At 68.6% G+C, this 92,384-nt stretch carries 76 protein-coding genes, 1 tRNA gene and 6 pseudogenes (1 of these 83 running past the window's edge); 22 read left to right on the forward strand and 61 right to left on the reverse strand.

Annotated features, from left to right (window positions below; genetic code table 11):
- From ACFYO0_RS39290 to ACFYO0_RS39300, 3 genes are all read left to right on the forward strand, one after another.
- Positions 1-40, forward strand: partial view of a cellulose-binding protein gene (locus ACFYO0_RS39290; RefSeq protein ID WP_165340636.1) — the 3' end only. Its footprint begins 896 nt before the window's first position; the window shows 40 of its 936 coding nt (coding positions 897-936); the start codon falls outside the window, past its left edge; its stop codon occupies positions 38-40.
- A 190-nt stretch (positions 41-230) separates the two neighbouring features.
- Positions 231-1,418 (forward strand): ABC transporter ATP-binding protein, encoded by a 1,188-nt coding sequence (locus tag ACFYO0_RS39295; RefSeq protein ID WP_388686108.1) that lies wholly within the window; start codon positions 231-233, stop codon positions 1,416-1,418.
- Entirely contained in the window at positions 1,415-2,278 is an 864-nt protein-coding gene (locus tag ACFYO0_RS39300) for an ABC transporter permease subunit (RefSeq protein WP_388686110.1), read from the forward strand. Before ACFYO0_RS39295 ends, ACFYO0_RS39300 begins: the two co-directional genes overlap by 4 nt.
- Positions 2,279-2,313: 35 nt before the next feature.
- On the opposite strand, the gene ACFYO0_RS39305 is transcribed toward ACFYO0_RS39300, so the two are convergent.
- Positions 2,314-2,643, reverse strand: coding sequence for an ATP/GTP-binding protein (locus ACFYO0_RS39305; protein WP_388686113.1), 330 nt, complete (start codon positions 2,641-2,643; stop codon positions 2,314-2,316).
- 238 nt (positions 2,644-2,881) lie between these two features.
- Between ACFYO0_RS39305 and ACFYO0_RS39310 the strand changes: the two genes are divergently transcribed.
- Positions 2,882-3,910, forward strand: coding sequence for an LLM class flavin-dependent oxidoreductase (locus tag ACFYO0_RS39310; protein WP_388686115.1), 1,029 nt, complete (start codon positions 2,882-2,884; stop codon positions 3,908-3,910).
- Between the two features lie 132 nt (positions 3,911-4,042).
- On the opposite strand, the gene ACFYO0_RS39315 is transcribed toward ACFYO0_RS39310, so the two are convergent.
- A complete protein-coding gene (locus ACFYO0_RS39315) occupies positions 4,043-4,435 on the reverse strand; it encodes an SCO5389 family protein (protein ID WP_165340641.1) in 393 nt (130 codons plus the stop codon).
- A 280-nt stretch (positions 4,436-4,715) separates the two neighbouring features.
- On the opposite strand from ACFYO0_RS39315, the gene nucS reads away from it, so the two are divergent.
- On the forward strand, positions 4,716-5,387 hold the full coding sequence (gene nucS / locus ACFYO0_RS39320) for an endonuclease NucS (RefSeq protein WP_388686118.1): 672 nt from the start codon (positions 4,716-4,718) through the stop codon (positions 5,385-5,387).
- A 104-nt stretch (positions 5,388-5,491) separates the two neighbouring features.
- Here the strand turns inward: nucS and ACFYO0_RS39325 are convergent, their stop codons facing one another.
- The 4 genes from ACFYO0_RS39325 to ACFYO0_RS39340 form a co-directional block, all read right to left on the reverse strand.
- Entirely contained in the window at positions 5,492-8,104 is a 2,613-nt protein-coding gene (locus ACFYO0_RS39325) for an ATP-binding protein (protein WP_388686120.1), read from the reverse strand.
- A gap of 290 nt (positions 8,105-8,394) precedes the next feature.
- On the reverse strand, positions 8,395-8,718 hold the full coding sequence (locus ACFYO0_RS39330; protein ID WP_165340644.1) for an STAS domain-containing protein: 324 nt from the start codon (positions 8,716-8,718) through the stop codon (positions 8,395-8,397).
- Positions 8,719-8,883: 165 nt separating this feature from the next.
- Positions 8,884-9,732 (reverse strand): 3-hydroxyacyl-CoA dehydrogenase family protein, encoded by an 849-nt coding sequence (locus tag ACFYO0_RS39335; RefSeq protein WP_388686124.1) that lies wholly within the window; start codon positions 9,730-9,732, stop codon positions 8,884-8,886.
- 138 nt (positions 9,733-9,870) lie between these two features.
- Complete coding sequence (locus ACFYO0_RS39340; protein WP_388686126.1) at positions 9,871-10,509, reverse strand: TetR/AcrR family transcriptional regulator; 639 nt, start codon at positions 10,507-10,509, stop codon at positions 9,871-9,873.
- Between the two features lie 96 nt (positions 10,510-10,605).
- Here ACFYO0_RS39340 and ACFYO0_RS39345 point away from each other — a divergent pair, with 96 nt between their 5' ends.
- Genes ACFYO0_RS39345 through ACFYO0_RS39355 form a run of 3 tightly spaced genes read left to right on the forward strand, consistent with a single transcriptional unit; the run spans position 10,606 to position 12,745 of the window.
- Positions 10,606-11,388, forward strand: coding sequence for an ABC transporter ATP-binding protein (locus ACFYO0_RS39345; protein WP_388686129.1), 783 nt, complete (start codon positions 10,606-10,608; stop codon positions 11,386-11,388).
- Between the two features lie 21 nt (positions 11,389-11,409).
- Positions 11,410-12,159 (forward strand): ABC transporter permease, encoded by a 750-nt coding sequence (locus tag ACFYO0_RS39350; protein WP_388686131.1) that lies wholly within the window; start codon positions 11,410-11,412, stop codon positions 12,157-12,159.
- Between the two features lie 13 nt (positions 12,160-12,172).
- Positions 12,173-12,745, forward strand: a complete 573-nt coding sequence (locus ACFYO0_RS39355) for a cob(I)yrinic acid a,c-diamide adenosyltransferase (protein ID WP_388686134.1) — start codon at positions 12,173-12,175, stop codon at positions 12,743-12,745.
- A gap of 41 nt (positions 12,746-12,786) precedes the next feature.
- On the opposite strand, the gene ACFYO0_RS39360 is transcribed toward ACFYO0_RS39355, so the two are convergent.
- Entirely contained in the window at positions 12,787-13,437 is a 651-nt protein-coding gene (locus tag ACFYO0_RS39360) for a hypothetical protein (protein WP_388686136.1), read from the reverse strand.
- Between the two features lie 152 nt (positions 13,438-13,589).
- Between ACFYO0_RS39360 and ACFYO0_RS39365 the strand changes: the two genes are divergently transcribed.
- From ACFYO0_RS39365 to ACFYO0_RS39375, 3 genes and pseudogenes are all read left to right on the forward strand, one after another.
- Positions 13,590-14,789, forward strand: coding sequence for a sensor histidine kinase (locus ACFYO0_RS39365; RefSeq protein ID WP_388686139.1), 1,200 nt, complete (start codon positions 13,590-13,592; stop codon positions 14,787-14,789).
- Positions 14,786-15,427, forward strand: a complete 642-nt coding sequence (locus tag ACFYO0_RS39370; protein ID WP_388686142.1) for a response regulator — start codon at positions 14,786-14,788, stop codon at positions 15,425-15,427. Before ACFYO0_RS39365 ends, ACFYO0_RS39370 begins: the two co-directional genes overlap by 4 nt.
- 264 nt (positions 15,428-15,691) lie before the next feature.
- A pseudogene (locus ACFYO0_RS39375) lies at positions 15,692-16,810 on the forward strand (glycoside hydrolase family 18 protein); the annotation flags it as partial.
- A 128-nt stretch (positions 16,811-16,938) separates the two neighbouring features.
- On the opposite strand, the gene ACFYO0_RS39380 reads toward ACFYO0_RS39375, so the two are convergent.
- The 27 genes from ACFYO0_RS39380 to ACFYO0_RS39510 form a co-directional block, all read right to left on the reverse strand.
- Positions 16,939-18,150, reverse strand: coding sequence for an IPT/TIG domain-containing protein (locus ACFYO0_RS39380; RefSeq protein ID WP_388686143.1), 1,212 nt, complete (start codon positions 18,148-18,150; stop codon positions 16,939-16,941).
- A gap of 236 nt (positions 18,151-18,386) precedes the next feature.
- A complete protein-coding gene (locus ACFYO0_RS39385) occupies positions 18,387-19,133 on the reverse strand; it encodes an IPT/TIG domain-containing protein (protein ID WP_388686144.1) in 747 nt (248 codons plus the stop codon).
- 890 nt (positions 19,134-20,023) lie between these two features.
- Positions 20,024-20,470 carry a DUF2550 domain-containing protein gene (locus ACFYO0_RS39390; protein WP_388686145.1) on the reverse strand — a complete coding sequence of 149 codons (447 nt, stop codon included), beginning with the start codon at positions 20,468-20,470 and terminating at the stop codon, positions 20,024-20,026.
- A gap of 129 nt (positions 20,471-20,599) precedes the next feature.
- On the reverse strand, positions 20,600-20,974 hold the full coding sequence (locus ACFYO0_RS39395) for a F0F1 ATP synthase subunit epsilon (RefSeq protein WP_388686146.1): 375 nt from the start codon (positions 20,972-20,974) through the stop codon (positions 20,600-20,602).
- Between the two features lie 236 nt (positions 20,975-21,210).
- A complete protein-coding gene (gene atpD / locus ACFYO0_RS39400; protein ID WP_388686148.1) occupies positions 21,211-22,647 on the reverse strand; it encodes a F0F1 ATP synthase subunit beta in 1,437 nt (478 codons plus the stop codon).
- Complete coding sequence (locus ACFYO0_RS39405) at positions 22,647-23,564, reverse strand: F0F1 ATP synthase subunit gamma (RefSeq protein WP_388686149.1); 918 nt, start codon at positions 23,562-23,564, stop codon at positions 22,647-22,649. Before ACFYO0_RS39405 ends, atpD begins: the two co-directional genes overlap by 1 nt.
- A 21-nt stretch (positions 23,565-23,585) precedes the next feature.
- On the reverse strand, positions 23,586-25,175 hold the full coding sequence (gene atpA, locus ACFYO0_RS39410; protein ID WP_388686151.1) for a F0F1 ATP synthase subunit alpha: 1,590 nt from the start codon (positions 25,173-25,175) through the stop codon (positions 23,586-23,588).
- Positions 25,176-25,306: 131 nt separating this feature from the next.
- Positions 25,307-26,122 carry a F0F1 ATP synthase subunit delta gene (locus tag ACFYO0_RS39415; RefSeq protein WP_388686153.1) on the reverse strand — a complete coding sequence of 272 codons (816 nt, stop codon included), beginning with the start codon at positions 26,120-26,122 and terminating at the stop codon, positions 25,307-25,309.
- Complete coding sequence (locus ACFYO0_RS39420; protein ID WP_388686154.1) at positions 26,119-26,667, reverse strand: F0F1 ATP synthase subunit B; 549 nt, start codon at positions 26,665-26,667, stop codon at positions 26,119-26,121. Before ACFYO0_RS39420 ends, ACFYO0_RS39415 begins: the two co-directional genes overlap by 4 nt.
- Positions 26,668-26,708: 41 nt before the next feature.
- On the reverse strand, positions 26,709-26,942 hold the full coding sequence (gene atpE, locus ACFYO0_RS39425; RefSeq protein WP_031485821.1) for an ATP synthase F0 subunit C: 234 nt from the start codon (positions 26,940-26,942) through the stop codon (positions 26,709-26,711).
- Between the two features lie 74 nt (positions 26,943-27,016).
- On the reverse strand, positions 27,017-27,787 hold the full coding sequence (gene atpB / locus ACFYO0_RS39430; RefSeq protein WP_388686221.1) for a F0F1 ATP synthase subunit A: 771 nt from the start codon (positions 27,785-27,787) through the stop codon (positions 27,017-27,019).
- A gap of 273 nt (positions 27,788-28,060) precedes the next feature.
- Positions 28,061-28,498: a hypothetical protein gene (locus tag ACFYO0_RS39435; RefSeq protein ID WP_386354019.1), complete on the reverse strand. Its 438-nt coding sequence runs from the start codon at positions 28,496-28,498 to the stop codon at positions 28,061-28,063.
- Between the two features lie 259 nt (positions 28,499-28,757).
- On the reverse strand, positions 28,758-30,155 hold the full coding sequence (locus ACFYO0_RS39440; RefSeq protein WP_388686157.1) for an MraY family glycosyltransferase: 1,398 nt from the start codon (positions 30,153-30,155) through the stop codon (positions 28,758-28,760).
- A gap of 129 nt (positions 30,156-30,284) precedes the next feature.
- On the reverse strand, positions 30,285-31,535 hold the full coding sequence (gene glyA, locus ACFYO0_RS39445) for a serine hydroxymethyltransferase (protein WP_388686158.1): 1,251 nt from the start codon (positions 31,533-31,535) through the stop codon (positions 30,285-30,287).
- A gap of 123 nt (positions 31,536-31,658) precedes the next feature.
- Positions 31,659-32,330 (reverse strand): protein-tyrosine-phosphatase, encoded by a 672-nt coding sequence (locus ACFYO0_RS39450; protein WP_386354013.1) that lies wholly within the window; start codon positions 32,328-32,330, stop codon positions 31,659-31,661.
- On the reverse strand, positions 32,327-32,974 hold the full coding sequence (locus ACFYO0_RS39455) for an L-threonylcarbamoyladenylate synthase (RefSeq protein WP_386354011.1): 648 nt from the start codon (positions 32,972-32,974) through the stop codon (positions 32,327-32,329). The genes ACFYO0_RS39450 and ACFYO0_RS39455 overlap by 4 nt, the downstream gene beginning before the upstream one ends.
- 80 nt (positions 32,975-33,054) lie before the next feature.
- Positions 33,055-33,894: a peptide chain release factor N(5)-glutamine methyltransferase gene (prmC, locus tag ACFYO0_RS39460; RefSeq protein ID WP_388686159.1), complete on the reverse strand. Its 840-nt coding sequence runs from the start codon at positions 33,892-33,894 to the stop codon at positions 33,055-33,057.
- A 101-nt stretch (positions 33,895-33,995) separates the two neighbouring features.
- On the reverse strand, positions 33,996-35,072 hold the full coding sequence (gene prfA, locus ACFYO0_RS39465) for a peptide chain release factor 1 (RefSeq protein WP_386354098.1): 1,077 nt from the start codon (positions 35,070-35,072) through the stop codon (positions 33,996-33,998).
- A 102-nt stretch (positions 35,073-35,174) separates the two neighbouring features.
- Complete coding sequence (gene rpmE / locus ACFYO0_RS39470) at positions 35,175-35,396, reverse strand: 50S ribosomal protein L31 (RefSeq protein ID WP_151478101.1); 222 nt, start codon at positions 35,394-35,396, stop codon at positions 35,175-35,177.
- A gap of 184 nt (positions 35,397-35,580) precedes the next feature.
- Complete coding sequence (locus tag ACFYO0_RS39475) at positions 35,581-36,717, reverse strand: LCP family protein (protein WP_388686160.1); 1,137 nt, start codon at positions 36,715-36,717, stop codon at positions 35,581-35,583.
- Positions 36,718-37,086: 369 nt separating this feature from the next.
- On the reverse strand, positions 37,087-39,144 hold the full coding sequence (gene rho, locus ACFYO0_RS39480; RefSeq protein ID WP_388686161.1) for a transcription termination factor Rho: 2,058 nt from the start codon (positions 39,142-39,144) through the stop codon (positions 37,087-37,089).
- A 387-nt stretch (positions 39,145-39,531) separates the two neighbouring features.
- A complete protein-coding gene (gene thrB / locus ACFYO0_RS39485; RefSeq protein ID WP_388686163.1) occupies positions 39,532-40,449 on the reverse strand; it encodes a homoserine kinase in 918 nt (305 codons plus the stop codon).
- A 265-nt stretch (positions 40,450-40,714) separates the two neighbouring features.
- Complete coding sequence (gene thrC, locus ACFYO0_RS39490) at positions 40,715-41,773, reverse strand: threonine synthase (protein ID WP_344388733.1); 1,059 nt, start codon at positions 41,771-41,773, stop codon at positions 40,715-40,717.
- Between the two features lie 6 nt (positions 41,774-41,779).
- The gene (locus tag ACFYO0_RS39495) at positions 41,780-43,072 is read right to left on the reverse strand and encodes a homoserine dehydrogenase (RefSeq protein ID WP_388686165.1); all 1,293 of its coding nucleotides are present in this window, start codon (positions 43,070-43,072) and stop codon (positions 41,780-41,782) included.
- 177 nt (positions 43,073-43,249) lie between these two features.
- Complete coding sequence (gene lysA, locus ACFYO0_RS39500) at positions 43,250-44,641, reverse strand: diaminopimelate decarboxylase (RefSeq protein ID WP_388686166.1); 1,392 nt, start codon at positions 44,639-44,641, stop codon at positions 43,250-43,252.
- A gap of 21 nt (positions 44,642-44,662) precedes the next feature.
- On the reverse strand, positions 44,663-45,730 hold the full coding sequence (nrtL, locus tag ACFYO0_RS39505; protein ID WP_388686167.1) for an ArgS-related anticodon-binding protein NrtL: 1,068 nt from the start codon (positions 45,728-45,730) through the stop codon (positions 44,663-44,665).
- A 168-nt stretch (positions 45,731-45,898) separates the two neighbouring features.
- Positions 45,899-46,420 (reverse strand): response regulator, encoded by a 522-nt coding sequence (locus ACFYO0_RS39510; RefSeq protein WP_388686223.1) that lies wholly within the window; start codon positions 46,418-46,420, stop codon positions 45,899-45,901.
- 111 nt (positions 46,421-46,531) lie between these two features.
- Here ACFYO0_RS39510 and ACFYO0_RS39515 point away from each other — a divergent pair.
- Positions 46,532-46,603 (forward strand) — tRNA-Arg (locus tag ACFYO0_RS39515).
- 229 nt (positions 46,604-46,832) lie between these two features.
- Here the strand turns inward: ACFYO0_RS39515 and ACFYO0_RS39520 are convergent.
- From ACFYO0_RS39520 to ACFYO0_RS39580, 13 genes and pseudogenes are all read right to left on the reverse strand, one after another.
- A pseudogene (locus ACFYO0_RS39520) lies at positions 46,833-47,852 on the reverse strand (hypothetical protein).
- The gene (locus ACFYO0_RS39525; protein WP_388686225.1) at positions 47,849-48,022 is read right to left on the reverse strand and encodes a helix-turn-helix transcriptional regulator; all 174 of its coding nucleotides are present in this window, start codon (positions 48,020-48,022) and stop codon (positions 47,849-47,851) included. Before ACFYO0_RS39525 ends, ACFYO0_RS39520 begins: the two are co-directional and overlap by 4 nt.
- Before the next feature lie 11 nt (positions 48,023-48,033).
- Positions 48,034-49,328, reverse strand: a pseudogene (locus ACFYO0_RS39530) (replication initiator).
- Positions 49,321-49,506, reverse strand: a complete 186-nt coding sequence (locus ACFYO0_RS39535; protein WP_388686169.1) for a hypothetical protein — start codon at positions 49,504-49,506, stop codon at positions 49,321-49,323. Before ACFYO0_RS39535 ends, ACFYO0_RS39530 begins: the two are co-directional and overlap by 8 nt.
- A 91-nt stretch (positions 49,507-49,597) precedes the next feature.
- Positions 49,598-49,909 carry a SpdD-like protein gene (locus ACFYO0_RS39540; RefSeq protein ID WP_388686171.1) on the reverse strand — a complete coding sequence of 104 codons (312 nt, stop codon included), beginning with the start codon at positions 49,907-49,909 and terminating at the stop codon, positions 49,598-49,600.
- Positions 49,910-49,933: 24 nt separating this feature from the next.
- Positions 49,934-50,089 (reverse strand): hypothetical protein, encoded by a 156-nt coding sequence (locus tag ACFYO0_RS39545; RefSeq protein WP_388686173.1) that lies wholly within the window; start codon positions 50,087-50,089, stop codon positions 49,934-49,936.
- A gap of 13 nt (positions 50,090-50,102) precedes the next feature.
- Positions 50,103-50,294, reverse strand: a complete 192-nt coding sequence (locus ACFYO0_RS39550; RefSeq protein WP_358999603.1) for a mobile element transfer protein — start codon at positions 50,292-50,294, stop codon at positions 50,103-50,105.
- A 21-nt stretch (positions 50,295-50,315) separates the two neighbouring features.
- Positions 50,316-50,762, reverse strand: a pseudogene (locus tag ACFYO0_RS39555) (SpdA protein); the annotation flags it as partial.
- 3 nt (positions 50,763-50,765) lie between these two features.
- Complete coding sequence (locus ACFYO0_RS39560; RefSeq protein ID WP_388686174.1) at positions 50,766-51,248, reverse strand: hypothetical protein; 483 nt, start codon at positions 51,246-51,248, stop codon at positions 50,766-50,768.
- Positions 51,249-51,331: 83 nt separating this feature from the next.
- Positions 51,332-51,484 (reverse strand): hypothetical protein, encoded by a 153-nt coding sequence (locus tag ACFYO0_RS39565; protein WP_388686176.1) that lies wholly within the window; start codon positions 51,482-51,484, stop codon positions 51,332-51,334.
- A gap of 39 nt (positions 51,485-51,523) precedes the next feature.
- On the reverse strand, positions 51,524-52,375 hold the full coding sequence (locus tag ACFYO0_RS39570) for a nuclease-related domain-containing protein (RefSeq protein ID WP_388686177.1): 852 nt from the start codon (positions 52,373-52,375) through the stop codon (positions 51,524-51,526).
- A 177-nt stretch (positions 52,376-52,552) separates the two neighbouring features.
- Complete coding sequence (locus ACFYO0_RS39575) at positions 52,553-53,323, reverse strand: transposase (RefSeq protein WP_388686178.1); 771 nt, start codon at positions 53,321-53,323, stop codon at positions 52,553-52,555.
- A gap of 32 nt (positions 53,324-53,355) precedes the next feature.
- Complete coding sequence (locus ACFYO0_RS39580) at positions 53,356-54,087, reverse strand: DUF6082 family protein (protein WP_327592691.1); 732 nt, start codon at positions 54,085-54,087, stop codon at positions 53,356-53,358.
- A 1,113-nt stretch (positions 54,088-55,200) separates the two neighbouring features.
- On the opposite strand from ACFYO0_RS39580, the gene ACFYO0_RS39585 reads away from it, so the two are divergent.
- The 4 genes from ACFYO0_RS39585 (at position 55,201) to ACFYO0_RS39600 (ending at position 57,791) form a co-directional block, all read left to right on the forward strand.
- Positions 55,201-55,353, forward strand: coding sequence for a hypothetical protein (locus ACFYO0_RS39585; RefSeq protein ID WP_388686179.1), 153 nt, complete (start codon positions 55,201-55,203; stop codon positions 55,351-55,353).
- 90 nt (positions 55,354-55,443) lie between these two features.
- Positions 55,444-56,043, forward strand: a complete 600-nt coding sequence (locus ACFYO0_RS39590; RefSeq protein WP_388686180.1) for a hypothetical protein — start codon at positions 55,444-55,446, stop codon at positions 56,041-56,043.
- 315 nt (positions 56,044-56,358) lie between these two features.
- Entirely contained in the window at positions 56,359-56,637 is a 279-nt protein-coding gene (locus tag ACFYO0_RS39595) for a transposase (RefSeq protein WP_388686182.1), read from the forward strand.
- A gap of 2 nt (positions 56,638-56,639) precedes the next feature.
- Entirely contained in the window at positions 56,640-57,791 is a 1,152-nt protein-coding gene (locus ACFYO0_RS39600; protein WP_388686184.1) for an IS3 family transposase, read from the forward strand.
- Positions 57,792-58,182: 391 nt separating this feature from the next.
- Here ACFYO0_RS39600 and ACFYO0_RS39605 read toward each other — a convergent pair whose 3' ends face one another.
- The 7 genes and pseudogenes from ACFYO0_RS39605 to ACFYO0_RS39635 all read right to left on the reverse strand — a co-directional run bounded on the left by ACFYO0_RS39605 (position 58,183) and on the right by ACFYO0_RS39635 (position 73,106).
- Positions 58,183-58,668, reverse strand: coding sequence for a cupin domain-containing protein (locus ACFYO0_RS39605; protein WP_388686185.1), 486 nt, complete (start codon positions 58,666-58,668; stop codon positions 58,183-58,185).
- A 1-nt stretch (position 58,669) separates the two neighbouring features.
- The gene (locus ACFYO0_RS39610) at positions 58,670-63,130 is read right to left on the reverse strand and encodes an amino acid adenylation domain-containing protein (RefSeq protein WP_388686227.1); all 4,461 of its coding nucleotides are present in this window, start codon (positions 63,128-63,130) and stop codon (positions 58,670-58,672) included.
- Positions 63,131-63,253: 123 nt separating this feature from the next.
- A pseudogene (locus tag ACFYO0_RS39615) lies at positions 63,254-64,546 on the reverse strand (non-ribosomal peptide synthetase); the annotation flags it as partial.
- 25 nt (positions 64,547-64,571) lie between these two features.
- A pseudogene (locus ACFYO0_RS39620) lies at positions 64,572-65,057 on the reverse strand (AMP-binding protein); the annotation flags it as partial.
- Positions 65,044-65,919: a 3-hydroxyacyl-CoA dehydrogenase family protein gene (locus ACFYO0_RS39625; RefSeq protein ID WP_388686187.1), complete on the reverse strand. Its 876-nt coding sequence runs from the start codon at positions 65,917-65,919 to the stop codon at positions 65,044-65,046. The pseudogene ACFYO0_RS39620 and the gene ACFYO0_RS39625, both read right to left, overlap by 14 nt.
- A complete protein-coding gene (locus ACFYO0_RS39630; protein WP_388686189.1) occupies positions 65,916-67,577 on the reverse strand; it encodes a condensation domain-containing protein in 1,662 nt (553 codons plus the stop codon). Before ACFYO0_RS39630 ends, ACFYO0_RS39625 begins: the two co-directional genes overlap by 4 nt.
- Positions 67,578-73,106: an amino acid adenylation domain-containing protein gene (locus ACFYO0_RS39635; RefSeq protein WP_388686190.1), complete on the reverse strand. Its 5,529-nt coding sequence runs from the start codon at positions 73,104-73,106 to the stop codon at positions 67,578-67,580.
- A 291-nt stretch (positions 73,107-73,397) separates the two neighbouring features.
- Here ACFYO0_RS39635 and ACFYO0_RS39640 point away from each other — a divergent pair, with 291 nt between their 5' ends.
- Positions 73,398-74,672, forward strand: a complete 1,275-nt coding sequence (locus tag ACFYO0_RS39640; protein ID WP_388686191.1) for a helix-turn-helix domain-containing protein — start codon at positions 73,398-73,400, stop codon at positions 74,670-74,672.
- A gap of 58 nt (positions 74,673-74,730) precedes the next feature.
- Here ACFYO0_RS39640 and ACFYO0_RS39645 read toward each other — a convergent pair whose 3' ends face one another.
- Both ACFYO0_RS39645 and ACFYO0_RS39650 read right to left on the reverse strand, forming a co-directional pair.
- The gene (locus tag ACFYO0_RS39645; RefSeq protein ID WP_388686193.1) at positions 74,731-75,420 is read right to left on the reverse strand and encodes a 4'-phosphopantetheinyl transferase family protein; all 690 of its coding nucleotides are present in this window, start codon (positions 75,418-75,420) and stop codon (positions 74,731-74,733) included.
- A 140-nt stretch (positions 75,421-75,560) separates the two neighbouring features.
- Complete coding sequence (locus ACFYO0_RS39650) at positions 75,561-77,786, reverse strand: MMPL family transporter (protein WP_388686195.1); 2,226 nt, start codon at positions 77,784-77,786, stop codon at positions 75,561-75,563.
- Between the two features lie 184 nt (positions 77,787-77,970).
- On the opposite strand from ACFYO0_RS39650, the gene ACFYO0_RS39655 reads away from it, so the two are divergent.
- The 3 genes from ACFYO0_RS39655 to ACFYO0_RS39665 all read left to right on the forward strand — a co-directional run bounded on the left by ACFYO0_RS39655 (position 77,971) and on the right by ACFYO0_RS39665 (position 80,849).
- A complete protein-coding gene (locus ACFYO0_RS39655; protein ID WP_388686197.1) occupies positions 77,971-79,245 on the forward strand; it encodes a sensor domain-containing protein in 1,275 nt (424 codons plus the stop codon).
- 5 nt (positions 79,246-79,250) lie between these two features.
- Complete coding sequence (locus tag ACFYO0_RS39660) at positions 79,251-79,919, forward strand: response regulator (RefSeq protein WP_388686199.1); 669 nt, start codon at positions 79,251-79,253, stop codon at positions 79,917-79,919.
- Positions 79,920-80,099: 180 nt separating this feature from the next.
- The gene (locus tag ACFYO0_RS39665) at positions 80,100-80,849 is read left to right on the forward strand and encodes a DUF4097 family beta strand repeat-containing protein (protein ID WP_388686201.1); all 750 of its coding nucleotides are present in this window, start codon (positions 80,100-80,102) and stop codon (positions 80,847-80,849) included.
- A 97-nt stretch (positions 80,850-80,946) separates the two neighbouring features.
- On the opposite strand, the gene ACFYO0_RS39670 is transcribed toward ACFYO0_RS39665, so the two are convergent.
- The 5 genes from ACFYO0_RS39670 to ACFYO0_RS39690 are packed head-to-tail and all read right to left on the reverse strand — an operon-like array spanning position 80,947 to position 88,000.
- On the reverse strand, positions 80,947-82,476 hold the full coding sequence (locus tag ACFYO0_RS39670; RefSeq protein WP_388686203.1) for an aldehyde dehydrogenase family protein: 1,530 nt from the start codon (positions 82,474-82,476) through the stop codon (positions 80,947-80,949).
- A gap of 38 nt (positions 82,477-82,514) precedes the next feature.
- Positions 82,515-82,802, reverse strand: a complete 288-nt coding sequence (locus tag ACFYO0_RS39675; RefSeq protein ID WP_388686205.1) for an acyl carrier protein — start codon at positions 82,800-82,802, stop codon at positions 82,515-82,517.
- Between the two features lie 58 nt (positions 82,803-82,860).
- On the reverse strand, positions 82,861-84,558 hold the full coding sequence (locus tag ACFYO0_RS39680) for an acyl-CoA dehydrogenase (protein WP_388686207.1): 1,698 nt from the start codon (positions 84,556-84,558) through the stop codon (positions 82,861-82,863).
- Positions 84,555-86,240 (reverse strand): acyl-CoA dehydrogenase family protein, encoded by a 1,686-nt coding sequence (locus ACFYO0_RS39685; RefSeq protein ID WP_388686209.1) that lies wholly within the window; start codon positions 86,238-86,240, stop codon positions 84,555-84,557. The genes ACFYO0_RS39680 and ACFYO0_RS39685 overlap by 4 nt, the downstream gene beginning before the upstream one ends.
- Positions 86,237-88,000, reverse strand: a complete 1,764-nt coding sequence (locus tag ACFYO0_RS39690) for a fatty acyl-AMP ligase (RefSeq protein WP_388686211.1) — start codon at positions 87,998-88,000, stop codon at positions 86,237-86,239. The genes ACFYO0_RS39685 and ACFYO0_RS39690 overlap by 4 nt, the downstream gene beginning before the upstream one ends.
- Positions 88,001-88,553: 553 nt before the next feature.
- Here ACFYO0_RS39690 and ACFYO0_RS39695 point away from each other — a divergent pair.
- A complete protein-coding gene (locus ACFYO0_RS39695) occupies positions 88,554-89,096 on the forward strand; it encodes a DUF1707 domain-containing protein (RefSeq protein ID WP_388686213.1) in 543 nt (180 codons plus the stop codon).
- 1,555 nt (positions 89,097-90,651) lie between these two features.
- On the forward strand, positions 90,652-92,169 hold the full coding sequence (locus ACFYO0_RS39700; protein ID WP_388686215.1) for an ATP-binding protein: 1,518 nt from the start codon (positions 90,652-90,654) through the stop codon (positions 92,167-92,169).
- The last annotated feature ends 215 nt before the right edge of the window (positions 92,170-92,384 follow it).

Below are 92,384 nucleotides of genomic sequence, written 5' to 3' on the forward strand. Positions count from 1 at the left end.
GCCGATCTCTCGTGGGGTTCCGGCTCAGCAGTCTCGGTAAGTTCGGTTTGTGGCTGGTCTGACACAGCCCCGCACCCCTCATAGGGGCGCTTCACAAGCCCCCTGCTCTCAAGCGGCAGGGGGCTTGTGTTTTACCCAAACTTGGTGGGAACCGTCAGCTGCCCGTTATCCTCCTAACCCTTACGGGGGCATGCGTCCCGACGTCACTGACCTGTCGATGGGTGCGGAGAATGATCGAGGCAGTCGGCCTGACTAAGCGCTATGGCGCGAAGACGGCCGTGTACAACCTTTCCTTCCAGGTGAGGCCAGGTGCCGTCACCGGCTTTCTCGGGCCCAACGGCTCGGGCAAGTCGACCACGATGCGGATGATCCTCGGCCTGGACAACCCCACCGCGGGGCAGGTGACGATCGGCGGCTATCCCTACCGGAGACTGCCCAACGCCCCCCGCCAAGTCGGCGCGCTGCTCGACGCCAAAGCCGTGCACGGCGGCAGGCACGCGCGCAACCACCTGCTGTGCCTGGCGCAGCTGTCGGGCATCCCGGCCCGCCGTGTGGACGAGGTGCTCGGTGTCGTCGGTCTCCAGGATGTGGCGAAGAAGCGCTCCAAGGGCTTCTCGCTCGGTATGGGCCAGCGCCTCGGCATCGCCGCCGCGCTGCTCGGCGACCCTCAGGTGCTGCTCTTCGACGAGCCCATCAACGGCCTCGACCCCGAGGGCATCCTGTGGGTGCGCAACCTCATGAAGTCTCTTGCGGCGGAAGGCCGTACGGTCTTCGTGTCGTCCCACCTCATGAGCGAGATGGCGGTGACCGCCGACCACCTCATCGTGATCGGGCGCGGGCAGCTGCTCGCCGACATGAGCATCAGGGACTTCATCTCCGCCAACTCCGCGGACTTCGCACGCGTACGGACGCCCGACACTGAGCCGCAGCAGCGCGAGAAGCTGACGTCCGCGCTGACCGAGGCGGGTGGCCAGGTGCTGCCCGAGCAGGACGGCGCGCTGCGCGTCATGGGCCTGCCGCTGCCCCGCATCAGCGACCTCGCGCACGACGCCGACGTACGCCTGTGGGAGCTGTCGCCGCACCAGGCCTCGCTGGAGGAGGCGTACATGCGGATGACGCAGGGCGCCGTCGACTACCGCTCGACCAGCGACCAGCGTGCGGGCCTCCAGCAGGAGCTGCCGCCGGGTGCCATGCCGCCGGTGCAGATGCCGGTGCCCGGGCAGGGCCAGCCTGGCTGGTACGCCCCGCCGCCGCCCCAGCAGGGCGGTCAGCCGTTCGCGATGCCGCAGGGACAGCCCGCGGGCCCGTACGCGGCACCGGCCGCGCCCGGCGGCCCCGACGAGCCCAACCCGTACGCCCAGGCCGCACCCGCGCAGCACGCCGCTCCTGACATGACCAAGCCCGAGGACGCCCGATGAGTACGCCCCAGCCCTCCATGCAGCAGCAGGCCGCGCCCAACTGGCAGGCGGCGCCCGGCTCTTCGTACACCTCACCCATCCCGATCGTGCGCACCCACCTCGGGCATGCGCTGGCCTCCGAGTGGACGAAGATCAAGTCGGTCCGCTCGACGATGTGGACGCTGGGCGTCTTCGTGTTTCTCATGATCGGGTTCGGCCTGCTCTTCGCCCTGATCGCCTCGTCCACAGACATGAACATGGAAGGCGAATCGCCCCTGGTCCTGGGCCTGTTCGGGCCGCTGCTCGGCAGCGTGTGCCTCATCACGCTCGGCGTGCTGACCACCGCCTCCGAGTACGGCACGGGGATGATCCGGACCACGATGACCGCGTGCCCGAGCCGCGGCCGGGTGCTGGTGGCGAAGGCGATCGTGTTCTTCGCGCTCGTGTTCATCGTCACCCTGGTGGCCACGACGCTCGTCGGCTTCGCTCAGGTGGCGATCCTGGAGGGCAACGGCGCCGGGGACCCGACCGGTGAGGAGTGGCTCCGCGTCACGGTCGGCGTCAGCCTCTACGTCGCGCTGGTCGGCCTGCTCTCGCTGCTCATAGGCTCGCTCATCCGGCACTCGGCGGGCGCGATCACCATCATGATCGGCCTCTTCCTCGCCCCGCTGGTCATCGCGATGTTCATGTTCGCGGAGTCCCTGCGGGACGTGCAGCAGTTCCTGCTCGAGTACTCGATCCCGAGCCAGCTCAGCGTGTTCTACGGCTCGGAGCTCAGCTCCTCCGGCCCATCCGGCTGGGACCCGCTGTGGATCATGCTGGGCCTGACGGCCGCCACGTTCGCCGGCGCCTACCTCCTGCAGGAGAAGCGCGACGTGTGAGCCGTATCAGCGAAAGGTCCGAGAGGCCAAGGGCCTCAGAAACGTGGCGCGTTACGGGACCGCTGCACCCGAGTGGTGCGGCGGTCCTTCGCGTTCCAGCAGGCCTTGTGCCAGTGGCGGCGGTCGTCCACGCCCGAATGTTCCGGCCAGGCCACCACGTGCGGGACCGCCGAGGGGATCAACTGCTCGCAGCCCGGGCAGCGGTAGGTCTTGCCCTCGGCGCTCGCGCCCGCCACGTGGCGTACGCTCCACGCCTCACCCTGCCAGCTCTCCAGGGTCTGCCAGCCGCCATAGCGGTTGGACCGGTCGCTCTGGTCCGCTGACGCGCTGGGGGCGCCCTTGGGACGATTGCGGCGCGGGGACACAGGACACCTCACGGGCTATACAGGGAGCACGGGCCGCATCCAGCCTACGCGGCGCAGCCATGGGTAGACGTACCACAAGGCCCCCACAGACTCCGGCGTGACCGGCTCATTCCTCCGGCGTGACCGGCCCATTCTGCAGACAATCCGCCAATCTCCCCGCCAAGCCGTGTCTTTGGCACGTGTCAGACGGTTATGCGAGTGGGGGAGCCGCCTCGGCGGCAAGGAGGACAGGAGTGCGATGCGCATAGGAAGTTTTGTACTGGCGGCCCAGTTCCCGGGACAGGGTCAGGGGGAGGCACTGCACCGCGCGGTGCGGTCGGCGGAGGTCGCCGAAGAGGCGGGGCTGGACGCTGTCTGGCTGGCCGAGCACCACTTCGTGCCGTACGGGACGTGCCCGTCGGCGGTCACGCTCGCCGCGCTGCTGCTCGGCCGGACCCGCCGTATCCGCGTCGGCACGGCGGTCAGCGTGCTGCCCAACACCCACCCCGTGGCGCTCGGCGAGCAGGCCGCGCTGCTGCATGTGACGTCCGGCGGACGCTTCATGCTCGGCGTGGGGCGAGGCGGCCCATGGGTCGATCTTGAGGTCTTCGGATCGGGTCTCGAGGCGTACGAGAAGGGGTTCCCGGAATCACTCGATCTGTTGGTGCGCTGGTTGTGCGAACCCTCCGTCTCGAGTGCGGGCGAGCGCTTCAGCTTCCGTGAAGTCCCGGTCGTACCAAGGCCGTCGGAGGACCTGACGGGCGCCGAGGGTCCGGAGGTCGTCGTCGCGTGCACATCCCCGGCGAGCGTCCGGCTGGCCGCCGAGCGCGGTCTGTCGATGCTGCTCGGAATGCATGTCGGCGACGAGGAGAAAGCAGAGATGGTCGCGCTGTGGCGTACGCACGCCACAGCCGCAGGCCGCTCCCCCGAGGAGATCGCGGGCGCGGCCCATGTCTCGGCCGGCATCGCGCAGATCGCGGACCGCCGTACCGACGCGGTCGAGACGCTCGTCAAGGCGATGCCGGGCTGGCTGAAGCAGGGTCTTGAGGCCCATGTGACGGTGGACGGCCGCGCCCGCGCGATGCGGGACCCGCTGGCGTACACCGAACTGCTCTGCGGTCTGCACCCGGTGGGCACGCCCCAGCTGTGCGCCGACCGGCTGGCGGCGACCTCGGAGCGTACGGGCATTACCCGCTTCGCCCTCCTGGTGGAGGGCTCGGGTGACCTGGCGGCGACGGAGGAAAACGTACGGCGGCTGGGAGCAGAGGTGCTGCCACGGTTGCGGTGAGCGGGGGCTGTTGGTGTGCCCGGGTCGGCGGCGCCGGCGGCTGCGCTCAGCGCGCCCGCCGCGCGGGAGCTTGCCGCCCCGTGCAAATGCACCTCCCGCGTACGGGGCGGCAAAGCCTGCGGCATCGCTGCCTCAGCAGTCCCGGAACTCCGGTGACTGGTTCAGCAGTTGACTGCGCACCGAGGTGAAGCGGGCCAGCGTGTCATCAACCGACGCGTCCAGCGGGAACACCGCCACCCGATGGCAGTTCTGGAAGGCCAGCCGCACTCCGAAGTGCCGCTGGAGAGCGCCGCGTATCGCGTCACTCGCGAGCGCTCGCAGCAACTGGCCCCGTGCCTGCTCGTCCGGCGGCGGCGTCTGGTTGTCGGCGAAGTTTCCGCCGTCCACCTTCAGTTGGGCCACCAGAGAGCTGATCATCTCCCATGCGTAAGGCAGGGAAGTCCGGACGCAGTCGACGAATTCCGCTTCGTCGACCTCGCCTCGCTCGGCCTGTTCGAGTAGGGCCGGTGAGACGTCCAGCGACATGGGTTCTCCTCTCGCACCCCCTCCCGACAGAGGGGGTTGACGGACAGGGAGGGAGACCGTGGGAACGGACACGCCGACAACGGACACGCTGCGTACCCGCACCGCGACCTCCCGTTCATACGGTAAGCAACTGTTCTTGATCGCACCAGGAAATGCGGAACACAGCACGGCACCAATGCACACACAACCGGCCACTTTCGAACAGCATGTGCCACAGGCAAGAGGCGTTGACGATGGGCGAATCGCGTCCGGCACCGCGCGTCGAGTAGCGTTGCGGACCATGCGTCTCGTCATTGCCCGCTGCTCCGTCGACTACGCCGGCCGGCTCACCGCTCATCTCCCGTCGGCACCCCGCCTGATCCTGGTGAAGGCGGACGGCAGTGTCTCGATCCATGCGGACGACCGGGCCTACAAGCCCCTCAACTGGATGTCTCCGCCCTGCACGTTGAAAGAGGGGGCCGGGGACGAGAAGGGCGTCTGGACCGTCACCAACAAGGCGGGCGAGAAGCTCATCATCACGATGGAGGAGGTCCTCCACGACTCCTCGCACGAACTGGGCGTGGACCCGGGCCTGATCAAGGATGGCGTGGAAGCACACCTCCAGGAACTGCTCGCCGACCGCATCGAGACCCTCGGCGAGGGCTATTCGCTGATCCGCCGCGAGTACATGACGGCCATCGGCCCGGTCGACATCCTGTGCCGGGATGCCGAGGGACAGACCGTCGCCGTGGAGATCAAGCGACGCGGCGAGATCGACGGCGTGGAGCAACTCACGCGCTATCTGGAGCTGTTGAATCGCGACCCGCACCTCGCACCGGTACGCGGCATCTTCGCGGCCCAGGAGATCAAGCCGCAGGCCCGCGTCCTCGCGACCGACCGAGGCATCGGCTGCACGGTCCTCGACTACGACGCGCTGCGGGGCATCGAGGACGACAAGCTGCGGCTGTTCTGACAGCAGGGTTACGACGGCAGAGGGCCGGGTCCGCATCAAGCGGACCCGGCCCTCTGCCGTGACGTACAACTGCCGTGGCGTACGCGGCTGTCAGATCACCGCCGTCAGATCAGCGTCGGCTCGTCGCCGTCCGCCGGAGTGGTCGCGGTGGTCTCGGCCGGTGTGCTGGGCAGTTCCGGCGCCGGGCCGCTGGCCGAGCTGGTGTTGTCCGGCGGCGTGGGGTCGTCCGGCGGGTCGACGGTGGGCGGATCGGTCGGGTCGTCGGTCGGCGGATCCGTCGGATCGTCCGTGGGCGGATCGGTCGGGTCGTCGGTCGGCGGATCCGTCGGATCGTCCGTGGGCGGACGGGTCGGATCGTCGGTCGGCGGCTTGCTCGTGGGCGGCTTCGTCGGGGACTTGGTCGGGTCGGTCGGGTCCTTCGTCCCGGTCGGGTCGTCGTCCGACGGCTTCTTGCTCGGCGTCGGCGTCGGATCGTCCGCGGTCCCCACGATCCCGTCCTCACCCGGGTCCGGCTCCGTCGGACGGCTCGTGGAGTCGGAGACGTCCGAGTCGTCCTTCACCGGCTGGTCCGCGCCGAGCCCGCCGCCGTTCTCGCCCGGAATGGCCGACGGGTTGACGCCGACCCTCTCCGAGGGGGCATTGTCGTCGGGGTTCGAGGTCGCGCCGAGCGTCACCACCGTGCCCAGCACGGCGACGAGGAGCGCGCCCGAGCCCGCGGCCACCAGATTGCGCCGGGTGCCGTTCACCAGCCGCTTGACGCCGCTGGGCTTGTGCGACGCCGCTGGTCCGGGCCGACGCGTGATCACCGTCGCGAGCTGGGGCGGCGTGGGCGGCGCGACCGACGGAACCGCCGAAAAAGCTGCAGGTACGCCACCAGGGGGCGACGCCGACTCCTCGTACTGCGCGTCGGACACCTCTTCGCCGGCGGTCGCCCCGAACCCGCCCGCCGGCGTGACACCGGTGCGGTCGTCGACGAGCGCGAGGGCGCGGCGGCCGGCGACCGTACCGCGCTTGTCCGCGACGGCGCCGCGCAGCCCGACGGAGGCCTCCAGCTCGGCGCGGGCCTGGTCGTACTGTCCGCCACAGAGCGCGAGTATCCCCAACTCATGGTGGAAGTAAGCCTGTTCGGAGACATCACCGGCGACCCTGGCCACCTCGTCGCCGGCCTGCAGCGTGCGCTCCCAGGAACCCCAGTCCAGGCCCGCGGCGAACGCGGGCGCGACGGCGCGGGCCAGCTGTACGGCGACGCTCTCCTCCTCGCCCTCCACCGGCGGCTCGGCGATCGACACGAGTGCGGTGAGCGCCGCGAGCACGGCGTCCGCCTCGGCGGCGACCCGCTCCGGGGTGACCGAAGGATGCCCGGCCCACCAGGCGTAGTGCTGGGCGGCGGTATTCGCCCGGTCCTCCGCGTCGGAGGCGTACCCGACGGTCACCAGCTGGGTGTGGACGCCCGCCGCGAGCCGGTAGTGCGAGCCGACTGGCGTGACGAGCGCGCAGCCGACCAACTCCGCGAGCGCGGCGTCCGCGTGCGTGTCCCCGACCATCGCGGGCAGATGCGCCTGGTGCGGCACCTCGCCGCCCAGCGCGACGGCGATCCGCAGCGTGGCCCGCGCCGAGTCGCTGAGCCGGGAGGCGAGCAGCGCGGCCGGCGCGGCGCCGTCGGCGAGCGAGGGCAGCGGTACGTCCTGGAGGTCCTCGGCGTCGAAGGGCGCGTCCACGGGCGCGTCCTCGTAGTAGCCGAACTCGTCGAAGGCGTTCGGATCGGCACGCAGTTGGTCGCGCTGCCGCAGCAGGGCTCCGGCCTGCACGAAGCGCAGCGGCAGTCCCTCGGACTCGAACCAGAGGTCGCCCGCCCAGTTCGCCTCGTCCTCGGTCAGTACGCGGCCCACGGCACGCTCGAGCAGTTCGAGACCTCCGGCTCGGCCGAGGCCACCGAGGAACACCTCTTCGAGGAGTGAGTCGGCGGACGGTGCGGCGACCTCGGGCGTCGCGGAGATCAGGAAGGCGCACTCGGGCGTCGCGTCGAGCAGTTCGTCGAGCGAACCGCCGCCGAACTCGATGTCGTCGAGGACGACGACCGCGCCGATCTCCCGGACGAGCGCGAGCAGTTCGTCCGGTTCCGGCCGGTACAGCGGTGCGCTGTAGACGGCCGCGAAGAGGTCGTGCAGCAGATCGGCCACCGTGCGGCGGTAACCGCTGAGGAGTACCACGCCATCGGGCGCGAGGTCCGCGCAGTCGTCGGCGACGGCGTCCAGGAGCGCCGTGCGGCCCGCTCCCGAAGGCCCGGTGAGCCGTACGGAGCGTCCGCGCGCAAGTAGGCGTACGAGCCGCTCACGCTCTTCCTCGCGTTCCAGGAGCGGCATCCTGGGCAGCGTCGGCCCCGGTGGTACGGGCGGCCGCGCGGCCCGCGCCAGCTCGGCGCGCTCGGCGGGTGTGAACTTCACCGGTCTGCCCGGCCGCTCGCCCGGCGGGCAGAGCTCTATCTCGCTGCCGTCGACGGGATTCACGGTGAGCAGGAAGTCGCCGGACACGAGCTGTACGGTGCGCGCCAGTGCCGGTGGCTGGCCGTTGCCCGGGCCTAGGGCCTGGGTGAGCGGATCGCGCGGCGGACGCTGTCGAGGCGTCCGGCCTCCCCCACTCTCGAATTCGCTCGAGCGGGAGGTGCCCCCATCGTCACGGCCGTACTCGTCGGGTCCTCGGTTGTTCGTCGGGTCCATAGGTCCAAGCCCCCCAAAAGCGTTGTGTGCCGAGCCCCCCGGCCTGCTGCACACTGCGCTGTCGCTTCTGGTCCGGTGCCCGCTCACGGGTTTTGTGAGGGTAGCGGGCAGCCGAACCCTAAACCTTTGCACAGTATCTACGAACAGACGGGGTACAGCGCCGTCCTCGACGTCACAGCTTCATGAGGATTGTGCGCGCTGTGCGTTTCATGCAGGAGACGGCGGTCCGTTTCCTTGAGAAAGCAGGTTCTCGAGTGAGCGACGGTACTCGGGAGGCGACGGTCCGGCTCTCACACCCGGGGCAGCGACTCGACTCCGATGCCGCCCTCGATCGCCAGGATCCGGTGCAGCCGGGTCGCCACCAACAGGCGTTGCATCTGCGGCGGAACGCCGCGCAGCACAAGCCTCCGGCCGCACCTCCCCGCCCGCCGGTGGGCCCCCATGATGACACCGAGTCCGGTGGCGTCCCAGGAGTCCAGCTCTGACAGGTCGAGCACCAGGTCGCCGGCTCCGTCGTCGACGGCCGAGTGCAGGACCGTACGGGCGTCCGCCGCGCTGACGACGTCGAGGCGGCCCCCGACGGCCAGCTCAGCGTGGTCGCCCCTGATGTGCATATGCGCTCCCCGAGAGTGCGTTTCGTCTTCAGCGTCTTTCGTGCTCTTCCGTGTCCTGTGTTTGTGTCAGGACTGACTGCCGTACCGGGGCAGAAGTTGCCGTCTGTAAGCGAACCGATACCGAAACCACCCCGAAGGGTGATCACTGTAGGGGACGACAGAAGGTCAGTAGGCGTAAAAGCCCTGCCCGCTCTTGCGCCCGATGTCACCGGCGTCGACCATCCGGCGCATCAGTTCCGGAGGCGCGAACTTCTCGTCCTGCGTCTCCGTGTAGATGTTGCTCGTCGCGTGCAGCAGGATGTCCACGCCCGTCAGGTCGGCGGTGGCCAGCGGCCCCATCGCATGACCGAAGCCCAGCTTGCAGGCGACGTCGATGTCCTCGGCGCTCGCCACGCCCGACTCGTACAGTTTCGCCGCCTCGACGACGAGCGCCGAGATGAGCCGCGTAGTGACAAAGCCGGCCACGTCGCGGTTGACGACGATGCAGGTCTTGCCGACCGACTCCGCGAACTCCCGTGCGGCGGCGAGCGTTTCGTCACTCGTCTTGTAGCCGCGCACCAACTCGCACAACTGCATCATCGGGACCGGCGAGAAGAAGTGGACGCCGACCACCCGCTCCGGGCGCTCGGTGGCCGCCGCGATCTTGGTGATCGGAATGGCGGAGGTGTTGGACGCGAGTACGGCCTCTTCCCTCACCAGCTTGTCGAGCGAACGGAAGATCTCGTGCTTGACGTCCAGCTTCTCGAACACGGCCTCGACGACGATGTCGGCGTCCGCAACCGCGTCGAGGTCGGTGGTAGCGGTGATACGCCCCAACGCCTCTTCGGCCGCACCGGCGTCCAGCTTCCCCTTGCTCACGAACCTCTCGTACGAGGCCTTGATGCCGTCAGTGCCACGGGTCAGCGCCTCATCGGTGACGTCCCGTAGGACGACGTCCCAGCCGGCCTGTGCGGACACCTGGGCAATACCGGAACCCATGAGTCCGGCTCCGATGACGGCAAGCTTCCGTGCCACAGTCCGACTCCCCTAACCCGCTTAACACGCTGCTTATATCTGCTTCTCCGGCGGACCTTAGCGCTCGTGAAGGGCCGTGTGACTAGTTAGTAATGCGCGTCACGTCTCAGATGACGGACATCACACCGGCAGGGGTCATTACGGTGCTCGTACGGCGTAGTTGAGGACCTTCTCGCCCAAAAGGTCCTCCATGTCGTCGAGGAGGGCGAGGGCTTCGCGGGACACTTCGGCGGGCGCCCGGCCCGCGACCATCTCACGGCCGATCATGGCCATGAGCGTGGACTGGACCCAGCTGATCTGCCCCGCCACCAGAGTGGGCAGCAGGTCGCCGGGGGCCGCGTCCGTCTCCTCCCTGAGGGTCTGTTCGAGGTGCTCCAACGCCTCCTGCTGAACGAGCCACAGCCGGGCCTTGAGCGCGTCCGCCTCATGGATGACGCGAAGAAAGTCGCCATAGCCCTCCATGAGGCCCACCTTGGGCGAGACGGCCTCGACCTCCTCGCGCAGTTCGCGCAGTACGGCGGCGGCGGCCGACTCGCCCTCGTCCCGGGCCCGTACATACCGCGAGAGCCGGCCGACGACGCCCTTGCTGCGGTCGAGGAAGAGGTCCTCCTTGGCCGGGAAGTAGTTGTACACGGTATTGACGGAGACGTCGGCGGCGTCGGCGACTTCGGCGATGGTCACCGTCACGAAGCCGCGCTCGACGAACAGCCTGGTGGCGATGTCCGAGATGTGCTGCCGGGTCTGCCGCTTCTTCCGCTCCCTGAGCCCCTCCGTCATGCCCCCATCGTAACTTCGCTGCGGTTGGCCCAATCTTGGGGTCGAACAATTTTTGATGTCATTGCAAAATTTCAGCGACTCTGTTTTTCTTGGCGCATGGCAATCATCAGTACGGCCGGGCTGGCCCGGACCTTCCACACGAAGCAGGGCCCGGTGGAGGCGGTGCGGGGCGTTGACCTCACCGTCCAGCCGGGCGAGATCGTCGGCTTTCTCGGACCCAACGGCGCGGGCAAGACCACCACGCTCCGGATGCTCACCACGCTGCTCGCGCCCACCGGGGGCGCCGCCACAGTCGCGGGTTGCGACCTGGTACGCGAACCCGGCCGCGTACGCGAGAAGACCGGCTATGTCGCCCAGTCCGGAGGCGTCGACCCGACCATCTCGGTACACGAGGAACTGGTCACCCAGGGACGCCTGTACCGCCTGACAAAAGCTCAGGCGACCGCTCGTGCCGAGGAGTTGGCCCGGGAGCTGGACCTGACCGAGTTCCTGGCCCGCAAGTGCGCGGCTCTCTCCGGCGGCCAGCGGCGTCGGCTGGACATCGCTATGGGCCTGATGCACCGACCCGAGGTGCTCTTCCTCGACGAGCCGACGACCGGCCTCGATCCCGGCAGCCGCGCCGATCTGTGGGACCTGGTGCGGCGGCTGCGCGACGAGTACGGCACGACGGTCTTCCTGACCACGCACTACCTCGACGAGGCGGACGCGCTCGCCGACCGCCTGGTGATCGTCGACAAGGGAACGGTGGTGGCCGAGGGCACGCCGAGCGCGCTGAAGCTCAAGTACGGCGGCTCGATCGACGCGACGCTCCAGGACACGTTCCTCGCCATCACCGGCCGCAGCGCCTCGCCCCAGGACACCACCCCCGTCGCCGTCTAGTCGCCGTACAGGAGCCATCCCTTGCTCGCCCACGACACCGCGCTGGTCTTCGGCCGCTATGCCCGCCAGACCCTGCGATCCAGGTTCCAGATGCTTTTCGGCATCCTCATGCCGTTGCTCTACCTGCTCTTCTTCGGACCGCTGCTCACCGGCCTGCCCCTGGGCTCGCAAGGCTCGTCATGGCAGGTGCTGGTCCCCGGGCTGTTGCTTCAACTCGGCCTGTTCGGCGCTTCCTTCAGCGGATTCTCGATCATCATCGAGAAGCAGACCGGAGTGATCGAGCGGATGCGGGTGACCCCGGTCAGCCGACTGGCCCTGCTGCTCGGACGGGTGCTGCGCGACGCCCTGCTCTTCGTCTTCCAGTCCGTGCTGCTGGTGGTCACGGCGCTGGCGATGGGCCTGCGCGCACCGCTTGTCGGCGTCCTCATCGGCTTCGGCTTCGTGGCGCTGCTCTCCGTGTCGCTCGCCGCGCTCTCGTGCGCGTTCGCGATGACGGTGCGGACCCCGCAGGAGTTCGGTCCTGCCGTCAACGCGATCGCGATGCCGTCCATGCTGCTGTCCGGTCTGATGCTGCCGATGGCTCTGGCGCCCGGCTGGCTGGACGTGCTTTCGCGCTTCATGCCGGTGCGCTATCTGGTCGACGCTGTGCGAGACGGGTACATCGGCTCGTACGCGACTTCGTCCATGCTGTACGGCGTGATCGTGGCCGTCGGCCTGGCGACGCTCGCCGTGACAGTGGGCACACGAGTGTTCCGGAAAGCCGGAGCGTAACTAGGCTGGTCACATGGTCAATCTGACGCGCATCTACACCAGGACCGGCGACCAGGGCACCACCGCCCTCGGCGACATGAGCCGGGTCGCCAAGACCGATCTGCGGATCGCGGCGTACGCCGACGCCAACGAGGCGAACGCGGTGATCGGTACGGCGATCGCTCTCGGAGGGCTGGACGAGGAGGTCGTCAAGGTCCTCACGCGCGTACAGAACGATCTCTTCGACGTCGGGGCCGATCTCTCCACGCCGGTCGTCGAGAACCCGGAGTTCCCGCCGCTGCGCGTCGAGCAGTTCTACATCGACAAGCTGGAGGCGGACTGCGACCTGTTCCTCGCCGAGCTGGAGAAGCTCCGCTCCTTCATCCTGCCTGGCGGCACGCCCGGTGCGGCACTGCTGCACCAGGCATGCACGGTGGTACGGCGGGCGGAGCGGTCGACGTGGGCTGCTCTGGAGGTCCACGGTGAGGTGATGAATCCGCTCACGGCGACCTATCTGAACCGGCTCTCCGACCTGCTGTTCATCCTCGCTCGCACGGCGAACAAGGACGTGGGCGATGTGTTGTGGGTCCCTGGGGGCGAACGCTGACGAAAGCGCCGCCCCGGCTGGGGGTCCGGGGACCCGCGGCGTCAGCCGCTGATGTCACGGCCCCCGGAAGAATCAGCATCCTTGCGCGGACGGCCAACAAGATGGTCGGGGATGTGCTCCGGGTCCCTGGTGGGGAGCGCTGACTTCTCCCCGTAGCCGTACGGCGCCTTCTTCGGCCACACGGTGTAGCCGAGGGCGATGATCAGGTTGATGCCGATCACGAACAGCATCCTCGACTGCCAGGTGCGCAGCGACTCGGTCTCGCCGCCGGAGCCGACGTACCAGATCGCGGCCTGAAGCAGCACCAGCGCGACCGCCGCCGCGGTGATCCAGCGGGCCGCGACCCGCCACTCGTGGCGTGCGCGGGCCATCCCGTACTTCGGCGGCTTCACCGGCGTCGGACCGCCCGCGAAGCGGTGGGCGACATGGGCGTCGGCCCACTTGATCGTGGAATGGCCCAGGCCCACGGTGAAGCCGATGTAGACGGCGGCGAGACCGTGCTTCCAGTCGGGCTCCGCGCCGTTCTTGAGGTCGATCGCGGTGACGGTGAACAGCACGACTTCGAGGAGCGGCTCGCACAGCAGCAGGGCCAGGCCGGTCCGCGGCATCTTGAGCAGATAGCGCGCTGCCAGGCCCGCGGCAAGCAGCACCCAGAAGGCGACCTCACAGACGACGATGAGTGTGACGATCACGGCTCGCTCCTCTCGGTCACCTTTCCAGGCTCCCGGCGGCAGCGGCCCGGATCGTCGTCGCCAGTGACGAAACGGCACTGCATCCTTCGATGTAGCCACGGACCGTTCCCCAGGATCAGGTGCCGGGCGCGTACGCCGTGTTGGATGGATTCATGGCCGTACGACTCCCCCGCCCGCACCGCGATGACGTGCGCATCGCGCTCGCGGGGCTACTCGGCGGGCTCGTCCTGTGGGCCCTCAACCTTGGCATGCGGAAGAGCAGCGAGCCGATCGTGCTCTGGGACGGGCGCTGGCCGGTCCTGCTGCCGCTCCTCGTGATGGCCGGCTGCGAGGTGCTGCGCCGGCAACGCCCGCGTACGGTCCTGCTGGTGGGCACGGCTGCGCTCACCCTGGACACGACGACACAGGGAAACATTGCCACCTTCGTCATGTTCACCGACCTCGCGTACGCGGCCGTGCTGTACGGCCCCCTGGCCTCCGCCCGTCGCATTCTCTGGATCACCGGGCTGCTCACGGTGGTCGGCACGGTCGTGCCCGTCGCGGTGTGGCGCACGCCGGAGGCGGTGCTGATCGGTGTGATCGTCGGCGCGGTGGCATTCGGCCCCGCAACCACCGGATGGCTCGTCCGCAACCACCGGGACGCCGCCGAAGCCGCCCGCCTGCGCGCCGAACAGACCGCCCTGCTCGCCGAGATGGACCGCACCCAGGCGGTCACCGCCGAACGCGCCCGGATGGCGAGGGAGTTGCACGACATGGTCGCCAACCACCTGTCCGCGATCGCCATCCACTCCACGGCCGCGCTCTCCCTCGACGACGAGGACACGACGAAGCAGGCCCTCGGCATCATCCGGGAGAACAGCGTCGAGGGCCTGGCGGAGATGCGGCGGCTCATCGGGATCCTGCGAAACTCCAGTGGCGACACCGAGCCCTCGGCCGCCCCCACCCTCGACGGGCTCGGCGCACTGGTCGACACCGCCCGCATCAACGGCCTCGACGTCACGCTCGACAGCACGCACGTGAAGCTCCCCGCGCCGGTCGAGCTCGCCGCGTACCGGATCGTCCAGGAGTCCCTGACCAACGCCCTCAAGCACGCCTTCCCCGGCCGGGTCACCGTGACGCTCGCCCAGCAGGACGGCAGCCTGAGCATGCGGGTGACCAGCCCGTACGGGGACCGAGACGGCCCGCGAGCCCCGGGTTCGGGCTCCGGCCTGGTCGGCATGCGGGAGCGGGTCGCGTTGCTGGGCGGCACCTTCGAGGCCGGGCCCGAAAGCGCACCCGACTCCCACGACTCACGCGGCAAGATCTGGGCCGTACACGCCACCCTGCCGACCGCCCTGGGAGGAACCGAATGATCCGCGTGCTCGTCGCCGAGGACCAGTCCGCCGTACGCGCCGGGCTGGTCCTCATTCTGCGCAGCGCGCCCGACATCGAGGTGGTCGGGGAGGCCGCGGACGGCGAACAGGCGGTCGCGCTGGCGCGTGAACTCCGGCCCGATCTGGTGCTGATGGACATTCAGATGCCCCGCCTCGACGGCGTCTCGGCCACCCGCCAGGTGACCGACGAGCACCTCTGCGACGTGCTCGTACTGACCACCTTCGACCTCGACGAGTACGTCTTCGGCGCCTTGCGGGCCGGTGCCTCCGGGTTCCTGCTCAAGAACACGGAAGCGAAGGAACTGCTCTCGGCGGTGCGGACGGTGGCACGTGGCGAGGGCCTGATCGCGCCCGCGGTGACCCGGCGGCTGATCGCCGAGTTCGCGGCGAAGCCGGTACGGGGGCCGGGGCCGGACCCGTCGGTTCTGGACGCCCTCACCCGCCGTGAACGCGAGGTGCTGTCGTGCCTCGGCGACGGGCTGTCCAACGCCGAGATCGCGGACCGGCTGACGATGGCCGAGGCGACCGTGAAGACCCACGTCAGCAGGCTCCTCGGCAAGCTCGGACTGCGCAGCCGGGTCCAGGCCGCCGTGCTGGCGCAGGAGTTGGGTGTCTGACTCTGAGGACGGGCACCCGGGGGCGGCATCCTGAGTAACCACTGGTCCAGACCTATTGACCAAAGGTCCAGACCTTTCTATTCTCGCGGCACTGCGCTCACGCATGCACCAACAACCTCAAGGAGGCGCAGCATGCGCTTCAGACACAGAGCCGTGGCAGGGTTCGCCACCCTGCTGCTGCCGCTCGCCGGCCTGGTCGGCCTCGCGAGCCCCGCCCAGCCCGCGACCGCCAAGTCCGCCACGGACGGTGTGGTCGCCCCGGGTCCCAGCGCCAAGGTCAACCTCGGTTACTTCATCGAGTGGGGCATCTACGGCCGCAACTACAACGTCAAGAACCTGGTGACCTCAGGCTCAGCCGAGAAAATCACCCACATCAACTACGCCTTCGGCAACGTCGTCGACGGCAAGTGCGCGATCGGCGACTCGTGGGCCGACTACGAGAAGCCGTTCACCGCGGACCAGTCGGTCAACGGCCAGGACGACACCGCGGATCAGCCTCTGAAGGGCAACTTCAACCAGCTGCGCCAGCTGAAGGCCAAGTACCCGAACATCAAGATCCTCTGGTCCTTCGGCGGCTGGACCTGGTCCGGCGGCTTCACGGAGGCGGCCAAGAACCCGGCGGCCTTCGCCCAGTCCTGCCACGACCTGGTCGAGGACCCGCGCTGGGCCGATGTCTTCGACGGCATCGACCTGGACTGGGAGTACCCGAACGCCTGCGGCCTGACCTGCGACACCAGCGGCGAAACGGCCATCAAGGACATGATGAAGGCCATGCGCGCCGAGTTCGGCTCGCAGAACCTGGTCACCGCGGCCGTCACCGCCGACGCCTCCGACGGCGGCAAGATCGAAGCGGCCGAGTACGCGGGCGCCGCGAAGTACCTCAACTGGTACAACGTGATGACGTACGACTTCTTCGGCGCCTGGGCCGCGAACGGCCCGACCGCACCGCACTCCCCGCTCACCTCGTACAAGGGCATCCCGGCGCAGGGCTTCAACTCGGCCGCCGCTATCGCCAAGTACAAGGAAGCGGGCGTACCCGCGAACAAGCTGCTGCTCGGCATCGGCTTCTACGGCCGCGGCTGGACCGGCGTCACCCAGGACGCACCGGGCGGCACGGCCACCGGCCCCGCGGCGGGAACCTGGGAGGCGGGCTTCGAGGACTACAAGGTCCTCGAGGCGTCCTGCCCGGTCACCGGCACGATCGCCGGGACGGCATACGCGCACTGCGGCAGCGACTGGTGGTCCTACGACACCCCGGCGACGATCCTCGGGAAGATGGCCTGGGCCAAGAAGCAGGGCCTGGGCGGCGCGTTCTTCTGGGAGTTCAGCGGTGACACCAGCAACGGCGAGCTGGTGAAAGCCATCAACAACGGCCTCAAGTAATTACTGAGCGCGTTGAGGATCCCCCGGGCTTCGTCCGGGGGATCCTCAACCAACGAGTAGACGTGGCCTTTCAGGCCACGTCTACTCGTCCGGGGGGCCTCACCCGCGGTTCGCGAACTCGCGGCGCATCAGATACCGGGCGCGGCGAGTCGCGTGTACGTCAAGCCGTTGCTGGTGCCGGCGGGTGTGGTCACCGTGACGGAGACCGGCCCGGCGGTGCCTGCCGGAACGACGGTGGTGATCTGCGTCGGGGAGACCACGGTGAACGACGCGGTGACGGCGCCGAACTGGACGTCCGTGGCGGCCGCGACATTGTTGCCGGTCAGCGTGACGACCGTACCGCCATCCGCCGGTCCAAGGTCGGGCACCAGGGAGACCAGCACCGGGGCGTCGAGGTAGACGTAGTCGACGGAGTCGCTGGTACCGCCTGGCGTGGTCACCGTGACCGTCGCGGTACCGGCGGCATGAGAGGGAGCCACCGCGGTGATCTGCGTACTGCTGTCGACGGTGAACGAGGCCGCCGCCACCCCGCCGAACTCCACCGCCGTCGCACCAAGGAGGTCGCCGCCGGTGAGCGTGACCGTGGTGCCGCCCGCCGTGGTTCCGGAGGGAGGGACCAGGCCGGTCAGCGAGGGCAACGCGGCGTAGTAGAAGTACGTGTTGGGATCGTTCGGGTTACTGGTGCCGCCGGGGGTGGTCACCGTGACGGCCGCCGCGCCGGCCACGTGGGCGGGGGACACCGCGGTGATCTGCGTACTGCTGTCCACAGTGAACGAGGCCGCCGCCACCCCGCCGAACTCCACCGCCGTCACATCGGAGAAGTTCGCACCCGTCAGCGTCACCGTCGTCTCTCCGGAGACCGGGCCCTGATTCGGCGACACGCCGGTGACCGAGGGAGCGGCGATGGAGCTGAAGGTGAAGGTGAGGGCGTTGCTGGTGCCGGAAGAGGTGGTCACCCTGACCGCCGCAGGCCCGGCTGCGTGGGCAGGAGTCACCGCGGTGATCTGACTGCCGCTGTCCACCGTGAACGAGGCCGCCGGCACCCCGCCGAACTCCACCGCCGTCACTCCGGAGAAGTCCGCACCCGTCAACACGACGGTCGTCCCCCCGGTCACCGGACCCTCAGCCGGCGACAGGCTCGAGAGAGAGGGAGCCGAGAGATAGGTGAAGGGCACGAACTGGGTGCTCGTGCCCCCGCTGGTAGTGACGGTGACGTTCACGGTGCCGGTGCCTGAGGGTGTCCGCGCCGTGATCTTGGTGGTGCTGGTGCTGCTGAATGCCGGGGAGGACCTGGCCCCGAATCGAACACTCGTCACTCCCGTGAAACCGGTTCCGGTCACGGTGACGGTGGTACCACCCGCGGCCGGCCCCTGGTTGGGGTTGACTGAAGAGACGACAGGGGGAGGCATGGCTGTGCTCCTTCACGCAGGACTGGGAGATCGAAGACGCGCGCGGCCACGTCATCGGCGTGACTGCGGGATGGCGTGGCTGCGAGGTCGAGCCCGTCCGGGCGGAGGGGGGACTGCCGCCCGGACGGGGGTTCATGGCCTCCCTGTCGCGGAGGCGAACTGACCGGTCAGATACCGGGGCCGGCGACGTAGGTGAAGCCGCCGAGCACGGTGTCCGACCCGGCGGGGTTGGTCACGACCACGTCGGCCGCTCCCGCGACGCCGGGCGGAGTGACCGCGGACAGCGTGGTCGTGTTGATCACCGAGAACGGCGCCGCGGCACCGCCGAAGGTGACCGAGTCCGTGCTGTCCAGGTTGGTTCCGGTGATGGTCACGGCCGTCCCGCCCGCGGTCGAACCCGAGGTCGGGCTGATGGTCCCGATCGTGGGGGCGTCGACGTAGGTGTAGCTGAGGCCGTTGTTCGTGCCGCCCGCGGTGGTGACGCTCACCGACACCGGCCCGGCCGCCGCACCCGCGGGCACGACGACGCTGAGCGAGCTGTCACTGATCACGGTCGGGGTGGCGGTGACCCCGCCGAAGGAGGCGCTGGTGGCCGTCGACAGGCCGGTGCCGTTGATGGTGATGGTGTTGCCGCCGGCCAGCGGCCCGGAGGTGGTGCCCAGGGACGACTTGAACGGGGCGCCGACGTAGAAGTACGACAGCGGGTTGCTGGTCCCGCCCGGGGTCGTCACCGTGACGCCGACCGTGCCGGTCCCCGAGGGGGAGACGGCGGTGACCTGGGTCGGCGAGACGTTGGTGACGCTCGTGGCAGGCTTGCTGCCAAACGTCACCGCGCTGGTGTTGGACAGGTTCGTGCCCGTGATGGTCACCGGGGTCCCGCCCCCGGTGGAACCCTGATTCGGAGAGATCGGCATGAGGACACTCCTCGCTCGTTGATGGGGACATGCGAGGAACCGGCAGGAATGGCCAGCCATTGACTGCCACGTCGCAGGAGTGGGACGCCGCCAACAGGCACGCACGTCGGCCCTTGTTCGACTCCTTCCGATGCGGCGAGCACCGATCAGCAGTGCAGCCACGCCCGGGTGAACGAACAGACACAGGCGTCCCCGCACACCCAGCCGGGTGTGCAGCAGCCTTCACCATCTCCCCTGGGCAAGGAAAAACCGGCGAGCGCTGCCTGTCCGAACGTTCCCCCGGCTCGGGGATGGGCAGCCCGCCGGTTCACACTCTTAGTGACCCATGCATCCAATCGAGTGACAAGACGCTGCTCACGCAATCACCCGAAAGGAGTAACCCTTGCCCTTGCCACTCCCCTCACTCCTCCGCCAACTCGCCCGCCGCGGCTGCTACTTGATCCTTCGCAACGGCACACAGTCGGACGGTTCGCACTGGGGGGAGCCGGTACGCCTCAGCGACAGGAAGCCCTGAGAGTGCTGGACCATTCGAGTGACATATTCCAGAACCCCCACGACTACCGGGGCGAGCGTGGATTCTGGAAGAGATCTGGCCGGTGGGCCGCCCATTCTCACCGGGGGATGCGGCAGTCGGACTGCCTGCGGCTTTTCTGCAGAAGCACGGGTTACTGCGCCGACATACCGCGATGGGCACCCCCGTCGAGAAATCGGATCCCGATCAGCCGGTGCCGTGCGCGGCACCGGCTGATTCGGCAGCCGGGTCACACCAGCCCGCCCCTCGCCTCACACCCCGGCATGCCGAGCAACTCTCACTGACGCAAACTGCAACCGCGGCGAGGTTCTCTCACCCAGACTCCGTCCGGGGGGAACCCATTCAACGAGACAGCTTTTTAAGCCACGTTGACTCGTTGCCCCGGAGGGGCCGCCTCCAGCCATGCCAGAAATCCGGTCAGCGCGTCCTCGCTCATCGCCAGCTCGAGGCGCGTACCCCTGTGGAGACAGGCGAGCACAATCGCGTCGGAGAGCAGTGCCAGCTCCTCCTCGCCCTCGGGGGCGCGGCGGCCGACCACCTCGATCGCCGAGCGTTCCAGGATGCGACGCGGACGGGGAGCGTACGAGAAGACGCGGAACCATTCGATGCGGTCGCCGCTGTAGCGGGCGATGCCATAGCCCCAGCCTTTGCCGCTGGTGTCGCTTTTCTCGGGGGTGTTCCAGCGGAGGCTGCAGTCGAAGGTGCCGCCGGAGCGCTGGATCAGTCTGCGGCGCACGCCGAAGACGAAGAGGCCGGCCGCAGCCAGCAGGACTACCAAGCCGCACACAGTCAGAGCGAGGACCATCGACACCGACCTCCTCGTCTCCTAGGTAACGGAAAGGGAAAAAGCACCCGCATTGCCGCAGCCGCGGCCCGGTCCGGAGAAGGCTCCGGTCCTGGCCGCGGCTGAGTCAAGTCCTGTGGCGCGCTGGTTTCAGCGTGCCGCCACCGCTCGCAGTCGGACGTCCGCGCGACGCTCGGCGGACGCGTCCGCGTCCGACTTCGCGCGCTCGAGCGCCCGCTCCGCACGCTGGACATCGATCTCGTCCGACAACTCGGCGATCTCGGCCAGCAGCGACAGCTTGTTGTCCGAGTACGAGATGAAACCGCCGTGCACCGCTGCGACGACCGTTCCACCATCACTCGTACGGATGGTCACCGGGCCCGACTCCAGCACACCGAGCAGCGGCTGGTGACCGGGCATGACGCCGATGTCGCCGGACGTGGTACGCGCGACGACCAGGGTGGCCTCGCCGGACCAGACACTGCGGTCCGCGGCGACGAGCTCGACATGCAGCTCAGCAGCCAAGGTGGGCTCCTCGGGTCACCACCCGGCGGTTGTTGCCGGGTGTTGGAAGTAAGTCTAGTAGGGCTCCGCTTGTCAAACGTGCGGGGTCCCCACCCAGCACTCGGCTGGGGGTCCCGGGGGCCGCGCGGCGGTAGCCGCACATTGATGCAGCCTCCGGGCAATGCTGCGTAGGCGTACGAAGAGGGACGGGACGCACCCCGCGAGGGCGGCCCCGCCCCCCTTCACGAACTCGAGGTTCAGGAGACGCCGAGCTCCTTGGCCTTGGCCTTGAGGTCTTCCAGGCCACCGCACATGAAGAACGCCTGCTCCGGGAAGTGGTCGTACTCGCCGTCGCAGATCGCGTTGAACGCGGTGATCGACTCGTCGAGCGGCACGTCCGAACCGTCCAGGCCGGTGAACTGCTTGGCGGCGTGGGTGTTCTGCGACAGGAAGCGCTCCACGCGACGGGCACGGTGGACGACGAGCTTGTCCTCTTCGCCGAGCTCGTCGATACCGAGGATCGCGATGATGTCCTGAAGGTCCTTGTTCTTCTGCAGGATCGTCTTGACGCGCATGGCGCAGTCGTAGTGTTCCTGCGAGATGTAACGCGGGTCCAGGATGCGGGACGTGGAGTCCAGCGGGTCCACGGCCGGGTAGATGCCCTTCTCGGAGATCGGACGGGAGAGCACCGTCGTCGCGTCGAGGTGGGCGAAGGTCGTGGCCGGAGCCGGGTCGGTCAGGTCGTCCGCGGGGACGTAGATCGCCTGCATCGAGGTGATCGAGTGACCACGGGTCGAGGTGATGCGCTCCTGCAGCTGGCCCATCTCGTCTGCGAGGTTGGGCTGGTAGCCCACCGCGGACGGCATGCGGCCGAGCAGGGTCGACACCTCGGAACCGGCCTGGGTGAAGCGGAAGATGTTGTCGATGAAGAACAGCACGTCCTGCTTCTGCACATCGCGGAAGTACTCCGCCATGGTCAGACCGGCCAGGGCCACGCGCAGACGGGTGCCCGGGGGCTCGTCCATCTGGCCGAAGACCAGCGCGGTCTTGTCCAGCACGCCGGACTCGGTCATCTCGTCGATGAGGTCGTTGCCCTCACGGGTGCGCTCACCGACGCCGGCGAACACGGAAACGCCCTCGTGCAGCTTGGCCACACGCATGATCATTTCCTGGATCAGCACGGTCTTGCCGACACCGGCACCACCGAACAGACCGATCTTGCCGCCTCGCACGTACGGGGTGAGAAGGTCGACGACCTTCAGGCCCGTCTCGAACATCTCGGTCTTCGACTCGAGCTGGTCGAAGGCCGGGGCCTTGCGGTGGATCGGCCAGCGCTCGCCGTCGAACTGCTCGTCGACGTTCAGCACCTCGCCGAGGGTGTTGAACACCTTGCCCTTGGTGAAGTCACCGACCGGGACGGTGATGCCCGTGCCGGTGTCGGTGACCGGGGCCTGGCGGACCAGACCGTCGGTGGGCTGCATGGAGATCGTACGGACCAGTCCGTCACCCAGGTGCTGGGCGACCTCCAGGGTGAGGATCTTCTTCTTGCCGGCCTCGGCAGGGTCGGCCACCTCGACGTGAAGGGCGTTGTAGATCTCCGGCATCGCGTCGACGGGGAACTCCACGTCGACGACCGGGCCGATCACCCGGGCGACGCGGCCCGTGGCAACGGCCGTCTCAACTGTCGTCGTCATTACTTGTCACTCCCCGCGGTCGCGTCGGCCAGGGCGCTGGCGCCACCGACGATCTCGCTGATTTCCTGGGTGATGTCGGCCTGGCGGGCCGCGTTGGCAAGCCGGGTGAGGTTCTCGATGAGATCCCCGGCGTTGTCGGTCGCCGACTTCATCGCGCGGCGTGTGGCGGCGTGCTTGGAGGCAGCCGACTGGAGCAGCGCGTTGTAGATACGGCTCTCGACGTAGCGCGGCAGCAGGGCGTCGAGGACGTCCTCCGCCGACGGCTCGAAGTCGTACAGCGGAAGGATCTCGCCCTTGGTGTGCGACTCCTCCGCCACTTCCTTGAGGCTGAGCGGCAGCAGGCGGCTGTCGACCGCCGTCTGCGTCATCATCGAGACGAACTCGGTGTAGACGATGTGGAGTTCGTCCACGCCGCCGTCCGCCGTCTCCTTCTCGATGGCCTCGATGAGTGGGGCCGCGATCTTCTTGGCGTCCCCGTACGAGGGCGCGTCGGTGAAGCCGGTCCACTGCTCCGAGATCTTGCGCTCACGGAAGTTGTAGTGGGCGACACCGCGGCGGCCGACGATGTACACGTCGACCCCCTTGCCCGCGCGCTCGAGACGGTCGGTCAGCTGCTCCGCCGCCTTGATGGCGTTGGAGTTGAAGGCCCCGGCCAGGCCGCGGTCGCTCGTGAGGAGCAGTACTGCGGCGCGGGTCGGGTTCTCCGCCTCCGTGGTCAGCGGGTGCTTGGTGTTCGAGCCGGTGCCGACCGCCGTGACCGCGCGCGTGAGCTCGGTCGCGTACGGCGTGGAGGCCGCCACCTTGCGCTGCGCCTTGACGACGCGCGAGGCGGCGATCATCTCCATCGCCTTGGTGATCTTCTTGGTCGCGGTGACGGATCGGATGCGACGCTTGTAGACCCGGAGCTGGGCTCCCATGAGTCAGGTCCCTTCCTTACGTCACTTGGCGGCGGCCGGAGCGTCCTCGCCGAGAAGCTTCCCGTCCGAGGTCTCGAACTGCTTCTTGAACTCCGCGACGGCGTCACTCATGGCCGTGATCGTGTCGTCCGACATCTTGCCGCCCTCCTTGATGGAGGTGAGCAGGCCCTGCTCCTTGCGGTGCAGGTACTCGAGCAGCTCCTTCTCGAAGCGGCGGATGTCGGCGACCGGCACCTCGTCCATCCTGCCGGTGGTGCCGGCCCAGATGGAGACGACCTGGTCCTCGGTGGCCATCGGCTGGTACTGCGGCTGCTTGAGCAGCTCGACCATGCGCTGACCGCGCTCCAGTTGCGCCTTCGACGCGGAGTCCAGGTCGGAACCGAAGGCGGCGAAGGCCTCCAGCTCGCGGTACTGGGCGAGGTCGACGCGGAGCCGGCCGGAGACCTGGCGGATCGCCTTGTGCTGGGCGGAGCCACCGACTCGGGAGACGGAGATACCCACGTTCAGCGCGGGGCGCTGACCGGCGTTGAACAGGTCCGACTCCAGGAAGCACTGACCGTCGGTGATGGAGATGACGTTGGTCGGGATGAACGCCGAGACGTCGTTGGCCTTGGTCTCGACGATCGGCAGACCGGTCATCGAGCCCTTGCCCATGTCGTCGGAGAGCTTCGCGCAGCGCTCCAGCAGACGGGAGTGCAGGTAGAAGACGTCACCGGGGTAGGCCTCACGCCCCGGCGGACGGCGCAGCAGCAGGGACACGGCGCGGTAGGCGTCGGCCTGCTTCGAGAGGTCGTCGAAGACGATGAGGACGTGCTTGCCCTCGTACATCCAGTGCTGGCCGATGGCCGAACCGGTGTACGGCGCAAGGTACTTGAAGCCGGCCGGGTCGGACGCCGGGGCGGCGACGATGGTCGTGTACTCCAGGGCGCCGGCCTCTTCGAGGGCGCCACGCACGGAGGCGATGGTCGAGCCCTTCTGACCGATGGCGACGTAGATGCAGCGGACCTGCTTGTTCGGGTCGCCCGTGCGCCAGTTGTCGCGCTGGTTGATGATCGTGTCGACGGCCAGGGCGGTCTTGCCGGTCTGCCGGTCGCCGATGATCAGCTGACGCTGGCCGCGGCCGATCGGGGTCATCGTGTCGACGGCCTTGTAGCCGGTCTCCATCGGCTCGTGCACCGACTTACGGACCATGACGCCCGGGGCCTGCAGCTCGAGGGCGCGGCGTCCGGACGTCTCGATCTCGCCGAGGCCGTCGATCGGGGTGCCGAGCGGGTCGACGACGCGGCCGAGGTAGCCCTCGCCCACGGCGACCGACAGGACCTCGCCGGTACGGCTGACCGGCTGGCCTTCCTCGATGCCGTTGAACTCGCCGAGGACGATGGCACCGATCTCTCGCTCTTCCAGGTTGAGCGCGAGGCCGAGGGTGCCGTCCTCGAACTTCAGCAGTTCGTTGGCCATGGCCGAGGGGAGGCCCTCGACCTTCGCGATGCCGTCGCCGGCAAGGGTGACCGTACCGACCTCCTCGCGCGAGGCCGCGTCCGGCTTGTACGCCTGGACAAAGTTCTCCAGCGCGTCCCGGATCTCCTCCGGCCGGATCGTGAGCTCCGCCATCTGGGTTCCCTGCTCTCCTTGTTGGGCCCGAAGTTTCAACTTGGGGGTCTGGGGGCGACCCCCAGGAATCCTCTGCACGGCCCAACCAGGGCCGTAGTACTGCCTGTCTTCGTACGTGTATTGAGTTGCTGTCAGCCCGCCATGCGGCGACTGGCGTCCTCGAGCCGGTCCGCGATGGAGCCGTTGATGACCTCGTCGCCCACCTGCACCCGGATCCCTCCGACGACCTCGGGGTCGACGTCGAGATTGAGGTGCATCGGACGCCCGTAGAGCTTCGCGAGGGCGGCACCCAGGCGCTGCTTCTGCGGGTTACTCAGCGGGACCGCCGAGGTGACGACGGCGACCATGCGGTCTCGGCGCTCGGCAGCGAGCTTGGACAGGGACTCGAGTCCCGCCTCCAGGCTACGTCCCCGCGGCGCGGTCACAAGGCGCGTGACCAACCGCTCGGTTCCGATCTTGGCCCGGCCGCCGAGGAGGCTGCGCAGCAGCTCGGTCTTGGCGGCGGTGCCGGCGGCGCGGTTCGTCAGCGCGGCACGCAGCTCGGTGCTGGAGGAGACGATCCGGCCGAACCGGAACAGCTCGTCCTCCACCTCGTCGAGCGTGCCCGCCTGCTGGGCCGCGGTGAGGTCGGCCGTGTTGGCCAGCTCCTCGATCGCGTCCACCAGGTCGCGGGGCTGCGACCAGCGGGAGCGCACCATGCCGGACACCAGGTCGACGGTGGTCTCGCCGACCTGGCCGCCGAACAGCCGGCCGGCCAGCTCGGCCTTGGCCTCGCCGGGCTGCGCCGGGTCGGTGAGGACCCGACGCAGGCTGACCTCGCGGTCGAGCAGCGCCGTGACGGCGGCCAGTTCGTCGGCGAGCGCGACCGCGTCCACGGACGTGTTGTCCGTCAGCGCGTCGAGACGCTCACGTGCGGCAGCCAGGGCTTCGCGGCTCGCTCCGTTCATCGAGCCGCCTCGGCCTTCTCCTCGAGCTCGTCGAGGAAGCGGTCGATGGTGCGGCTCTGCCGGGCGTGGTCCTCGAGAGACTCACCGACGAGCTTGCCGGCCAGGTCGGTGGCGAGCTTGCCCACGTCCTGACGCAGCGCGGAGGCTGCGGCCTTGCGGTCGGCCTCGATCTGGGTGTGACCGGCGGCGATGATCTCCTCGCGCTGCCGCTGGCCTTCCGCACGCATCTCGGCGATGAGCGCGGCGCCCTGCTCCTGCGCCTCCTGGCGCAGCCGCGCGGCCTCGTGCCGGGCCTCGGCGAGCTGAGCCTTGTACTGCTCCAGCACGCTCTGGGCCTCGGTCTTCATGGCGTCGGCCTCTTCGATGCCGCCTTCGATCGCCGCGCGGCGCTCTTCCAGAACCTTGTTGATGTTCGGGAGGAGCTTCTTCCAGAAGAAGAAGAACACGATGGCGAAGGCGATGGTGCCGACGAGCAGCTCGGGACCCGGCGGGATGAGCGGGTTCTGCTCCTCCTCGGCCGCCAGCTGTACCAGGTTGGCGATCACATCAGTGCCTTCCGTTGAAAAGTTCGCTCGTCAAGGTCCGGTCATCCGTAGACGAACGGCATGACGATGCCGATGAGGGCAAGCGCCTCACAGAAGGCGAAGCCGAGGATCTGGTTGGCGCGGATCAGGCCGGCCGCCTCGGGCTGGCGGGCGAGGGCCTGGGTGCCGTTACCGAAGATGATGCCGACGCCGACGCCGGGGCCGATGGCGGCGAGGCCATAGCCGATGGAACCGATGTTGCCTTCGACAGCGGCGAGGGTCTCAAGGGCAGCCATGCTGATTCTTCCTTCTCTTTCATGGACCGGCGGGGGTTGGCCACCGGACGTTCTGTGGCTTGGGGCGGTGCGGCTCAGTGATGCTCGGCCAGTGCGCCCTGGATGTACGTGCAGGCCAGCAGCACGAAGACGTACGCCTGGACAGCCTGCACGAAGAGCTCGAAGAGGATCATGACCATGGTCATGACGAAGGAGACACCGGCCGCCGGGATCATCCAGCTGTTCAGCAGGTACCAGGAGGCAACGGTGAACATCACCAGCATCAGGTGGCCGGCGAACATGTTGGCGAAGAGTCGGACCGCGTGCGTGAACGGTCGCACCAGCAGGTTCGAGAAGAACTCGATGACCATCACGAGCGGCAGGACCGCGCCCAGCGACTTGTCGTAGCCGGTGACGTTCTTGAAGAAACCGACGAAGCCGTGCCGCTTGAAGGTCAGCGAGACCCAGACGATCCAGACGATGCCGGCCAGCACAAACGGGAACGAGATGATCGACGAGACCGGGAACTGGGCCAGCGGGATCACGGACCAGATGTTCATGATCCAGATGAAGAAGAACAGCGAGACCATGAAGGGGACGTACTTCTCGCCCTCCTTCTTGCCGAGGGTCTCGTACACGATGCCGCGGCGGACGAAGTCGTACCCGGCCTCGCCGACCATCTGCAGCTTGCCCGGAACCACCTTGGCCTTGCCGAAGGCCGCGTAGAAGAAACTGATGACGAGCCCCGTGGTGATGAGGGCGAGCAGCATCACCTTGTTGAACTCGAACCCGCCGACCTCGGCGATCGGCTTGAAGAGGAACGAGTGCAGGCCCGGAGCCGGGAAGCCGCAGCCGTTGTCGGACATGATCCGACAGCTCCAGTCAAAGGCGAGCTGGGTCTGGTCAGCACTCACCACGGGCTCCTTCGGCGTGACGCATAGGTACGGCAACCTCGTTGTGTCGGCGCGGCACGCAGCCGCGGTTCGGCACTGGACAGGTGTTACGGATGTGGGGGCGGCTGTGGGGCATTGAGCCTCGCGCTAGAGCAGGCGTCAGCTCGGATGCCCGCGCCCGCGATGCCGCAGTTGGCACCGGACGATAGCAGGATCTCTTACGTGCACTTATCCCGGCCCTACCCCTCACGACGAGTGGCCCGTCTTTTCGGGCTTGTCGCCCTTCGAGGAGTCGGGTTCGACGTAGAGGATCTTGGCCTTCATCTGGGCAAGGGCCTGGCAGCCGATCCACGCGAGCGTGGCGGCGACCAGCGTGAACGCGAAGGCCTTGGGGTGGAACAGCGTCGTGTCCTTGAACGCGGCGACGAACATGAACAGCAGCAGAATCTGTGCCGTATAGAGCATCAGACCCATCGCCTGGAAAAGGTGCGGAAGCGATTTGGCAGTTCGCTGCAGAACGTAGAGTCCGAGCCCCATGAAGAGGATCACGACCAGCGTCGCGACGACCGCCCCGACCGCTCCCTTGCCCCCTGCGACCACACCACTGACGACGGCGGCAATCGCGCCGACGGCAGCCGTGGGCACGGCGGCCTGAAGGAGAATCCGGGCGTCATTGGACGGCATGGCGGCAGCTCCGCTTACTAAGGGGGGCAGGGTGTCGTCATGGACGAGCGTAGTCCCGGGTGGGGAGGGAACCTCACGCCAATGGGCCGTCGCACTGCGGCCCTTCGGCTCATCCCCGAGTCTCGTGAACCGTATCACAAACTATTTGATGAGGTCTTTACCTGGTTGGTGTGCTCGGCGTCACACATGAGAGTGAACCCGCCCGTCTGTGCGCGCACTCCGCCGAGTTTGTCTGGTAAAGGGGCGGTTTGCGAAATCGTCAGTGAGACGAGCCGGCCTTGCGTCCGTCGAGAACGCGCGGACGACGGCCGACAGCCGTCGCTCCGTTGACCCCCGAGACGCCCGCGGTGACCGGAGCTCGACGTTCCTCGCCAGTCTCACTGGGCTCCGTGGCCTCACTGAGCGCGCCGGGCACACCACCTGCAGCACCCGCGTACGCGACCGCAGGCGCCCCCTCCACGGCCTCCACGGCCTCCCCGGCGACCTGGCCCCGGCGGCGGTAGCGCGGCGGCACAAAGCGCTCGGCCCAGGCCGGCGTACGCGGCGTGAAGCGCGGCAGCAGAAGCAGCACCAGGCCCACCGCGCTGAGGAACACGATGCCGAGCACGATCCACATGGACGCCGAGTTCACCGAGTACGCGAGGGCGCCGAAGGCGATCAGAGCCGACCAGAAGTACATGATGAGCACGGCCCTGCTGTGCGAGTGCCCGATCTCCAGCAGGCGGTGATGCAGATGCCCGCGGTCGGCTGCGAACGGGGACTGGCCGTTCCAGGTGCGGCGCACGATGGCGAGCACCAGGTCGGCCGCCGGTACGGCGATGATCGTCAGCGGCAGCAGCAGCGGGATGTAGACCGGCACCGTCTGGTGCACGGCCTCCTTCTCGGACCCGGCGAACAAGTTCATCGCGTCGGGGTCGACCTGCCCGGTGATGGAGATGGCGCCGGCCGCGAGCACCAGGCCGATGAGCATCGAGCCCGAGTCACCCATGAAGATCCGGGCGGGGTGCATGTTGTGCGGCAGGAAGCCGATGCACATGCCCATGAGGATCGCGGAGAAGAGGGTCGCGGGGGCCGCGGACTCGAGCCCGTACCCGTACCAGATGCGGTAGGCGTACATGAAGAACGCCGCGGAGGCGATGCAGACCATGCCCGCGGCGAGGCCGTCGAGGCCGTCGACGAAGTTCACGGCGTTGATGGTGACGACGACGAGCGCGACGGTCAGCAGCGTGCCCTGCCCCTGGGTCAGCGAGACCGAGCCGACGCCCGGCACCGGCAGCCACAGAATCGTCAGGCCCTGCATCACCATGACACCGGCGGCGATCATCTGGCCGCCGAGCTTGATCAATGCGTCGATCTCGAACTTGTCGTCCAGGACGCCGATCAGCCAGATCAGCGCGGCCCCGGAGAGCAGGGCGCGCGGCTCGTTGGAGGTCTCGAAGACCTCGCTGAGGTTGGTCAGATGGTCGGCGACCAGCAGGCCCGCGCACAGCCCGAAGAACATCGCGATACCCCCGAGCCGGGGCGTGGGTTCCCGGTGCACGTCACGCGCACGGATCCCCGGCATGGCTCCTGCCACGATCGCGAACTTCCGCACCGGCCCGGTCAGCAGGTACGTCACCGCGGCCGTGACGAGGAGCGTCAGGAGGTATTCACGCACAGGCTTCCCCACAGGTCTCGCTGGCCATCTCAGCCCCACACGATAGCTTTCGGCGCATACGGTTGGGGACTTCCGGGTAGAGCTGATGGTTACACGTGTGGCTGTGTACGGCTTCGCGCATACCCGGCTCTAGCCGGGATACGGCGGAAATCTTCCGGTCAGGTCCCGCACTTCTTCACGCACCAGGCGGCCGGCCGGTTCCTCGCGCAGCGCCCGGCCGAGCAGTACGGCGATCCGGGCCATCTCGGCCTCTCCCATGCCTTGGGTGGTGACGGCAGCCGTGCCCAGGCGCAGTCCGCGCACGTCCGGGTGGGGCAGCGCACAGGTGTCGAGGACCAGACCGGCGGCGGCCAGCCGACCGCGGGCGGTGCGGCCGTCCACACCGAGCGGGGCGGGGTCGAGGGTCAGCAGGTGGGTGTCGGTGCCGCCCGTGGTGACGGCGAGGCCCTCGGCGGTCAGCCCCGCCGCGAGCGCCTGGGCGTTGGCGACGACCTGATGCGCGTACGCCGCGAAGGCCGGCGTCGCCGCCTCGCCGAACGCGACGGCCTTCGCGGCGATGGTGTGCATCTGGGCGCCGCCCTGGGTGAACGGGAACACCGCCCGGTCCACCCGCTCGGCCAACTCCGCGCCGCACAGCAGCATGCCGCCGCGGGGGCCGCGCAGCACCTTGTGCGTGGTGGCGCAGACGACGTCGGCGTACGGCACGGGACTGGGCGCCGCTCCCCCGGCGACCAGGCCTATGGGGTGGGCGGCGTCGGCGATCAGATAGGCGCCCACCTCATCCGCTACGGCCCTGAAGGCGGCGTAGTCGATGTGCCGCGGGTAGGAGATGGAGCCGCACACGATGGCTTTGGGGCGGTGGGTACGGGCGAGCGCGTGCACCTGCTCGTAGTCGATGAGCCCGCTCTCCGGGTCGACGCCGTATCCGACGAAGTCGAACCAGCGCCCTGAGAAGTTGGCGGGCGAGCCGTGGGTGAGGTGGCCGCCGTGCGGGAGGCCAAGCGCGAGGACGGTGTCGCCGGGGCGCAGCAGGGCGGCGTATGCGGCGAGTACGGCCGAACTCCCGGAGTGGGACTGCACGTTGGCGTGTTCGGCGCCGAAGAGGGTCTTGGCGCGCTCGACGGCGAGGCGTTCGGCCACGTCGACGAGTTCGCATCCGCCGTGGTGCCGGGCGCCGGGGTATCCCTCGGCGTACTTGTTCGCGAGCGGGGAGCCGAGGGCGGCCAGCACGGCGGGCGAGGTGAAGTTCTCGGCGGCGATCAGCTGAAGTGTCGTCGACTGCCGGTCCAGTTCCCCGATGAGGAGCTCGGCCAGCTCGGGATCCTGCCGACCGAGCACATCGGCAGGCAGCAGGCCGTCAAGCGTATGTGTGACCACCATGTGGGACTCCGGACCGGCAACCCCCTGCGGGGCGGCCTGAGATCGGCGGAAACTAAGTCCAATGTAGAACCAGGTCCGCTACTGCGCCCGCTGTTACGCCCGAGCCGGTGCACCCATCGGCGATCAGGTGCGAGCCGGTACGCCCGTCAGCGCCGTCACCACCGGATCGATGGCCTGCTGGATCTCGTCCCCCACCGAGCGGAAGAACGGCAACGGTGCCCCGTACGGGTCGTACACCTCGTCCGCCTCCACCGTCGGGGCCAGCAGCCACCCGCGTAGAGCTGCCGCGGCGCGGACCAGGGCTCTTGCGCGCGCGACCACTCCGTCCTCCAGGGGAGGCAGGGTCGCGGGGTCTATGGCCTTCACCAGGCGGGTGAACTCCTTGAGGGTGAAGGTGCGCAGGCCCGCCGAGTGGCCCATGGAGATGACCTGGGCCCGGTGATCGCGGGTGGCCGTCAGGACCAGGTCCGCTCTGATGACGTGTTCGTCCAGCAGCTCCCGGCCCACGAAGCCGGAGGCGTCCGCGCCGAAGTCGGCGAGTACCGCTTCCGCGTTGGCCTCCATGGGGGCGCCCTCATGACCCCAGGTGCCGGCGCTCTCCACGATCAGGCCGCCCCACAGCGGATCGCCGAGGCGGTCCGCCAGGGCATGGCGGGTCAGCCGCTCGGTGATCGGCGAGCGGCATACGTTGCCGGTGCTGACGTGGAGGATGCGGAAGGTGTCCCGGGGTAGCCCTGTGAAGGTCCCCGTCTCGTCCCCGTTGCCTATGCCACGCCCCGCGTCAGGGGCCGTCAATTCGCCACCTCGAGGTCGGGTACCACCTTGCGCAGCTCCTCGGCCGACAGTGCGCCCGCGCGCAGCAGGACCGGCACCTTGCCCGTGACGTCGACGATCGAGGAGGGGACGTTGCCGGGGGTGGGCCCGCCGTCCAGGTAGACCGAGACGGAGTCGCCGAGCATCTCCTGTGCGGCGTCACAGTCCTCGGGCGCCGGGTGTCCCGTGAGGTTCGCCGACGACACCGCCATCGGACCGACCTCGGTCAGCAGCTCGATGGCGACCGGGTGCAGCGGCATGCGCACGGCGACGGTGCCCCGGGTGTCCCCCAAGTCCCACTGGAGGGACGGCTGGTGCTTGGCAACCAGGGTCAGCGCGCCCGGCCAGAACGCGTCGACGAGCTCCCACGCCATCTCGGAGAAGTCGGTGACCAGGCCGTGCAGCGTGTTCGGGGAGCCGATGAGGACAGGCGTGGGCATATTGCGCCCACGGCCCTTGGCCTCCAGCAGATCGGACACGGCCTCCGAGCTGAACGCGTCGGCGCCGATGCCGTACACGGTGTCGGTGGGCAGCACCACGAGCTCGCCCCGGCGTACGGCGGACGCTGCCTCGCGCAGACCCGTAGAGCGGTCGGTCGCGTCGTTGGTGTCGTATCGCCGTGCCATTTAGCGAGCCTCCTCGTACACGTACTGCTGGCTTGAAGTCTTCGAACAACGCGTGCCGAACGCAATGCCGCGCGCCGAGTTCACGGCATCGCCCTGCGGGCCGTCGCGAACCGCGGCCGGTTGTTGAGGTCGGGGTGGTCGGCGGCGTCGGCCCAGCCCCGCTCCTCGGTGAAGATCCACGGCACCTGCCCGCCCTGGGTGTCGGCGTGCTCGACGACGACGATGCCGCCGGGCCGCAGCAGCCGGTGTGCGGTGCGTTCAAGGCCGCGGATGAGGTCGAGCCCGTCCTCGCCCGAGAACAGGGCGAGTTGAGGATCGTAGTCCCGGGCCTCGGGCTGTACGTACTCCCATTCGGTGAGCGGGATGTACGGCGGGTTGGAGATGACGAGGTCCACCTGGCCGTCGAGGTCGGGGAAGGCGTACCGGGCGTCTCCCTGGCGCAGCTCGACCCTGGACCCCTCGACGTTCTTATGGGCCCACTGGAGCGCGTCCTCGGACAGCTCCACGGCGTGCACGCGGGAGCGCGGCACCTCCTGCGCCAGGGCGAGCGCGATAGCCCCGGAACCCGTGCACAGGTCGACGATGAGTGGTTCGACGACGTCCATCGCGCGTACGGCGTCTATCGCCCAGCCGACGACGGACTCGGTCTCCGGGCGCGGCACGAACACCCCTGGCCCGACCTGGAGTTCCGTGTAACGGAAGAAGGCCCGTCCGGTGATGTGCTGGAGCGGCTCGCGGGCCTCGCGGCGGGCGATGACCTCCCAGTAGCGGGCGTCGAAGTCGGCGTCCTTGACCGAGTGCAGTTCCCCCCGCTTCACGCCGTGCACGAAGGCGGCGAGCTCCTCCGCGTCATTGCGTGGCGAGGGCACGCCTGCATCGGCAAGCCGCTGGGTGGCCTGGGCCACTTCCGCGAGCAGCACGCTGCGGGGGTTCGGGGGTCGCCCCCCAAAATGTTGCTGCACGCTGGTCCTCCGGGGCTGAGCTGTTGTCTTGTCGCTGTTCTTCGCGGCGCTGCGCGTCTTTACGCGGCGGCGAGCTTCGCGGCCGAGTCCGCGTCCACGCAGGCCTGGATCACGGCGTCGAGGTCACCGTCGAGTACCTGGTCCAAGTTGTACGCCTTGAAGCCGACGCGGTGGTCCGAGATGCGGTTCTCCGGATAGTTGTACGTTCGGATCTTCTCGGAGCGATCGACGGTACGGACCTGGCTGCGCCGGGCGTCGGCCGCCTCCTTCTCCGCTTCCTCCTGCGCCGCCGCGAGAAGCCTGGAGCGCAGGATACGCATCGCCTGCTCCTTGTTCTGCAACTGGCTCTTCTCGTTCTGGCAGGAGGCGACGACTCCGGTGGGAATGTGCGTGATGCGCACCGCGGAGTCGGTGGTGTTGACGGACTGGCCACCGGGGCCGGACGACCGGTAGACGTCGATCCGCAGGTCGTTCGCGTTGATCTCGACGTCGATCTCCTCGGCCTCCGGGGTCACGAGGACACCGGCCGCGGAGGTGTGGATCCGGCCCTGGGACTCGGTGGCGGGCACGCGCTGCACCCGGTGCACCCCGCCCTCGTACTTCAGCCGGGCCCAGACGCCCTGACCGGGCTCGGTGGCACCCTGGCCACCCTTCGTCTTCACCGCGACCTGAACGTCCTTGTAGCCGCCGAGCTCGGACTCGGTGACATCGATGATCTCGGTCTTCCAGCCGATGCGCTCCGCGTACCGCAGGTACATGCGCAGCAGGTCGCCCGCGAACAGCGCGGACTCGTCGCCTCCGGCGCCGGCCTTGATCTCGAGGATGACGTCCTTGTCGTCGGAGGGGTCGCGCGGGACGAGCAGCAGGCGCAGCCTCTCGGTGAGCTCCTCGCGGTGCTTCTCCAGCTCCTTGACCTCGGCCGCGAACTCCGGGTCGTCGGCGCCCAGTTCACGGGCCGTCTCGATGTCGTCGCCGGTCTGCTTCCAGGAGCGGTACGTCGCGATGATCGGGGTCAGCTCGTGGTAGCGCTTGTTCAGCCTGCGCGCGTTCGCCTGGTCCGCGTGCACCGACGGGTCGGCGAGCTTCTTCTCAAGATCGGCGTGCTCGCCGATCAGTTCCTCGACCGCCTCGAACATCTCCGGCTCCAATGACGTACGAAATTTAAGGGGCTGCACCATGCAAAGCGCCGGTCCCGAAGCCCCCTTGCGGGGACAACGAGGACCGGCGCTGTGAGGTCGCTACTTCTTGGCAGCGGCAGCCTTGCCGAAGCGGGCCTCGAAGCGGGCCACACGGCCACCGGTGTCGAGGATCTTCTGCTTGCCCGTGTAGAACGGGTGGCACTCGGAGCAGACCTCAGCGCGGATGGAACCGCTCTGGATCGTGCTACGGGTGGTGAACGACGCGCCGCAGGTGCAGCTGACCTGCGTCTCGACGTACTCGGGGTGGATGTCGCGCTTCAAGGTGTCTCCTAGTTTCGGGAGGGCACCGGGTCGCTGCCGCGGGCTGCGGAGCGTGAACCGGGGCCGACGTACCAGTCTGCCATCGACTGGCGTCATCCCCCAAAACAGGGGGGCGGGGTCGTGTATTCCCCGCGGGCCCGTCGTGGCTGGTCGCTCCCCCACTCACAGATACGCCCCGCGCCCCTTACGGGGCGCCTACGACGCCCTTCGCATTGCCCGTCGCCGTGCCCTCTGTGGCCGTCTTCGGGATGGGGCGGTCGTTCTTCAGGGCTTTCCACACCAGGTCGGACTTGGACTTGACCATGAGGACTCGGTTGCCGTCGGCCGGGTCGTACTGGACCGGCATCGTCACCATCGTCATGTTCGAGGAGCTGATGCCCTTGAGTCCGTTGGCGAACGAGGCCAGGTCCTTGGGCGAGTCGAGGTCGGAGTCGGACGTGACGGCGTTCGTCGCGGTGTCGGCGAGGTCCCACAGCTTCTTCGGGCTGGTCAGTATGCCGATGTTCTTGACCTGCTCGACCAGTGCCTTGATGAACGCCTGCTGGAGCTGGATGCGGCCGAGGTCGGAGCCGTCGCCGACGCCGTGCCGGGTGCGGACCAGGCCGAGGGCCTGCTTGCCGGTGAGCTGATGGGTGCCGGCCTTCAGGTCCAGGTGGCTTTCGCGGTCGGTTATGTCCTTCTTCGTGGTGACCTTGACGCCGCCGAGTTCGTCGATGAGTTTCTGGAAGCCGCTGAAGTCGACCTCTATGTAGTGGTCCATGCGGATGCCGGTCATCGACTCGACGGTCTTCACCGCGCAGGCGGCGCCGCCGGTGGAGTACGCGGAGTTGAACATCGCGCTCGACGAGCCCTCGTGGCTCTTGCCCTCGGTGTCGGTGCACTCGGGCCGCTCTATGAGGGTGTCGCGGGGTATGGAGACCACGCTGGCCTTCTTGTGGCCCTTGTAGACGTGCACGATCATCGCCGTGTCCGCGCGGGCCGAACCGTCGTCGACGCCGCCGCCCAGCTTCTTGTTGCTGCCGGAGCGGGTGTCTGAGCCGAGTACGAGGATGTCCTGCGAGCCGTTGTCGACGTCCAGGGGCCGGTCGGTGCCGAGAGCCTGGTTGATGTCGACGTTGTCGAGGTTGTTGTTGAGCCGGAAGTACACGTAGCCGAGTCCGGTGCCGCCCAGGATCACGACGCCTGCCGCAGCCCACGCCGTGACCAGCAGGGCCTTGCTGCGTGTGCGCGGCTTGCGGCGGCGACCCTTGGCGCGGCGCTGCGGGCCGGTGGGGCCGGAGGCCTCCGGGTTGCCGGAATCGGACATGCTCTCGGCAGTCATGTGCTCCTCAGTCCTCGTCCGGTCGGTTACCCCCTGTGTGCAGGGTCAGGCATGGCGCGTCAGGCATGACTGGTATGTCAGGACCCGTCACGTCAGACGTTGAAACCGAAAAAAGGGTTGCACAACGCGCTGTGATCGCCCTGTGGGCGAATGTGAGCAGCCAGTGACGCACAAGAGCGAAATCCGCCCACTCACCTGCGATTTCAGGCCAAGTCTTGGTTCCGTTCACCGTGGGTGGCGGTCTTCACACGTGTGGCGAAGGTCTCGCGCAATGCGCCTTCAGGGCCGTCCACATGGCCTGCGAAAAGGGGCTGCCCCCGTCACGTTCGTGACGGGGGGAGCCCCTCGATCAATCAGAAAACGCCGACGTCAGTCGCCGCCGTTGCCCGGCATAGGCGTCGTCTTCTGGATCTGGAGCAGGAACTCCGCGTTCGACTTCGTCTGCTTCATCTTGTCCAGGAGCAGCTCGATCGCCTGCTGCTGGTCGAGCGCGTGCAGCACCCGGCGCAGCTTCCAGACGATCCCCAACTCGTCGCTCCCGAGCAGGATTTCTTCCTTACGGGTGCTGGACGCGTCCACGTCCACCGCCGGGAAGATGCGCTTGTCGGAGAGCTTCCGGTCGAGCTTGAGCTCCATGTTGCCGGTGCCCTTGAACTCCTCGAAGATCACCTCGTCCATCCGCGAGCCGGTCTCGACCAGCGCGGTGGCCAGGATCGTAAGAGATCCACCGTCCTCGATGTTGCGCGCGGCACCGAAGAAGCGCTTCGGCGGGTACAGCGCGGTCGAGTCGACACCACCGGACAGGATGCGGCCGGAGGCGGGCGCGGCGAGGTTGTACGCACGGCCCAGACGCGTGATCGAGTCGAGCAGTACGACCACGTCGTGGCCCAGCTCCACCAGGCGCTTGGCCCGCTCGATGGCCAGCTCGGCGACCGTGGTGTGGTCCTCGGCCGGGCGGTCGAAGGTCGAGGAGATGACCTCGCCCTTGACCGACCGCTGCATGTCGGTGACCTCTTCCGGACGCTCGTCGACGAGGACGACCATCAGGTGGCACTCGGGGCTGTTGACGGTGATCGCGTTGGCGATCGCCTGCAGGATCATGGTCTTGCCGGTCTTCGGCGGGGCCACGATCAGGCCACGCTGGCCCTTGCCGATCGGCGCGACCAGGTCGATGATCCGCGTGGTCAGCACGGCCGGGTCGGTCTCGAGACGGATCCGGTCCTGCGGGTACAGCGGCGTCAGCTTGTTGAACTCCGGGCGGCCACGGCCGAGTTCGGGCGCCATGCCGTTGACGGAGTCGAGCCGGACGAGCGCGTTGAACTTCTCGCGGCGCTCCCCCTCCTTCGGCTGCCGGACCGCGCCGGTGACGTGGTCGCCCTTGCGCAGACCGTTCTTGCGGACCTGGGCGAGGGAGACGTACACGTCGTTCGGACCGGGCAGGTAGCCGGACGTGCGGATGAACGCGTAGTTGTCGAGGATGTCCAGGATGCCCGCGACAGGGATCAGGACGTCGTCCTCGGCGACCTGCGGCTCGGCGATCTCGTCGCGGCCACGGCGGCCACGACGGTCCCGGTAGCGACCGCGACGGCCACGGCGGCCGCCCTCGAAGTCGTCATCGTCCTGCTGCTGGCGGTCCTGACGGCCGCCGCCCTGCTGCTGGCCGCGCTGCTGGTTGCCGGCACCCTGGCTCTGCTGGTCGTCACCCTTGCCGCGGCCGCGGTCCCGGTCCCGACCGCCTCGGTCGCCCCGGTCGCGGTCACGGCTGCCCCGGTCGCGGTCGCGGCGGCCCTGCCGGCCCTCGCCACCCTGGTCGCCCTGGCGGCCTTCGCCACCCTGGTCACCGGAGTCGGCCCTGACCTCGCCCTGGGGCTGGGCCTGAGCAGGGGCCTCGGCCTTCGGCTCGCTCTTCGCCTCGGCGGTGACCGTCTCGGGGCTGCCCGCATCGGCGGTGGCCCGACGACGGCGCCGCTCGGCCGGGGCGTCGTCACTGGCCGGCTGGCCGGGAATCTCGATCTGCTGCTGGGCCACGGCCTTTTCGGCCTTCGCGGCCTTGCCGCCGTTGTCCGCTTTCTTCTCGCTCTTCTCGGCGGGAGATACTGCGTCGTCCCCCGTACGAGCCTTCGAGGTGGCCCGGCGCTTCGGCTTGGTCTCGGTGGCTGCCTCGGCGGTCTTCGCCGGGGCACCCCCTCCTGCCTGCGCCTCCTTGATGACCTCGATCAGCTGGCTCTTGCGCATCCGCGCGGTGCCCCTGATTCCGAGGCCGGATGCGACCTGCTGCAGCTCGGCCAGCACCATGCCCTCAAGGCCACTGCCGCGGCGCCGACGGGAGCCTGAAGCACCGGTGGCAGGCGCGGCGGAGGCGTCCGTGGCGGGCGCGGCAGCGGTCTCCTCGACACGTGCGCCCATCAGATCGGTGGTGTCGCTCACGAAGGGTCCTTCCCTGGAGCGGACGTCGGCCTGTCTGGCTCGGCGACCGGTTGTGCTGTCCGGCTTCGGTCCGGTGATGTGGACCGTGCCGGGGCGGTGGTCCGCCAAAAAGGCGGAGGGAATATCTGCTGGATGGCGTTTCCGGGTGCCGTGACACTGATGTGCGGTGTCGGTCGGCTCGGTCACGCCGGTTCCGGAGCGTGCTCAGGACTGCTCAGCGCATAGCGTCCAATGCGTTGCACAAAGCAGTTTGGGAGGCTCCCGGAAAGAGGTCTGTCCCGGACGGGGACACGAAGCACCTCGCCATGGTGGGGTCGGGTGCAGACTTGAGATTAACACTACCGGATCCAACAAACATTCCCCCTCTCCAAATCCGGCAACCGTGTGTCAGGTGGCAAGCGGCAGCACGCTCGCTCCCTGGGCATCGAGGCTCAGCCGGTTGGCCGCCCAGCCCTCGCCGGCCAGGCGGGAGACCTTGTCGGCGGTGGCTTCGTCGGCCAGTGCGAGCACGGTGGGGCCCGCGCCGGAGATCACGGCGGGGATTCCGTCGGCCCGCAGCCGCTCCACCAGGGCGGCGCTCTCCGGCATGGCCGGAGCTCGGTACTCCTGGTGCAGTCGGTCCTCGGTGGCGGGCAGCAGCAGCTCGGGGCGCCTGGTGAGGGCCTCTACGAGCAGTGCGGCGCGGCCCGCGTTGGCGGCGGCGTCGACATGCGGCACGGTGCGCGGCAGCAGTCCGCGGGCGGTCTCGGTGAGGACGGGCTTTCCGGGCACGAAAACCACCGGAACGATGGATTCGGCGGGATCCATCCTGATGGCGCGCGCGGCACCGCCCTCCATCCAGGACAGTGTGAAACCGCCGAGCAGGCAGGCCGCGACATTGTCGGGGTGGCCCTCGATCTCGGTGGCGAGCTCGAGAAGCGCCTCGTCGTCGAGCTTCGCGTCGCCGCCTATGGTCACGGCGCGCGCGGTGACGATGCCCGCGCAGATCGCGGCGGACGAGGAGCCGAGGCCACGGCCGTGCGGGATGCGGTTCGCGCAGACGATTTCGAGTCCGCGCGGCTGTCCGCCCAGCAGATCGAAAGCGGTACGGAGGGAGCGTACGAGAAGGTGACTCTCGTCACGCGGGAGTGTCTCGCTGCCCTCACCTGCGATGTCGATGTGCAGTCCCGAGTCGGCCACCCGGACGACCACGTCGTCGTAGAGCCCCAGCGACAGGCCGAGGGCGTCGAAGCCCGGGCCGAGGTTGGCGCTGGTGGCGGGGACGCGCACCCGTACGGCGGCGGCGCGGAACGCTGGACCGGCCATCGCTCGATGACTCTCCTTGAGCTTGAGCTGCGAGATTGTCGAGATGTGTCGAAATCCTGCGAGACGAACGGAAGATCACGGAAGACCCGGCGGCCGCAGAGACGGCGCGGCACCGCGGCATATGCGGCGGGCGGGTTACGTACAGCCTATCGAAGGAAGGTTCCGTGGCGACATAGGGCGCACAGGAGGCGCACGATGCGTGTCGTATGCCCCCTGTGCACCCCCTTGTCAGGGGTTACAGGTTGGCGAAGCCGAGGCGCCGCGCTTACGCGAGGCCGAGGCGCTCCGCCGCAGTGGCCGCGTCCACCGGGACCGTGACGGGCTGGGGGGCGCCCGCGACGGCCCAGTCCGGGTCCTTGAGGCCGTTTCCGGTCACCGTGCAGACGATGCGCTGGCCCGGGTCGACCTTGCCCTGCTCGGCGGCCTTCAGCAGGCCTGCGACGGACGCGGCCGACGCGGGCTCGACGAAGACGCCCTCCTGGGAGGCCAACAGCCGGTAGGCGCGCAGAATTTCACGGTCCGTCACCTCATCGATGAAACCGCCCGATTCATCCCGGGCAGCCAACGCGAACTTCCACGAGGCCGGGTTGCCGATACGGATCGCGGTGGCGATGGTCGACGGATCCTTGACGACCTCACCGCGCACGATCGGGGCGGAACCGGAGGCTTGGAAACCCCACATTCGAGGGGTTTGCTTCGCGATCCCGTCCGCCGCGTACTCCGTGTAGCCCTTCCAATAGGCCGTGATATTGCCCGCGTTGCCCACCGGCAGGACGTGAATGTCAGGTGCGTCACCCAGCATGTCCACGATTTCGAACGCGGCGGTCTTCTGGCCCTCGATACGCACCGGGTTGACCGAATTCACCAGCGCTACGGGGTAGTTGTCGGACAGATTGCGCGCGAGCGTGAGGCAGTCGTCGAAGTTTCCGTCGACCTGGAGGATCTTCGCGCCGTGCACGAGCGCCTGGCCCATTTTACCGAGCGCGATCTTGCCCTGCGGGACGAGAACGGCCGAGACCATTCCGGCCCGTACGGCATAGGCGGCGGCGGAAGCCGACGTGTTCCCCGTCGAGGCGCAGATGACGGCCTTCGCACCCTCCTCCTTGGCCCGGGTGATGGCCATGGTCATTCCGCGATCCTTGAAGGACCCCGTCGGGTTCGCGCCCTCCACCTTGAGGTGGACCTCGCAGCCCGTGCGCTCGGAGAGCACCTGCGCGGGCACGAGCGGCGTACCGCCCTCACGGAGCGTCACGACCGGCGTGGTGTCGGAAACCGGCAGCCGGTCCCGGTACTCCTCGATGATTCCGCGCCACTGGTGGGTCATTGCTGGTTACTCTCCTTCAACCCGCATGATGCTGGCGACACCCCGCACGGTGTCGAGGTTGCGCAGCGCCTCGACGGTCCCGTTCAGGGAAGCGTCGGACGCGTGGTGGGTGACGACGACGAGAGAGGCCTCGCCGTCCTTGCCCTGCTGGCGAACCGTATCGATCGAAACGCCGTGCTCGGCGAAAACGGTCGCGACCTGGGCGAGAACACCCGGTTTGTCCGCCACATCGAGGCTGATGTGATATCGCGTGACGACCTCGCCCATCGGTGAGACGGGCAGCTGGGTGTAGGCGGAGTCGCCGGGTCCGGTCGCGCCGCTGAGCCGGTTGCGGCAGACGGCCACGAGGTCGCCGAGGACCGCGGAGGCGGTCGGGGAGCCGCCGGCGCCGGGGCCGTAGAACATGAGCTGCCCGGCGGCGTCCGACTCGACGAACACGGCGTTGTACGCGCCGCGCACGGAGGCGAGCGGGTGGGTCAGCGGAATCATCGCGGGGTGCACACGCGCGGTGACGGACTCCCCGTCGGCGGCCCGCTCGCAGATGGCGAGCAGCTTGATGGTGCAGCCCATCCCCTTCGCCGAGGCGAAGTCGGCGGCGGTGACCTCGGTCATGCCCTCGCGGTACACGTCGTCGAGCCGCACGCGCGTGTGGAAGGCGATTCCGGCGAGGATCGCGGCCTTGGCGGCGGCGTCGAAGCCCTCGACGTCGGCGGTGGGATCGGCTTCCGCATACCCGAGCGCGGTGGCCTCGTCGAGGGCCTCCTGGTAGCCGGCGCCCGTGGTGTCCATCTTGTCGAGGATGAAGTTGGTGGTGCCGTTGACGATGCCGAGCACGCGGTTGACCTTGTCACCGGCGAGGGATTCGCGCAGCGGCCGGATCAGCGGGATGGCACCGGCGACGGCCGCCTCGTAATAGAGGTCCTTGTTCTGCTCCTCGGCGATGGCGTGCAGGCCGGCGCCGTCCTGGGCGAGCAGCGCCTTGTTCGCGGAGACGACGGAGGCACCGTGCTCGAAGGCCGTGGTGATGAGGGAGCGAGCGGGCTCGATACCGCCGATGACCTCGACGACCACGTCGATGTCCCCGCGTTTGACGAGGGCGGTGGCGTCGGTGGTGATGAGCTCGGCCGGGATGCCCTCCCGTACCTTGTCGGGCCGTCGGACGGCGACGCCCGCCAGCTCGACGGGAGCCCCGATACGGGCGGCGAGGTCGTCGGCGTGCGTCGTCATGATGCGCGCCACCTCTGAGCCGACAACACCACAGCCCAGCAGCGCCACCTTCAGCGGACGCGTACGCATCATCCGACCTCGTTTCCTCTTACCGTCACGGTGGATCCAGTCTCACTCACCGGACGGGACTTTCTATGCCATGTCCGGATCGTGAGACGTCTATTTCATTTCTCCGGCGGCCGATCACAGGAGATCTTCCGCCGGCTGTATTCGTACGTCAGCGGTCATCCGACCGCGAACGCCAGTGGCTCATCCGACATCGAGGCGCAGCAGGTCCTCCTCCGTCTCCCGGCGGACGATCACCCGGGCCTCGCCGTCATGGACCGCGACTACTGGCGGGCGCAGAGCGTGGTTGTAGTTGCTGGCCATGGAGCGGCAGTACGCCCCGGTGGCCGGCACGGCGATGAGGTCGCCCGGCGCGAGATCGGCGGGCAGGAAGGCGTCGCGTACGACGATGTCGCCGCTCTCGCAGTGCTTGCCGACGACGCGTACGAGCATGGGTTCGGCCTCGCTCACGCGGGAGACGAGGGCGACGCTGTATTCGGCGTCGTACAGCGCGGTGCGGATGTTGTCCGACATGCCGCCGTCGACGGAGACGTACGTACGCAGTCCGTCGAGCGGCTTGATGGTGCCGACCTCGTACAGGGTGAAGGCGGTCGGGCCGACGATGGCTCGCCCCGGCTCGACGGAGATGCGCGGGGTACGGAGCTTCGCGGCCTCGCACTCGCGCGTGACGATCTCGTTCAGCGCCTTGGCGATCTCGTGCGGCTCGCTCGGATCGTCCTCGCTCGTGTAGGCGATGCCGAGGCCGCCGCCGAGGTCGATCTCGGGCAGCTCGACGCCGTGCTCGTCGCGGATCTCGGCGAGCAGCTTCACCACCCGGCGCGCGGCGACCTCGAAACCGGCCATGTCGAAGATCTGCGAGCCGATGTGACTGTGGATCCCGATCAGTTCGAGCCCGTCGAGCGCGAGGGCCCGCCGTACGGCTTCGGCGGCCTGCCCGTCCGCGAGCCCGATGCCGAACTTCTGGTCCTCGTGGGCCGTGGCGATGAACTCGTGCGTGTGCGCCTCGACGCCGACCGTCACCCGGATCTGCACGCGCTGCCGCTTGCCGAGCGACTCGGCGATGTGCGCGACGCGGACGATCTCCTGGAAGGAGTCGAGGACGATGCGTCCTACGCCGCGGCTGATGGCCTCGGTGATTTCCTCGGTGGACTTGTTGTTGCCGTGGAAGGCGATGCGGTCGGCGGGCATGCCGGCGGACAGGGCGGTGGTGAGCTCGCCGCCGGAGCAGACGTCGAGGTTGAGCCCCTCCTCGTGCAGCCAGCGCACGACGGCGCGCGACAGAAACGCCTTGCCTGCGTAGAAGACGTCGGCGTCCTCCCCGAAGGCGGTGCGCCAGGCGCGCGCCCGCGCACGGAAGTCGGCCTCGTCGATGAAGTACGCCGGGGTGCCGAACTCCTCGGCCAGCTTCTTCACATCGATGCCGCCCACGCTGACGACTCCGTCGGTCGTACGGGTGACTGTCTGTGCCCAGACCTTCGAGTCCAGGGCGTTGAGGTCGGTGGGCGGGGCCGTGTAGTGCCCCTCGGGCAGAACATCGGCGTGACGGGGCCCGGCGGGATGTGCGGAACGGCTCATGACTTCTCTTCTTCGGCTCTCTCAGAGGTGTTCGGGTGCGTCGATGCCGAGCAGGGACAGGCCGCCGGCCAGCACCGTCCCGGCAGCTTCGGCAAGCGCCAGCCGGGCCCGGTGGGCGGCCGAGGGTTTCTCGTCACCGAGGGGGAGGACTCGGGTGACCTCCTGGTAGCGGAGGAAGGCGTCGGCGATGACGACGAGGTGGCGGGCCAGGTGGTCGGGGGCACGGCGGGTTGCTGCGGTGGCCAGGGCGGCGGGGTAGTCGGCGAGGGCGGTGATGAGGGGGGCTACGGAGTGGTTGGGGGGTTCTGGGTGTACGTCACCGGGGGCGCCTTCGAAGCCGAGGTCGGCGGCGTTGCGAGTGAGGGATCGGGCGCGGGCGTGCGCGTAACGGACCCGGAAGAGGGGGTTGGTCTCGCGCTGCACCAGGTGGTCGACGGTGGTTCGGGGCCGGTCGTGGGGGGCGGGGTGGAGGAGGGCCCAGCGGGCGGCGTCACGGCCGAGCGGGGTGGGGTCCTCGGCCGCCGGCACGGGGCGGAGGTTCACCTCGAGGGGGACAGGAGTGCCGGGCCGGCCATGGGCCTCGACGGTCACGCCGAGGGGCTCGGCCCACGCCGGGTCCAACTCGGCCTCGCAGGACGTACGGACGAGGGCGCCCTGCGTACGCAGGAGCCCGGCGAGCACCTGCCCACTGACCGCTGCGCGCACCTCGCACGGGTAGTGCAACTGCACGATCCGCCCGCTCGGCTCCTCGGCGTGCCCGTAACGAGAGCCGCGCCGCAGGACGTCCCTGACCAGGGCTTCCGCTCCCCCGTCAAGGGTGATGTTGAGGAAGCCGGGCCCGGTGATCTCGACGCGTGCCACGCCCTCGGCCTCGGTGATGAGCGGGCGCAGGATCTCGGCGACGTGACGCGGCGGACGCCCGGCGGGCCGGGCCAGTTGCAGGGCGACATTCGTGGCGTAGTCACCGCGTCCCCCGGGCCCCGGCGGCGCCACCACGGCCCGCGCGGGCACGGCCACACTGAGCTCACCGGCGTCCACGGCGCGGCGCACGGCGCACAGGACGGTACGGGAGAGCTCGACGGGGGTCACGGGGACAAGCGTATGGGAGGAGGGGGGTGGGCAAGCGAGCTGATTTGGGGAGGGTCCGGGATGTGGACGGGGGATGCGGACGGGACTGGGCTGGGGCTTCAGCCGCCCGGGGCCGTGGCGCGCCGACCCGCCGGGGCCGGACCGTCACCCCTCCCTCTCAGTTCCCCCTCAACCGCCGGCGCTCCCCGCACGCTCCGCGCACTCGGTCTCGCCCGTGCCTCCCGGGGCCCCGAGCGGACTCGTGAGGGACGCTCCACCACCCCGCCGTTCCATCAACTGCCGTACGAGCCGCACGAGTTCGGCCGGCTCAAAGGGCTTGGCCAGAAAGGCGTCCACCCCCACATCGAGCCCGCCCTCGATCTCGTACTGCGTACAGGCGCTCACGACGGCGAGGGGCAGATTCCGAGTCCGCGGATCGGCACGGAGCCGGGAAGCGGTCCGCAGCCCGTCGAGCCGGGGCATCACGACGTCCAGGGTGATGACATCGGGCCGCACGTGATGAACGACATCCAGACACTCGGCACCGTCAGCCGCGGTCACGACCTCGAAACCCTCCAGCTCGAGGTTGACCCTGATCAACTGCCGGATGACCTTGTTGTCGTCCACAACAAGCACCCGACCCGACGCGCCTGGCACAACTCGAGAGTAGGTCCGCACCCCCGCCCGCGTCCGGCTTTTCCCCACTTCCACCCGTCCGTGGACCCGCACATCCACGGGTCTCCCCCCACCAAAACCGGTTCCTGAACCCCCCGAAAGAGCTGGTAGGGTTCTACCCGTCGCCGCACACACCGCGCCCGACACGCCCCCGTAGCTCAGGGGATAGAGCAACGGCCTCCGGAGCCGTGTGCGCAGGTTCGAATCCTGCCGGGGGCACCCCTTCTGAGGTGCCCAAAGACCCCGTGACCAGCGAGTTCGCTGTGTGCGGGGTCTTTGCGTGTGTGCAGCCGTATGCAGCCCTGAGCGGCCCTATGTCGGCGTCCGTGGACTATTCGTGGACACGATCTTGAGGCATCGTCCCTGATCAGCCCCAGGAACGGCAAAGGCCCCCGGACGAATCCAGGGGCCTGAAGCCTAGCTCGGCTCACACGCTACTCACACGCGGTCACTCGTACTCGCGCAGTAGCTCTTCGATCTTGCGGTTGGCGATCTCCTGTCGGCCGTCGATGCACTTCGCGTAGCGGCTCAGCAGGACCTCAACGCTGTTGCCCGCACGCTCGGCAACCTCGGTCGCGTCAACGCCGGAATTGAGCCAGGTCGACAGCGCCGAGTGCCGAAGGTCGTACGGGCGGGCAGCGAGCGGCGAGGCGAAAACGGCCGGCGGAAGCGCCAGCGCCCGAGCCTCCTGCCACACCCGGTAGTACGTCGACGAGCCGACCACTCCCCCACGCTCGTGGTGAACAGCCGCCCGTCCTTCGCAGCGCCGAAGGTGTCGAGGTGGTCCCGGAGGATCGCCACGAGCTGGGGCGGGATCGGTACGGGTCGGACCTCTTCCACGGGCCGGTTCTTGAGTCCGCGGTCATCGTGCGTTTCTCCGGAGTCGGTCCATCGCTTGCCGACGCTGGGGCGAGTGCGGTTCAGCAGGGCGGTCCCCCAGCCCGTTTCCGGCAGCTTCAGGTCCGCCTCTTTGAGGCCGACAGCCTCAGCCGGGTACATGCAGGCAAAGAGCCCGACCAGTCGACGGCCGCGCGCACGGCCATATCCGCCGACGTATGAGATCGCAGTCAACAGAGCACGAGCCTGTTCAGGGTTGGCCACGACTCGGGGATCTACTTCCTTGACCACCTTCGGTTTCTTCCAGCGAACCGCACAGCGCCTCATTCATCCCGTCGCGCGTGTTCGGCGCAGCGTGCGGCCACTTCATGGCGAGGTACTTGAGGGCGAACGTGTACCACGTCATCGAAGGCGCCTTCTCAACCATCGAGTCTGGCAGCCCTGTTGCCGTGTCGAATTCCTCGCCATCACGCGTGGCTCGGAGCAGCTTGGAGCGGTAGCTGTCGGCAAGTCCTTTGGTGCGGAATTGCTCGGAGAACACATTCCCGGAGACTATCCACCGGACGTCATAGGACGCTTTCTTGGTGTTCCGCTTCCGAACGCCCCAGATCTTCACGTCGAGCGACTTCATGCCGACACCTTTTCTCGGCTGTTCAGCCACGCCGTGAAGTCGCTTCGCCACACCCTTAGTTCGCCATTGGGCAACTTGAAGGCCTGTGGAGCTTGCCCCAATTCGCGCCAGCGGTAGAAGGTCCGGCGTGAGACTCCCTTGAGCTCAGCGAGGATTTCCGCAGTGGTCATCAGCTCGTCTTTCACGCCGGTTCTCCTTCCAGGGCGGCGAGTTCTTCGCGGGCGGTTTGGCGGTTGAGTTGGAGATCGCGGGCGATGGTGGCGGCGAGGGCGGATTCGCCGGGGGTGTGGCCGTGTCCGGCGTACTGCCAGTCGGCCAGGACCAGGACGGTGTCCGGTTCCACGTCGTCGAGGCCGAGCACCTGGCGTTCTTGAGCGGCGCGGTAGTCGGCGCGTGCCTGGCGGAGTTCGCCGAGGGTGGTGGAGTAGCGGCGGGACTTGGAGGAGAAGTGGCCGCGGAAGCCGAGCATGTGAGCCCAGGCCCACAGGCGGCGGTCGGGGTACAGGGGGTCGAGTTCCTTGCAGGCCTTGATGAGTTGGCGGGTGTGGTCGGGGACCTGGTGGCGGTCAAGCTCGGAGAGTTCGCCGATGCGGCGGTCGAGCGTGCCGGTGTTCTCGGCGGCCTTGGTGGCGTACTTGGCGACGTAGGAGGCCACGGCCTGTTCAGTGATGTCGGAGCCGTCACCGAAGGCCTTGACCGGGCGGACGTCCAGTTGGGTGCCCCATCGGAAGGTACGGGCGGGCTGGTCGTCGACCGCCGGGACCGAAACCGAGGTGTAGGAGTGCGCGACAGCTGCGCGTATCGCGTCGGTAAGAACGTCGACCGTCGCCCAGGACGGCGGCGGGGTATCGGGTCCCTCGGGGCCGTCGATGCGGATCACGGCGTGGAAGTGCACAGCTCCGCGCTTTTGGAACTCGGCGACCTTGCCGTACGACAGCCGGGCGGAGGCCTTCAGCTCCCGCTGGGTCAGGCCCTCACGGGCGGCGATCTCCCGGCGGAGCCGGTTGGTGAAGCGCTGCCACAGCTGGCCCGCGTGATTGTTGAACAGGACGGCGCCCGCGTAGTCGTACGTGGCCGCATCGAGCGCGGTGCCGAGGGCCGGGTCATCCGGGGCGTGGCGGGTGCCGCAGCGGCAGGTGCCCCGGTCGGGCCGGTTGTGGACCGGGGCGAAGGACGGGCGGTGAGGGTGGCGAAGACACGCGGATGATCGCGGACGGTGGCGGGGACGTCGCGGCGGGAGGCGCGGCGGTTGCCGCAGGCGACGCGGAGCCGTCCGCCCGGCTCGGACTCGGTCGAGTAGTGGTGCAGGGTCTCACCGGTCGTCTTGTCCTTGGTGATCGTCCAGCCGGTGAGGTGGATGGGGTCGGCGCAGCCGCCGGTGCGGCGGATCTGCTCGTGCCAGCGGTCGTAGTCGGAGGCCGAAGCCACCCTCAGCAGGTCGCCGAGGGTGGTCGGGTCGAGCAGCTGCTCAGGCACGGGCGCCCTCCCGAACCGGCGTGTGGCGGGCGGTGCCGGTGCCCTTGCAGGCCGGGCAGTCGGCGGTGACGGTGCGCAGGTGCCGGTGCTGGTCGCGGCCGCTGGAGGTGATGGCGACGGAGGCGAAGCCGTCGCAGTTGGGGCAGATGCGGGACGGCGGGCGGGTGCGGTCGGTCATGCTGGCAGTTCCTTCCGGATCTGTGGTTCGGACAGGGGCACGGCTCCCGGGCGGCGGATGCTTGGCGGTATCGAGGCCGCCCGGGTGCCGGTCAGCGGTGCTTGCCCTCGGAGGCGATCAGGGAGCGGATCACCAGGGCGCAGATGGCGAGCGAGGCGCCGGTGACGGCGACCGCCAGGAGCATGGAGACGAGGACGGCGCCGACCACCAGGACCACGGCGGTGCCGCCACCAACGAGGGCGACCACGGCGCCGGGGGTGAGCTGGATGGTGGGCCGGGCGGGTGCCGGAGCGACCGGCGCGGGCGCCGGAGTGTGCTGGACGACGGCGCTCGGCTCGACGACGGCAGGCGGGGCAACGAGGCCAGTCGGCATCGGGTTGGTCGGGACCTTGGGACGGAACACGGTGGATCTCCCTTCTGGGGCGGGTTACTTGACGGTGGAGTCGATGACCGGGGCGAAGACGCTGTCGGCGAGGAGGTAGCCGCCGAGCAGGAGCACGGCGATGAGCCACCAGGGCGGGCGGATGAGCTTGATGCCGAGGTAGCCGACGGCGATCAGGGCGAGCCAGAGCGGGACGTCCATGACAGGTGGCCTCCTAGCGGACCTTGCAGCGGTGGGTGCGGGCAGCGAGCTGGGCGGCGGTCTGGCTGGTGAAGTCGGACGACCAGCCGCAGCGGTCGGCGGTGCACACGGCGGCGTGTTTGGTCTGGCCGTGGCGGTCGCGGTGGGTGCCGATCTGTACGGGGCCGATCCGCATCACGGAGTGGAAGTGGTCGCGGGCAGGCATGACGGTGGTTCTCCCTTCGGGTTAGGTGAGTTGGGCGGCGATGGCGTCGGCAAGGTGGGACGGGACGCCGAGTCGGGCGCGCAGGGTGTCGGTGTCGATGTGGGTCCCGGTGCGGGCGTGGTGGTCGTCGGCGACCTTGCGGGCGTGGTCGACCAGCGCGGCCGGGACCGGCGGAGCCGGAACCGTGGGCGGAGACGGGGCGGGCTCAGCGGCGGGAAGGACGGGAGCTGCTTCGGTCTCAGGTGCCGGAGAGGCGTCCAACTCCGCCTGTTCGACAGCCGGTTCGGGCTTAGGGGTGGGGGCTGCGGGTGCCGGCGGATCCGGCGCCCGGTCCCCTGCCGAGTGGGCCAGGAGTGTGCCGCCCATGAAGGCGATCGCGGGCCAGGCGGCGACGAGGATGCGCAGCCAGGCAGGGACGTCGCCGAGGTCGAGGAGTCCGGCGGTGGCGACGTTGGCGCCGAGCGAGGCGTGTCACCTCGCCAGGGGGCGGCCGTTGGCTTCGGCGATGGCGGTCAGGACCCGGTCGAGGTTGGCCGCATCCAAGCCGCTGACCGCATCGCCGAGCGGGATGCGGGCGGCGGTGTCGGCCAGCGATGCGGCGATAGCCAGGATGCGCAGTTCTCCGCTGGAGGCGGGCAGGTCGTTTGCGGCCAGCGCCTCGACGACCTTGAGCCAGTCGATGCCGTACGGCTCCCGAGCGGTACCGGAGCCGTCGATCAGCAGCAGGCCGGGCCGTTCGGCCAGCCGCTTGATCCACAGGCCGTGGTCAATGAGGAGTCCGATCGCGGCTCGCATCGCCGGGGAGCCGTCGGCCACCCTCTGGAGGATCTCGGCCAGCTCGGCAGCGTCGATGGTCACGGCGCCGTCATCGGTGTCGTACCAGGGGCAGTCACGTTCGTCGTGGTCGATGCCGGTCTCGTTGCCGTCGACGTCGCCGCAGTGTTCGCAGAACATCGGGCGCTCCTTCCTGTCGTGAGGCATGGAGGGGGTAGGGACGTGGCGCGAAGGCGGTCGCGCCGACCGGGTGGGCGGGAAGGTCAGGCGGTGGCGGGGGCTGTTTTGGTCAGCGGCACGCGGGCCGAGGGCAGCGCGGCAACGGCGGGCCGGAAGGCTTCCAGGGCGGGCAGGTCCGGGGTGCGGTCCGACTCCTGGACGCCTTGGACAGCAACGGCCCACATGTGCGGAGCCACGACGGCCGGAACCTCATCGAGTCACGGTGAGCCGAGGATTCAGGCCGCTAGCCACGCCTGGCGGTGTCGCGCGACGGCGTAGACCCGTTCGACTTGCTCAGCGGTCAGTGCGCCCGTGAGCGGCGCCAGCGCCGAGACCTCACGTTCGCGGTACACCCGGACCGTAAGTTGCGTGGCCACGACCTTCAGGTCAGCCACGCCGACGAAGACCAATACCGGTTCTACGGGCACTGGGAAGCCGCAGTGCCGCTCAAGCACCCGTTTCACGCGCTGAGCCTCCGACCGGCTCTTGCGGGTGTAGGGCTCAGGCTTGCCATGGTTGACCTTCACGGCGTCGTCGCCGACCCAAACGGCCTTCTTGGGATGGTGCTTGGTGTTGATGCTGAACACCCCGCCGGGCCCGATCAGCAGGTGATCGAGGTCCACGTCCCGAGGCAGCGGGACGGAGTGCAGCACACGCCATCCATGCCTGCGTAATCGATCGAGCTCAGCGCCCACACGTCGCTCGCCTGCCAACCCCTTTTGCCAGGAGTCTCCTTGCACCGGACGTCGTAGGAGCCAGGCGACAGCCCGAGCCCAGGGCCCAGGTGCCGCAGCGGCGAGCTCTCGCAACGCGACCCCGGGAGCGTTTGAGGCAAGGTCATCAGCTGGAGTCAGGGGCGGTAGCGCCAGGGGCCGGGCAGGTGCCGCCCTCTTGGGTGGCGATGCCGGAGCGATGCCCCGTAAGTGTTCCCTGAGCACGGCTATCACTGGTTCGCGGTACTCACCCCGTAAGACCGTGATCTCCCGGGTCTCGCAGTCAGCCCAGCCAACGGCCGTTCCGTCCGGAAGATTGGCGTAGAGGCGATCTCGCCCGTACCGCTTCCAGCGCACGACCTTCAGCTCGTCCATGGCTCCCCCCTCGGCTCCGTGAGCGGCACTGCCGCCATGGCAGCAGGAGGAGCGACACGGCCACAAGAGCGCGATCGGGCTAGAGCTTTCCCGACGTTCATCGACCGCAAGCTAAAGGTTGTCCCGTAAACGATCTTCTACGGGTTGAGGCGCAGGGCTGACCAGTGGGACCAGCCGTTATCCCGTGAGAGCGAGATTGTGGAGGCGGGCGATGCCGAGCATGGCGTAGTGGACGCCGTCGCCTTTCAGGCGGCAGTCGCGGAGGATCTTCCAGCCCTTCATCCGAGCGAAGGCATGCTCGACTCGGGCGCGGACCTTGCGGTGCGAGGCGTTGTGATCCTCTTTCCATGACGGCAGTTCGGTCTGACCGCGCGCGCGGCGATGCGGAATGACCAGACCGGTGCCCCGGTAGCCGCCGTCCGCGATCACCGTGGTCCTGCCGACAGCGTCCTTGGCGCCTGATAGCTCCCATGCCTTGCAGTCATTGCGGTTGCCGGACAGCGGTCGGCCGACCACGACGACGAGTCGGCTGTCGGCGTCGATCACGATCTGGTGGTTGGTGGAGTACCGATAGTTCTTGGACTGCTCGGCTACCTCGTGGTCACGGGTGGGAACCAGGGTGCCGTCCACGATCAGGACAGTGTCCTTGGAGAACCGGCGCCGCGGCCGCAGAGACATCAGCGGGCCGAGGTGGTCGATGATCCGGTCTGCCGCAGACTTCGAGATGCCGAACAGCAGGGCCAGCTGGCGCATCGTCAAGTTCGTGCGCCAGTAGGCCGCGACCAGCAGCACTCGGTCCTCCAGAGGCAGGCTCCAGGGCCGTCCCCGGCCAACCGCGTCGGCCCCCTCACGCCGCAGCGCGGTCACCAACTTCCCGAAGCAGCGCGGGCTCAGCCCGGAGAACGGGCCTATCCAAGACGGCTCCGACGCCGTGATCACACCAGTCACACCATGATCATCCAACTCGTGCCCAACGGCCCTCAGCGCCGACTGCGCAACAGCGATCCGAGTGCCAAGCCGGTACCCAGGCCGATCAGGGCGCCGGCCGCCGTCCGCCATACGGGCGCCGCTCCTGCGGCAGGCACGTCGGGCGGACTCGGGGCGACGGCCGAGCGCGTCGGCGGTCCGGTAGCAACAGCGCGAGCGTGCTCCTCGCCCACGATGGCCAGGAAGCGACGACCGATACGGCTTCCTGACGAACTGGCGGTCCATGAGGTGCGGGCCCTGCTCCAGTAGTGCCGCCCAGCCTCTCCGGTGAACATCCCGGACAGCATGTCCCGCAGGAGAGGCTCGCGAATGGTCCCGATCTCGTAACCCATCCACGCGTAGTTCATCATGAGGTCGGCATAGACATGCCGCTTCCGCTCATGGGGATCGGCGATGTCCGTGTCGCCCCAGACAGGCTGGTAAAGCGCCATGTCCTCAAGTTCCAGGCGAACCAGCTCAAGGTAGTAGCTGCGAATCCCCTGGACCTGCTCCGCCCTGGCCTGCCGGTTCTGAACAATCAGCGAACCGGCAACACCGGCCAACGCGAGCGCCGAGACGATCGCCGACGTGAAGCCGTACGCGGCGCCGATCTGACTCAGCCTGTTCCAGTCCACGCCCTTGGAACCGGCGACGTCCTGCAGCACGAAAGGCGACAACAACAGCGCCGCCAGCACGGCCGCCGCAACTGCGACCAGCCCCAGAGCCCTGCCCACCCGGCGAGCCACTGATGCTCCAGCCGCAGACCGATGACGAGCTATCAGGTAAATCACCCCCAGGCGAGCCTGCCCCAGTGGCTAGGCCGAACCATGGGGCAGCCTATGCGCAGCCGTCATGCTCGGCAGCGCCCGCCTGCACCAGCTCACCTTCGCCGACCGGGCGAGCGCCCCTTGCCGAGGAACCGCCGCCGCATCGGCCCGAAGATCGATTACGGGACAGCCCTTAGGGCGGCGCGGTAGGAGTTTCCCTACATTCATCAAGGCCCGCGCACGGCGCGGGCGCGCGCCGCCTCTGCGGCGCGGCCTGCCTCCTGTCTTCGCCCCGGCTGGCCGCGCCCGGCGGCGCGCTACGTGCAGCGGGCGGAAGAGGGAGAAACCCTCTATGGCTGGGGCGGTCGGCTCCACGGCTTTAGGCAGCCACCATGGGGCGAGCCTCGAAGATCATGGCCCCAACGTCGTGCTTTAACGGGCAGGTCCACAGACTGCCCGACTCGCCGGAAGCTTACGGGGCCATGATCACTCGCCCCATGGCAGCTCCCGCCCAATGCCGCTCCGCCGACCTAGTCGGACACCGTGTCCGCCGTGCCTTCCTGAGTGTCAGGAAACATCAGCCGGGCAGCGAAGACGACCACTCCCAGGGACCCCCATGCCAGGCCATGACGTAGCCATCTCAAGCCGCCCTCCCAGTCTTGCGGAGGACCGAAGACCAACCAGACCACAAGAGTGATGCCGACCAACACGCTTGCCATGCCAGCTATGCGACGTAATCCAGGACCCATACGCCCAGGATCTCCCGTGACCTCCACCCCCACAATCGAAAAAGCGGCGAGTGCCATAGAGCTCAGGTCGCGCGCCCGCTCTGTGCCCTCCAGCTCGGGGAACCACGGGGGACATCGGTCGCCAGCGGGCAGCCATCAGCCAGCAGCGAAGTACAGCAACTATGCCGACCGGCATCAACCGTTGTTGATCGTCGCAGCCTTCCTCACCAGCCCACTACCTCCTGGCCAGCCGTACCGATATGGTGACGTACCGGATCGAGTGCGCAATCGCCGAGGCGCCCTACCGGCAGCGGCTGTGGGAGCTGCTGGCAGCGGCACACTGCGTCGAGCCAGCGCCCTGGGCGTGATCAAACGCTGCCAGGCGCTGTTCACCGACGACCTGGGCCTAGACCTGCCGCCCAAGGTCGAGGCGATGCGGGCCGCGGCCCTCGACTGGGACCGCGACCAGGCGTTGCGTCTGATCGCGGCCCATGTCCTGGCCACGGAGGACGGATAGGAGCACCGTCACCCGACGCTGCGTTCCCTGTCCTGACGCGCTCGTCGCCCAGGAACCGCTCAGGTCCACGACTCCAAGGAACTCACGGCCATGTCACAGACTCGCGGACTCGATCGCCCCGACCGGGGTGTGAGTCATCGCTCCCGGGCCTGGATCCGGGGACGGCTGCGCTCGCTCGCCGCTCTGGAACTGCTCAACATCGCGCTCCAGGCCGCGATCTGGTTCGGCAGCATCGGGGGGATCGGCTTCGGCCTGCCGATGACGGCTGCGAACGCGGTGGGCTTCGGCCTGTTCTCTCTGCTGCTCGTTCAGGGGGCCGCGTACTGGCTGGCCAAGCTCCGTCTGATCGCGGCCCCCGGCGGGCGTCTACCGGGGGCCGCCGCCTTCGTCGCGGCCCGTGTGCTCAATGTTCCGCTGCTGGCCGTGGGGGTGCTGATCACCGCGTGGGCGGTGGCCGAGCGGCCCGGGCGGGAGAGCTGGCCGGGGCTCGGGTTCGCCCTGTTCGCGGTGTTGGAGCAGGTGAACTACTTCCACTGGCAGCTCATGTACGACACCCGCCAGGATCTGCGTCACCTCCGCTCGCACGGTCTGCGTCGCGCGCATCTCGCCCGCGATCTGTCCCCCGGCCGACGAGCCCGGCCGGGGACAGATCGTGACGGCGCTAGACCTCAGCAACCGCTCCGCCCGTAGAGCACATCGAGGAGACCACCTCGAAGGCTGCGGACTATTCGTGGACAGAGGCTGACGACAGATCACCTAGTACGGGTCGTGACCTGCTCATACGTCTGGGACCGAAGGCCCCTCCGGAGCCGTGTGCGCAGGTTCGAATCCTGCCGGGGGCACCTATACGACTTGCGTTTCTGCAGGTCGGGATGCCCAGGCCCGTTTCCATTCCCCGGAAACGGGCCTTCGCGATCTATGCCGCGATGCGTCCTTCTCGGTCACCTTCTGGCAGCCGTTCTTCCCAGACCCGCAGGTCGTCCGCCCCATACGGCGCTCGCCGCAATGTCGTGGAGTTTGCGCAGGCGTGAGCCCCGGCAGACCCTGAGGGGCCACGAAGTTTCCGGACAGGGACCCAATAGGGTTGTCTTGAACAGGAAACGAGGAAGAGCGCCACCCAGTAAGTACTCGCCGAAGTTCCGCGAGGAAGCCGTCCAGATCGCGTTGAGGTCGAGCAAGACGATCTCCGAAGTCGCCCGGGAACTTGAGCTGAACCCGGAGACGCTACGCGGCTGTGTCAAGAAACACCAGAAGCAGCAGGAACCGGCCCCGACGCGGAACTGACGGTGAACGATCGGGCACGCCTGAAGGAACTCGAACGACGCAACCGCGAGCTGGAGATGGAAGTTACCTTCCTGAAAAAGCCGCAGTCTACTTCGCGAAGGATCCCCGGTAGCAAGCAAGTACGAGTTCATCGACGAGATGCGGCTCGACACCGAGGAGTACGCATACAGCGTCGAGTTCATGTGCGGCCGACTCGGCGTATCCAGATCCGCTACTACGACTGGCGATCCCGCCCGGAATCCGCGACGGCCCAACGGCGCGACGAACTGAAGTTGCTCATCACGAAAGCCTTCGACATGTCCGATGGCACCTACGGGCACCGGCGCGTCCAAGCCCAGCTGGACCGTTGGGGCGTTGCCGCGGGCCCGGAGCTGGTCCGCCGTCTCATGCGTGAACTGGGCCTGGTGCCGTGCCAGCCCCGGCCGAGGCGGTTCGGCCTTACCCAGGCCACGGCCGGCCAGGTGCCGGACCTCGTGGGCCGCGACGTCACGGCGGACGCGCCCGGCGAAAAGCTCGTCGGCGACATCACCTACATCGCGACCGGGGAAGGCTGGCTGTACCTCGCGACGGTCATCGACTGCTGCACGAAGGAAGTGATCGGTTACGCGATGAACGACCACTACCAAACCTCTCTGATATCCAGGGCCATACGTAACGCGGCACGGAACAGGAGGCTCGCCAAGGAGGCGATATTTCATTCGGACCGCGGAAGTAATTACATGTCCTCCGAGTTCGCGGAGACACTCGACCGGCTCGGGCTTCGCAGATCTGTCGGGCGTACCGGGATCTGCTTCGACAACGCCATGGCTGAATCGTTTTTCGGAGCCCTGAAGAACGAGCGTGTATCACGCGTGACTTACCTGACTCGCGAAGCAGCCCGGCAGGACATCGCCCGGTACATCGAATTCCGGTACAATCGCAAACGCCTTCCTCGGCGGTGGGTTACCGCCCTCCACGCGAAGTCCACGCCGAGTACGAGAAGTTGTGAATCGCCGCGTGAAATAGACGGTCAGACACCTGTCCGGAAAACGCGAGGCCCCTCAGCGCCGAACAGGTGCTTCTCCGCGTACGTTTGCAACCGGTCCCGGAAGCGCTCGCGCTGCTCGTCGGTATCCAGGAAGCCGAAGGTCCCCTCCTGTTTCTGCCAGGTGTGATGCAGGTGGTTGAGTGTCGCCTGGAGGAAGCCGCCCGTACCAGGATGGTCGAGGGATTCAGCTCTCGGTGCGCGATGCGCCGTTGGTGGGCATGGGCGACGCCCATCAGGACATGCCGGATCATCCGCAGTTTTGCGTCGGCGGTTAGCGGATCCTCGGGGTACTCGCTGTGGATGCCGGCGCCGTCATCGGGCGCCGTCTCACTGAGCCGCTCGATGACTTCCCAGCTGCCGAATCGCAGCGGCCCGGACGGCGGTCGGGAGGCCCCCTGGACCGTCCGCACAATCAGCTCGTGATGTGCCAAGGCACGAGCACCAGCAGAGGACCTGGGAGGACTTCGTCCTCCATACGGTTGCGGAGCTCGACCAGCTTGGTGCTGGTGACAGTGACGTCATGGAACGGCAGGTGTGGGAGGACGAGACCTACCAGGAGATCTTCGGTCCGACCTCGAACGCCTGGCCTCCCGCGTCCCGGTCAACAGGTCGAGCGGCGCCCGCAGTTCCCAGGCCCCGGGCAGAACCACGACCGGCCCCAGAGGCGGATCCTCGGCGGGAGCCGACGGCAGCTGGAGCCGGTAGAGGGCGAGCGGCCCCGCACCGGTGGCACGCAACGCGAACGGTACGCCCGGCTTGATCCACACCAGCGTCCCCGGACCGGCCCGGATCCGCCGGCGGCCGGCCACGCCCTCGTACCGGCCGGCCACCACGAAATGGATCAGATGCTCGGAGAGCCCGTGCTCGAACGACACCGCCCAGTTCGCCGGCGTCGTGCCGTATCCGAGCGCCCCGACGTCCGGGTACCGGTCGGGACTCCGCAGCCATGCGCGGTCGTCCCGCGTCCTGTCCGGAACATCCGGCGCAACTGGCGGTGAGGACATGTCAGGCCGGGAGGTGGAACGCGCTGACCGGCCGCCCCGGGTCGGCGGACGCGTCGGCCAGGACCCGGACGAATCCCCGGGCCAGGGACACGATGGTGCTCCGGTCGAAGAGGTCGGTGGCGAAGATGAGGTGCCCGTACAGACCCGCCGGCCGGCCTGCGGAGTCGAACCGCTCGTACAGGTGAATGTTGAGGTCGTAGACGATGAACTCGTGCTCCAGCGGAACCGGCTCGACCTGCACGCCGGGGAGGTCGAGGGCGGCCTCCGGGGTGTTGTGCAGCACCAGCTTGACCTGGAAGAGGGGGTACCGGGCCGCCGTCCGGTCCGGGACCAGTTCCTCCACGAGCCGTTCGAAGGGCAGGTCCTGGTGGTCGTATGCGGCCAGCGTGTGCGTGCGGGTGCGTGCGAGGAGTTCACCGAAGGACGGGTCGCCGGACAGGTCGTGGCGCAGGACGAGGCTGTTGACGAAGAACCCGACCAGGTCCTCCAGCGCCTCGTCGGTGCGCCCGGCCACGGCCGTGCCGATGGGGATGTCCTCGCCTGCCCCCATACGGCACAGGAGCAGGGCGAGCGCCGACTGCAGCACCATGAACACACTCGCTCCCTGCCCGGCGGCGAGCGCGAGGAGGCTCCGGTGCACATCGGCGGGCACCTGTACGGGCACGTCGCCGCCCCGGCGCGAGGCGGCGGCGGGACGCGGCCGGTCCCGAGGCAAGGGCAGCTCCTCGGGCACGCCCGCGAGCCTGGCGCGCCAGTACGCTAGCTGACGGCGCAGCAGACTGTCCGGGTCGGACTCGTCCCCGAGCAGGGTGCGATGCCATCGGGTGTAGTCGGCGTACTGCACCGGCGGCGGTTCCCAGCGCGGTGTCCCGCCCTCGGACCGGGCCGAGTAAGCCGCCGAGAGGTCCCGTCCCAGTACGTACTCGGACCATCCGTCGGCCGCGATGTGGTGGATCACCAGGATCAGTACGTGCTCGTTCTCGCGCACCGCCAACAGTCGCCCACGCAGCGGTACTTCATCGCTCAGCGCGAAAGCGTGCCGGGCCTCCGCGCCGAGTACCCGGCCGACGTCGTCGGGCGCCACGTCGAACACCGGCAGGCCGAGCGGCACATCGTCCGCGTCGATGACCCGCTGGCAGGGCTCACCGTCCACGAACGGGAACACGGTGCGCAGCGACTCGTGCCGGGCCACCACGTCCTGCAGCGCCGCCTCCAGGGCCTTGTGATCGAGGGAGCCGGTCAGACGCAGCGCCAGGGTGATGTTGTGCCGGGTGGGGCCGTCGAGCTCGCCCCGGAACCACTCCTGGGCGAAGGACAGCGGGATCACCGGCGGTCGGCCGCCAGGGACAAGTGCCGGCCGGCGCCCCTCGGGCGGCTCCAGGACCTCGGCCAGCGCCGCGACCGTGGACCGCTCGAAGAGGGTGCCGATGCCGAGCTCCGCGCCCAGCTCGGTACGGATGCGGGAGACCAGGCGGGTCGCCAGCAGCGAGTGGCCGCCCGCGGCGAAGAAGTCGGTGTGCACGCCCAGTTGTGGCCCGTCTCCGCCGAGCAGTTCGGTCCACAGGCCGAGCAGCCGGGCCTCGCGGGCGTCGCGTGGTGGCGTGGTGTCGTGCGACCTGTCGTTCAGCACCGTGCCCACCGCCGACGAGAGGGCCTTGCGGTCCACCTTGCCGCTGTCGGTGAGCGGCATCGAGTCGAGCTGTGTCCAGAGCGTCGGCACCATGTGCGCGGGGAGCCGTCCGGCCGCGTGAGCGGCGATCGCCGCGCCGTCGGGACGGGTGCCCGCGGCTGCGACGACGTAAGCGGCGAGCCGTCCGTCGGTGAGCAGTACGGCGCAGTCGAGGACGTCGTCGTGGTCGCGGAGCGCGGCCTCGATCTCGCCGGGTTCGATCCGGTGGCCGCGCAGCTTGATCTGTGCGTCGACGCGGCCGCGGAACTCCAGTGCGCCGTCGGGCCGATGCCGTACGAGATCGCCGGTGCGGTACATCCTGCGGGTGATTCCCGCACGGTCGGTGTGCTGGACGAACGCGGCTTCGGTGAGATCCGGCCGCCGGTGGTAGCCCCGGGCGAGCCCGGCGCCGGACAGGTACAGCTCACCGGTTACGCCTTGGGGGACGTACTGGCCGTGGCGGTCGAGAACATGTGCCTGGGAGTTCGCGATCGGCCGCCCGATCGGCACGGTGCCGCGGCCGTCCTCGGTGCACATCCAGTGCGTGAGGTCAGCCTCGGTGGGACCGTAGATGTTGTGCAACTCGGCTGGCAGCGTGGCCAGGAACTGCCGCTGCAGATCGTACGGAAGGGCCTCGCCGGCGCAGATGACCCGGGTCAGCCCCGTGCACCGGGCGCCGGCCGGATCCTCCAGGAACGCCTGGAGCGCAGCGGGCACGAAGTTCACGGTCGTGACGGACTCGGTGGCGATCACCTCCGCCAGGTGGGCGGGATCGCGGTGACCGCCGGGCCGGACCAGAATCACGACACCGCCGGTGATCAGCGGCCAGAAGAACTCCCAGACGGACACGTCGAAGGTGACGGGGGTCTTCTGCAGCACCGGTTCGCCGGGCCGCAGGCCGAACCGGCGCTGCATCCACAGCAGCCGGTTGGCGATCGCGCCGTGCGGTACGAGGACGCCCTTCGGACGCCCGGTCGAGCCCGAGGTGAAGATCAAGTAGGCCCCGTCGTCCGGGCCCGCGCCGCCGTCCGGTGGCCCGGGCGGGCAGCTGAACCCCGGTGGCTCGGCCTCGTCGGGACGGATCACGCCGACCCCGGACGCCGCGATCCGCTCGCCGCCCGGTTCCTGGGAGACCACCACGGTGATCCCGGCGTCGACGAGGATCCCGCGCAGCCGCTGCTCCGGGTGCTCGGGGTCCAGCGGAACGTAGGTGCCGCCGGCCTTGAGGACCGCGAGGAGGCAGACGGGCAGCTCCAGCGACCGGTCGAGGAGCACCGCGACGAGGCTCCCGCGCCTCACCCCCGCGGCCCGCAGCCGATGGGCCAGCCGGTCGGCCCGTTCGTCGAGTTCGCGGTAGGTCAGTCCCGCTCCCTCGAACCCCACGGCCGTGGCGTCGGGGGTGCGGTGTGCCTGATCGGCCACCAGGGTGTGCAGCACGTGGGGGCGGTCGTACGTCTCAGCGGTGTCGTTCCACTGCGCGGCTGTGCGGTGCTCGGCCGCGGACAGCAGGTCGGTCGGCCGGTACGGACGGTCGGAGTCGGTGGCCAGGGCGCTCAGGACTGCCGTGTAGTAGCCGTGGATCCGGTCGATCTGCGCCTCGTCGAAGCACGCCGCGTCGAAGCGCAGCCCGAGGCCGAGGGTGTCCTCGGTGCCGTGCCGGACGAACTCGGCACCGAACGGGAAGTGGGTGTCGGCGACGGCGCGCTGCTCGATGACCTCCACGTGAGTCCGCTCCGCCAGCGAGCGCTCGATGTGGAAGTGCGTGTAGTTGAAGTATGTCTCGAAGAGTTGGGGGGACTCCGTCCGCCGTACGATCTCGGCCAACGGGAACCGGCGATGGGGCTGGATGCGCCGATCGAGCTCGGAGGTTCGGGCGACCAGGTCCCGCCAGCTGCCCCCGGTGAGCCGGCCGCGCACGGGCAGCGTGTTGAGAAACAGGCCCAGTGCCCGGTCGCCGTCCTGCTCCTCGACGCGGCCGTTGAAGACGACTCCGGTGACGACATCGTCCGTGCCGCTGAGCAGGCTCATCACCCGCAGGTGTGCCGCAAGGAGCACGATCCGCAGCGGGACACCGAGTTCACGGGCCAGCGCATGGAGTCCCCGGGTGACTTCCTGGGGCATCCGCCGGCCCGCGGTCCGCATCGACGGGCCGTCCTGCGCCGTGCCGTCCGCCAGGTCCCGCGGCAGCGGGGTGAAGGTCGCGCCCGTCAACTCCTCGGTCCAGAAGTGCCGGTCGGCCTCGCTCCGCAACGACTCCTGTTCAAGCCGTACGTAGTCGGCGAACCGAGACCTCGGGGGAGACGCGGACGGAGCGGCCCAGCCGGTGGCCCTGCGGCCGTACTGGCCGAGGAGTTCGACGAACAGCGAGCGCTCGCTCCAACCGTCGAGGACGGCGTGGTGCTCGGTGACGAAGAGCTGGACGGTGTCCGCGGTACGGCGCTGCACATGGAATCTGATCAACGGCGCCGACTGCTTGTCGAACCGGTCGGCCCGCTCCTGGACGAACCTGCGCTCGGCGGCCCTGTCGAGCTCACCGTCGGGGAGCCCGCGCAGGTCCTCGAAGGTGATCGGCGGCGCCACCCGCCGGTGCACCAGTTGCAGGGCCGGACCGTCGCCGGGCGTCCGGAAGGAGGTGCGCAGAATGTCGTGCCGCTCCAGCAGGCCGGACACGGTGTCGCGCCATGCCTCCTCGCTGTAGGGCGCGCGGAGCCGGTACGTCGAGACGTTGTGGTAGGCCGCTCCGGGCTGCGACGGGTCGCTGTGGAACCACATGCCCTCCTGCAGCCTGGTCATCGGATAGGCGTCGTCGAGACCATCCGGGAGCGCGGCGCGGTCGGCGGGCGCCACCAGGGCGAACGGTGCCTGCGCCGGGGCGGCCCGCGGGGCGTCCCCGCCCGTGCCCGTGAACGCGGCGAGCGACCGGACCGTCTGGTTCTCGAGCAGATCCTGGAACTCGGCGTCGATGCCGGCCTTGCGGGCCTCGGCCAGCATCCGGATGGCCAGGATCGAATCGCCGCCGAGGGCGAAGTAGTTGTCGTCGACGCTCACCTCGGCGACACCGAGGACTCGGGACCACACCTCGACGAGGATCCGCTCCCGGCCGGTGCTCGGGGCCGCGAACTCCGGGCCCGACGAAGGCCGTTCGGGGCGTGGTTCGGGAAGCCGGGCGCGGTTCAGCTTGCCGTGGGGCGTGAGCGGGAGCGCGGGCAGCAAGGTGAAGGTGGACGGCACCATGTGCGTGGGGAGGCTGCCCGCCGTATGGGCCCGCAGCACCTCGGGGTCGAGGTCGCCGGGATCACCGGTACGGGCTGTGACGTACGCCGCGAGCTGGTCGTCGCCCGCGGGCCCCGGCCGCAGCAGTACCGCGGCCTCGTGGACGGCGGGGTGCTCGGCGACGACGGCCTCGATCTCTCCCAACTCGACTCGGAAGCCATGGAGTTGGACCTGCGAGTCGACGCGTCCGCGGTACTCGAGGTCGCCGCCGGGCCGTATCCGTACGAGGTCACCGGTGCGGTAGAGCCGCTCGCCGGGGGCAGAGGTGGAGGCAGCGGCGTGCGGGGGCGGGACGAAGCGTTCGGCGGTGAGGCCGGGACGGTTGAGATAGCCGGGGGCGAGGCCCGCTCCGCCCACATACAGCTCGCCGGTTCCGCCCTCGCCGACCGGCTGGCCGTGCGCGTCGAACACGTGCAGCCGCAGGTCCGGCAGCGGCTCCCCGATCACGCCGGCACCGCCCGCCTCGAGGTCGGCACGTGTGATCCGGTGGTAGGTGGCGTGCACCGTGGCCTCGGTGAGGCCGTACATGTTCACCAACCGCGGTGCGGTGTCTCCGTGCCGGTCGCACCAGTCGGCCAGGGCTGCCGGGTCGAGCGCCTCGCCGCCGAAGATCACATACCGCAGTGCGAGTTCACGCGCGTCGGCTGCCGAGGCGGCCTCGGCCCGCATCAGCTGGTAGAAGGCGGACGGTGTCTGGTTCAGCACGGTCACGCGGTGTTCGCGCAGCAGTCGCAGGAACGCCTCGGGTGAGCGGCTGGTCTCGTAGGGCACCACGACGAGGCTGCCTCCGTGGGCCAGCGCACCCCACAGCTCCCACACCGAGAAGTCGAAGGCGTAGGAGTGGAAGAGCGGCCACACGTCCTGCGGTCCGAAGCCGAACCAGTGCTCGGTGGCGGCGAACAGTCGGCTGATGTTGCGGTGCGGGACGGGCACGCCCTTCGGGCGGCCGGGTCGAGCCGGACGTGTGGATCACATACGCCAGGTCGTCGAGCCCCACGTCCGCGGACACCGGGGTGTCCGGAGGCGTCCGCCGTTCCCCCGTCGCCGACAGGTCCACGACACTGCCGGCGAACGAGCCCCACCAGCGCGGTACGGTGCCGCCGACCAGCAGTGTCGTCAGGCCGGAGTCCTCGGTCAGATGGCGCAGCCGCCGCACGGGATACGCGGGGTCGAGCGGTACGTAGCATCCGCCCGCCTTCAGGACGCCTAGGAGCGCCACGATCAGGTCGGCGGACCGCTCCAGGCTCACCCCGACCAGTACCCCCGGCCCGACCCCGTGCTCCCGGAGCCGGTGGGCCACCTGATCGGCACGGGCGCCCAGTTCGGCGTACCGGATACGGACATCGCGGTCGACGACCGCGACGGCGTCCGGTGTTCGCACGGCCCATTCGGCCACGAGCTCGTGCACCGGCCGCAGTTCGCGATCAGATATCTCACTTGTACTCATGGAATCCCCGTCCGGTCTTGCGGCCGTAGTGGCCGGCCGCAACCAGCTCACGCAGAGCGGGAGGCGGCGTGTAGCGGCTGTCGCCGGTGTGTTCGCGCAGCACCGTGAGGGTGTCGTCGACGTTGTCCAGGCCGATGAGGTCCGCGGTACGCAGTGGGCCCATCCGCTGTCCGAGGCACTGCTCGAACAGTGCGTCGGTGGTAGCCGCGTCGGCCTTGCCCTCGCTCACCGCGGCCGCGGCTTCGACGATCGTCAGCATCATGACGCGGTTGATGACGAAGCCCGGACCGTCCTGCACGACCAGCGGCCGCTTGCCGATGCTGGCCAGCAGGCGTGCCGTGACGTCGAGGGTCTCGTCGCTGGTCAGGGGGGCGCGCACCACCTCGACCGTCTCCTTGAGCGGCGCCGGGTTCATCACGTGGAGCCCGATCACCCGGCCGGGGCGGCCGGTGCGGGCGGCGAGCGAGGCGATCGGGATCGCTGATGTGCACGAGGCGAGAATGGTGTCCGGCGGGGTACAGCGGTCGAGTTCGGTGAAGATCCGCTCCTTGAGTTCCTGGCGCTCGGTCACGCACTCGACGACGAACCCGGTGTCGTGCAGCGCCTCCGGGCGGTCCGCCCAGTGCACCCGGCCCGGTGCGTCGGCCCCCGCGGTCCGGCCTCCGCGGCCGAGCAGGGCGGCGAGCCGGATGCCGTCCCTGATCGCGTCGCGCGCCCGGTCGGCCGCGGCCGTGTCCGGTTCCACCACGACCACGTGGTATCCGGCCTGGGCCAACGTCTGTGCCACGCCGCTGCCCATGGTGCCCGCGCCGACCACGCCGACACGCTGCGGAAGGCCTCGGAACGTACTCGTCTCGGTCATCGCCTTCCCTCCGTGCCCGGCGCCGGGGTGTCGAGGAGCGCGGCGATCGGCCGGCCGGCGTCGTGCTCGTACGCCAGCGCGCGCAGCAGCTCCTGGTAGGCGCTGATGAATCCGGCCGCGGTGTCGGCCGTGAAGAGTTCGGTGCTGTACTCCAGGCCCGCGGTCACATCCGCCCGGTACTCGCGGACAGTGGTGATCAGGGTCAGGTCGAGCTTGGCGGTGCCGACCGGCATCCCCTCGAAGCGGTTGATGGTGCTCCGCTCCTCGTCGAAGAAGGCGCTGTAACGGGAGTCGGCCAGTTCGTAGCGGGGCAGTTCCTGGTGGACGAAGGAGACGTCGATGAGGGGGTCCCGGCCGGCCTCGCGCCGGGCGCCCACCGCGCTGACCACCCGGTCGAAGGGGATCTCCTGGTGGTCCATGGCCTCGAGCACGGTCGCGCGGGTCTGCCTCAGGAAGTCGCCGAGCGCCGTCTGCGGCGGTACGGCGCAGCGCAGGGCGACGGTGCTGTTGAAGTAGCCGAGCAGGTCCTGCAGCAGGGGGTGATTGCGACCGGATGTCGGGGTGCCGACGATCAGGTCCCGCTGTCCGGACAGACGGGACAGCAGCAGGTTGAAGGCGGACAGCAGGACCACGAAGAGCGTCACCGATTCGTCGGCCGCCAGCTTCCGCAGCCGCTCCACGACGGGCTCCTCGACGGTGAACGGCAGCATGTGGCCGGTGTACGTCTTGCGGGTGGGGCGTGGATGGTCGGTGGGCAGATCGAGGCGGGGGGCATCCCGCAGGGTCTTCCGCCAGTAGGCGAGCTCGTGGTCGAGCGCGGAGCCGGCCAGCAGTCGGCGCTGCCAGATCGCGTAGTCGCGGTACTGGATGGGCAGCTCGGGCAGTCGAGGAGCACGTCCTTCGCGTCGGGCGGCATACAGTTCGGGCAGTTCCCGGCTCAGGATGCGCGGGGCACCGCCGTCGTTCACGGCGTGGTGCGTGGTGAACTGCAGCACGTGCCGTTCGGGTGCGATCCGGATCAGGAGCACCCGCAGCAGCGGGTCGTTGGCCACGTCGAAGCGGCGCCGTGCGGCCTGCGCGACCAGTTCGCGGGCGGCCGCATGCGGGTCCGGGGCGTCCGACACGTCGGCGAAGGTGAAGAAGTCGCCGGGGTCTGGGCGGATGTGCAGTGCGGGGGCGCCGTCGACCGCCACGAAGTTGGACCGCAGGGTCTCGTGCCGCATGGCGAGGTCGTGCCACATCCCGCGGACGGCCTCGACGTCCAGGTGGCCGTCGAGTCGGCTGACCGTCGGCTGGTTGTAGAGCGTGGTCGCCGGGTCGATCTGGTGGTGGAACCACATGCGCTGCTGGCCGAAGGACATCACCAGCTCGTCACCGGGAACCAGCTCCGGCCGGGCCGACGGGCCAGTGGACCGCGGCTCCGGGGACGCGGGGGCGGCGGTGGGCAGTCCGGCGGAGGAGTGTACGAACCGCGCGAAGTCCTCGATCGCCGGGTACTCGTAGAGGTCGAGGAGCCGGTGCCGTATCCCGAAGCGCTCCTCGACCCGGTTGATCACCTGCAGGGCGATCAGTGAGTTGCCGCCCAGGTCGAAGAATTCGCTGTCGGGTGCCGGCGCGGGTATCCCGAGGAGTTCGCCGAGCACTGGGCGGCGAGGCACTCACTGCCGAACTGGTGGAACGTACCCGCCGGATCCTGCCGGGGGTACGGCTGCAGCACCGTCGGCGAGATCGGTGGCCAGTTGCCGCCACAGTCCGGTCGGCGGGTTGAAGACGGTGACCCGGTGTTCCTCCAGGAAGGCGAGCAGCTCTTCGGTGCCGAGGAGTCCGTCGGGCCGGATCACGGCCAAACCGCCCGCGGTCAGCGGTGCGAACAGCTGCTCGGTGCTGACGTCGAAGGAGAACGAGCCGAAAACCAGGACCCGCTCGCGGGCAGTGAGGCCGAAGGTCTCGCTGATCTGTGCGAGGTGGGCGGCCAGTTGACCATGTGTCACGGCCACGCCCTTGGGGCGACCGGTGGAGCCGGACGTGAAGACAAGGTACGCCAGGTCGTCCTCGTGCGCCCTGTCCAAGCCTGTCCGGTCGGCGTCAGCAGTGAGGTCGAGACCGTCGATCTCCACTAGAGATGGGCCACCGGGCAGCAGGCTGCCGATCAGCTCGCGTTGTGCGACACCGCTCACGACGGCCTGGCAACGCGCCTCGGCCGCCATGAGCTGCAGCCGTTCGGCGGGATACGTCGGGTCGAGCACCAGCCAGGCACCGCCGGCTCTCAACACGCCCAGCATCGCCACCGCCATCGCAGCCCCACGCGGGAGGCACAGCCCCACCACCGAGTCCGGACCGGTGCCCGACCGCCGCAGCCGCTCGGCCACCACGGCCGATGCTTGCTCCAACTCCCCGTATGACCAAGTCCGTTCACCATCGATCAGGGCCACATCACCCGGCGCCGACAGTGCATGCGCCACGACCGCCTCCGCCACCGGCCGCCCCGCAGGGGAGGACTTCGCCTGGGCACCCGACCACGTCAGTGCGACTTTGGCATCACTCATGCCCAGTTCGCCGAAGGTGGTTTCCGGATCGCCGGTGAGTGTGTCCAGAGCCCGGCCGAGGTCGTCGAGGAGCCGCTGCGCGGCGCCCTCGTCGAAGGCCGCAGCGTCGGCACACACCCGCAGCTCCAGGTGCTCGCCGGGCATGACTTGCACGCTCACCGGATAGGTGGTGCGCTCCAGAAGCCGGCTGCTCTCCAGCGTGAAGCCATCGGTGATGAAGCCTTCGAAGGGGTAGTTCTCGACGACGACGATGGAGTCGAAGAGCTGAGCCCCAGCCGGGGCTCCGGCCCAGGAGGTGACCTCCGCGAGCGAGGCGTGCTGGTGATCGGTGAGGTCGTGCAGTCCCTGGAGGACGGAGTCGAGCAAGTCGTCGGCCCGCATGTCGTCGGAGATCCGCACGCGTAACGGCAGGGTGTTGATGAACAGGCCGACGGTGCCCTCGATGCCATCGATCTCGGCGGGCCGTCCGGACACGACGCTGCCGACCGTCAGATCCCGGGCACCGGTACGCCGGGCGACGACGAGAGCCCAGGCGGCGTGGACCAGCACGGCGAGAGTGACGCCACGTCCGCGGGCGGCTTCGTACAGAGCATGCGACTGCTTGCCGGTCAGCCGCAGTGTGGGCTCGTACCGGTCTGTGCCGTGCGCGGCGGCCGCGGCCCTGGGCGGTGCGAGCAGCGCCGGAGTCGTGAAACCGGTGAGCTGCTTGCGCCAGAAGGTCTCGTCCTCGGCGCCGTCACGGTTCTCGCTCCAGCGCACGAATGCGCCGTAGTCGGGAGCGGGTGCGAGTTCGATGTCAGTGCCGGAGCGCAGAGCGGTGTAGAGCGCGAAGGCGTCGCCCGCGACGACGGGGAGCGACCACCCGTCGAGCAGGATGTGGTGGTTGGTCCACACGAAGGCCCAGCGGTCGTCGGCCATGCGCACCAGCGCGATGCGTACCAGCGGGCCACCATCCAGCTCGAATCCCGCGCTCCGGTCCCGCGCCAGGAACTTCTCCAGGCGCTCACGCGCCGGCTCCCCACTGCCCGCGACCGTCCAGTCCTCGTATACGACAGGCAGGTCGATGTCCCGGGGGACCACGAGCAGAGGGCGGTCGACGTCCTGCCAGGCGCAGTGCGCGCGCAAGGCCGAGTGCCGAGTGATGGCACCGCGCCAGGAGTCGAGGAAGGCTCGCGGATCGAGCTCTCCACTCAGGGTGCACACCAACTGCTCGGTGTAGGCGTCCGATTGCGGCTCGGCGAGAGCGTGGTAGAGCATGCCCTGCTGGAGCGCGGACATGGGCCAGATGGCGTGCAGCGGGCCGAGGGAGCGCTCCCAGGCCGCGAGCCGGTCGGCGGGCAGCCCGACGGTGTCGACGGTGTCCGAGGCGCTGCCGTCCGTTCCTGGACCGTCGTCGCCTCCGATCGACAACAGCTCTACCTGCGGAGCAAGGCGGGCGATGGTCGGATGCTGGAACAACTGCCGTGGAGTGAGGCGGACACCGGCCCGCCGGGCCTTCGCCACCACCTGAATCGACAGGATCGAGTCCCCGCCCAGGGCCAGGAAGTCGTCGTGCACACCGACACGCTCAAACCCCAGAACCTCGCACCACACCTCGGCGAGCCGCCGCTCCACCTCGCCGCGGGGCGCGACAAAGTCCCGGTCGGGTGTCTCCCACGACGGTGTCGGCAGCGCCCGGCGGTCCACCTTGCCGTTCACCGACAACGGCAGCGCGTCCAGCACCATCACGGCGGCGGGCACCATGTGAGCGGGCAGGCGTTCGGCCACCCACTCCCGTATATCCTCCGGCTCGGACATGGTCCCGGCCCGAGTCACCACGTAGGCCACCAGACGACGTTCACCATCACCCGGCGGCGCCACCGCCGCCACGGCCGCGTCCGCCACCCCGGGCGCGCTCCGGACCGCGGCCTCGATCTCGCCCAACTCCACCCGGAAACCACGTACCTTGACCTGCTCGTCGACCCGGCCGTGGAACTCCAGGACACCGGTAGCGTCGAAACGCACCAAGTCACCCGTGCGATACAAGCGCGCCCCCGGCACGTCCGAGAACGGGTCGGGAACAAATCGCTCGGCCGTCAGGCCGCCCCGCCCCGCGTACCCGCGCGCCACACCCGCACCACCGACGTACAGCTCGCCCACGCCTCCGGCGACGACCGACCGCATCGCCTCGTCCAGCACGTACACGGTGGTTCCGGCGATCGGGGTACCGATGGGCACGGAACCGCCGGGAACGTCCGCGCAGACATGGCCGGTCGCCCAGACAGTGGCCTCGCTCGGCCCGTACTCATTGACCAAAGTGCACTCCGGGAGCACGGCCCGGTGCTCGGCGACAAGGTCCGGCGGGCAGGACTCGCCCGCGACCACGACGGTGCGCAGCGAACGCCCTGGTCCCCCGGGCCGGTTCAGGAGAGCCCGATAGAAGGAGGGGACGGTCAGAGTGTGTGTCAGCCTGTGCCGCTCCACGAGGTCGGCCAGCTCGTCGGCGTCCTTCACCTGGTCGGCGTCGGGGACCACCAAGGTCCCTCCGAACGTCAGGGCCCAGAAGAGGCCGGCGTAGGCGCTGTCGAAAGAGAAGGAGGAGAGCAAGAGGAAGCGCGGCGGGCGCAAGCCGTAGAAAGTGCCGCGCGCGGCGGTGGAGCGGGCCAGCGTCCGGTGGCTCACGGCCACGCCCTTGGGGCGGCCGGTGGAGCCCGAGGTGAAGACCAGGTACGCCAGATCATCCTCGTGCGCCGCGTCAAGACCGGTCCGGTCGGCGTCGGCGGTCAGGTCAAGGCCGTCTAGCTCCAGGATGGGGGTGTCCGCGGAGACGACACCGACTGTCAGTTCCCGCTGGGCCGCGCCCCGGACTACGGCGGCGCAGCGGGCCTCGGCCGCCATCAGCCGCAGCCGCCCGACCGGGTAGGAGGGGTCGAGCGCCAGCCAGGCGCCACCCGCGCGCAGCACGCCCAGCATGGCGACCGTCGTCACGGCCCCGCGTGGCAGACACAAGCCCACCACCGACTCCGGCCCGACCCCCAACTGCCGTAACCGCGCGGCCACCACAGCAGACGCACGCTCCAATTCCCCGTACGTCCATGCCCGTTCGCCATCGATCAGGGCCACGTCGCCTGGTGCCGCGAGCGCATGCGCCACCACCGCCTGGTGCACCGGCAGCCCGTCACCGACCGCGTCGCCCCCGGCGCCCGACCAGCGCAGGGCCGTGTCCGCTTCGGCGCCAAGGCGGGCGACGGTCAGAGTCGGGTCGGCCACGGCCTCACCCACTACGGTCTCGAACAACCGGGCGTAGCCGACGACGGTCTCCGCGTCGAGCCGGGTCGGATCGAAATGGAGGACACCGTGTATCTCTCCGTCGATCTCACCCGCCTGCAGCCGCAGCGGGAACTGCCCGACCTGCTGACGCACCGGCACCGGCACCGTGTCGAAGCCCGCGAAGCGGACTGTGCCCAGGTCCCCCAGGATCGCCTTGGTACCGTCGGCAAGCCGGTCCGACTCGAACTGGAAACTCACCTGGTAAAGCGACTGCCCTGACAGGGCCGACCCCGGGGTCAGACGCCCGAGGACCGTCGGCGTGGGCAGCGCCCGATGCCGTACGGCATCGATGTGCGCAGTGCGGGTGGCGTCCAGGACGGAGTCGAAAGTGGCGCCGGGAGTAACCGGGGTGCGTAGCAGCAGCGAGTTGGTGAAGTGGCCGACGGTCCGCTTGAAGGACGTCTTGCGGCCCTCAACAGGGAAGCCGACGACGATGTCGTCGCAGGCGGTGAGTTTGTGCAGCAACACGTTGAAAGCGCCGAGCAGCACCGTGGCAGTGGTGCTGCGCCGAGACTCGGCCAACTCCCGTATTCGCACAGTGACTTCTGAACCCAGGCGGAAGCGCACGTGGGCTGGAGCCTCGGGGTCGGCCACCGGGCGAGGTGCGGTCATGCCGGGCAGATCGAGGGCGAACTGGCAGTTGGAGAGCCGCTCCTCCCAGTAGCGGCGCGACGTCTCCGAGCGAGGACCGTCCAGAAATGCCTGTTCGGCCGCGACGTGACGCGCGTAGGAGGTGTCGAAGTCGACAGGCAGCCCTGGTGTGCCGTCCGTCTCGGAGCGGTACGCCGTGAGCAGGTCCTCCATGACGATGAAGAGGGAACTCATGTCACCGGCGATGTGGTGAAGGACGAGGTGCAGCGTGGTGCTGTCCGTGTCCTGATAGACGAAGAAACGAGCCGGAGCCTCGCGATCCAGGTGGAAGGGGAGCTCGTAGTCACGGATGGCGAGCAACCGTAACTCCTCGGCGCCGATACCCGGCGTCTCACGTACGGCGAACGGCGCCTCGGCCCCGTACCAGCGCTGCACGTACCCCTCGGCGCGGAGAGCGATGACACCGGTGAGCACCGGATGGCGAGCACAGACAGCACGCCAGGCGCGGCGCAGCCGCTCGGTGTCGAGTCGTTCGCCGACCGTCGCGCAAGCGGTGATGTGATAGGCGGGCGAATCGGGCGCGAGCTCGTACAGGAAGAGGAGAGACGCCTGCCCCACGGAGAGAGGCGTCTCGGTCTGCGACCCAGTACCCCCGCCTGCTCTCCCGGTGACCGAGGCGCGTTCACCGCCACGTATGTCAGCACGCACAGTTCCCCCATGAGTTGTCACAGACTTTGACACCGATCCGTCACGCTCGTCACAACACTAGGCATGGATACAGTCATGCTTCAAGCAAGTTTTGACGTAGCTCTTGCCGCACGGTTTTGACCTGCGGAGACTGGATGGATCAGCACGCCCGCTACCGCTCGGCAAGGAATTCGACAGGGTCGACGCGCGCGCCCTAGGCTGCCTCGGCGCAATCGGTGACAGTGTCGTCTTGTTGGGCTCATGCCCGAGAGCGCGCCACGCGGCTGAGGCACATGACAGCCGCTCGCCCGCCCGGTCTCGCAGCCAGGGCGACCCCGGAGGACGATGATGATCGAACAGCCCGCTTTCGGGCGCAGACTACGACGACTGCGGGTTCAGCGTGGACTGTCCCAGAGCGAACTGGCCGGTGACGATGTGTCGGCCAGCTATGTCTCCCGGGTGGAGAGCGGCGGGCGGTCGCCAAACGACTTGATAGCCTCCCTCTTCGCCCGTCGGCTCGAGGTGCCTCTGGAGACCCTGACCGGCCCCGATTCGCAGGAGAGCGAGGACGAGCACCGCAGTCAGCGGCTCGACGTGGCCAGCCAGCTGCTCACGGCGGGAGCTCTGCGCAAGGACGGTGAACTGGCAGAGGCAGCGGAGCTGTTGCGCAGGATCGTCGCGGCAGGCGCCGGCCACAGCGAAGAGGACCTGCTTTGGGAGGCCGCCTGGGTGCTGGGCGAAGTCCTGCGGGAACTGGGGCACATCGCCGAGGAGCACACCGTCCTCACCGGCCTGGCCGAGACCTCTCTGTCACAGGAGACGCCTCGGCTTGCGGCACGAGTTGCCACGGCCCTCTCCGAGAACCTCCGCCACCAGGGGAGGCTGGGGGAAGCCGTCCGCGTCGCCGAGGCCGCTGTCTCGGACATCGTCACTCTGCCTCCGACCGCTCACGAGCGGGTGAAGGCGATGTTGGCGCTGCTCAACTCCTATGCCGACAGCGGCGAGTTGGAGAACGCTGCAAGGCTCGCCGACACACTGCAGGAGATCGCCGAGAACGTCCCGTCCCGCCAACTGCGAGGCCAGGTCTACTGGGCGGCAGGCAGTACGCGCTTCCTGTGCGGGCTGCCGCAAGAAGCGGCGAGACTGCACGAGCAGGCTTTCGTCTGTCTGCGTCCGGACGTGAATCTGGCGGCCTGGGCCCGGCTGTGCCTGACCTCGGCGGCACTCCGCTTGGAACACGACCCCTCAGACGATGCCCTGGAGAGCGCGGAAGGGCTGCTCGCCCGCGCCCGCCAGGCGATCGAGCTCGTCGGCCGGGCAGACGACCTGGCCGATCTCATGCTGGCCGAGGCCCAGCTGGCGCTGCGTCAGGGGCGGCCGGAACGTGTGCTGGACCTGACCGGCCGCGTATGCGACGGCGAGGCCGAAGTGCCCCTGGCGAAACTGGGGCAGTGCCATCTCATGTCAGCCAAGGCACACTCCCTGGCCGGTGACACTGCAGCGGCCCAGGACAGTTACCGGCAGGCGGCCGAGATCCTTGAGCGTGCCGGTGCGTACCGCAAGTCCTCCGAGGCCTGGCGGCAGTTGAGCGAACTTCTGACGCCGGGCGGCCCCCAATAGGGGGCCGCCCGGCGCAGCCTGCTGACCGGCCCAGGCGCGGGGGATTCGCCCGGTCCGGTCAGCAGGAGTTCAGGTGTACGGCGCCCACAGCGGGATTGAACATCCAGGTGTGCAGATCGGTCACCGGTCCGGTGGTCGCAACGGCGGCCACCGTCCCGCGCCCGGTCGGCAGGTCGCGCACGTGCACCTCGGCGACCCCGGCGCCGTCGGGCAGCGGCACCGCCACCACGCCCTCGCCATCCTCCAAGAGCACGTCCACCTCGTCCGGCGGCACACGAAAGCCGTAGCCGACCGCGCGCAGAACCGCCTCCTTGCGTGTCCACAGGCCGAGGAAGAACATCTGCCGGGCGGAAGGGGACAGCCGCCGCAGCAGTTGCTGTTCCCACCGCGTCAAGGCCAGATGGAGATTCTCGCCGTACGTCACGTCACCGTCCTGAACGTCGATGCCGACCGCGCCGTTCAGCGACACGGCGATCAGTTGTAGGCCGCCTCCGTATGCCACGCTGAAGCAGACCTCGCGGTCCACCAAGGCAAGTCTCCCGTGCTCCGAGCGGCAGAACTCGACACTGGCGGGACTGCGCCCGAGCACCCAGCCGAGTACCCTGCGGGTCGTGGCACGGGCACACAGGAAGGCTCGCCCGTCGCCGGGTCGGTCCAACGCCTCCGCCATGGCCCGCTCCTCCTCGCTGACCAGTTCCACCGCTTCTCCCGCGGCCTGGCCGGAGGGATCCAAACGGGTCCTGAACACGTGGAGTTCCCCGGACCGCACCACCAGGCCGGAAGGAACCGCGGCCCACCCACCCATACAGGTAATCTCCTTCGCTCGCTGGCCACCGGGCGCAGGAAGAGAAGGACCGGGGGCGGCCCTGCCCTCCCTGCGGGGGCCGATCACTCGTGGGAGACGGCCGGAGCTCGCCGCGAAGGCCGCGACTTGGGCCAGGCCCTCGTGCCCAGCAGAGCCAGGGCAGCGGGCAGCAGCACACCCCGGATCAAGGTGGCGTCGAGGAGAATGGCGACGGCGAGTCCCACACCCAGCTGCTTCATGTCCAAGGTCGACAGTGTCGCGAAGACCGCGAAGACGGCGACCATGATCACAGCGGCTGTAGTGACCACGCCCGCGGATGTAAGGATGCCGTGCCTAACGGCCGCATGTGTGGAGCCCCCCCGTTTGACGCCTTCGCGCACCCTGCTCAAAACGAAGACGTGATAGTCCATCGACAGCCCGTAAAGGACTACGAACAGAATAAGCGGGAGCCAGGAAACCACCGCTCCGTTTGAGTCAAACCCCAGCAGGCCTTCGGCCCATTCGCCCTGGAAGACCAGGACGAGTACCCCATAGGCGGCCGCTACGGAAAGCACGTTGAGCGCAGCCGTCAACAGGGCCAGCACCATGGAACGGAACGCCATCAGCATGACCCCGAGGCAGAGCAGGGTGACGAATCCGATGACCAGTGGCAAGCGGTCCTTCAGCGTGTCGGAGAAGTCCGTCGAAAAGGCGGTCTCGCCCCCGACTGCCCATGCGTCGACGTCGGCTCCTTCCAGGACCTGGGGCGCCAGGTCGGTGCGCAGCAGCTTCAACGTCTGCTCTGCCTTTGGGCCGTCCGCGTCGCCCTGAACGTGCAGTTCGAGTCGGGACACCCTGCCGTCCTGCGACAGAGCGATATCGGGCTGCGCGGACTTTGCGAACTGCCCGGTCGCCATGGCGTTCTGGTGCAATTCCGTCAGCAGCTGGGCAACCTCGTTGGATCGGGCCTTGCCAGCCTCGACCGCCACGGCATGGGCCGTGCCCTCGGTCGGGAACGCCTCGACCACCCGGTCGTACGTCTGCATGATCTCGTACGAGCGCGGCAGGTCCTCGTCGCCGGGCATCTTCAGCTTCATACCGAGCGCGGGTGCGGCCAGAGCGAGCATGGCCGCCACTCCGATCACCAGGGACACACCTGGCGCCCTGAGAACGGGGCGCAGCACAGCCGCCCACAGCCTGCTCTCCTTGCCCACGACGGTGCGACGCCGCAACAGCGGTATCCGGGGCCGGTCGATCCTGTCGCCGAGGGCCGCGAGCGCGGCCGGCAGCACCGTGAGGGAGCCGATAACGGCCACCGCGACCACCAGGACGGTCCCCAGGGCGAGCGAGTAAAACAGCATGTTGCCGGAGAAGAACATGCCGGCCATGGCGAACGTCACCGTCAAACCGGAGACCAGAACAGCCCTTCCCGAGGTGGCCGCGGCGATGCGCAGTGCCGCCTCAGGGGAGTTGCCGAGTGCCCGTTCCTCGCGCTGACGCCTGATGTAGAAGAGCGAGTAGTCAACCCCGACCGCCAGGCCCATCAAGAGGATCAGACTGGCTTGATTGGCATCCACAGGGACCAGCAGCGAAGTGACGCCGGCCAGGCCGAGGGCGAAGACCACCGAGGTGATACCGAGCAGCACGGGCAACCCGGCCGCGAGCAGGGCGCCGAAGGCGACCAGCAGGATGAGCAGCGTCACCGGAACGCTGATGAACTCCGCCCGCTGGAAATCGGCACCGAGCTGTTGGCTCAGCTCGCGGGTGACAGAGCCCTTTCCGAGTTGTTCGATGCGTAGGTCGGCATGGGCCTGCTGCTCCGCCTCGGTCGCCTTCAGCATGGGGCCGACCACGCTCTTGGGCTTCTTCTTCTCGTCGCCACTGCCCAGGTCGAGGGTGACCGGCAGCAGAACGCTGCGCCCGTCCTCGGAGGTGACCGGATCACCGACCCCGGTCACGTCGTCCAAGGCGTCGTAGCGCTCGCGGAGCGAGGTGACCACGTCGTCGGCCGTCGCGGTGGACAGCTTGCCGCTTCGCGCCTGGATCATCACCCGCTCGATGCCGTCGTCCGCGAAATCCGCGTTGTCCAGCATCCGTTCGGCGACGGCGGACTGCCCGGTGAGACCATCGGCGTCGTCCTGCTCGCGGACACCGGTCACCATGCTTGCCGCGTAGGCCAGGATCACGAGTGCGATCCACAGCAGGAGGGTCGTCTTGCGGTGGGCCATGCTCCAGGCGGCCGTTCTCTCCACGAGTCCGCGCGGTGGCGGTGCCACTCCCGACGGCCCGGGGCGCTGGCGCGCGGCGTGCTTTTCTTCGGTGAAGGACATCGTCAAGGCTCCTCGTAGGGGGTACGCCGTGACGCTACGCAGCGGTGCCCCGCGCCGTCGGGCGTGCGATCACTCCTCCGACAGTGGTGCTGGCACTACCGACGATGGGCACGTCTGCACGCTCGGAACAGCCCAAGCCGCCCGCCTAGGATCCCTGTCAGAAGAGCCGAGACCGGGAAGTGCTATGAGGTTGAGACCACCGCGGATCCGAGCGGCGCTGTACCGCGTCGCGCGACGCCTGCTCGCCCGAGACGTACGCGACGACCTCCTGCAGCTGCTGACCACGCTGGCGATGTCACCGCTGTACTGCGTGCCCATGGTGCTGTTCCTGACGGGCGCGGCCCTGACCCCGCTGCTTCTGATCGGCCTGCCGCTCCTGCCCCTGGCGATGATGCTGGCCGGCTGGATCGCCCGATTCGATCGCCAACGTCTTTACTTTTTGCGGGAGTTGGAGATCGACATGCCGGTCGCTTCCCCCAGCAGCGGCTGGAAGGACCGTCTGGGGCGGCTCTTCGGCCGACGTGCCTGGCGTGAACTGAGCTTCACGGTGGTCATGTTGCTGTGGGCCATGGGTGCGGGTGGCCTGGTGATGATGGTGCTTGCAGCCGGCCTGCTGCTCCTCCTGCTGCCTCTGCTCAGTCCTCTACTGCCGGACGGGGCTTCACTGCTTGGTGTCGACATCGGGACCGTGCTCGGCGCAACGTCCGCGGGTGTCGCCGGTCTGGCATTGCTCATGGCCGGGCTGTGGCTCGGCAGACCGCTGGCTCGGGCCGAATCCGACCTGGCCATCCGTATGCTCGGCGCGAACCAGGTCGACCATCTCGTCCGCCGGATGATGGACCTGGAGGACAGCCGCTCGCGGATGGTCGATGCCGCCGAGCAGGAGCGGCAGCGCATCGAGCGCGACCTTCACGACGGTGCACAGCAGCGGCTACTGTCGGTTGCGATGAGCCTGGGCAGGGCCAAGTCCCGTTTCGATCAGGACCCGGACAAAGCGCGACACCTGCTGACGACCGCACACGAGGAGGCCAAGGCTGCTATGCAGGAGCTGCGTGACGTCACTCGCGGTCTGCACCCGGCCATCCTCACCGAGCAGGGCATGGAGCCCGCTCTGGCGGCGATCGCGGCCCGCTGTCCCGTCCCTGTCGAGCTCACCGTGCAGTTGCCTGAGCGTCCCAGCCCACGGGCCGAGGCAGTCGCTTACTACGTGGTCTCCGAGCTTCTCACCAACATCACCAAGCACGCCGGTGCGGACCGGGCGACGGTGAAGATCTACCGGGAGGACGACCTGTTACGGCTCAGGGTCAGCGACGACGGCATCGGCGGTGCCGATGCCGACCGGGGATCAGGCATCCACGGGCTGCGGGACAGGGTCCGTGCGGTTGACGGACATCTCACGCTCTCCAGCCCGTTCGGCGGCCCGACGGTCGTCGACGTCACTCTTCCCTGGAGGGCGTAGCAGACATGTTGCGCGTCGTCATCGCGGAGGACTCCGTCCTGCTGCGCACCGGTCTCGCCAAACTCCTCATGGACGAGGACATCGACGTCGTCGGACAGGCCGGGGACGCCGATGAGCTGCTCGCACTGGTCGCCGACCTCGATCCGGACCTGTGCGTCGTGGATGTCCGCATGCCACCCACCCACACGGACGAAGGGCTGCGCGCCGCGCTGACGATCCGGGCCTCGGACCCCGACCGGCCCATCCTCGTCCTGTCCCAGTACGTGGAGGCCCGGTACGCCTCCAAGCTCCTCGCGCACGGAAGCGCGGGCATCGGCTATCTACTCAAAGACCGCGTGGCCGACGTGGACGAATTCGTGGCCACCCTGCACCGAGTCGCCGGCGGCAGCACAGCCCTGGATTCCGAAGTGGTCAGCCAGATCTTCGCGAGTCATCAGAAAGACGACAGCGGCCTGGGGGCACTCACCCCGCGTGAACAGGAAGTGCTCGCCCTCATGGCCGAAGGGCTCAGCAACAGCGGCCTCGCGAGCCGTCTGTTCATCACCGAGCGCTCCGTCGAGAAGCATATCCGCGCCATCTTCACCAAGCTCGATCTCCTTCCTGATGATGAGGGGAACCGTCGCGTACGAGCTGTTTTGCAGTACCTCGACTCCCTGGCCAACCCCCACGCGTGAGCCTCCTGCGCTCGTCTCTTCGGGTCAGGGTCGGCGCAGCCATATCGTCGCCTGCCGCCCCTCTCCCTTCACCGACCTGTGACCCCACGGAAACCGGAGCCAGAGATGTACGACACCATTGACTCGACCCGCTCGGGCCCTCGTCCATCAAGCCGCCCCAGGCGCTCTGTGCTGCGGCGCGTGATCCGCATCCTCGCGATTCTGACTGGCGTCTCGCTGGTTGGCGGAGCCGCGTGGTATTTGCTGATGTTCCTGGTCACCGACACCGAGTCGGGCTCCGCCGCGATCAGCACCTCGGTGCGGAACGTGGAGCTCGCCATCGACAGCGGCGACATCCAGGTCGACGTGGTCGGACGAGGAGAGAAGCCGGAGTTACACAAGAAGCTGACCAGGTCGCTGCGCTCGCCCGACGAGACGATCAAGCAGGAAGGAGACACCCTGCACGTGACCACCCGCTGTGGTGAGGGCATGGGCAAATGCGCGTCGGACTACCGCCTGACGGTGCCGGCCGGCACCGCTGTCAAGGTGGAGACGAGGATGGGCGACGTCTCCGTGCAAGGCGTACAGGCCTCGGTGGAGGGCCGTACCCAGATGGGCAGTGTCAGCTTGGAGCACATCACCGGCAACCGCGTCGTCGCCGCCAGCAAGACCGGCGCCATCACGCTCAAGGACGTCACATTCGACACCGCTGAGGCCACGACCAAGCTCGGTGACGTCCTGGTCGAGGACATCGAAGCGTTCAAGAAACTGACGGCTGTCTCCAAGACAGGCGACGTAGACCTACATCTCCCCGAGGACGCGGGCCCGTTCGCCGTGAACGCGGAGACCAAGATCGGCGACCGGAAAGTGACGGTGGACCAGGACTCTTCCTCCGGCACGAACGTGAATGCCAGGACAAAGATCGGTGACGTGACGGTGCGCGCGAACTGACCGTGGCCACCGTCGCCCCTCCGTCCTCCCTCCGCACGACGGGGCGGCCGGAGCACTTTCGGGCTCCGGCCGCCCCGTCGCGGTTCCAGTACGTCGGTCAGGAAAGCCGGAAGCCGAAGTCCGCGTCGATATCACGGACGTCCATCTGAGCGCGCTGCAAGGTACCGGCGTAGTCCCAGTTCAACGATTGCCACGACGTGAACTGGTCGAGGACCCAGATGCCCGACTGCCGACTTCCATTACCCGAAAGGCCGTTGCCGCCGAATGGCAGGTGCGCCTCTGCACCCACTGTCGAGTTGTTCACGCTGACCATGCCTGCCGTGCACCGCTCGCGGAAGGAGAACGCCGTACGCGCCGAACCGGTGTAGACCGCGGCCGAGAGCCCGTATCCGTGTCCGTTGGCGAGCGCGACGGCCTCATCGAACGTGTCGTACTGCATGACCGACACGAGCGGCCCGAAGGTCTCGGTCCGGTACAGCTCGTCGTCCTGTCGCACTCCGGCCACGATGACCGGGTGCGCATACACTCCGGCGTCCGGGTCGCCCACAAAGCCCTTGCGGGGACTGCCCGTCGTGATCCGGCCGGTGGCACTGGACCCGGAGAGCGTGTGATGCGGTCGCACGAGCTGCAGTGAAGCCAGGAAATCCTCCAGGTACCGCTCGCCGATGACGGGTCCGTAAAAAACGTCGTCCTGGCGCGGATCACCGATCACAAGGTCCTCGACGGCCGCGCTGAATCGGGTGAGGAACTCATCATGCACATCGCGATGCGCGATCACCGCGCCCAGCGAGGTGCAGCGCTGGCCGGCAGTGGCGAACCCGCTGAACGCCGCTCCCTGGACGGCAAGTTCGAGGTCGGCGTCCTCCGCGACGACGAGCGGGTTCTTGCCACCCAGCTCCAGGCACGGGGACTGAAGGTGTCGCCCGGCCAGCTCGCTCACCCTGCGACCAGCAGCGGTCGACCCCGTGAAGCCGATCTTCTGGACGAGGCCCTCCGCCAGTGCCCGCTCAAGCCCCTCGTACGTGGCATCGCCATCGGCGTGCACGAGGCGCAGCACGTCCTCGGGCACCCCGCCGGCGCGGAAGAGTCCGAGGAGCGCCTCCGCGACGGCGACCGCGGATTCCGAGGGCTTCCACACCACGGTGTTGCCGCAGAGCAGAGCCGGTACGAGGTACCAGGCAGGCACCGCGGCCGGAAAGTTCGCCGCCGTGATCACCGCGGCGGTGCCCAGCGGTTTGCGATAGGTGAACAGTTGCTTGTCCGGCATTTCGCTGGGCACGGTCTGCCCGTACAGCCGACGCCCCTCGCCCAGGAAGAAGTCGCAAGTGTCGATGACCTCCTGCACCTCTCCCAGGGACTCCCCGAACGGCTTGCCTATTTCCCGGGTGATCAGCTCGGCCAGCGCCTCCTTGTTGGAGGCCACGAGCCGCCCCACGTTCTGCACCACCCGACCGCGTAGCGGCGCAGGCCACTCTGCCCACGCCGACTGGGCCTCGTGAGCAGACCGGGCTGCTCCCACCAGCCCGTCCGCGTCGTCCAGTTCCCGCTCCGCGACAACGTCGGCCAGGTCAGCGGGGTTGCGGGACACGGTCAGTCGCTTGCCTGCCACATTCTTCAGCTCAGCCATACTGGGCAGTCCTCTCCTTGAGGCGTGAAAGATCGTTGTCAGGCTGTCGCTGTCTGCTGCCGTTCTCTCTCCGTCAGCAGGTACTTGGCGAGCTGCGCGACCGTCGGGTGGTCCCATACCGCAGTCGGGTTCACCTGGATCCCGAGCCGGTCCTCCACGTCTGCTGTGAAGGCCACTACCGCGATGGAGTCGAGTCCGTACTCCCCGAGTTGCTGGCCAGGGTCGACCGGTTCGTCCAGATCGGGCACGTACTCACCGACGCACTCGACGAGCCAGTTCTCCAGTTCTTCGAGAGACATGGAGCCGGGCTTGTCCATCTTGTCCATCTGGTTACTCCTCAAGAAGCTGAAAGTTGACGCATTGTTCCGAGCGGAATTGTTCTGTTCACCGGTATCGGCGTGCCGACACCCCGAAGCTCGCTGTGCGGTCATGGCGGTCCAGCAGTTCCTCGAGGAGCGCTCCCTCCACCTCGGTCGGCACGTCCTCGGGCTGTCCGAGGGCCCGGCCTGTGAGTCGGGTCAGTGCGGCGACCAGCCACTCGGGCCGGGCGAGGAAGCCGCCAGGTGTCGCGTGCTGCCAGGTTCCGACACTCGCGGCGGCGGCGAGCACCGAGGCGTATCCGGCCGCGAGGTCACGTACCTCGACCGAGGCGGCGATCGACAGGTCCCGCGGCCTGAGTCCCGCGCAGGCTTCAGCGAGCATTTCCAGACGCCTCGCGTGGGCATCGACCACGGGACGCAGCGGCGCCGGGAGGTCGTCGTCGAGTGCGACGCCGAGAGTTCCGGCCAGCCCGTCCTGTCTGCCCACGGCGATCCGAAGCCCCGCCAGATCGAGTGGTGGCAGTTCGCCGTCCGGAGCGAACAGCGCAGCGGGGGCCGGTGCGGCGTCCCGCCACGCGCGGCGGGCGAGTACGGGGAGCTGCGGCAGCATCGCGGACAGACAGGCCGCGCGCGCGATGTGTCCGAAGGCGACCGGCTTGATGTCCCGGGTCATCTTCTGGAACACCGCGTGCTCTCCGTCGCGGCGGTAGAACTCGGCTCCCATCACGAGTGAGAGCTGTTCGACTGCGTCGAGCAGAACCCCGGCCAGGAGGTACTTCACGGCGGGGGCGTACACGCTGCCGAGCTCCGGCAGCACGTGCAGGGAGCGGGCAGCCGCTGCTGCGAATGCCTCGCACAGCAGCAGGTCGGCGAACGCGTTGGCCAGGGTCGTGCGCACCATGGGGATGTCCGCGACTCCCCGGCCGTAGAGCCGACGCCTGAGCACGTGGTGCAGCGTGACGCGCAGTGCGGTGTCCAACATCGCGGTGCTCATCGCCGGCAGTGCGATGCGGGTCAGTTGGAAGGCGCGTGCAATCGTCTCCATGCCGGTACCGCGGGCGCCGAGCAGTGCGGCCGCATCCACGGGACAGTCGTCCACGGTGATCCCGCCCAGACGCACGCCGCGCATGCCGACCGAACGGAATCGCGGGAGGAACCGGGTCCGCTCCGGGTCAAGGCTCGACACCGGCACGAACAGCTGCGAGCTGGAGCGCGGACCACCGGCGGGGTCGGTGCGGGCCAGGAACACCACGGCGTCGGCCCGGTCCAGATTGGTGATCGACTCCTTGCGGCCGTTCAGCAGGAGCCTGCCGTCTGCGGGGGTGGCCGCGAACTCGACGGAGCCGATGTCATTGCCGTGCGCAAGCTCATGAAATGCGCACGAGATCTTGTTGCCGCCCAGCAGCAGGTCGGCTGCGTAGCGGCGTTGCTCGGGGGTGCCTGCGGTCCACACGTTGACCGCGCCGAGCAGTGAACTGGAGCAGTGGCCCAGCCCCAGGCTCGGATCGCGCCGGTAGACCGAGCGCATCAACTCGACCAGGTGATCCACTCGTTCGAGCCGGCCACCCAGACTGCTGGGCACGAACTCGGCGAGGATCCCGAAATCGTCAAGAGCAGCCCTGCCGCCCTTCGGGGTCTCCTCATGCTCGTCTGCGGCCACGATGGCTGCGAACCCCGCCGAGTTGGCCGGATCCCAGGGATCTCCCAGCTTCTCTTCCAACGCCTCCATACGCGTACCGGCGTCGGTCCGGATGTCGCTCATACGGGCACCACCGTCGATCTGTGCAGCAGCGAGATGTAGGCACCCTCGTCGCTCAGCAGGTGGTCACAGAGTTCGTCGAAGACACGGTTGGCCTCCGGAGTCCGAAGTCCGAGGCCGTTCAGGACGAGAGCGAGACAGCCGCGCAGCCACGTCCCTTCACGCCACATGCCACGGTCGTGGTACTGCGGGTTCGCGATCCACAGCGCGATCGCCGCGGCGCCTGCAAAGCACCACTCGTAGCGTTCCGCGAGCCGCATCGTGTGGGTGTCGGGAGGTCCGGCAGTCGGACGAAGTCGGGTGATGCGCTCAGTCAACTCGTTGTAAGCGTCGAGTAGTTCGGCGGCGAGGCGGTCGGCACCGCCGGATGGATCGGCCGCGAGCCGGGCCACGAGGTCGCCCAGGCTGCTCAGTATCGAATCGTCACGTGCCATCACACCGAGTCGGAGCGGATCAAGGGGAGCGAGGTCCGCCTCATCCGACAACCACTCGCTCACCGGGCGGCGGGCCGTCGACACCAGGCGGCGGCCGGGACGGAGCAGTGGGAGGCTCGATGCGAGCGCGCTGCGGTTCACCCACGTACTGCCGTCGAAGATGGAGACAATCTGGTGGTCCCGCTCGACTTTCGCGAAGCCGCCGTAGCCCTCCACCTCTGTCAAGAAGCTTCGAGCACCGAGCAGTTCGGCAACGAGACGGAGCTGGCCCTGGACCAGAGTCGGTGCGAACGCCTTGGTGACCGCGGAGACGACGCTCAACTCCTCGGGTATCTCGTGGACCGCCCGCGCGGCCGTGTACGAGACCACCTCGGCGAGCAGCAGGCGGGCCACAGCCTGGCCGGCGGTGACGCGCGCGTGCGGCAGCTCCGCCAGAGCACGCCCGTGCAGTCGGCGCTCGAGGAGGAAACCCCGGGCCAGTCCCAAGGCATGGTCTCCGGCCCCGAGAGAGAGGGCGACGCACGCGATTCGGGTCAACTGCAGTGCTTTGAGGACGAGTTCCAGCCCACCGCCGACAGCTCCGACGAGCGCGTGACCAGGAACATCAGCGTCGCGGAACTCCACCCCACTGATGTCGGCGCCCCGAATGCCGTGCGTCGGCATCTTCGGCAAGGGCCGAACGGCTCCGGGCGCAGTGGCCGACTTGTCGACGAGGAAGACGCTGAATCCACGCGGCCCGCCCTTGGGATCGGTGCGCGCCAGAACTGTGACGAACCGCCCGCGAGACGCGTTGTTCACAGGCCACTTCCGACCGGACAGACGCCATCCCGATCCCTGCCGGGTCGCCGTCAAGCTACCGGCGAGCAGGTCGCTGCCCCCTCCCGGCTCGGTGAGTCCCCAGGCCACGGCCTCGCCCGCCATAATGTGCCGGGCGAGACGGACGGCTGTGTCGCTGTCTCCCGAAACCCACACCGACGCGGCGCCGAGGAAGGTCTTGCCGTGCGCCACCGCGACGGTCAGGTCCCGTGACGCGACGGTTCGGAGCAGCGCATGCATCTCGTCGAGACGTGCCAGCCGACCTCCGAACGAGATCGGGACGTAGTAACTCGGCAGGCCCCACTGGTCGAGTGCCGCGCACGCCTCGGCCGGAAACGCCTCGGCCTCGTCATGCGCGTTCAGCAGGACCGGATCAAAAGGGCCGCCCGAAATCGACCAGTCATCGACTGCTGCGGCGAGCTCGGATGTTCTCACCTCGGCTCCCCCGTTCCGGACGCGGCCAGCTCGGCCCGCGGCACGTAGCCGTCCGCCCACAGCGGCTGCAACTCACCCTGGACGTATAGCGATCGCATCACGGACCGTTGCACCTTGCCGCTTGTGGTGCGTCGTACTCCGCCGCGCCGCAGGATCAGCACGGCATCGGCATGCAGGCCGAATTCACGAGCCACTGTGGTCCGCATCTGAGCCGCGAGTTGGGACAGTTCCTGCTCGGGGGACTGACGGCGCACCTCATGGATCACCACGAGGCGTCCGTCGTCACCTTGGTCAGTGGGCACCGACACGACCGAGCCGACGACGTCCCGCAGCGGCTGATGGTGTTGACGTAGTTCGTCTTCTATGTCGTGGGGATAGATGTTCCGGCCTCGGATGATCATCATTTCCTTGATGCGGCCGGTTACGTACAGTTCGCCCCCGATGAGCACGCCGAGGTCTCCGGTGCGCAGGAAGCCCTCCTCGCCGCCGAGTAGTTGGCCGAACGTCGCTTGGGTCGCCACGTCGTTGCGCCAGTAGCCCTGCACGACGGACTGCCCGCGCAGCCATATCTCCCCGACCCTGCCGGGCGGAAGTTCCTCAAGGGTCTGCGGATCAACGATCCGGACTTCAAGGTCCAGTGGTTCACCGCAGCTGACAAGGGCCCGGCCGGTGCCGTCGCCCGCCGGCTCCACGCGGTCCTGCTCCAGCGCCTCAGGATCACAGTGCAGGACCACTGGAGAACGCCGCGGGGTGGCAGAGACGAGCAGTGTCGCTTCCGCCATGCCGAAGCTCGGCGCGAAGGTCTCAGGCCTGAATCCGGCCGACGCGAACCGGGCGGCGAAGTCGTCGAGCACGCGCGCGCTGATCGGTTCCGAGCCACTGACGGCGTACTTCCAACCCGACAGGTCGACTCCACGGGCATCGTCCTCGGACACCTTGCTGAGACAGAGGTCATAGGCGAAGTTCGGGGCGGCAGAGAGAGCTATGTTGAAGTTCTCGATCAGCTGGAGCCAAGCTCTGGGCCGACGTAGGAAGGCCGCAGGGCTCATCAGGGCAGTGCCGCATCCGGCCAACAGGGGCGACAGGATCAGCCCGATCAGGCCCATGTCGTGGTAGTTCGGCAGCCAGCCGCCGAATCTCTCCCCCTCCTCCAGCGGGAAGGCCACCGCTGTCGTCGCCGCGTTCGCCAGCAGGTTCCCGTGGGTGACCACGCTGCCCTTGGGGTCGGTCGTGGAGCCGGAGGTGTACTGCAGGACTGCCACGGTCTCCTGGTCGGCCTCGTGGACCCTCACGTCGTCGGCACGGCGCGCGGGATCGATCCGTAAGGAGAGCACCGGCATGGTGAAGCCCTGCTGCTCTGCCCAGTCGACCACCTCCTCACGCTCCTCGAGCGTGGTCAGCACACAGCCGACCGCAGCATCGTGGGCGATGCCGAGCACCCTCCGCTGATCCTGCTGGTAGCGACCGGGCATTGAGGAAGGCACGGCGATCATGCCGGCGTAGATGCAGCCGAGGACGGACGCGACGAACTCAGCCGAAGTCGGCTGGAGCAACAGCACGCGCGAGCCGGCCGGGCACACCTGAAGCAGCTCCTGAGCGAACACACGGGCGGCCTGGTCCAGTTGGGCGTAGCTGAGCCACTGGGCGGATGCCGGGTCCGAGGGGTCTCTGACGATCGCGACTGCGGGCCGGTCCCCACGTTCGCGTGCGTGCAGTGCGAAGATCTCGGACACACTTCTCGCGCCGAGGAGATCCACCATTCTTCGTTACTCCTGTGTCGAAGGGGGCCGGGGACTTTGTCGGCCGGGCAGGGGAGTCCCACTGGTCGGCGGGACGGCCTCCAGGGAGCCGACCGGGCCGCTGGGCCAACGCCGCTCACGGAAGTCAAGGGGGATGAGAGGAGAGAGCTACCCCCCGGAGAGAGGTGTCTCGATCTCCGGCTCGGAGCCCCGCCCTCGGCCTTCCGGACACCGAGGTGCGCTCCCTGCCGCGCACGTCGGCCATTCCAGCTCCCCCCGCAAGTTGTCACAGAACTTGACAGCAATCCGCCGCGTGCGGCACAACCCTAGGCGGATCTCTTGTCAAATCTCAAGCAAAATCTGACAGACCCTCTGTCAACATGCCTTGATCTGCAGTCACTACGGGATCGCGCCCATGTCTGGCCTCGCACCCGACGGAGGCGCAGGTGCGTACGTGCCACCTCGCACGCCGACTGGCTTTGGCGATGGGTCCGTCCAAGTGCGAGGGCTGGTCAGACTGTTGGGGCCAAGAAGCGCTGGACGGATGTGACACGACCGACGCTATGGTTGTCGCATGTCCTCTGTGCCAGAGAACTTACCGCCGCGGATTTCCGAAGCTGATCGTGACGCGGCCGTTGAGCGTCTCCAAGACGCATTCGCCGAGGGGCACATCCCCTCCGAAGAGATGGACGCACGGCTCCAGGCCGCGCTTACCGCGACGACGCACGGCGAACTGACGTCGGCCCTGGTATCACTCCCCGACCCAGATGCCGGCCCGACTGTCACAGTGAACGCCGTCGGCGGGTTGATCCAGCGGCGTGGCGGGTGGCAGGTGCCGCGGCACTTCAAGGTCACCTCCAGGATGGCCAAGGTGTACCTGGACCTGTCACGAGCGGTCATCGAGTACCCCGTGGTCGACATCGAGCTCCATCTGCAGTACGGATGGGCCCGGGTCGTCGTCCCGGCAGATGCGACGGTCAACTTCGAGGGCCTGCACGCCGCTTGGAAACAGCCCGTCTATAATTCTCCGCGCTCCAGCGAAGCGAACGGAACGCGTATCCAAGTCTCCGGAACCATGGGGTACGGCCGGTTGAGAATCAAGCACCGGCGCAGCTGACCACTTCGGACATCGGCTGTTCTGGAGAGCGTCGACACCGGAATCTTCTTTCCATGACAGGCAAGTCACAAAGGTGAGGCCTGCGCGTCAGTGAACCCGCGGTCCTCACGTGCGCCTCACAGGCCCGTCGGCCCGCTGTTCCCGTCGGGTCATCGGGGAGGCAGTGCGCCGCGCCACCTCGCCTGCGCGCAGTACGTCGTGCAGGAACTCCAACCTGGTCCCCATACCGCCCAACTGGGCCCGTACGTCATCGGGTTCAGGGGACGGCGTCACGAGGGACAGGACCAAGGGGACCTCCCGGAGTCGACAGCAGGCTTATAAAGGCTCTACCTCAAATGCGGTGCGAGATTTATAAGAATCGCCGAGATTCGTGGGCTACCTGAGCTCGGAGAGCCGTGCATGGGCGAAGGGCGCAGGCGGGCTACGTTGCAGCCCGAGGCGAATTCAGCCGCTCGTCCGATGGCGGGCGCTTGGTCCGTGCACCGCGGCCACTCGCCGACGATCTACCGATATTCAGCCGGACAACCGTCTCGATCACAAGTTGTCCGCCCTCTACTAGCGGCTTTCCGTGTTCCCATGTTCCGTGTCCCCCGCCGGGGGCACTCGCCTGCGCGGCATAATTGCAGGTCAGTGCACTTTTGGAGTAACTCGACAGCTGAGGGCCAGTCAGATTTTCCTGGCTGACCCTCAGCTGTTCCGCTTTTGCGCAGGTCGGGGCCGGTCCGGGTTTCCGCGCAGGTGAGTGCCCTGGGATACCCAGGACATGGGAACACTGCTTTCGCGCGTCTTGACGCGCTGATTTATGCGCTCGGACCTGAGGGGTGGAGCGGTGACTCTGTGTTGCCATCTGGTTCCTTGCTGCGTTCCACAGAGCCGTGGTGCATGTAGAGCCATGCGAGGACCTCGCGGATGGCTTCACCCTGCCTCATGGCCAGCTGCTCACCTTCGGGCCCATCCACAACGACGTACTCGATGACGACCTTGGGCGGTTCTCTCCGACTCACTCTCCATACCCTGCACCGTGGCGATGCCGACTCGCGGGAGTTGGATGAGTCGCGGCGCTTCGGGACTGTGTTTGCCGCCGACAGGATGCCTCCGCGACCACTGGGGTTCCGTTACACGCGGGTGGCCGATCTGGCGGGAGGGGTGTGAGACACCGACTGGCTCACAGACCGCGTTCGTCCATCAGGCGCATCAGGTTCCGCCTGCGTTTCTGGGCGGCGCGCAGCGCGGTGACTTACACGGCGAACTCGTCCCCAGCGCCCAGGCGGCAGTGGCAGCCGCGGATGCTCAGCTACAGGCCGACGAACTGCTCGTAGACCTTGTCGCCGGTCTGCTTGGTCACCGGCTCGGCCAGACGTCGGCCTCGTGCAGGCGGATGGCGGTGCAGTCCTGGGTCGGCGGCTCCGGGCCGGAGCCCGCCAGGAGCCGCGACATTCTCGGCGAGAAGAGATCCGCGTATGACTCACCGCAGCATTACGCTCACAGCCCTACGCAGGTAAGGTCTATCCATACCGATTTCGTTAAGGTTGATCTAAACATATCTGGAGAAGGCATGCCTGGACAGCAGGCAAAACCGGAGCGGCTGCTGGACCGTCATCACGAGTGGGCACTGCTGAACGACTTCCTCGCCGATCCAGCCACCGAGCTGCGGCTGGCCATCGTCTCGGGGCGGCGGCGGAACGGGAAGTCGTTCCTGCTGGAGGCACTCACGGAGGCGGTGGGCGGGCTGTACTTGACCGCCGTGCAGGAGGAAGGCCGGGTGCCCGCGCTGCACCGGTTCACCGAGGCGATCGCCGCACACGCGGGGGTGCGGCCCGGGGCGATGCGGCTGGACGACTGGCGGGATGTGCTCACCGCCGCGCTGGAGGTGGTGAACCGGGCCTCAGGGGCGCCGCTGATCGTCATCGACGAGCTGCCGTATCTGATGCAGCATTCCCCGGAGATCCCCGGGTTCTTGCAACTGCTGTACGACCAGTCGCAGTCCGGCAAGGCACCCGGCGGCCGGATCGTACTGTGCGGCTCGGCGATGAGCGTGATGTCCGAGCTGTTGTCCGGCACCAAGCCGCTGCGCGGCCGAGCCGTGCTGGACCTGCGCCTGCCGGCCTTCGATTACCGCACCGCCCGCACCCACTGGGGAATCGAGGACCCGGCAGTGGCACTGCAGGTCGACGCCGTCCTGGGCGGCGCTCCCGGCTACCGGCCTCTGGCCGCGGGGCCGGTGCCGCAGAGCGAGGCGGAGTACGGCCCCTGGGTGGAACGCACCCTGCTGGACCCGGGACGGGCCCTGTACTCACGGGTGGAGGCGGAGTTCCTGCTGCGCGAGGACCCGCGGATCACCCACCGCACGCTGTACTACGACGTGCTGTCCGCCGTGGCCAGGGGCGCCTCGACCCCGGCAAAGGTCGGCTCAATGCTGGAGCGCTCCCGCTCCGCCATGGTCGCCCCGCTGGAGGTGCTCGAGTCCACCGGCTACGTCCGCAAGGAACAGGACCTGCTGAAAGCGCGGCACCCGGTCATCAGCGTGGCGGACCCGGTGATCCGCTTCAACCAGCTGATCACCCTGCCCACCGTGGACCTGGTGGAACGGCGGCGCGGAGCCCAGGTGTGGCAGTCGTCCCGGCCGACGTACCACTCGAAGATCCTCGGCCCGCACTTCGAGGAGACCGCGCGCGAATGGGCCCGCTCCTTCGCGATCGACGAGACAGGGCTGTCGCTCGGCGCGGTGGGCACAGCGGAGATCGCCGACCCTGCCGCCCGGACCAAGCACGAGGTCGACCTGCTCGCCCTGGCCCCCGGCGAACGCCCGCAAAGCCCCCGGGCCGCCATCGCCCTGATCGGCGAGGCCAAGGCCACCGTCCAACCCCGCGGCCTCAAGGACCTCGAGCGCCTCGAACACATCCGTACCCTCCTCGCCGACCAGGGGCATCGACCCCATGACGCCGTCCTCGCCCTGTTCTCCCTGCACGGCTTCCATCCCGACGTCATCGAAGCCGCCAGGCGGCGCCGCGATGTCCTCCTGGTCGACATCGGAGCGCTGTACAGCAACGGACCCATTCGCGGCCTGAGATGACAAAGCCGTTGCGCGGGAAGCTGGTCAGGCTGGCCGACCGCGGCTGGCTTCGGAAACTGCCCGACGGCCGGTTCATCACTCGTCTGTGACCAGGGACGCTGCCGCCCTGATGGCACTCATTGAGGTCTTTCAGCGTGGCCACTGATCGAGTGATGGCGTAGCCGCCCGCAACGGACAAGGCTCCCGTGCCGTTGAGGGAGGTGTTCGACGTCTCA

It is taken from the genome of Streptomyces sp. NPDC006365, assembly GCF_042870755.1.
Lineage (GTDB): Bacteria > Actinomycetota > Actinomycetes > Streptomycetales > Streptomycetaceae > Streptomyces > Streptomyces xiangluensis.

What these genes read in the sequence shown, in the direction of transcription:
- ACFYO0_RS39405 (WP_388686149.1), bottom strand. Translation starts at nt 23,564, where the DNA reads ATGGGAGCCCAGCTCCGGGTCTACAAGCGTCGCATCCGATCCGTCACC.
- ACFYO0_RS39700 (WP_388686215.1), top strand. Translation starts at nt 90,652, where the DNA reads ATGCCTGGACAGCAGGCAAAACCGGAGCGGCTGCTGGACCGTCATCAC.
- atpD (WP_388686148.1), bottom strand. Translation starts at nt 22,647, where the DNA reads ATGACGACGACAGTTGAGACGGCCGTTGCCACGGGCCGCGTCGCCCGG.
- ACFYO0_RS39535 (WP_388686169.1), bottom strand. Translation starts at nt 49,506, where the DNA reads ATGACCGACCGCACCCGCCCGCCGTCCCGCATCTGCCCCAACTGCGAC.
- ACFYO0_RS39340 (WP_388686126.1), bottom strand. Translation starts at nt 10,509, where the DNA reads ATGACGGAGGGGCTCAGGGAGCGGAAGAAGCGGCAGACCCGGCAGCAC.
- atpA (WP_388686151.1), bottom strand. Translation starts at nt 25,175, where the DNA reads ATGGCGGAGCTCACGATCCGGCCGGAGGAGATCCGGGACGCGCTGGAG.
- ACFYO0_RS39680 (WP_388686207.1), bottom strand. Translation starts at nt 84,558, where the DNA reads ATGAGCGACATCCGGACCGACGCCGGTACGCGTATGGAGGCGTTGGAA.
- ACFYO0_RS39365 (WP_388686139.1), top strand. Translation starts at nt 13,590, where the DNA reads ATGGCCGTACGACTCCCCCGCCCGCACCGCGATGACGTGCGCATCGCG.
- ACFYO0_RS39315 (WP_165340641.1), bottom strand. Translation starts at nt 4,435, where the DNA reads ATGTCGCTGGACGTCTCACCGGCCCTACTCGAACAGGCCGAGCGAGGC.
- ACFYO0_RS39655 (WP_388686197.1), top strand. Translation starts at nt 77,971, where the DNA reads ATGAGGTTGAGACCACCGCGGATCCGAGCGGCGCTGTACCGCGTCGCG.
- ACFYO0_RS39640 (WP_388686191.1), top strand. Translation starts at nt 73,398, where the DNA reads ATGATGATCGAACAGCCCGCTTTCGGGCGCAGACTACGACGACTGCGG.
- ACFYO0_RS39300 (WP_388686110.1), top strand. Translation starts at nt 1,415, where the DNA reads ATGAGTACGCCCCAGCCCTCCATGCAGCAGCAGGCCGCGCCCAACTGG.
- ACFYO0_RS39325 (WP_388686120.1), bottom strand. Translation starts at nt 8,104, where the DNA reads ATGGACCCGACGAACAACCGAGGACCCGACGAGTACGGCCGTGACGAT.
- ACFYO0_RS39650 (WP_388686195.1), bottom strand. Translation starts at nt 77,786, where the DNA reads ATGTCCTTCACCGAAGAAAAGCACGCCGCGCGCCAGCGCCCCGGGCCG.
- atpB (WP_388686221.1), bottom strand. Translation starts at nt 27,787, where the DNA reads ATGTCCGACAACGGCTGCGGCTTCCCGGCTCCGGGCCTGCACTCGTTC.
- ACFYO0_RS39415 (WP_388686153.1), bottom strand. Translation starts at nt 26,122, where the DNA reads ATGAACGGAGCGAGCCGCGAAGCCCTGGCTGCCGCACGTGAGCGTCTC.
- ACFYO0_RS39390 (WP_388686145.1), bottom strand. Translation starts at nt 20,470, where the DNA reads ATGGTCCTCGCTCTGACTGTGTGCGGCTTGGTAGTCCTGCTGGCTGCG.
- ACFYO0_RS39570 (WP_388686177.1), bottom strand. Translation starts at nt 52,375, where the DNA reads ATGGACGAGCTGAAGGTCGTGCGCTGGAAGCGGTACGGGCGAGATCGC.
- ACFYO0_RS39545 (WP_388686173.1), bottom strand. Translation starts at nt 50,089, where the DNA reads ATGGACGTCCCGCTCTGGCTCGCCCTGATCGCCGTCGGCTACCTCGGC.
- ACFYO0_RS39455 (WP_386354011.1), bottom strand. Translation starts at nt 32,974, where the DNA reads ATGGCACGGCGATACGACACCAACGACGCGACCGACCGCTCTACGGGT.
- ACFYO0_RS39295 (WP_388686108.1), top strand. Translation starts at nt 231, where the DNA reads ATGATCGAGGCAGTCGGCCTGACTAAGCGCTATGGCGCGAAGACGGCC.
- ACFYO0_RS39595 (WP_388686182.1), top strand. Translation starts at nt 56,359, where the DNA reads ATGTCGTGGAGTTTGCGCAGGCGTGAGCCCCGGCAGACCCTGAGGGGC.
- atpE (WP_031485821.1), bottom strand. Translation starts at nt 26,942, where the DNA reads ATGGCTGCCCTTGAGACCCTCGCCGCTGTCGAAGGCAACATCGGTTCC.
- ACFYO0_RS39690 (WP_388686211.1), bottom strand. Translation starts at nt 88,000, where the DNA reads ATGGTGGATCTCCTCGGCGCGAGAAGTGTGTCCGAGATCTTCGCACTG.
- ACFYO0_RS39475 (WP_388686160.1), bottom strand. Translation starts at nt 36,717, where the DNA reads ATGACTGCCGAGAGCATGTCCGATTCCGGCAACCCGGAGGCCTCCGGC.
- ACFYO0_RS39495 (WP_388686165.1), bottom strand. Translation starts at nt 43,072, where the DNA reads ATGATGCGTACGCGTCCGCTGAAGGTGGCGCTGCTGGGCTGTGGTGTT.
- ACFYO0_RS39560 (WP_388686174.1), bottom strand. Translation starts at nt 51,248, where the DNA reads ATGTTCTGCGAACACTGCGGCGACGTCGACGGCAACGAGACCGGCATC.
- ACFYO0_RS39435 (WP_386354019.1), bottom strand. Translation starts at nt 28,498, where the DNA reads ATGCCGTCCAATGACGCCCGGATTCTCCTTCAGGCCGCCGTGCCCACG.
- ACFYO0_RS39550 (WP_358999603.1), bottom strand. Translation starts at nt 50,294, where the DNA reads ATGCCTGCCCGCGACCACTTCCACTCCGTGATGCGGATCGGCCCCGTA.
- lysA (WP_388686166.1), bottom strand. Translation starts at nt 44,641, where the DNA reads ATGAGCCGTTCCGCACATCCCGCCGGGCCCCGTCACGCCGATGTTCTG.
- ACFYO0_RS39590 (WP_388686180.1), top strand. Translation starts at nt 55,444, where the DNA reads ATGTCACAGACTCGCGGACTCGATCGCCCCGACCGGGGTGTGAGTCAT.
- ACFYO0_RS39345 (WP_388686129.1), top strand. Translation starts at nt 10,606, where the DNA reads ATGGCAATCATCAGTACGGCCGGGCTGGCCCGGACCTTCCACACGAAG.
- ACFYO0_RS39355 (WP_388686134.1), top strand. Translation starts at nt 12,173, where the DNA reads ATGGTCAATCTGACGCGCATCTACACCAGGACCGGCGACCAGGGCACC.
- ACFYO0_RS39660 (WP_388686199.1), top strand. Translation starts at nt 79,251, where the DNA reads ATGTTGCGCGTCGTCATCGCGGAGGACTCCGTCCTGCTGCGCACCGGT.
- ACFYO0_RS39675 (WP_388686205.1), bottom strand. Translation starts at nt 82,802, where the DNA reads ATGGACAAGATGGACAAGCCCGGCTCCATGTCTCTCGAAGAACTGGAG.
- glyA (WP_388686158.1), bottom strand. Translation starts at nt 31,535, where the DNA reads ATGGTGGTCACACATACGCTTGACGGCCTGCTGCCTGCCGATGTGCTC.
- ACFYO0_RS39525 (WP_388686225.1), bottom strand. Translation starts at nt 48,022, where the DNA reads ATGACCACTGCGGAAATCCTCGCTGAGCTCAAGGGAGTCTCACGCCGG.
- ACFYO0_RS39695 (WP_388686213.1), top strand. Translation starts at nt 88,554, where the DNA reads ATGTCCTCTGTGCCAGAGAACTTACCGCCGCGGATTTCCGAAGCTGAT.
- prfA (WP_386354098.1), bottom strand. Translation starts at nt 35,072, where the DNA reads ATGTTCGAGGCGGTCGAGGAACTGATCGGCGAGCACGCCGATCTTGAG.
- ACFYO0_RS39310 (WP_388686115.1), top strand. Translation starts at nt 2,882, where the DNA reads ATGCGCATAGGAAGTTTTGTACTGGCGGCCCAGTTCCCGGGACAGGGT.
- thrC (WP_344388733.1), bottom strand. Translation starts at nt 41,773, where the DNA reads ATGACCCACCAGTGGCGCGGAATCATCGAGGAGTACCGGGACCGGCTG.
- ACFYO0_RS39370 (WP_388686142.1), top strand. Translation starts at nt 14,786, where the DNA reads ATGATCCGCGTGCTCGTCGCCGAGGACCAGTCCGCCGTACGCGCCGGG.
- thrB (WP_388686163.1), bottom strand. Translation starts at nt 40,449, where the DNA reads ATGGCCGGTCCAGCGTTCCGCGCCGCCGCCGTACGGGTGCGCGTCCCC.
- nucS (WP_388686118.1), top strand. Translation starts at nt 4,716, where the DNA reads ATGCGTCTCGTCATTGCCCGCTGCTCCGTCGACTACGCCGGCCGGCTC.
- ACFYO0_RS39605 (WP_388686185.1), bottom strand. Translation starts at nt 58,668, where the DNA reads ATGTCCTCACCGCCAGTTGCGCCGGATGTTCCGGACAGGACGCGGGAC.
- ACFYO0_RS39610 (WP_388686227.1), bottom strand. Translation starts at nt 63,130, where the DNA reads ATGACCAGGCTGCAGGAGGGCATGTGGTTCCACAGCGACCCGTCGCAG.
- ACFYO0_RS39670 (WP_388686203.1), bottom strand. Translation starts at nt 82,476, where the DNA reads ATGGCTGAGCTGAAGAATGTGGCAGGCAAGCGACTGACCGTGTCCCGC.
- ACFYO0_RS39330 (WP_165340644.1), bottom strand. Translation starts at nt 8,718, where the DNA reads ATGCACATCAGGGGCGACCACGCTGAGCTGGCCGTCGGGGGCCGCCTC.
- ACFYO0_RS39385 (WP_388686144.1), bottom strand. Translation starts at nt 19,133, where the DNA reads ATGCCGATCTCTCCGAATCAGGGTTCCACCGGGGGCGGGACCCCGGTG.
- ACFYO0_RS39625 (WP_388686187.1), bottom strand. Translation starts at nt 65,919, where the DNA reads ATGACCGAGACGAGTACGTTCCGAGGCCTTCCGCAGCGTGTCGGCGTG.